Here is a 106,020-nt window from a genome sequence, read left to right on the forward strand (position 1 = left end):
CGCCGCACCGCCGAGTCGATCGCCCAAAAAACGGGTGTCGACCATGTCATCGCCGAGGTGCTCCCGGAAGACAAGGCCCGGGAGGTGCAAAAGCGCAAAGAGGAAGGCCATGTGGTGGCCATGGTCGGCGACGGCATCAACGACGCGCCCGCCCTGGCCATGGCCGATGTGGGCATGGCCATCGGCACCGGCGCTGATGTGGCCATGGAGGCAGCTGACATCACCCTCATGTCGGGCGACCTGCGGGCCATCGCGGCGGCCATCCGCCTCAGCCGGGCCACCATGGCCAATATCCGCCAGAATCTGTTCTGGGCGATGATCTACAACAGCCTCGGCATCCCTGTGGCGGCTGCCGGTTTGTTGAGTCCCGTCATCGCCGGGGGGGCGATGGCGTTCAGTTCCGTCTCGGTGGTCATGAATGCCTTGCGGTTGCGGCGGTTTGAGCCGTACCGTCCTGAGCAACCCTGAACTGTCCATTACATCGTTTGAATAGTGCAGGGGGAAGCGGGGCCGTTCGCTACGCGTTCCGCGGCGGCTCGCTGGCCGGTTCCGCTGGCGCGCCAAAGGCTCTGGGGTTTTTCTGCATGTCGATGGCGCGCCGGACGCTCCACCGGCTGCGCTCGCTCTTCGCCGCTCCACGCAAAACGCTCACGGCCCCGCTTCCCCCAGACACTTTGCTGACATTCCGTCCATTGCATAGCGAATGCTGTTGGATTCGCGCCTGGGAACTCGGAAGGTCGCTGTTGCTAATTTATTGGTCATTTACTTCTTTGCTTGAATACCGATGAATGCCGAGAAGTCATTTACAATGCTTCTTCGTCGCTTGAATACCAAAAAAAACTCGAAGGCTTTTTGTCTGAAAAATGTTACCTCGCTACTCACGGCCTCACCGGCCGGCAGTAAAATAAATTTTAGGAGGGCTCCCTATGACGGATGTTACGTTGAAGGTTGAAGGCATGTCCTGCGGGCACTGCAAGGCGGCGGTGGAGAAGGCGCTGAAAGGGCTGCCGGGTGTGGCGGCGGTAGCGGTGGACCTGGCGGCCAAGGAGGTTGCGGTCCGTTTTGACGGGACCGAGATCGGGATCGACGCCATCAAGAGCGCCATCGACGATGCCGGGTATGACGTTGTCTCCTAACGTTCTACTTCCCTCAGCAGAGATATTTTCGATTTTTCCTTGCGCAGTCAAGTAAACTGTGATAAATTCTATAGTTGTGTGGCTTCACGCCACTCCCTGCTCCGTTCATGAGACGGGGCCATATGTCCGAAGGGAGGTGCCGATTGTGCGCGAATACGAAGCCGTAGTGCTGGTTCGCCCCAACCTGGAAGAGGAGGCCCTGCAAGGGGTCATGGACAAGTTCGTCAACCTTATTCCCCAACAGGGTGGCGAGATTGTCAAGGTGGACAAGTGGGGGAAACGCCGTCTCCAGTACGAAGTCAAGAAGTTCAAAGAGGCTTTCTACTTCCTCATGAACTTCAAGGGCGAACCTGCTGTCGCCCATGAACTGGAGCGCGTCATGAAGATCTCGGATGACATCATCCGCTTCCTGGTCGTCCGCAAAGACGAACAGTAAAACCCGCCCGCCGAATCATCTATCCTTCCAGAGGGAAAAGGAGGTTTGAACCATGCAAGACAGAGGCGACAAGCCTGAACGCAAAGGCCGCAAGGGACGCCGTCCCCGCCGCCGCATCTGCTTCTTCTGCGTCGACAAGATCGAAACGGTCGATTACAAAGAAGTGGGCAAACTGCGCAAGTACATCACCGAACGGGGCAAGATTCTTCCCCGCCGGGTGTCCGGTTGCTGCGCCAAGCACCAGCGCCAGTTGACCAACGCCATCAAGCGGGCCCGCCACGTGGCCCTGCTGCCGTTCACTGTGAACGAGTAGAACCTGGTTTTTTTCGAAACCGGAGAGATCTAAAAAAAGGATCGCTCCGGTTTCGTTTTTTTGTAGGTTTTTTATGCTGAATGTCGAATTTTTCCCTTGCGCGTAACGCTCGGCGCAGTGACCAATTCCCTAAGGCGACCGAATATGATGTCGGAGAAACTTTGTCGCCTACCCTGGGACTCCCGCTCCCGGAAAGGAGTGATCCTCTTTGAAACCACTGTTCGCGCCTGGTTCCGCCCCGCCCGAACGGCCTTCACGGGAAGAGGTCGCCTCAATTTCCGACTCGCCAGGCGAACCGTTGGAAACCCTTCTCGCGGACGGCTCGGGCCGCCGGATCCCCTGGCGCAAGACGGTCGCCCTCGCATCTGTGCTGGGTATGACCCTAGCGACAACGGGCTGTTCGGACGATCCTCCGCCTCCGCCCGACGATGGGCAAATCAATGCCGCTCAAGAGGTTTTCTACGAGGAAGAAGAAGATGTCGACGACAATGACATTTTCGTCTACAGCGGCGGCCACTACTACCCCTATCGCAGTTACAACGGTTCCATGGCGGGAAACACCATCGTCCGTAAAGATAACGGGACTTATGTGCCTTATACGGGGTCTAAGCACCCCCCTTCATGGACAGCAAATCCCGGTTACGTAAAGCCGGCAACCAGCGCCTCCAGGCCGACGACGTCGAGCGGCGTCGGCACGGTAACCCGAAAGTCGAGCGGCGGTTCCAGCAGTTCATTCGGCTCTTCCGGTTCCTCTTCCAGCTTCGGTTCATCCTCCTCCGGCGCCCGGTCCAGCTCCTCCGGGCTCGGTTCCTCCTCGAGCGGCGGCTGATTTTGACGATATCGAAAGGAGGATCCCCCATGCAACTCATCATGGATGTGGATCAAGCCATGGCATCCCTCTCCTTGAACAAAACAGCGCCCCTATCCGCCGAGGTCGTAGAAGACGTGCTCATCCGCCTGGAAGAACAGCAGCGCCATTACCTCCTCACCTACTACCCGCAGGCAGGCGAGCGCCAGGAACACTGGCTGGTGCAAATCCCCGAATCAGTGGGCCAGTATATGCCCAAAGAACCTCTGGCCCCGACGGTGGAAGCGGCCCTGACCAAGTGGCTCTTGCAGCGCTGGGTGCTGGTTGACGGCGATATGGCCATCACGCTGGCTGAAGGTCTTTGCGCCCTGGGGTTGTCCTATCTCTGCCTCTACCATCCCCTGTCGCCCCAGGAAGAGGCTCACTTTGAGTTCCGCAAGCCCGAGTGCCAGGGCGCCCTGCTCTTTTAGGGGGGATAATCTTGCGCATCTCCCCCGTTTTGTTGGAAGACCGGGAGTCTTATCTGGATCGCTGGGAAGCTGTGGCCGAGAGCTTTGAAAAGAACTTCAACTTTTCCTGGGCTTTTGACGCTCAGGGACAACACTTTCTCAACCTGCACGCCCTCGTCCTGACGGCAGAAGAGGACGCGGCTATCCGTGAGGCGCAAGGGCGGGTGACGGAACTGTTCCATGCCGTTGCCCTCTTCCTTGACAGCCATCCCGAAGCCCTCGACGCGCTCGGGATCCCGGATATCCTGAAGCCCCTATGCTTGCGCCGCCCTCTCCCCTATCTGACCGCACTCGGGCGTTTCGACTGGTATCTGACGAAGGATGGGCCAAAGTTGCTCGAATTCAACAGTGAGACGCCCTTTGGTCAGATGGAGGCCTGCCGGTTGCAGCCCGAACTGGCCCACCTGTTTCATCCCGGTCTGACAGACCCCAATGCAGATATCTCTGACCGGCTCGGCGAGGGGCTGCGCGATTCCTTCCGCCGCCAGGGTGGAACAAGCGAATCGGTGACCGCCATCGTCGGCTTCTGCGCCGATCCTGAAGAATTGTCCATCCTGACACTGATCCGGGAACTGGCCGACTACCCCTGCCGTGTCCTGATCGGCGATGTAAAGGCCCTATCAGTGAATCATGCCGGTCAACTGTGCCTAGGCGGCGCGCCGGTGGACCTGTTGCAGTCCTTCTATTCCGTCGAGTGGTATGCCCGCGATCCCGGCGGTCCCCAGTTTGTCGGCTGCCTCGCTCAGGGACAGGTTCGGCTGATCAACCCGCCCTCCACCCTGATCCTGCACTCCAAGGCGCTCTTCGCCCTGCTCTGGTTGATCGCGCCCCAACTGGCGGCGCCCCTCCGTCAAGCCGTCGAGCGCTATATCCCTTACACGGCCCTCGATCCCGATCCCCTGCTCGGCCGGCCCGCTCTGATCAAACCCCTGCACAACCGGGAGGGCCTCGGCATTGTCCACTGCGAGTTCCTTTCCCTCCATGAGGCGACAAGGGATGACGTGATCTACCAGGAACGGGTAGACGCCATCGCCGTCCTTTTTCCGACGATGCGCAACGGCAGGATCCGGGAGCGGCGCCTCTTGCCGACGATCGGCGCCTTCTGCGCCAAAGATGAATTGATCGGCTATTACACCCGGCTTAGCCCCTTGATCGTGGGGCCCCGGGATGTCTGCTGGGCGCCCACCCTGGTTGAGAAAAACTGACAGGAGGGAGCGATTTCATTGGTTCCGGTGAACTTTTTCAACGCCCTGCTGTATTTCGCCGTCTCGGCTTTGATCCTGTTGGTCGCCGTCTGGGTCTTCTTCCGGGTCACCCCTTACAATGACGCCGAGGAGATCCAGAAAGGCAACGGAGCCGTCGGCCTCACCCTGTTTTCTAAAATGGTCGGCCTCGCCTTGATCCTCTGGTCGGCCATCTCCCACAACGACACCCTGTCGGAGACAGCCATCTGGGGTTCTTTCGGCGCCGCGCTGATGATCTTCTCTTACCTCCTCTTCGACTGGCTGACGCCCAATTTGGCCACCCGGGAAGAACTGCAAAAAGGCAACATGGCCGTCGCCTGGATCCAATCAGGCATCTTCATCACCCTCGGCGTGATCATTAACGCCTGCATCAGCTAAGACGAAAGCCCGCTTTTCCTCAGAAAGGCGGGCTTTTCATATGCTGCGTCTACTCTTCAACCGCTTCAGACGCCTTCAGGCGCCGCTGCGGCGCCTCCGGCAGATCGATGACCACCCGGGGGTACAGGACACCCGGCTCAGGCGGAACGATGTCCCGCACCCGGATTTCAAAGATATGTTCGTTGTCAAAATCAAAGAGATAGGCGAACTTCTGCCTGGACCGGAGATTCAACCGGATCAACTGGGCGTTCTTTGCCTGGGCGGCTGAACCGGTGCGCGGTCCGCCGAACTCGGCCGCTTTGTCGAAAAGCTGGTTGTTGAGATAAAAAGCGTAGCGGCGATCATCCTTCCAAGCAAAGGCCTGCTGGATGATCTCGTGCAACTGGTGCAGCGTCTGTTCCCCGGCCACCTCCACGTCGCGCGAGAGGCCTGGCGCTCCTTTTTGTTGCACACGGAAGCGATAGATCGATCGTCCGGCACTGTCCGGAATGTCACCAGCGGCAGGATCGCCGGCTGTTCCTGCCGTGAGGATTGCAAGCGACCTGCGCAATAGGCGCACCACCTCTCCCAATGCTTCCCAACCCGCATCAGCGAGGTATGCATCCCAGGACAGTTCCCGCTCTTTTCGCCGCCGTTCAAAGTGCTCCCGCAACGGTTTGACGAGCCGGTCCTCGACCTCCAGGCAACCGAGCAGGCAGCAACGGTCCATTCCCAGCGGAAGCAGACGGGCGAAGAAGGACCGGCCCACCTCGGGGGGATCAAAGTAGCTATTCAGACGGAGTTCCCGTTCCTCATCACGCAACAAGTCCCGGAGGCGGCAGCAGCTTTCCGAGCGCCACTCGAGGACCCTGTACAGTCCAAAAGGTTGATCTCGCCAATCCTGAAGCACCTCAGCCAGGCGGGGGTGGAGCAGATCGGGTTCGTGGCGCAGGCCGGGTGGGTGGCGATCCGACGGCAGGGCCATGGCCAGGTATTCGAGTAGTAAGCCCCGGGCGAGCGAATTCGGGCGCAGCAGCAGTTCGGGAGAGGCGCCCATCCGGTTGCCCAGAAGAACGATGGCCTGGGCCAGATCGGTCCGTTCACCGCCATCGAGCCACTCGCTCCAGGCGCGCAACACCTGGGACCAGTAAACCTCCGGCGCCGGCGGACCCTGGAGTTCCTGTCGCCACTCCTCCGGCAGCCCAAGGCTCTCCGGGTTCAACACCGACACCGCCTTAACCAATCCCCGGCGCCAATCGTCAAAAGAATGGGCGTCGACGCTGCGCAGACGCTCTGAAAAGGCCGGATACAGCCATAGGGGCAGTCGCCCCTGCTCCGTAGGCGGAGACGCCCGGTTGAAGAGGCGCCGCTCCCACAACTGGATGCGGCTTTCATCCTTGCCCAGGATGATCAGTTCCCCTCCTACAAGGAAGAAACTGCAACGGTGGTCCTGCCCTTCGTCGAGCAGGCTCTTCCAATGGGAAGGCCGCTCTTCCCAGTAGTAGTTGACCCGCAGGAGGGGAGCGAAAAGCTCCTCACTGCCGTCCAGATACCCGGTCACCCGGAGCAGGTTGCGCCTTACGTCATAGACCCGGTACAGAAAGGGCTCACGCAGGCGCTTCAGCTTTTCGACCATTGTTAAGTTGTGCGGTTCCGATGCCTTGACCGTCTGGACCCACCAGTGCACTCCGGCGTGGTAAAGGGTAATTTCCAGTTGCGATTCCACACAGGGATGACCGAGAATGTCCAGGATCAGCGGCTTTTCGATGACAGAACTCTTGAGCCAACGGACGCTGTACCGGCGTGTCTCTTCCGAACGGCCGGAACGCGGCGCCATTTCCGGTAATGAACGCAGGTGGACATGCTCCGATTTCCAAGGCGAGATCAGCGCAACATTCAGCAAGTCCTCCACCAAAAAATCGACCGCCCCGCCGCCTCCTTGGACACCGGGCCGGCGCCCGTTATCCGGATCTTTCCGCTGCGCCATCCGCTGGCGCATACGGGCATGGATGCGCCAAGGCGCCAGGGGCTCGCTCACGGGAAGATCGACCTCTAGAAGACGCGCTTCTAGGGCCTGCCACCAGGGGAGCCCATCGGGAACGCCGAGGGGACCCCGGAGCGCCCCTTCCAGCTCATAATCCAGGTTCTGCCAGGCATGGAGCCAGGTGAAGATCGTATCTTCCTGCGACATGCCGCGGGGACGGAGCTTTTGCAGCAACCTGCGGCTCTGTTCCGCCGAAAGCGCAGGCAGCGGCTGCAACCCGCCGATCAACCTGCCCAGTTCCGGCCACTGCTCACCGATGACGGTGAGGTTGTCCCTGCTGCCATCGATGGCCTGCCAATGCCGGATCAGCGACTGGACAGACTGCCCCATTTCCTCCCGGCTGACGGGAACCTCCTTGTTGAGTCCGCTTTCCCACTGCCATTCCTGCCGGCTCATCTCTTGCCAGAGCAGGAAAGACGCGTCAGCGGGATTGAAACTCAATTGTCCCAGGCAAACCGTCAACGACTTGCCCCGGCCTTGCCAGGCGGCGCGAAAACAGAACACCGAATGGAACCAGCGGATTTCCCTCTGCGCATAGGCGCCAATAAAGGCATGCCCCGTTATCCCTTCCCGGATTTCCCCCTTCCGGTTCAGGGAAAGGATGTTCGACTGGCTCATCGGTCGATTACCCTTCTTTCTCACCCAATAAAAATGCCCCCGTGTGAACGGGGACCCAGAAAAACTTTTCTGAAGTTCTGTTGTGTCAATGTTTTCCAAGGTCCCGGAGCGCCAGACATGCCCCCCGAGAGATACGGATTGTTCTTTTATACGCTATCCTATTCGCTGCGTCCCCTTGCATTCCTGCCTTACAGATCCTTTTTCTCAAAATAGTGGACAGCCAAAGCCACGGCAGTGATCAGATAGGCCATCGCGTAGATGACCATGGCGCCGCTCGGCGGAGACGCGGCGCCGAAAGGACCCTGCGCCAGAGCGGCCACCGGGGCGGCTTCCTGGACCGTCACAACCGTCATCAGTTTGCGAAAGAGGGCGTCGATGGGGATGACGAGACTGACAGTGATACCGATATCGACAAGGGCGGCTTTGTGAACGATGCTTCCGATCTGTTCCAAAAAACCGCCCACCGACGCCAGCACATAGAGGATCACCGTCACGATCCCGGCGGTCAGGGGACGCAGGAGGGTGCTGAAGAGCATGGCCGCCGCCAGCAACACCAGGGGCTGCAAGACAAAGAGGAATGCGCCGTAGAGGCCATGACCCGCGTCGAGCAAAGCAAGGGTCTTCCCGTTGTAGAACCGGTTCAGGAGCAGGATGCCGCCGTACAACAGCAGCCCAAATCCGGCGAGCATGGCGGCGTGGCCGGCAAACTTGCCCACGATGACGGCCCGGCGGGTCAGAGGCTTCGATACAAGGGCATGGAGCAGCCCAGTTTCCACCTCAGTGGCGATGGCGCCCACGCCGGCGAGCATCGCCAGCAGGGTCATCAGGAACGAAGAGAAATAGAGGCCCGATCCCAGCAGTTGGTTGCCCACGATCTGGCGCAGCACCGGCTGCTGCCCTCGCAATGCCTGCAATCGCTCAAACTCCCGGGCAGCGAAATCAAGGCCGATGGCGTACAGCAGCAGGAAAAGCAGCGAGAGCAGGAGAGCCGCCAGGAAGACCTTCTTGCGGGCGGCTTCCTGAAAGGTGAGACGGGCAAGAATCAGCATGGCTCAGGCCCCCTCGACAAAGTGCAAGAATAAAGTCTCGAGGGATTCCACCTGCGTCGTCACCTCATGGACAGCCATTCCCGCCTCGACAAGCGCCTGAACAAGACGCGGCGCGGCGGGGCTCCCAGCGTCTACGGTGAAGACGAGTTCCTCCAACGCCATGCCGGCGGCCTTTCCGTCTTTTTCTGCATGGAGGCTTCGCTGGGAAACTAAGGGGAACCCTGCGGCGGAAACAGCCGCTGCCAGACGCTCCTGTGAGGCGCCGGCCACGACAGCGCGGATCCGGCTCGCCTGCGCGGCCAGTTCCCGCCAGTCCCCCTGGTAGATGAGCCTCCCGCCCTTGATGATGGCGATTCGGTCACAGACCGTCTCCAGTTCGCTCAGGAGGTGGCTGTTTAGGAAGACCGTCACACCGGCATCCCGGAGCCTCGCCAGCAGTTCCCGGACCTCCTTGCGGCCGAGGGGATCGAGAGCCGATGTGGGTTCATCGAGAAAGATCAGTTCCGGATTCGGCAACAGGGCGCAAGCCAAGCCGATGCGTTGCTGCATCCCCTTGCTGTAGCTGCCGACAGTCCGATCGGCCCATTCCTCCATCCCGACGAGCCGGAGCACCTCCGGCGCGCGCCGCGCCGACTCTTCCGGCGTCAACCCGTACAGGGCGGCGTGCAGGCGCAGCAAGTCCGCTCCGGTCAGCCAGTCGTGGTAACGAAAATTTTCCGGCAGATAGCCCACCTTGCGCCGGATATCCACATCGCCGAGGGGCTTTCCCAGGATGCGCGCCTGTCCCTCTGTGGGGTGGATCAGGCTGACGAGCATTTTGACCAGGGTGCTCTTGCCGGCGCCGTTCGGTCCCAGCAGACCGAAGAGGGCGCCGCGAGGGACCTGGAGGGAGATCTCCCGGCATCCTCCCGTTCCCCCGTAGGTCTTGGTGAGCCCCTCAGTTTCTATGGCAAACATCCGTTTCTTCCCCTTTGCTTTGCGCGCTTTCGGATTGAGCCTGTCATTTCAAACCTGATTTTTTCCGCTTCTCGACAACGGCGGTTATCGCAGCGAGCGGGCCAACCGGACCGCTCCTTCCCTGTCCAGTTCCCCTTCCATCCGGTAGAGGATTCCGCTGTCGACCCAGAAGAGACAACTCTGCCCGCTGTGAACATTTTTCGCGAAAAGTGCTTCTGTTCCGCCGATGTCCACCTTTTCCATGCGTCCCTCAGCATAGGGCACAACCATCGTCCGCTGCCAATCATCGATGGCGGCCAACTGGCTCCGCAGGTCGGCTGGCAGGATCGGCAGATTGAGCAGTGACTTACGCAGAGCGGCGGCGTCCAGTCCCGGCGGGACCGTCATCTCGGGGCTGGCAAACTGGTCGAGAAGAAAGGCTTGTCCACCCTCTGCCCGTTCATAGACCAAACGCGCTCCGGCGGGTATGCCGACGCGAAAAGCTTTCCCCGATAAATCGGGCGGGATCAGGTCCTGCGCGCCGAGCCCCTCTAGCAGCCGGTTCACTTGATCCGCCTGGAGACGGAACTCAGCGAGGCCGCCCGTAAAGAGGGTCACCGTCTCAGCCCGCCGTAGACCGTTGGGGAGTTGGGAGGGCTGTTTTACGGCAAAGGGGAGTCGCTTTTGGGCCTCGCCAAGGGTGACAGGCAGGAATTCCGGTTTTTCAATGATCTCGACTGCGCCGAACTGCTGGAGATCCACCTCGCCCACGTGGGAACGGATCGTCTGTGCCATCTGGTCCAACTGTTCCTGGGTGATCTTTACCGCCTGCATCCGCTGCACTCGGAATAGAGAGAGAAAATCGGCGGTCGCCTGCTGTACCGGCGGAAGCGTTAATGCGCTCGCCAGCAGGGCTGTAGCCGATGTGGCAACCAGAATCTTTTTCCAGCGACTGTTAAGACTGTTCATATCAAGTTCTCCCCTTGTCGATTGGATAGAATGGACGTTGCCTGGCAAGACTTCCTTTAAAATCAATCTTTCGCTGTTTTTGCCGCGACTATGCATCGGTCATTGCGAAAAAAAACCGCCGCCAGCATGTTGACACGCTGGCGGCGGCGACTTTTCTAAACTTGGCAACGTTGTATTAGGCGAAGGCAAAGCCGATGGCGACGATGGCGTAGGTGGCCAGGAGCATGAGCCCTTCCAGCCAGTTGGTCTCGCCGTCTTTGCTGATCGACTTGGCAATCCAGACGGAAAGCACCATGGCCACCAGTTCGAATTCGTTAAAAACCATGGTCATCGGCTGGCCGAAGATCAGGCCGGCCAAGACCAGCAGCGGGGCGACGAAGAGCGCGATCTGGATGCTGGAGCCGATGGCGATCTCTGTCGCCACTTCGATTTGATTCTTGGCGGCCATCAGGACGGCGCTGCTGTGCTCTGCCGCATTGCCGATGATGGGAATCAAGATGATGCCGATAAAAGCCTCCGGCCAGCCGAGGGTGGCCACGGTGTGTTCGAGCGAACCGACGAGCACTTCGCTGGCGAGGGCGACGGCGATGGTGGAGATGACGAGAACGGCCAGGGCTTTCCGCTTCGACCATCCTTCGCCATGGTTGCCCTGTTGCGGACCCTGCTGTACGTCTTTCCCCGAGCCGGTCAGGGCGCCCGCTCTGGCGCCGGCATGGCGGAAGCCGAAGTAGAGCACCGCAGCGTACACAAGCAGGAGAATGACGGACACCCCGACAGAGAGTTTCACCGATGCGCCGTCGACAGCAGAATGGTAGTGCATAAAGAGGGAAGGCACCAGCATGGCGATTACGGCGAGCAGCAGGGTGGTGGCGTTGATCTTGGCTGTTTCCGTGCAGAAGCGCTGGACGCCGTGGAGCAAACCTCCGACAAGGACCGACAACCCGAGGACGAGCAGGATGTTGCCGATGATCGAGCCGATGATCGACGCCTTGACCACCTCCAGGTGGCCGGCTTTGAGGGCAAACAAAGCGATGATCAGTTCCGTCGCGTTGCCGAAGGTGGCATTGAGAAAGCCGCCCAACTTGGGCCCCATATGTTCGGCCAGTTCCTCCGTCGCATGGCCCATGTACCCAGCCAGGGGCAGGATGCTCAAGGCAGCAGTGAGGAAGGCCCAGCCGCTCTCGGGATCGCTCCAGCGGAAGTAGACCATCAGCGGGAGTGCGATTAAGAGGTAACGTAGGTATTTCATCGAGTCCCCTCCGCAAGTGTTGATTCCAATCTATTTTACGGCATCTTGCCCGGCCTTTTCCAGCAAAGGCGCTGTTTCATCATAAAAAATTTACGTGAGCCTGCGAAGAGGCTCACGGTTCCAAGCTTCGGTATATATTATCGGCGTTCCGGCGATATCCTTCGATTCTGTTCATGTTTCCACCGGGATTCGCCGGTTGAGCACCTCAAGCACCTTTACCCGCCCATCGGAAAAACGAATCGTCCACCGGATGGTATCTTTCCCCATACTCGCTTTTAGAATCGCGCCGTCCGTGCCATCCTCTCCGTTTGGCAGACGCAAAGCCAGCGCGCCGCGTGGACAAACCTTGAGGCATGCCGTGCAGTCCCAACAGAGAGAGGGCTCCCGGTACTGTATTTTGCCGTCTTCCCCAGGCGTCAACAGGTTTCCTGGGCAGATGGCGGCGCACCGGTACCCTCCTCCACAACCATTGCAAAGTTCCCGGTCGATTAACACAACCACCGATACACCCACCCTTCCGGCGAAACGACGCGGCGACTTTGCCGCCGCCGCATCGGTGGTTCTCCCCATGTCGGGTTTAGCCGCGCCCATTCCATATCTACAGGTACCCCAGCGCCTCCAGCTTGCGGATGATACGCCGCGCGCTTTCTTCCGGGGTGGCCCGGTGTGTCTCCACGACCAACTCGGGATCGAGCGGTTCCTCGTAGGGTTCCGTAATCCCGGTGAACCAACGGATCCCCCCGGTCAGCGCTTTCTGGTAATGACCCCTAACGTCCCGGGCCATGCAGGTCTCAAGGGGCGCCTTGAGAAAAACCTCGATAAAATTGCCGCTGTGCTGGGCGCGCACATATTCACGCATCTCCCGGTAGGGCGAAGGAACAGCGGAAATGACAGACACTCCGTTGCGGGACAAAAGTTTCGCCAGGTAGGCCAGCCGCTTGATCTGGTTATACCGCTCCTCCCGGATCAGTCCTGATTCAGAAAACAGGTGCTCACGCACCTCGTCGGCATCAAGGATTTCTACTTTCCGCCTGCGTGCTTCAACCTCCGGCCCGATGATGTGGGCAAGGGTCGATTTTCCACTTCCCGACAGACCCGTCAACCAGAGCGTAAAACCCGACTCTTTCTTGGGAACGGTTTGGTGAAACATCGGACCCCCATCCTTCCGCCCCCGCAACACTGTCCATTCATACCCAGTCCTGTTGTTGACATACCGCAAAAAAGGTCCTGCGTTGTTCTCCACTGTATGCGCCGGGGCTGTCGCCGGTGACGATATGCTCTCTGTCCTGCTCCTACATATCGGAAGTGGACGTCAGCGAGTCATCTGCCCTCTGCTTGGTCTGGATCGGGCATTCGTCTTTCGCGCAAAAATTGCAATGAATGGTCATGTTGGCAATATCCCTTTTCTGCAAGAAAGATTCCGCATTATAAATTTGGACACGGAGGAGATTTTCCTTTTCCTCATTGGAACTGACAAATTCCACTCCGTACCGGAACAATTCTCCCTCTTCCCTTCTCCAGACGATCCGAGCGTTTTCCTTTAATAGGCCCGACAGCCGGGTGCGCAAATGCATGGTGAGTCCCGGATACTCTGTCGCTGTGGGAAAGCGCAGGTGTGACAGCAGTTGGGCGCCGCCTGGGCTGATGTTCACTACACAGAGATCAATGGCATCGCTCTGCCGGATTTGTCCGGCTCTATTTTCCACGGCCAGTCTGACCGTGGCGCATAAAGGTTTGTCTTGCAGAGACAACCGTTGATGTTTTCTTCGCTCTTCGCCCATCGCATGATCCTCCGCCTTCGCCGCTACGTAATCCAGCCCACCATATTACATCCTGATTTTCCCTTTTCTAATATTAATACTGGAGCAATGCCTTTTCGTCAACGAAAATCTATGCCACCAAAAGAAAAAAATCCCCCTTTCAGGTCCGGTAAGGAAAATCGGCCTGAAAAGGGGGATTTGTCTTGTCTACATCCGTCTTCGTCGATTACATGTTTCGTCTGTAACGTCCAACAACAAATCGGTTCGGTTCAGCTTTCCTCACGCCCACTCTCCAATACCTCATTCAGGCTGCCGGTCCGGTAACCGGTCAGGTCGAGTGTCACATAAGTGAAGCCGAGACTTTTCATATAACGGACGACATCTTCGGCATGTTCCGTGATCCTGCTGAGGCTCTCCCGTTCCACTTCGATGCGCAGCAGGCGATCATGAAAGCGCGCCCGCACCTGATAAAAACCGAGACGTTTCAGGTACTGTTCGGCCTTTTCCACCCGGTCCAGACCTTCCAAGGTGATGGGGGTTCCGTAGGGGAAGCGCGAAGAAAGACAAGGGGAGGCGGCCTGGTTCCAGGTGGGAAGGCCAACTTCCTTCGAAAGGGATCGGATCTCCGCCTTCGTCAGCCCAGCCTCCAACAGGGGGCTGCGGACATTCATCCGTCTCGCCGCCGTCATCCCCGGGCGGTAATCGCCCACATCATCGGCGTTGTTGCCGTCGAGGATGAAGGGGATCCGGCGTTCGCGCGCGATTTGCCACAAGGTCTCGAAGAGGGCCGTCTTGCAGTGGAAACACCGATCCGGACCGTTCTTGACGAAAGCTTCCCGTGTAAACTCGTCAGTGGGGACTGTCAACAGCGTGGCGCCGATGCGCCCGGCCAGTTCTTGGGCCTCGGCGATCTGATGCTTGGGCACCGTCTCTGAAATCCCCATAACCGCCAGCGCCCGGTCCCCCAGGACATCATAGGCCGCTTTAAGAAGGAAGGTGCTGTCGACACCGCCGGAAAAAGCGACCAGGACTTGGCCCATTTCCCGCAGCGCCGCCTGTAGCGCAGCATATTTCGCATCCCTTGCTGCAACCGTCGTTGTCGTCATCTGCCCTTATGCCTCCATCGTTAGAGATTGCCCCTACTATTTCGGCGCGCCGACCTTGTCATCCTCCCCACAATCCCATTTCATCATCAAGATCTCTCAATGACGGATCCTGTGCCAGCGCAGCAGGTGATCGGTGAGGCGGCGATAGACGGTCATCAGCAGGAGCACAACCGCGCCGATCACGACGATCCCGGCCACCACCCGGCTGTAATCGGCAAAATCGGAGAAGTACTTTACATACCACCCGAGTCCGCTGGTGGCGCCGATCATCTCGGCGGCGGTGAGCAGAATGAAGGCCATCACGAGGCTGATGGAACCGCCGGAGAGGATATGGGGCATGGCGCCGGGAAACAGCACGCGGGTCAAGAGGTCCCAACGGCTGACCCCCAGCGTTCGGGCCGAGTCGACGAGTCCCCTTTCAACCGACTGGACACCGGCGACCGTGTTGATAAAGAGGGGCCAGAAGGCGCCGATAAAGATGACGAAGACGGAAGAGGCGGTAAAGGTAGGCAACAGGGCGATGGCGTAGGGGATGTAGACGATAGGCGGTATGGGCCCCAACAGGTTGGTGACCGGTTCGATGGCCCGATGCAAGCGGCGTTGCCAGCCGACCACCAGGCCCAGCGGGATGGCCGTCGCCACAGCCAGAAATAAGCCGCTTGCCAGGAGATAAACGGAACTGACGATGCTTTTGCCAAAGACGGAGGCGTCCTCCCAGAGCAGCCGGGCCACCTTTTGGGGAGCAGGAAACAAAAAGGGATCGAGAATGTCCACTGCATTGGTGGCCAGCGCCCAGGCCAAGAAGATGGCGGCCAGGATCAACAGGCGGTCTCGCCAGGTTTGCCCCCCATCTCCGCCGCTCATATCCCTGCCGGTCATATCCCCGCCCCTCCTTCCACCTTCTCCAGTTCTTCCAACAATCCGTCCTGCAACAGCGTCAGGATGTCGTTGCGCAACACCCGGTAGCCCAGATCTTGGGCCATCTGGAACCGTTTGCGCGGGCGTGTGAAGGGAACGTGGAACACCCGCCGAATCCGGCCGGGACCGGGGGAAAAGACAACGACCCGGTCGCCCAGGTAGATCGCCTCGTCGATGTCATGGGTCACAAGGACGACGGTCCGGGGGCGTCCCGATTCCTGGCGCAATCGCAGCAATAGGTCCTGCAGGTAGATGCGATTCTTGGCGTCGACGGCGCCGAAGGGCTCGTCCATCAGATACACTGGCGCATCGAGGGCAAAAGCGCGGGCGATGGCCACCCGCTGCCGCATGCCCCCTGACAGTTCGCCGGGGTATTTGTTCCGGGCTTCGCCAAGCCCCACCAGTTCCAGGTAGCGCTGGGCTGACTCCCGGGAGCCGTCACCGACCTGTCGGAGGGCGAAACGGATATTTTCGAGGGCCGTCATCCAGGGAAAGAGGGAGTAATCCTGAAAAACGACGGCCCGGTCTGGACCGGGCCCTTCGATAGGTCTTCCCTGCAAGGTGATGGCGCCCTTCGTCGGCGATAGCAGGCCGGAGAGCAGGCCGATGGTGGAACTTTTTCCGCAGCCGCTGGGGCCTACCACAGTGATGAACTCGCCTTCCCTGATCTCAAGATCGATGTCTTGCAGGACCCAGCGCTCATCGGCGGGGTACTTCAGGGCGACGGATTCCATGCGCAAAAAGGCCACCAGGGTTCACGTCCTTTCCCGACGAGGTCTTCATCTCTTATTTATAGGTTGTTGACCTTGTATTCAGCCTCTAATCGGCTGTAGGTGGCATTGCCGGGCTCCGCTGCTCTCAGTTGTTCGAGAGCTTCCTTGTAAATGGCCGGTTCGATGAAACGGCTGATATCCAGATCGCTTTGGATGTAGCCGTCCTGCTTCATCGCCTCCCAGAAGGCGGTGAACCGTTTTTTGTCCGGATCAGGGATGCTGTGAATATGCCCGCTGTAGGTCGACTTTTCGAGCAATTCCTTGTCGATCTTCACGTAATTGGCAAGGATGTTGACGGTCTCATCCTGATTCCGGGTGTAGAAATCATAGGCGCGGATCAGCGCCTTGTCGAAGCGGACGAAAGCATCCCTTTTGGCTTTCAGCGTCTCGTCCATCGCCACCACCCGGCAGCAGACGTGACCGGGCATGTAGCTCGATGACCAGTCTGCCACCTTCAACCCCTGCTGCTCCGCCATCTCGGAGAAGGGCGCCCAGACGTTCCCCGCGTCAGCGGCGCCTTTTTTGATGGCTTCGATGACAGCAGCCGGCGAATCCAATTCCATGATCGTGACCTGGCTCTTCCAGTCGATACCGGCCTGGGAGAGCCCGTAGCGCCAGACAGCGTCGCCTGTCGACATGCGGACCGTGGCGATCCGCTGGCCGACAAAACCTTGGGGCGTTCGGAAGCGGTCGACGTTCTCTGGCTTGGCCACAATCCCGTGGCCTTCGCTCTGCATACCGGCGATGACGACGAAAGGCGTTCCCTTGGCGATGAAGGTCTGCGGCGCCGCCGTTCCGAAAGCGCCCGTGTCCAGCTTGCCGCTCTTGATGGCGTTCAACCCCTCGCCGGAGTTCGTGAACTGGAACATCTCCACATCCAGGCCTTCCTGGTCAAAAAAGCCTTTGTCCTTGGCGACGAAAAAGAGGACATCACCCGGGGTCGGCAGATAACCAACGTTCAGCTTGATCTTCGCGCTAGTGGCCGGTGCTGCGGCGTCCTTGGCGGCTGTTTTCTTTTGCCCCTGGGCGCCGCATCCGGCCGTTGCCAGGGCGGTCACAGCGAGGATCATCGCGCCGGCGATCACTTTTCGCAACGCCGGTTTTTGCATCCATTGAATCCATTGAGACCGGTGCATGAATTGCTTCAATTGCTTCACTCTCCATCAATTCGCAGTGCGGCGGTCGCGGGTTACTCTTCCCGCTCCAGCAGGCGTTTGTAGTAAAAACCGGACGTATACAAGGCGGCCGCCGGGTTGTGCCCCAGCACCCGGTCTTTCGTGATCAAGGTGGTCACAGGCGCCTTGGAGTACTTGATGAACAAGGAATCATGGCCGACACAGAGGCCGTTGATCACGTTCAGATCGGTCTGCTCCTGGTTGAGCAGTTCGGCCTGCAGCACGGGATTGCAGAGGGATTCGTGGCATCCCTTCTGGATTTTCAATTCCTCCGGCACGCCGACCTCGGTCTTGTCAACAGCACCCACCTTGCAGAGAACGCTGTAGCCGGTGAGCCCCTTGGCCTCGAGGATCTTGACGAAGGTTTTCGTCTCGTTGATCAGGCCGATGCAGGTGGCGATGCCGATCTTCTTGGCGCCCAGCCGCTTGGCGAAAGCGATGATCTCCTCGACTCGGGTCAGCTTTCCGTAATAGAGGCCTTCGATTTCGGCGGCTACCCGGGCGATGCGGGCCGTTTCCCCTTCTGTCCGGTACGATTCGGTGATGCGATCTATTTGGTCCCCTTCGGCCCCGGAGGTCAGGCAGAAACTCGGAAAGTTCTTTTCACGGCGGTAGCAGTTCAATACACCGCAGTCAGAACAACTCAGCCTTTTGCTGTCATCGTTCACAAGGACCCACTCCTTTGCTTTTTGAACCTTAACCATGAAAACTTACCGCCTTAAAAACCTAGACAGCCGACGAATACCTGATCGAAGTCGCCGTAATCGGCCAATTCGATCACCTCTACCGAGGAGACTGAGGCCTCCAACTCCCGGCGGAGGTCACCGTTCAGCAGCAACGCCTGACCGCCCGTTTTCGAGGTATTGCCGAGAAACTGGATTTTCCCCTCAAAAGCGTCCGGCAAAAGACCGATTTGGATCAGGCTGCGGGCCTGCAGGTGGTAGCCGAAAGAGCCGGCGATAAAGACGCGATCCACATCTTCAGGCCGGACGCCCTTGCTTCGCAGCAGCAGTTCGACACCGGCTCGGATGGCCCCTTTCGCCAGTTGGATCTGGCGGACATCCTTTTGGGTCAGCACGATATCTCCGGCGATCTGGAACACTGGTTTGCCATCGCAGGTGTTCAGCCGCTCCCGCAAGGCCTCGGGTATCTTCGAGCCGTCAGGCCGGACGAAGCGGCCGCGTTTGTCGATGACGCCATGGGCCGCCAACTCTCCGGCGATGTCCAGGAGGCCGCTGCCGCAGATACCGGTCGGCTCGGCCTCTTCAATCGTCTTTACTGTTACCGCGCCATCAGACTCCAGGCGGAAGCGCTCGATGGCGCCCCTGCCGGCGCGCATGCCGTGGGTGATGTTCATGCCTTCGAAGGCCGGACCGGCTGCCGTCGAGGCGGCGGCCATTGCGCCGTCGACGGCGAGGACCATCTCGCCGTTGGTGCCGATGTCGACGAACAGGGTCACCCCCGGCAGTTCCGCCAGCCCTGCCGCCAACATGCCGGCGGTGATGTCTGCGCCCACGTAGGCCGAGAGGATCGGCGGCAGATAGACGAGCGCGTAAGCGGCCACATCCAGGCCCAGCGCTTCGGCCCGCACGTGGTTGCCCCCGGTGATGACAGGCCTGTAGGGGTGTTTTCCCAGAGATGTAGGATCGGTGTCCGTCGCCAAGTGTAGCATGCAGGTGTTGCCGCTGAAGACCACCTCGGCGATGTCGCCACGCTCGACTGCGGCCGCTTCCGTCACTTGGGTGATCAACCGGTTGATCTCCCCAATCAGTTCCCTGTGCATGAGTGCACGCCCAGCGGGGTCGGAAGTGAACTTGATGCGCGACAGCACATCCTGTCCATGCAGGCTTTGCGGGTTCAGGGAGGAAGCGGCGGCCAATTCGACGCCGGAAACCATGTGGACAAGAGAAGCCACCAGCGTCGTTGTGCCGATATCGACGACCAATCCGAACAGGCGGTCTGTCCTGTCTCCCGGCTCCGTGGCCACCAAGGCGCCGCCGGCCAGAACACGGGTCTCGCCGGCCGCGTCATCATAGGCTTTCGCAAAAAAGGGATCGATGGCGACAGGGCGCGCCTGACCATGGCTGATGATTTTCAGTGATTGTGTGGATATGCGCTGGGGGATTTCCACCTCGATGTCACCGGTGACGAGAGCCTCACAGGCGAGCACCCAGCCCTCTGCTTCCGCTTCCGGCGTCAGGTGATGCGTCCCCCCGGGCTGCGCGAAGGGACGGAAGCGCTCCGCCAGTCTTACCTTGCACTTGCCGCAGGTTCCCGCGCCGTTGCAGGGGGCTTCGATGAGCACACCTGCTCTTCGCGCCGCCTGGAGGATGGTCGTTCCTGCTTCTACTTGAATCGAGTCCCGGGACGGAAGAAAGAGGATATGCACCTGTTTAGCCACGCTGTTATGTCTCCTTCACCACCTGGGTCATCGCCTGAAGGACCCCAATGGAGGTAGAGGTGCTCAGACCGCAGGCTGGCGCGATGATGTCAATGCCGTCATGGACGAGCCGGCGGGTCTGGTCGGCCACCTTTTGGGCATCGCCAAACTCCAGCAGATAAGTGCTGAGATTGCCCATGGTCGTCAGTTCGGGATACTCCTCTTTGAGCAAACGCAGGTTGACCATGGCGTCGGTGCTGATCGCATCCCCTTTGATACGAGGGATCAGGTGTTTCACCGATTTCATGTCTCCGCAGATGTGGACGATGGCTGCGCCCCCGCGGTTGTGGATCCCGTCGATGACCTTATTCAGGTAACGAAGGGCGTATTCTTCAAACATCTTGGGACCCAGGATCTCACCAGTCGCCGTCGGATCGCCGATGGAGATGACCCGAACGCCGGCGTCGATCAAGCCTTCGGCATAGGCGATGAGGTGGTCGCTCACATAGTCGATCACCCGATGGGCCTTTTCCCGGTCCTTGCGCAGTTCTTTCAGAAACACCATGGGGTCGACGATGGAAGCGGCCGTGCTGATCGGACCGGTCAGGTTGCCGATCACCGGGATGTCAGGATGGCTGCGGCTCAACCGCCAGGCTGCCTGGATCACCTTCTCGATCCGGCCCGAAGCCGGCAGTTGGCCCGGTTTTTTGAAGGGCACCGCCGAAACGGATGGGTAGGCTTCCTTCTCGATCTTCGGTTCGCAGGCCAGGCTGCCGAAGTGGATGTCCGAGCCGAACATCTCCGCCTCGACGGTCATGCAAAAGGGGATGCCCAGATTCTCAAAACCGGTATGTTCGTGGATATCGTAGGCCAGTTCCGCCATCAGCCTGTCGTCGTGATGGGCTTCCGGCAGGGTATGGCCGCTTTGACGCATCACATCGACGATGGCGGCGTTCATCATGCCGCCGGGACAGACAACAGGCGGCCGGTCCGTCTTCTCCCTGCGCAACACACGCAGCAACCGTTCTTTGGGGCTGATGGAACTCACCCTGTCTCCCCGCTTTCGCTGAAAAAATACTCCCATATCATTCGTCCATTGACCGCTCTGAAGGTTCCGTTATCTTCCGGCTGCCACGCCCGGCAGGCGCAGTACTTCCGGGTCAATGGGCCATCCTACTTCCCGCACCGTGTCCACCATGGCGTGGATGTTGGCAAAGGGCGTCTCCGTCGGCAAGCTGCAACCGGAAGCAACGATATACCCTTTGGGGCTGTCGCAGGCCTGGGCGATGCACTGGAGAACCGCTTCACGCACGTCCTCAGGACGCCCCTGCAGCATCGTCTCAGAAGGTTTCACATTTCCCATCAGCCGCACCTTGTGGCCAACCTTCTCTTTTGCCTCCAGCAGGTCGGCGTCATTGTCGATGCTGATGCAGTCGGCGCCGGCTTCGACCATGAGGTCCCAGATGCGGTTTGTCTTGCCGCAGATGTGCAGGGTGACCGTTTTGCCGCGGGAGTGGATGTAGTCGATGAGCCGCTTCAGGTAGGGGAAGGAAAATTCTTTGAACTGACGCGGGCTGATGACGGTGCTGGAGGACATGGCGTCGGTGAGGCTGGGAACGCCGCCGGCATCGAGTATGGCCTTGGCGTAGCGCAGGCTCGTCTCCAAGGAGACCTCGCAGAGCTTATGCACCGCTTCGGGGTTGCGCAGGGTCAACCGGACCAACGTCTCGGCGCCGATCAGAAAGGAGGCGTTGGTGAAAGGGCAGGTCAGCGCCGCCGTTACGGTCACTTCCGTTCCCACCGCGTCTAGGGTGCGCTGCAATGCCTCCAGGTGGTGCGGCAGGTTCCCATCCCGTTCCGGCTCGGCCGGCGCGAGGCGGTCGATCTCGGATACGTCGGTAATGGCCGGCGCCGCCAGATAGGCTGTCTCGTCATCAGGATAATGGACGCTGGCGCCCATCGCTTCGGCCTGGGTGTAGAGATCGGTAAAAATCCGGATGATATCGTAACGGAACAACCGGTAGGCCTCGGTGTGCGCCCGGGCCAGCAACTTGCCGTTGCCGCGAAACTGGGAGATCTTCGCGCCGATGACGCGGGCCGCCGTGTTGCCCACGATGGGCACACAGGGCAAACGGTCGACGGCCTCTCCCCGGTTGTAGGCGGCCAACCGTTCAATGGGGGTCATGGTCTCTACATCCCAGCGGGGTTTGTACATTGTCGTTGTCAACTGACCAGCCTCCGCGCAAGTTTTACGGCGTCAGCCGCGTTGGCGGCATAGCCGTCGGCGCCGATCTGGTCGGCGAAGCGCTGGGAAATGGGTCCGCCGCCGACGATCACCTTAAAGCGGTTGCGGATCTGCCGCGCTTCCAGCAGCCGGACGACCTCGCCCATGCCGTCCATGGTGGTCGTCATCAAGGTGGAGATGCCGATGATCTGGGCGCTCACCTCATGAGCCCGTTCTACAAACCGCTGGGGCGGCACATCGCGCCCCAAGTCATGGACCTCGAAGCCGGACGTTTCGAGCATGATCTTGACCATGTTCTTGCCGATGTCATGAGTGTCGCCTTCAATCACCCCTATGACAACCTTGACCTTCTCCCCTTCCTCGCGCGGTTTCAGGTAGGGCCTGAGCACCTCTAAACCGGCGTACATGGCGTCAGCGCACATGAGGATCTCGGGAATGAAGTACTCTTCCTGTTCAAAGAGTTCGCCCGCCCGGGCCATGCCGTGGGCGAGCCCCTGATCGATGGCTTCATAGGCGTCGATGCCTGCTTCAATCACCTGATGACTCGTCTCGACCGCCTTCTCCTCATCCATGTCGAGGACGGTGTCCGATAAATCTTGAAGCAATTTACTTTTCAGCTCCGCCAAGGGCGAAACCCTCCTTCTCTGTAAGTAAAAAAGGCCGGGCAGGGGCGCGCCGTATATCCTGCGCTTCCCTGACCGGCCTCCAGTATGTCTGGTCGACCAGCTTCTACGATTGTAAAACTCTTACTGATCCTTGGAAATTTCAGCAGGTGACGCCTGCTTCTGAAATCCCTTCGTGTTTGCCGCTTACACTGCGGCCAGCGCTTGTTCGATGTCGGCGATGATGTCGCTCACATCTTCCAGGCCGATGGAGAGGCGGATGAAGTCATCGGTGACACCCGTCAGTTGCTGCTCTTCCGGTGTCAACTGGGAATGGGTCGTCGTGGCCGGATGGATGGCCAGGGACTTGGCGTCACCCACATTGGCCAAGTGGGAGAGAAGCTGCAGCTTGTCGATGAAAGCCCGGCCCGCTTCCCGGCCGCCGGCGATGCCGAAGCCGAGGATGGCGCCGTAGAGGCCTTCCCGGTGATACTTCTTGGCGATGTCGTGGGAGCTGTGGTCATCCAGCCCGGGGTAGTTGACCCAGGTGACTTTCGGGTGGTTTTGCAAAAAACGGGCCACTTCCAGGGCGTTTTGGCTATGCCGCTCCATCCGGATCGGAAGCGTTTCGGCGCCTTGCAGGATCTGGAAGGCGTTGAAGGGGCTCAGAGAAGCGCCGAGATCGCGCAGGAGTTGGACGCGGACCTTGATGATATAAGCGACAGGACCGAAGGTCTCGGCGTACTTCAGCCCATGGTAGCTCGGATCGGGCTCAGTGAATTCGGGGAAGTTGCCGTTGGCCCAGTTGAAGCGGCCTGCGTCGACGATGACCCCGCCGATGGAGGTCCCGTGACCGCCGATGAACTTGGTCAGGGAATGGACGACAATATCAGCGCCGTGCTTGATGGGTTGGACCAGGTAGGGCGACGGCAGGGTGTTGTCGACGACCAGCGGCAGGCCGGCTTCATGGGCGATGTCGGCAACAGCTCTGAAGTCGAGGGTGTCCAGCTTGGGGTTGCCTACCGATTCGGCGTAAATCGCCTTGGTCTTCGGGGTGATCGCCTTCCGGAAGTTTTCCGGATCCTTCGGATCGACGAAGCGAACGGTGACACCGAGTTTGGGGAAGGTGTAAGCAAAGAGGCTGTATGTTCCGCCATAAAGGCTGTTGGCAGCGACAATTTCATCACCGGCGTGGGCGATGTTCAGCAAGGCCAAGGAGATGGCGGCCTGCCCCGACGAGACGGCGAGCGCGGCCACGCCCCCTTCGAGGGCGGCGATGCGCTGTTCCAGCACGTCGGTGGTGGGGTTCATGATGCGCGTATAGATGTTGCCGAACTCTTTCAAGCCGAAGAGATTGGCAGCGTGATCGGTGTCCTTGAAGACGTACGACGTGGTCTGATAGATGGGGACGGCCCGGGATCCGGTGGTGGGATCGACGGCCTGGCCGGCGTGAAGGGCTTTCGTGAAAAATCCTTTTTCAGCAGCGCTCATAAGAGTAAAACCCCCTGTATGTTTTTAGATTCCGTCGCCGTACAGCCCTTCAAGCAGCGGGAAGCGGCGTTTCTCCGTCCGTTCGATCTGAACGATCCGGCCTTTTTGGATGACAATAACAACCTCGCCATAGCGGAGTCCGCCGACAGCTTCGATGATGCGTCGGCGCAGAGACGATTGTCCCTGTCCCTGCGCCGTTCCGGGATTGGTTTCCGGGGCTGCCGGTTTGGTTCCCTTTATCGCCTCGTCAGCGTCGAAGCGTATCTTCTCCAGTTTGTTCATCTGGATGATGTGGGCGTCTTGCAACACCAGAGTTACCGTGCCGAAGGTCATGGCGCGAATCTCTTTCTCGATCCGCGCCAGCACTTCTTGGGGGATCGACGGAGGTTCCTGTGCGCTTCTCCGTTCGCTGTTTTTCATCACACCTTTACCCCCCACCTAAATCTTTACTAATCCGATTTGATTGCTTTGATTTAAGGTGAGTATAGGACGGGCAGGAATCAAATGTCAATAGGCAGTATCTTTGCTAGTCGGAAGTGTCTTACCTTCGGTGATTACGATTCCTGGAAGAGGGGGGTGCTCAGATAACGCTCCCCCGTGTCGGGCAAAACAACGACGATCAGCTTGCCGGCATTTTCCGGCCGTTTGGCGATCTGCAGGGCCGCGTAGGCCGCCGCGCCCGAAGAGATCCCCACGAGGAAGCCCTCCTCACGGGCGATGCGCCGGCTCGTTTCAAAGGCCTCTTCATTGCGGACCTTGTAAATCTCGTCGGCAACCTCCAGATCCAAGACCGGGGGAACGAAGCCGGGTCCGATGCCTTGAATCTTGTGGGGTCCCGGTTGACCGCCGGACAGCACGGGCGAATCAAAGGGCTCGACGGCGATGACCTGGAGCCCGGGTTTACGCGCCTTCAGCGTTTCTCCCACGCCAGTGATGGTGCCGCCGGTGCCGACGCCCCCGACAAGGATATCCACCTTGCCGTCCGTATCGGCCCAGATCTCCTCGGCGGTCGTTGCCCGGTGGATTTTCGGGTTGGCGGGGTTGATGAACTGCTGGGGAATGAAGGCGTTGGGGATCTGGGCAGCCAGTTCCTCTGCCCGGCGCACAGCGCCTTTCATCCCTTCCGTTCCAGGGGTCAGCACCAGTTCAGCGCCGTAGGCTTTTAGCAGGTTCCGGCGCTCAATGCTGAAGGTCTCCGGCATAGTCAGAATGACCCGATAGCCGAGGGCAGCCGCCACAAAGGCGAGGGCAATGCCGGTGTTGCCGCTGGTCGGCTCGATGATCACGGAGTCTTTATGGAGCAACCCTTTTTCTTCGGCGTCTTTGATCATCGCGTAGCCGATACGGTCTTTCACGCTGCCGCCGGGATTGAAGTACTCCAGCTTGGCGACCACGTCCGCTTCCAGCCCTTCGGTCACGCGGTTCAGCCGAACAAGCGGCGTTTTGCCGATCAGGTCAGTGATATTGTTGGCAATTTTGGCCATGGAAAACATCCTCCTTCATTTTTCCGTGTCGTTCATACACATCGCTAGTGGTATATCGGCGCGACCTCGCACCGCTTAGCAAAACACCTGTGAAGGATACACCTATATATCCGTAGGTTTTTTGAAAGTCCCTACATCCGTTGCCCCGGTCGTCATGAACTGCTTGGCTGCAGCGGACGGGGAAATCGTTGATACAGTCCATGCCACTCCCCCTTATCTAGACAAAAAGAGGCCAAGGGTTTCGATCCCTGTCTTGGATCGAAGCGCCTCGGCCTCCGGTCTATCCGGTCAGCGTTGGTTAATTCCGAGTTTTTCGATTTACATTTATGATATTAAAGGCTGTCGGGTTATCTGTCAATCACCATTTTCGTACGCAGATGAGAATTTTTCAGGCCAAGGCCTGCTCCAGATCATTGATTAAATCGTGGACATTTTCAATCCCGACGGACAACCGCAACAGGCGGTCGTTAACGCCGCAGCGCCGGCGGATATCCTCGGGGATATCGCCGTGGGTCTGGCGTGCCGGGAAGGTGAGCAGCGATTCAACGCCGCCCAGGCTTTCGGCAAAAGAGATCATTTTGATCCGCGACAGCGTCTCCGGGACTTTTCCGGCATCGCGAAGGGTAAAGGATATCATCGCCCCAGGCCCGCCGGCCTGCTGAAAATGAACCTCTCTGCCTGGGTGATTATCGAGGCCGATATAATACACCTGTTCCACAGCGGGATGGGATGACATCCAGCGGGCGATGGCGCTCGCGTTTTCCTGCGCCCGGTCCAGTCGTATTCCCAAGGTCTTCATGCCGCGCACAAGCAGCCATGAATCAAAAGGGCCGAGGATGGCGCCGGTGGCGTTTTGATAGAAAGCCAGCTTTTCACCAAGTTCTTCTGTGGCGGCTACGGCCAGACCGGCCACCACATCGTTATGTCCACCCAGATACTTCGTGCCACTGTGAACGACGATATCGGCGCCAAACTCGATGGGCCGCTGCAAGTAGGGGCTCATAAAGGTGTTGTCGACGATCAACAATAATTCGTGTTCGTCGCAAATCCGCCGGATTTGCCGGAGATCGGTGACTTTCATCGTCGGGTTGGTGGGGGTTTCAACCAATATCGCCTTCGTCCGGGCCGTAATCGCTTTGCTCACCTGTTCCGGATCACTCGTATCCACATAGTTCGCCGTAAACCCCCAGGGACGAAAAACCTGGTCTAGGAGCCGGTAGGTCCCCCCGTAGAGGTCTTCACAGAGAATGAAATGATCTCCGGATCTAAAGAGTGACATAACGGCGGTGATCGCCGCCAGGCCAGATGCAAAGGCCAGTCCGCGTCGCCCGCCCTCCAGTTTGGCGATCAGCTCTTCGAGAACCTGACGGGTGGGGTTCCCCGAGCGGCTGTAATCAAAGCCGGTGCTTTCGCCCAAAGCCGGATGACGGAAGGTGGCCGACTGGTAGATGGGGAAACTAACGGCGCCTGTGCCTGCGTCTTTGCCGTTGCCCCCCTGGGCCAACAGTGAATCGATGCGCATATGCGAAACCTCTCCTTTTCGTGATTGATTCTTCATCTGTGCGCTATTTATCTGCCCAAACAAAAACGGTCTTCTCTGAAAGAGAAGACCGTCATAAAGACAGGGCAAGTCTTATCTTTCAGGGTTTCCCCTGCAGGAATTGGCACCATGCAGGCATGCCTGCTGGTTGCCGGGCTTCATCGGGCCAGTCCCTCCACCAACTCTTGATAAGAGCGTCTTATTCGATTTTTCCGGCGTCAACCGGATTGACTATACATTACCGGGAATCACAGTCAGACGTCAAGAGTTTTTTTCGCTGATTAGACAAATACTTTTCTTTGCGAAAAACCTCCCTTTCCTTGACAGGATTCCCCACCCCTTCTATCATGGAGTCTAGTAAAAAAATAAGATATTCCGACTTAGATAGTCGGTTTTTTGCAGTAAGGAGTGTGTTTTCTATGGAACGGATTGCCCAGGATGTGACCGCATTGATTGGAAATACGCCGATGGTTCGACTGCGCCGGATTCTTGGATCGGCAACTGCCGGCGATGCTGTTGCGCGCGGCGGCGCTAACGGCGGTGACGGGAAATCCGTCGCTGACAGCGGCGCTGTGACGGAGATCATCGCCAAGTTGGAGTACTTCAACCCCGGCGGCAGCGTGAAGGATCGCATCGGCCTCAACATGATCAAGGACGCCGAAGAACGGGGCTTGTTGCGACCTGGTGCTGTCATCGTCGAACCGACAAGCGGCAACACCGGCGTTGCCCTGGCCATGGTGGCCGCCGTCCGCGGCTACCGGCTGATCCTGACCATGCCGGAGACGATGAGCGTCGAGCGCCGCAATCTTCTAAAGGCCTTTGGCGCCGAATTGGTGCTCACCCCCGGCGCCGAGGGGATGCGCGGCGCTGTGCAAAAGGCGGAGCAGATCGTGAAGGAGACCCCTGGCGCGATCATGCCCCAGCAGTTCGCCAACCCCGCCAATCCCGCCATCCACCAGGTGACCACCGGCGAGGAGATCTGGCGAGACACAGACGGCAGGGTGGACATCTTCGTCGCCGGCGTCGGCACCGGCGGCACCATCACGGGAACGGCCAAAACACTGAAACAGCGAAACCCCAACCTCCAGGTCATCGCTGTCGAGCCGGCGGGGTCTCCCGTCCTTTCCGGCGGCAAACCGGGCCCCCACGGGATCCAGGGCATCGGCGCCGGCTTCATCCCGGATGTCTATGACAGCGGTCTCATCGATGAAATCCTCCCTGTCGCTGACGCCGACGCCCTCGCAACCAGCCGCCGCCTGGCCCGGGAGGAGGGGCTGCTCGTGGGCATCTCCGCCGGCGCCGCCGCCTTCGCCGCCATCGAGGCGGCCAAGCGACCGGAAAACCGGGGCAAGCGCATCGTCGTCCTCCTGCCCGATACGGGGGAACGCTATCTGAGCACAAGCCTGTTTTCTGAAGGGTAAAATCGCCCTTTCCCGTTGACTTTAGGCCATGGCTCCCCTATTGTAGGAGAGGAATGTTAGGGTTGGGGGAGTTGCCATGGAAAACCTGTATATCGTCGCCGTCATTCTCGGAATCGTGGAAGGCCTCACAGAGTTCATTCCCGTGTCTTCAACAGGGCACATGATCCTCGTCGGCAGCCTCCTTGGCTTTGAGGGGGATAAAGCGGCCACCTTCGAGGTCTTCATCCAGTTGGGCGCCATCCTGGCGGTCCTCGTCCTCTACCGGGACCGTTTCTTAAACCTGATCTTAAACCTCTTTGCTGACGGCATCCGTTTCGATGACCGGGGCTTTACCATCTGGCATGTGGCCATCGCCATGGCGCCGGCTTGCATCCTCGGTTTCTTCTTTCACAAATCGATCAAGGGGCTTTTCTCCGATCAATCCGTCGTCATCGGTCTCGTCCTGGGCGGCCTTTTGATGCTGGCGGCTACCTGGTGGCGTGGTCCCCGTCGCCCGGTTGACGATCTCGAACGGATCAACTACCGCCAGGCGCTCTTCGTCGGACTTGCTCAGTGCCTCTCCCTCTGGCCCGGTTTTTCCCGGTCCGGCGCCACCATTTCCGGCGGCATGCTGGCTGGCATGACCTCGGCCGTAGCCGCCGAGTTTTCCTTCATCGTCGCCGTGCCGATGATGACCGTCGCCACGGGCTATGACATGTTGAAGTCTTACCAGTTCCTCGATGCGTCCGACCTGCCCTTTTTTGCCCTCGGCTTCGTCGTTTCCTTCGTCGTCGCCTGGGCGGCCATCGTCTGGTTCTTAAAGCTGCTGCAGCGGATCGGTTTGGCGCCGTTCGCCTACTACCGCTTCCTCGTGGCGTTGCTCTACAGCGTTTTGGTGATCCTGTAAAACCGAGGCTGCTTCACTGTTACATAGGGTGTGAAAACGGAAAAAGGGCGTGGCCGCTGCCTCAGCGACCAGCCCTTTTTTTGTTGCCCTTCGCTAGTAATCCTTTGAAATCTCGGGTATCGTGTCGATCTCCTGGAGCCCGCTGATGCCGTCAATCTCTTGAATCTCATCAACAGCCTCAGGGTCCCCCTGGGAGTTTTGCAACCCTCTTTTTTCGTCACCCTTTGCAGGGGTTTGCCCGGTATTCCCGGCTAGTGACTTTGGATGAAGCGGCATGGCCTCCAACCTCCTTTGTCTTCAGGGGTTAGTATCACCTTCCGCGAGCTTCCTATCACCATCAGGATGGTTTGCTTAGAGAATAGATAACAAGGATCTTCTTCGGGCAGCGCGGCCCGGTTTCATAACGGGATCACTTCGCTTTACTGATCAACCGGTTCAACCGGCCGAGAACCTCCTCAGAGCTTTTCTCCAACTCAGCGAGCATCTGCTGGGCCACATCGTGTTGACCGGCGCGGAAAGCGTCAGCCGCTTTCATGGCAAATTCATGGACACGGGCGTGGGGACCGTCGAGGGAGACAAAGTCGGGGTCTTGCTTAAAGGGGTTGTCGGCGCCGAAGTACCATTTGCCCAGGCGGCAGTGGTGGTGAGAGGTCACTTCCTCGGGGTTGACCTGTTCATAGCCTTTGAGCATGTTCTGGATGCGGATCTTCCAGAGCAGGTGGTCAGACTTGGCCTTCTCCAGGAGTTCAGCGGCGCTCATGACGGCGCGAACGTCGGGCAATCGAAACTTCTGCACCGAACCGGCCAATTCGACGGCCATGGCGCTCGTCTCTTCTGTCGCTGCCGCAATCGTCTCCATGCTGGCTGATGTCTCCTCTGTCGCCGCCGCTACCGTCTCTGCCCGCTCGGCTGTCGCTTCAATGACAGAGGAGATGGAATCGATGAGACGGATGATGCGGTCAGAACTGGCTACTTCCTCATTGGTCAGGGTTACGATGCCGTCGATGGCCTTTTCCGTCCCTTGCACGGCCTGGAGGATCAGTTGCAAGGCCTCGCCGGCCTCTTTGACGACCGCAGCGCCTCGTTCCGCTTCGCTGTGGCTCTGCTGGGTAGCGGTAACAGCAGCAGCGGCGCTCTCCAACACCTTGGTCACCAGTTCGGCCACCTCGCCGGCCCCCCGGTTTGACTCCTCGGCCAGTTTGCGCACCTCGTCAGCGACGACGGCAAAGCCGCGACCGGCATCACCGGCGCGGGCCGCCTCGATGGCCGCATTGAGCGCCAGCAGGTTGGTCTGAGCGGCGATGGCCGTGATCGTCTCGGTCATCCGGTTGATCTCTCGGGAGTAACGGTCCAGGGCGTCCATCATCGCTTCCGCCTCTTTGGTTCTATCCTTGATCGTCAGCATGTGTTCAATGGACTTGGCGACTGTCTGCCGTCCCCGCTCAGCCGCAGAAAGGGTCTGCCGGGAGTTGTCGGCTGCAACGGACGCCTGATTCTTCGCCAATTGGATCAAGGAAGACAGTTCGAGCAACACCTCTGACGCCTCAAGGGCTGCCATGTTGCCTTTGTCGGCGTTATGGGCCACCTCTTGAATGTTGCGGGCCACATCCTGGACGGCGCCTGTCACCTGCTGGGCCGAAGCAGCCATCTCTTCTGCGCCGGCCGCCATCTCCTCGGAGGACTTGCGCACCATGGAGACGATTTCCGCCTGGCGCCGAATCATTAGGTTGAAACCGGCCACCGACTGACCGATCTCATCGGTCGAATGAACGGCGCCATGGACCGTCAAGTCTCCGGCGCCGGCCCGGGCCATCAGATCCTGGAGTTCGACGAGCGGACGCGCCATCCGGCGGGCAAACCAGACGCCGACGACCCCGGCGAGCAGCAGCGCGGCCAGGGAGGAAAGGATAATCTGACGAGCGATTGACTGCTTCACTTCCTGTAACGACGATTTCTCCCTCGCTGTCCCCAACACGCCGATGACGGCCCCGTCGGCGCCGATCAACGGCGCATAACCGGTTATGTAGTCGCCGTCCAACCCTTTATTGAGCCCAATGAAGGGCTTTCGTTCCGCAAATATGCTGTTGATGATGTCATCTGCCGTGATCTGGCTGCCGGTGATCCGTTGTCCCGCCTTGTCGACGATGGATGTGGCCACCCGCTCCTTGTCGAGGAAGAGGCTGAACTCAGCGTCGAACATCTCCTTCGCCTCATCGACGATATCGTTTTTGCTGACCACATAGCCCGTCGAGAGCACCCCGATCAGCCGCCCCTGATCATAGATGGGCGCGCCGGCGCGGACAGACAGGCGGACTACCTTGCCCTGTTCAATACCGGTAAAGGTCTTGCCTTCGAGCGCGCGCGCCACGTTGACCTGATTGGCGATGTTGTCATCGGCTTTAGGAAACCTGTCCGGCTCATGGGTTCGGATGATGGCGTTTCCGGCAGCATCGGTCACGACCAGATAATCGAGGTTCCCTTTTTTCATCATCGGCGTCGTCGCTTGCAATAAAGCTGAAAAATCACGGTTTTTTGTTCCGGCGACGATAGCAGGGTGAGTGGCCAGGTTGGCGGCATGGGCCAAGGCCTGGCTCTTATAGTTTTCGAGCAGGCTATTGAAACCGACCAGGTTTTTCTCCGTCTGCCGGGCGAAGTTCCGTTCAAAGGCTTCGCTCGTCGTCATCCAGGAAAAAAGGGCCACGACCGTTATCGTGACAAGGAGAACGCCGACGATGACGAGAATCAGTTTGGCCTGGATACTGCGTAACAACCGCAACATGCACCGCCTCCTTAAACTGTTGTCGACCACCTCATTAGACTATCGGGCAAAGCATAGACAGAACTGAGAAAAAGTTTTCGGCGAAATTAGTTTTTATCTTACCTTCCTTCTGTGAGAGAGGCAACGGATAAATGATAGATCGGATAAATAAAAAGCCCCTAGAACGCTCCGGGGGAAGCGAACCAGGGGAATTCGACAGCTATGAAGACAAGATCAGGAAGTCATTCTCTGCTTCACAGGTTGGTCACATTCAGCCCTAAATCGTGAAGCATCTGGATATCCTCGGCCACCGTCCGCCCGCTCGTCGTCAGGTAGCTGCCTACGAGGGCGGCGTCAGCGCCGGCCATAAAACAAAGGGACTGCAGGTTGCGCAGCGCCCCTTCCCGTCCCCCGGCCATGCGGATGCGGGCCGACGGCAGGATCAGCCGGTAGAGGGCGATCGATTTGAGGATCTCCAGCGGGGCGATGACCGGCTGCGCTTCCATGGGCGTCCCGGCGATGGGATTGAGGATGTTGATCGGCGCCGATTGAATGCCCAGATCGCGGAGTTCAAAAGCCATATCGATGCGATCATCAATCGTCTCTCCCATGGAAAAGATCCCGCCGGAGCAGACGGCCATGCCGGCAGCCTGGGCGGCCTGGATGGTGGCGATCCGTTCGTCATAGCTGTGGGTAGTGCAGATCTGCGGGAAGAAGCGGCGCGACGCCTCCAGGTTGTGATGGTACATGGTGACGCCCGCTTCAGCCAGACGGCGCAGTTGGGCCTCATTCAGGATGCCCAGGGAGGCGCAGAGGCCGAGCTTCGTTTCCCGGCGGAGCCTCTCGTAGATGGCGAGCACCGGCTCCAGTTCGGCGTCGTCCATCCCCCGCCCGCTGGCGACCAGGGAAAAGCGGTGGGCGCCTTCCGTCTCCATCGTCTTCGCCCGGGCGACGATGGCGTTGGGATCCAGCAGGTCGTAAGTTTCGACACAGGCCTGGTGGTGGGCCGACTGGGCGCAAAATCGGCAGTCCTCGGAACAGGCCCCCGATTTGGCGTTGACGATGGAACAGAGATCCACATTTCCGGCGCCGAAATGATCGCGCACACGGCGGGCCAGGTCCATCAACGAGTATATGTCGCTGCCTTCGATTCCGGCGAGCTTGCCGGCTGTCTCCCGGTCCAGGACCTCGCCGGCAAAAAGGGCGGCTTCCGTTTGTTTGATGATCGATTGCATGGTGTCATCGTCCTTTCGGTCTCGCTTGTTTTGCTTTGTTTACCCGTGCTTAGGCGCTGCGCCTTCCCTGCTGCGAGTTGCCTTCCTGTTTTTCTATTTTTATGACTTTAATGAAGCCCTTCTTGAGTCGCAAGATCGAACGATTGTAAACCGATACTATGTAATCCGGTTGACGAATTGATTATACGCGCCATCCTTATCCCTGTCCATAGGGTCCTGCCTCTTCCCTGTTTAATCCGTTCCTGCTGTTTCTGTTGTTTCTGTTTTTCCTGCCTCCCTCCTTTTCCCCTTCTTGCGTCATGCTTAATTTCTTGTTACCCTTGATCTAGACACCGCTTACGCGTTATACTATCGATTCATTGTTTTTTTCCGCGAAAGGGGGACTCGCCCTTGTTGATTCATCATGACATCCTGCTCTTTTTGGCCCAGCGGATGACGATCGTCATCACCATCTCCTTTTTGCTTTCCCGACACCCGGCCATCCGCCGCTTTTTCGCCAACCGGACGACAACCCGGGAGGATGTGTACCGGCTGATCGTCATCTTCGGCGGTCTATCCATCATTGGCACCTATGCGGCGATCCCCATCGACGGCGCCCTGGCCAACTCGCGGGTCATCGGCCCCGTGCTGGCCGGCCTGCTCGGCGGGCCTCTCGCCGGTTTCGGCGCCGGCCTGATCGGCGGCGTCCACCGCTTTGCCATGGGCGGCTTCACCGCGCTGGCCTGCGCCATCTCCACGATCACGGAAGGCCTACTGGCCGGTCTGATCCGACGCTACCACCCGCAAGCCCTAAGCGGCACCGGCGCTATGATCACCGGTCTGATGGCGGAGACGATCCAGATGCTGATCATCCTGGCTGTGGCACGGCCCTTCGAAGACGCCGTCCTGCTGGTGAGCCATATCGCCCTGCCCATGATCACCGTCAACGCCGTCGGCATCGCCGTCTCGGTCATGCTGATCCAGGATATCCGCTCCCAGGAGGAGCAGGCCGGCGCGCTGGAGGCGCAAAAATCGCTGCGCATCGCCAACATCACCCTGCCCTTGCTCCGCCGCGGCCTCAACGAATCGTCGGCCCTGGCCGTGGCCAACGTCGTCAAAGACATGACCGACCTGGACGCCGTCGCCTTGACCGACCGGGAGAAGATCCTGGCCCACGTGGGCCTCGGCGCCGACCATCACCTGGCCGGACAGCCCATCCTCACCCGGGCCACCGAGGAGGCCTTGCAGACCGGCGGCCCAGTCGTCGCTTCTTCCCAGGATGAGATCCACTGCGCCCATCCAGGCTGCAATCTCCACGCCGCCGTCATCGTCCCCCTACTGAGCAAGGACAAGCCCGTGGGCACCCTCAAGCTCTACCGGACCAAACAGGTCGGCATCGTCGATGAGGAGTTGGCGAAAGGTCTCGCCCACCTGTTTTCCACCCAACTGGAGATCGCCGAACTGGAACGGCAGGCCCGCCTGGCTGCGACGGCCGAGATTCGCGCCCTCCAGGCCCAAATCAACCCGCACTTCCTCTTTAACGCCCTCAACACGGTGGCCTCCTATGTGCGCACCCACCCGGAAACGGCGCGGAACCTCCTGATCCAGTTGGGCGATTTTTTCCGCAAAAACCTGCGCGAACCCTCCCAATTCGTGTCCCTTCGCGAAGAGTTGGCTCACATCGAGTCCTATCTCGCCCTCGAACAGGCCCGTTTTGAAGACCGTCTCCAAGTCATCCATGACATCGAAGAGGTTGCCCTCTCCTGCCCCATCCCTCCCTTGCTCTTGCAGCCGCTCGTCGAAAACGCCTTGCGCCACGGCCTGCTCCCCTTGCGAGAGGGCGGTTCTGTCACCATCCGGGCGCACCGCCACGCGGACGGTCATGTGGACATCTCCGTCGAGGATGACGGCGTGGGCATGACGCCGGAAAAGGTGGAACAATTGCTGGTACGGAACGGGTCCGCGCCCTGCGCTGTTTCCGGCGGCATCGGTCTGCGCAACGTTCATGAGCGCCTGCGCAGCATCTATGGTCCCGATTACGGCCTGCGCATCGAATCGAAGCCCGGCCTGGGCACCATCTGCGCCCTGCGCATCCCCGATAAGGACATCTCCCTGTTGATGGCCAGCTAGACGGTCAGGAGGGAATAATTGATGATCATTCGCGCCTTTATCGTCGATGATGAAGCCCCTTCCCGCCGGGAACTGCGCTTTTTATTGGAAAAGCTCCCTGACTGCCGCGTCGTCGGCGAGGCCGACGGCGGAGAGGAAGCCCTGGAAATCCTGGCAGACCTTCCGGTCGATGTGCTCTTTCTCGACATCCAGATGCATGACCTCGACGGCCTGTCGGTGGCGCGCAAACTCCTGGAACAGAACCGCCTGCCCCTTGTCGTCTTCGCTACCGCCTTTGATGCCTATGCCCTCAAAGCCTTTGAGGTGCGCGCCCTCGATTATATCCTTAAGCCCTTTGACCCGGAACGGCTCGAAGCGACGTGGCGGCGCGTCCGGGAACGGCTGGCGCAGCGAACAGGTTTGGAAGAGCACCTGGCAGATTTGAAGGCCTTGCTGCTCAGCCGGGAGCCGGTCGCCGCCGTCCAGACCAGGCCGGACGAATTGGGAGACGGGTCTCCGGGCGGTTATCGTGGAAAAGCGTCGCCTGAACCCCCTGGCGGGCTCTCGCCAACATGGATCGAAGAACCGGCTGTCCCTCCGACAGAGCCCGGCGCCAGTAGCGGTTGCGCCGGCAATGGCATCGCCGGCAGCGGCGTCCATGAGCGCCACCGCGCCTTCGACCGCGTCGCCGCAAACAAGGAGGGCAAACTGCTCCTCGTCGATGTGTCCAAAATCCTCTACGCCACCGTGGAGGGCCGCAAAGCGCTGATCAAGGTGGACGGCGAACTGCTGGAACTGAACCTGACGCTGCAGGAACTGGAGGATCGCCTTGATCCGGACCGTTTTTGCCGCACCCACCGGGCTTTTCTCGTCAACCTGTCAGCGCTCCGGGAGATCGTCCCCTGGTTCAACGGCGCTTACAACCTGATCCTCCATGACAAGAGCGAGGTCCCTGTGAGTCGCCACTACGCCCGGCAACTGAAAGACTTGCTGGGCCTTTAGCGGGTCTTCTGGCGGCTCTCTCTGAGGTTCTTTCATCGTTCCTGTGTCTCATGCAAAAAAGCGTGCATCTGATGCGCGCTTTTTTTCCTTTCATGCAGCTTTTCTAGCCATTCGTGATTGCGTTCACTAAACTGATAGGTAACCGGACTTTATAGCATTCCAACTACGATTCAAGAAGGAGGAAGGTCTCATGAATGCGCTCACCCTCATCATCGCCACAGCCTGTATCCTCGTGATCGGCTACCGCTTCTACGGCGGCTTCGTGGCCTCCAAGGTGCTGGCCATCGATCCCGCCCGCCAGACACCGGCCCACGAACTGAACAACGGTTCCGACTTCGTGCCCATGAACAAATGGGTCGCCTTCGGCCACCACTTCGCCGCCATCGCCGCCGCCGGCCCCCTCGTCGGCCCCATCCTGGCGGCCCAGTTCGGCTACCTGCCCGGCGTCCTCTGGCTGCTCATCGGCGGCGTCCTCGGCGGCGCTGTCCACGACATGGTCGTCCTCTTCGCCTCGGTCCGCCATAAGGGCCGCTCCCTCTCGGAAATCGCCAAAGAAGAGATCGGCCCCATCGCCGGTTTTGCCGTCGGCCTGGCCATCCTCTTCACGATCACCATTACCATGGCCGGCCTCTCCCTCGTCGTCGTCCACGCCCTGAAGGGCAACCCATGGGGCACCTTCACCGTCGGCATGACCATCCCCATCGCCATGGTCGTCGGTCTGATCATCAAGGCCCGCCCGGACAAGCTCCGCGAAGCGACCATCCTCGGCATGGCCCTGATCATTGCCGCAGTCGCCTTCGGTCCCTACATCAAGGGCACCTGGATCGGCAATCTCTTCACCCTCTCGGAAATTGGCGTCAAACTGGCCCTGCCCATCTACGCCTTCTTCGCCGCCGCCCTGCCCGTCTGGTTCCTCCTGGCCCCCCGGGACTACCTCTCCTCCTACATGAAAATCGGCACCATCGGCGCCCTCGCCATGGGGATCATCTTCGTCAACCCGGAACTGCACATGCCCGCCGTCACCCAGTTTATCAACGGCGGCGGCCCCATCATCAAAGGCCCCGTCTGGCCCTTTGTCTCCATCACCATCGCTTGCGGCGCCATCTCGGGCTTCCACGCCATGGTCGGCTCCGGCACGACACCCAAGATGATCGACAACGAACGGGACATCCAACTGGTCGGTTTCGGCGGCATGCTGATGGAGACCTTCGTCGGCATGATGGCCCTCATCGCCGCCTGTGTGCTCATGCCTGGCGACTACTTCGCCATCAACTCTGCCCCGGCCGTCTTTGCCAAACTGAACATGCCCATGGTCAACCTGCCGGAACTGTCCGAGATGGTCGGCATGGACCTGGCCGGCCGGACTGGCGGCGCCGTCTCCCTGGCCGTCGGCATGGCCTACATCTTCTCCGCCCTCCCCGGCATGAAAGGCCTCATGGCCTACTGGTACAACTTCGCCATCCTCTTTGAAGCCGTCTTCATCCTCACCGCCATCGACGCCGGCACCCGCGTCGCCCGCTACATCGTCCAGGACTTCTTCGGCCAGGTCATCCCGAAACTGAAAGACAATGACTGGACGCCGGGCGTCATCGGTTCCTCCGTCTTGGTCTGCTTCCTCTGGGGTTACCTGCTCTATGGCGGCGACATCGCCACCGTCTGGCCCCTCTTCGGCGTCTCCAACCAACTCCTCGCCTCGCTGGCCCTGGCCATCGGCACCAGCCTGATCCTCCGCCGGACCGGCAAGGTCCTCTACGGTCTTGTCACAGCGGTTCCCATGGTCTACCTCTTCAGTTCCGTCATGACCGCCGGCTACTGGACCATCGTCAACCAGTACCTGCCGACCAACAACATGCTGAACACGGTCCTCTCTTCCATCATGATGGGCCTCTCCGTCATCGTCATGGGTGACGCTCTGATCAAGTGGTACACCATTATCAAGGAACATCCCAAGGCGAAAGCGAAAGAAGCGACGAAGTCGGTCTAACAGAAAAATGCGTTGTTTGTTCAGGAGACGGTTTATACACCGTCTCCTTTTTCTAACGTCGCTATTTCCCTAACGCTCAATTCCGATTTCGTCGCGGCGCCATTAATAGTTTCGCTATTTTCACAATCAGCAACGATTTCCATGCAATCGCTGAGCAATCTTTACGCAGCTTTTTAAAATCAGAAAAATACCCAAAGGTATCTCGCCTTTCGGGCCAAACTGAAGACAAAGGAGACAAAGGCCGCTTTCAGGCTGTACGACCTGGAAATGGCTTCTTTATGTCACAACAACCGATAACCGATACCGGGTTCCGTAATCAGATGTTGCGGCTGTGATGGGTTCGTCTCAATCTTTTGCCGCAGTTGTCGGATGTAGACGCGAAGGTAGTGAGTCTCCTGCTCGTATGCTTTTCCCCAGATGTGGCGCAAGATCTGTCGATGGGTAACCACTTTCCCTTGGTTGACAGCGAGCAGCTTTAGCATTTCATACTCCGTTGGCGTCAGCTTGATTTCTTCCCCATCGACAGCGACCATCCGGCGCGCGAGATCGATCGACAACCCACCTAATAGGATTACCGGTTTTTCCTCTTTCCCCATGGTGTTACGGAGGGCAACTCGAATCCTGGCGAGAAGCTCCCCCATGCCAAAAGGTTTGGTCACATAATCGTCTGCCCCCGCATCGAGTGCAGCGATTTTCTCCCCCTCTTGGTCGCGAGCCGAAACAATGATGATCGGGACGTTCGACCAATCACGCAATTCCGTCACCACTCGCAACCCATCGATATCGGGCAACCCCATGTCTAACACGACCAAATCGGGATGTGTCAGCGCAACCTGTTGAATGGCGTCCCGCCCCGTGTCAGCTTCCACCACTTCATATTCATGGGCAGACAGACCAACCTTTAACATCTTTCGAATCTGCGATTCATCGTCGACAACAAGTATTCGCTGACCTCTATTCGTCATCTGCTTCCATTGCCCCCTTAGGAACATCAACGGGCACTTTCTCTTCCAGTGGCAGACAAAAAGAAACACACACTTTCCCATCAGCCCGATTCTTTGCCCAGATCTTCCCTCCATGGGCTTCAACGATCCCCTTGCAGATCGCAAGTCCCAAACCCGTCCCGCTCACTTGCCCCGGCGATGACAACCTGTAAAACTTATCGAAAATACGCTCTACATCCTGCTCGGGAATGGCCGGACCCTCATTGCATACAGACACTTCTATCGTATCCATCTGTCTGCCGACGGTTATTTCGATAGGTGTGTCCTTGTAAGAATACTTCATCGCGTTATCGGTCAAGTTCACAAGCACCTGTTGGAGCAGTCCAAAATCAGCCCGAACCAAGGGCAAACCCGGCGATATATCCGTCTTTACCGTCCGGCCTTGAAATGGCTCCGCCATACGGGGAATGACTACGCCTATGAGATCCTCCATATCACACCATTGAACATTCTTCTGAAAAATGCCGCTCTCCAACTTGGCCATATCCAACAGATTATTGACAAGACGGTTCATGCGGTTGGCGCCTTGCTGAATCGTCTGAAGCAGCGCCTTTTTATCGTCGGGCGAAAAGAGGCTCTCTTGTTCCAGCAACCCACTGACAGCGCCGATAATAGAGGCTAAAGGCGTCCGCAAATCATGGGAGAGGGAGTTGAATAAAACGGTGTGCAGCCTTTCTGATTCAGCCAACACCCTAGCTTCTTTCGCTGTTTCTTCGAGTTGTATCCGGTTGATTGCGATCGCCGCCAGTCCCACAAAGGCTTCCAATAGTCTCCTCTGGTCAGGTTGAAAATAACGGTCTGGTCTCTCTAATCGCAAACCGATGACACCGACTCCGCTTCCTCCCGATAAAATCGGATAGTAGAGCGCCTTGGCTCCGCCAAGGGTGTCCGTTCCGCGACCAGCGATCTGCATATGCTCAAATCCCCAGAGCAACACAGCCCGCTCATTATCATCTAAGAACGCCAGGGCGCCGACCGGCGACTCTGATTGAAGTTCCAGTTTTCCTGACGCGTTAGGTAAGAACAGGACTACTTGAGCGCCGAATGTTTCCGCCAATTTTCTCGTTAGGCTATCCAAGATAGCGGCAAGATCAGAAATGGCGGAGATTTCCCGACTTAGCGCGTAGAGCGCCGCTGTCTGATTCTCTTTCTGGCGCGCATTTTCTGCTTGCGCTTTCAGCCTTCCAGCCATAGCGCTTGTCAGCAGGGCCACCAATAGAAAGATCAGGAAGGTAACCAGGTACCGGATGTCAGTGACAGTAAAACTCATCACCGGGGGGACAAAAAAGAAATCAAATGCTAATACACCCGCGCAAGCTGCAAAGATAGCCGGACCGGGTCCCCAGCGAACGGCGCTGAACAAGACCGGCAGTAGAAAGGACGTTACGACGCTAGCCAGATCTTCCATAGGATTGACCCAACTCGCTATCCATGTCAACAACGCCACCATAGAAAAGACAGCAAGGTAGGCCATAAAATCGATTTTTTGTTCTTGAGCCGCTTCCTTCGGCCATCGTTCCCGCTGTTGCGGCTGACCCGGGATGACATGGATGCTGATACCGTCGCTATGTCGGATGATTTTATCAACGACAGAGCCGCGCATCCATTCCTGAAAGCGCGGATACAAGGGTTTCCCGATGACGATCTGCGTGATGTTTCGCTTACGCGCGATGTCCAACACTTCTTCTGCCACATCTTGACCATAAACGGTTACAATCTCCGCCCCTAATTCTTCGGCCAAGCGCAAATTTTTCGATAAGCTGTCCCGTTCCCTTTCGCTCGAAGGAAACCGCTTTGGCGTCTCCACGTTGACGGCAATCCAGTCTGTCTGCAAGCCATTGGCAATCCGGCAGGCGGTGCGAATGAGTTGCGCTGAAAAAGGGCTCGGTCCCACACATACCAAAACCCTCTCCCCCGCAGGCCAAGGACCGTTGATCGCGTTCGCCTGCATATAGGTCTCCAACTGTCGTTCAACCTTCTGTGCAGTAAAACGCAGCGCCATTTCCCTGAGCGCGCTGATATTCCCCTGACGAAAAAATTTACTCATCGCCTCCCTCGCCTGGGAGGGGATGTATACCTTTCCTTCCTTAAGTCTTTGCAATAATTGCTCAGGCGGAATGTCAATGATTTGAATTTGATTTGCTTTTAACAAAAAACCATCCGGTACTGTCTCTTTAACAACAATACCGGTTATTTTCGCTACATAATCATTAAGACTCTCCACATGTTGAATGTTTACGGTCGTATACACATGGATGCCCGCTGCCAGCAACTCCTCGATATCCTGGTAACGGCGAGTATGTCGGGAGCCTGGAATGTTCGTGTGCGCGAGTTCATCCACTAAAGCGACTGCTGGCTTCCGCGCCAATAGGGCGTCGATGTTCATTTCTTGAAATATTTTACCTCGATAGGTCAGCCGATTCGGCGGAATCGCAGGAATCCCCTCGGTGAGTTTTTCGGTCTCCTTCCGGCCATGGGTCTCCACCCAGCCGATAACGACATCAATGCCATCTTGGAGCAATTCCTGGGCCGCCTCCAGCATGGCGTAGGTTTTACCCACACCAGCGGCTGCGCCCAGGAAGACCGTCAGTTTTCCGCGATTTCCCGCATTGATACTCTCCAGCAAGGCATCCGGATTCGCGCGTCTATCTCTCATCTTCACAAACCTTTCAGCCGGAAACAGCGTGCACGTTTCTCCATCATCGCTTCGCCAATTCATCAAGCGCTATGTTTAATTCTAACACATTCACTCGCGGCTCACCCAAAATCCCAAACTGCCGGCCTTCTATATGCTGTTCGAGCAAGGCGGTCACTTCATCCATCGCCATATTTCTGGACTGGGCAACCCGAGCCGCTTGTAACCGGGCAGCCTCCGGGGTGATGTGGGGATCAAGGCCGCTTGCCGAGGCTGTCACCATGTCAGAGGGAACAGGGTCATCCGGTCCGAGACCGTTCAACGCTCTAAAGGCGCTCACTCTCTCTTGCACACTGTTTAGGAATGATTGATTCGTAGGCCCCAGGTTTGAACCCGATGAAGCGGCCCCATCATACCCTTCCCCGGCGGCGGAAGGCCTCGGATGGAAGTATTGGACGCCCTCAAAGTTTTGCCCAATCAGCTTTGAACCGATAACCTGATTGCCCGCTTGAATGAGTGAGCCGTTCGCCTGCGCCGGAAAAAGGGCTTGCGCCAATCCGGTGACGGTCAAAGGGTACAGGATCCCTGTCAAAAGCGTCATGAGCAATACCATTCTTAACGCTCTCCCCGCCGCTATTGCCATCTCTTGTCCCATCCTTTCTTAACCCATGCCATGCTCTTAATTGCTTGGAATGGTCTTAGCCAAGTCCAATCATTACAAGGATCATGTCGATCAGTTTGATGCCAATAAACGGCGCGACCAAGCCGCCCAATCCATAAATCAACAAGTTGCGTCGCAACAAGGCATTCGCTCCAAGAGGCCGATAGGCGACACCCTTTAAGGCAAGGGGTATCAAAAAAACGATGATCAAGGCATTGAAAATGACAGCCGACATGATGGCGCTCTTCGCGGTGGCCAATCCCATGATGTTGAGCAAGCCTAACTGCGGGTATGTGGCAATGAACAGGGCTGGAATGATGGCAAAGTACTTGGCAACGTCATTGGCGATACTAAATGTGGTCAGTGACCCGCGCGTCATCAACAACTGCTTGCCGACCTCGACTACCTCCAACAGTTTGGTGGGGTTGCTGTCCATATCGACCATATTCCCTGCTTCCTTCGCCGCTTGGGTGCCACTATTCATGGCAACGCCAACATCCGCCTGGGCTAAGGCTGGCGCGTCGTTCGTTCCGTCACCGGTCATGGCGACGAGGCGCCCTTTACTCTGGTATTCTCGTATCAGTTTCAGCTTGGCTTCAGGTGTAGCCTCAGCCAGAAAGTCATCCACCCCAGCTTCTGCCGCAATGGCGGCCGCGGTCAATGGGTTATCGCCAGTGATCATCACCGTTTTAATCCCCATCTTACGCAGTTGAGCAAACCGCTCTCGGATACCGCCTTTTACGACATCTTTTAGATAAATGACGCCGAGCGCCCTGTTGCCTTCTGCAACCACCAGCGGTGTGCCGCCTTTTTTGGCGATCTCTTCAACGGCGGCGATAACGTCGCCAGACAACCGCTGGCCCTTTGCTTGCAGATATCGGTCGATGGCGTCGGCAGCGCCTTTGCGAATGGAGATGCCTTCGATGTCAACTCCGCTCATTCGGGTCTGGGCCGTGAAAGGAACGAAGGTTGCATGCAGCGTCTTGGCCTTGTTTTCTTTGATCCCAAACTTTTCGCAAGTCAGGGTCACGATGCTTCGGCCTTCTGGTGTCTCATCGGCAAGTGAAGAGAGTTGGGCCGCTTCCGCCAACTGCTGCGCTGACACACCTGTCGCAGGAATAAACTCTGTGGCCACGCGATTGCCCAGTGTAATCGTGCCCGTTTTATCGAGCAACAGCACATCCACATCACCGGCAGCCTCGACAGCGCGTCCAGACATGGCGAGGACGTTTTTCTTCAATAGACGGTCCATTCCCGCGATTCCGATGGCGCTCAGCAAGCCGCCGATGGTGGTCGGAATCAAACAAACCAGGAGGGCACTCAGAACCGACGCGGACACCTGCGCTCCCGAATAGATGGCAAAAGGCGCTAACGTCGCGACAGCCAGCAAAAAAACGATAGTGAGTCCCAACAGAAGAATGTTTAAGGCGATTTCATTGGGCGTTTTTTGACGTTTCGCCCCTTCGACGAGACCGATCATCCGATCCAAGAAGGTCTCACCCGGGTTGGCTGTGATCCGGACGATGATCCAGTCAGAAAGCACCTTGGTCCCGCCGGTGACCGAGCTTCGGTCCCCGCCGGATTCCCGTATCACCGGCGCCGATTCCCCGGTAACCGCGCTTTCATCTACGGAAGCGATCCCTTCCACCACTTCGCCGTCACCGGGAATCACATCACCCGCTTCAACGAGGACCCGATCGCCTTTGCGCAACTTCGAGGCGGATACCACAGTAAAGTCTTTTCCTTCACCAAGCCGTTTGGCCTTTGATTCACTTCGCGCTTTTCGCAATGATTCGGCTTGCGCTTTTCCCCTGCCTTCCGCTAAGGCCTCTGCAAAATTGCCAAACAAGACCGTCAGCCAGAGCCACAACGTCAATTGAAGGGTAAATGTCCAGTCTCCGCCGGCAACCATATCCCGTATCGCGAAGTAGGCGCACAACAGCGCCACAACTTCGACGACGAACATGACCGGATTTCTCCACAACATGCGCGGGTTCAGCTTGACAAAGGATTCTTTTATGGCCTGGCCGATAACCGATGGGCCTTCGCCGCCTTTTGCCGCTTTATTCGAGCTCAACATGCTTCTCCTCCTAAAAGGCTTGCCCAGCCAACATCAACAGTTGTTCCACGATCGGTCCGAGCGCCAGCGCCGGGAAGAAGGTGAGCGCGCCCACGATGAGGACCGTCCCGGCAAGCAGACTGCTAAACAGGGGTCCCGTGGTTTCAAAGGTGCCCGCGCCTGCCGGCGTGACTTTTTTGGCCGCCATGCTGCCGGCGATGGCCAGCGCCGGGATGATGACACCGAATCGTCCGATGAACATGGCCAACCCCATCAGCAGATTGTAAAAGAGGGTATTGGCCGAAAGGCCGCCAAAGGCGCTGCCGTTATTGCCCACGCCAGAAGCAAATGCGTACAGGATTTCACTCAACCCATGGGGGCCTGGGTTCAGAATCGAGGCGGTTCCCGCCGGGGTGACTGAAGCCCATGCGCTCAATACCAGGATCATCCCGCCGGGGATCAAGATAGCCAAGGTAGCCATCTTCATTTCCCAGGACTCTATCTTCTTTCCGAGGTATTCGGGCGTTCTTCCCACCATCAGCCCCACGATGAATACAGTCAGCATGACGAACATCAGCATACCGTACAGCCCGGCGCCAACGCCGCCGAAGACAACTTCGCCCAGCATCATCTGCAACATCGGCGCCAAGCCGCCGAGCGGCGTCAAGCTGTCATGCATGGCGTTAACGGCGCCGCAGGAAGCGGCTGTGGTCACCGTGGCAAAGAGCGCCGAGTTGCCGATGCCAAAGCGAACTTCCTTCCCTTCCATCGCCGTCGGGCCCGACACACCCATGGCGGCAATCTGTGGATTGCCGATGATTTCGCTCGTGTACAGCGTGCCTAGCATCAGCAAAAACAGCATCGTCATGGCCGCTAAAATGGAAAGGCCTTGCCTCATATTGCCCACCATACGGCCAAAGGTAATCGTTAACGCCGCCGGTATCACAAAAATCGAGAGCATTTCCATCAGGTTTGTCAATGGCGTTGGATTCTCAAAGGGATGGGCCGAATTGGCGTTAAAAAAGCCGCCGCCATTCGTCCCGAGCATCTTGATAATAACCTGCGACGCCGTTGGCCCCATGGCAATCGTCTGGCTTCCGCCTTCCATGGTCGATGCGCTCACATAAGGACTCAGGTTTTGGATCATCCCTTGTGACACGAGGACTAACGAGCCGATCAAGCAGATCGGGAGCAAGATCCGCAGAACGGTGCGGGTCAGATCGACCCAGAAGTTCCCTATCGTTTGGGTTGTGTGACGAACCAATCCGCGGATGAGCGCAATGACAACAACCATGCCGGTCGCTGCAGACACAAAATTCTGAACGGTAAGTCCCGCCATCTGGGAAAAATAGCTCAATGTTATTTCCCCGCCATAAGCCTGCCAGTTGGTGTTGGTCATAAAGCTGATGGCCGTGTTAAAGGCTAAGTCCGGCACAACAGGTCCGAAGCCCTGCGGATTCAGGGGAAGCATGTGTTGGAACACCAGGTTAAGAAACAGAAGCAAAAAACCGAACATGTTGAACGTGAAAAGAGACGTTGCATACTCTTTCCAATTCATTTCACGGTGATGGTCTACGCCGGTCAGGCGATAGATGAGCTTTTCCATTGGGCTAAAAAGGCCATCCAACCGAGTCGGCCCGCCATCATACATTCTTGCCATGTAGATGCCCAGCGGAACAGCCAAGGCGAACAGAATCGAAAGAAAGAGCCCGAACTGCAATACATCCATTTCTTTCACGTTAGATTTCCTCCGCATTCATCAGACAGTAACCCAGATAGATCAGCAAGACAACGGTGATAAACATTCCCACAGCCATATCGTTCATGGTCGTCCTCCTTCTCGCTAGAATGATCGCCTTTGCCGATCGGACGCATAATTAAAAGCCGCTTCCGAGTGGCTTACCGTCTCTTCCATCGTTGTCACCTCACCTCGTTTTCTGTGGCATGTGACTACTATAGCCCCTATGACGGTCAAGGGCGTGTCAAGAAATCTCATGAAGGCGTAAAGAAAACATCAAGAAAAAGCAAGGGCCACCCTGTTGAGGGCAGCCCTTTTGTGGTCGTTTATTGAGTTTGTTCTTTTATTACGAAAGGGGAACAGGGGGTGGATAGCCTAAACGGGTACTTAGATTTCCAACCCGATATTGACCTCAATCTTCCCCAAAGACGTCTCCACCGGCACGGCGATGGTCTCGACAGAGCTGATGATGAAGTAGATGTCCTTGCCAAAGATGATCGACGGTGGGGTGATGTCATAGGTGGCGCTCCCGCCGGAGAGCAGGGTTTGTACATTGGCGGTGAGGGCGTTGCCGGTGATCATGTTGGCCAGTTCTCCGATGGCGCTGCGGGCGATGCTGTCGATCTCCTCGACAGGCATGCCGAACATCATGGCAGAGACGATTTTTTTGGCCGTCTCCGACGAGAGGGAAAAGGCTACGTTGCCCCGCAGGTTGCCCACCAGGCCGAGGACGGCCGTCACATCCATGTCTACATGCATGGTCTCTTTCCGCTCCGGGGCGCCCCGCCGGATGTCGGTGGCGCCGAACTGGCCCAACACGTTGTCCAGGGCGTCCAGAAACGGGACGATATGCTTGTCTTGCATCAGTCGCTCCTCCTATCGGCGCCCTAGGCCTTGCTGATGGCCACGCTGGCCTTCAGTCTTCCATGCGCGGTTTTACAGTTGACAGAGGCAGAGGCGATCTTGGGGATGGCGATGATCACATCGTTCCCGGCAAAGACGATGGGCGGCGCCAGGCGCAGGCTCAGGCCGTATTCGTTGTTCAGCCGGGTGATGGCGTTGCCGGAGATGATGTTGTTCATCTCAGAGACGGAGGCCAGCACCATGTGATCCTTCACGGAATCGTATTCGCCGCCGGCGACGGTCTGCGCCAGGTGGAGGGCCAGTTCGGTGTCAAGGTCGAGCAGAAAGCGGCCTTTCACCTTACCGGCAAAGGTGAGGATCGAGGTCACGCCGAGGGAGCGGATCTCGTCGCTGTCCGGCGACGGGCCGGATTCAATCTCCACGTCGATATCCGCCATCTGCCGGAAGATATTCACGACAGCTTCGGAAAAGGGTTTGGTCATGCGCTCATCCATGGTTCTTCCCCCTTCATACCACCTTGGCGATGGCGCTGATGATCTTGTAATCGTCAAAGGGCTTCTGGAGGAAAATATCGACGCCCAGTTCCTTGGCCTGGCTGATGATCTCCTCGTCGCCCATGGCGCTGAGCATGATGATCCGCGCCTCGGGACTTTCCGCTTTGATGGCTCGCGCCGCTTCGATGCCGTCCATGACCGGCATGGTGATATCCATGAAGACCAGATCCGGGGAAAGCTTGCGGTACAGTTCGACACCCTCTTTGCCGTTCATAGCGTCGCCGATCACCTCGTGACCGTGCTTAACCAAAGTTTTGCGGAGCAGGTTGTGAATCAGCGGGGAATCGTCGACAAGCAAGATCTTTTTAGACACGATTATCCCTCCAAATATGCGATTTCCAAGATGAGCTCAACATCACCGGTGAAGAAGCGCAGACAGCGGTCGACGGCCTTGTTTTTGTACAGGATATAGCGGTTCTGACCGACCATGACGAAGGGCAAGGTGATCCGGTAGTGCTCCTCAGTCCCCACCAGGCCCGACTTGCCGCTCCCGGCGACGATGTTGACCAGTTCCGCCACCCCATCAGCCAGATCTGCCTCCGACAATTCCTCCGGCGCAAGCCCCGTCATCTGGGAGACAGTGACCGTCGCCGCTTCGCGGGTCAGGCCGATAGCGACCATCGCCGTTCGCCGTCCGATGATCATCATGGCGCCGGTAAAGTCACTGACAGGGCGGTCTTGAATCGGACAGGCCCTTTCTTCCACGGCCAATCCCGCCATCGTGCGCAGCACCTCGGCGACAGCGCCGGCCAGGGAATCGCGAAGGCTGTTTATAGTTCTCCCCTCCCCAGACACTCAAGGATCTTTTTCAGCAGATCCTCCATGGTGAACGGTTTGACCAAGTAGTGGATGGCGCCGGCGCGGATGGCGCGGACGATGTTTTCCCGCTCCCCCTCGGTGGTCACCATCATGACGGGGATGTACTTGTAGTGGGGATGATTCTTGATCGCCTGAAGAAACTCCCACCCGTTCATCCCCGGCATGTTCCAATCCAACAGGATCAGATTCACATCCGGATGCGCTTCCAGGATAGCCAGCGCTTCCGCCCCTTCCGACGCCTCCAGGAGTTCGCATTCAAGCACCTCTGCGGCGGCGCGGATGATTTTCCGGATGATGGCGGAGTCATCGACAGATAAGAATTTCATCATGGCTCCCTCTTGACAAGATAGTAGATTCCACCCTGATGGTCCTTGCGCTGAAAGCGCTCCCCGTACTCAGTAAAGATCTCGGAACCGCCGAGGAAGAGCACCCCGCCTGGATTCATTTGCCCGGCCATCCGTGTGAAGACATCGCGCTTCAACATCTCGGAAAAATAGATGGCTACATAGCGACAAAAGATGACATCAAAACTCCCTAGCAGATGATAAGGATCCTGCAGGTTGAATCGCTCAAAACGGACGGCCTTGCGGATCCGCTCGTCGATGGACCAGACGCGCCCCTCTTTTTGAAAGTAGCGGTCCTTATAGGCGGCTTCCAGGCCGCGCAGGATGGAGATACTATCGTATTTGCCCGAACGGGCCACCTGTAGCACCGCCGGGGAGATATCGGTGGCGATGATCTCGAACCGGTCCAGGGAGATGCCGGCGACGGCCTTGTCCTTGAGGTACCGGTCGATGCACATGGCCGTCGAGTACGCTTCCTGGCCTGTCGAAGCGGCAGCGCTCCAGATGCGGATGCGCAACCGCTTCCCGGCGCGCAGTTCCTCCACAAAGCGGGGCAAAAGCAGGTCTTCGAGGATGCGCCAAGGTGTCTTGTCGCGAAACCACATGGTCTCATTCGTCGTGATGGCGTCGATAACCTTTTCAGCCATGCGGCGATCACGGCTTTTGTACAATAAATGGTAAAACTCCTCAAAGTCCCGTGCGCCCGACTCGGCGAGCAATTTACCCAACCGACCTTCGATCAGGTAGGCTTTGTCGTCATCCAGATGGATGCCGCATTCCCGCTCGATGTACTGCTGCATCAGCCGGAAGCCTTTCATATCCTGTGAAACGCTCATGGGTTCACAATCCCCCCGAGACGATGCGAGTGAGACGAGCGGAGATGTCGGCGATGTCAACCACCTCATCGGCCAGCCCTGCCTCGACGACGCTGCGCGGCATGCCGTAGACGACACAGGTCTTTTCGCTCTGGGCGAGACAGTAGCAGTCACAGCGCTTTTTCAGTTCTGTCACGCCACGCATCCCGTCGCTACCCATCCCTGTCAGGATGATCGCCAGGATCCGTTGCCCCGCCCACTCTTTGGCCAGGGAGGCGAAGAGCACGTCGGCGGCGGGACGAACGCCGTTGACCAGCGGCCCCTTTTCCAGTTTCACGACTTTTTCCTTGCCCTGGGAGGCGACGGTCATATGAGTCCCGCCGGGGGCGATGAGGATACGGCCCGGCGCGATGACCTCTCCCTCGCCGGCTTCCGCCACCGGCAGGGCGCATTTCCGGCCCAGCGTGTGGGCGAGGATGCGGGTGAAATCGGCTGGCATGTGTTGCACCACGAGAATCGGTTTGGAAAAAGCGGCTGGAAGCGGGAATAGGACCTTTTCCAAAGCCACCGGTCCGCCGGTGGAGGAGGCGATGACCACCAGATCGACGCCTGTCATCGCCCTCTTTTTCGACGATTGCGTGCCTCCCGGCGCTTCCGGCGCAGCAGCGCTTTTTCGTTGCCCGGCCGGTTGCGCAGCCGGTTGTGCAGGGGGAGTCGCAGGCGGTTGTGCGCATGACTCAGGGGGCCGCGCCACCGGCGCCGGCGATCTCTGCGTTTCGGAGGTACGAAGATGGACGTCGTTGACCGGCTGGGCCTTTCGGACCGGCGCGGCATCGCGCTTGCCAGAAGTCAGTTTCCCCATGTGGATCTGGGTGAACAATGCCTGCAGTTGAGACCTGAGCCGATCCATGCTTTTGTCGGCGTCCGTCTCGGCCGGTTTTACGATGAAGTCCAAGGCGCCGACGCTGAGGGCCTTCATCGTCGTCGCCGCTGAATCGGAGCCGCCGCCGCTGATCATGATCACCGGCAGTTCTCGGTGTTCCCTGCTGATCCGCGCCAATGTCTCCAGGCCGTCGAGTTCCGGCATATGCACATCCAGGAGAACCACGTCGATCCGGTGCTGTTGCAGCCGTTCCATGGCGAGCAGGCCGTTGGAGGCCGTACATTCGACGGCGGCCAGTCCGGTGCTCTCGACGGCGCGGGCGAGGATTTTCCGGTACACCAGGGTGTCTTCGGCGATGAGAACCTTCAGCTTTTCCAAGAGGCGCTCCTTTGCGATCAAATCTTAAACTGCTTGACGAGGGCTTCCATGGCCCGAGACATTTCCGACAGTTGCTGGGCAGAGCTGCTCGTCGCTTCGGCGCCGGAGGCCGTCTCGCCGGAGGCCATGCTGATTTCGTGGATGCTCTGGGTGATCTCGTTGGCCCCTTTGGACACCTCAACAGCGGAGCGAGCCACTTCGCTCACCTTTTCCGAGGCGTTTTCCGTGTTATGGGCCACCTCGTTGGCCGCGCCGGCCAGTTCCTGAGCGGAGCGGGCGATCTCCTGGACACCCTTCGACGCCTCGTTGCCGCTGCGGGCGGCATGCTGGGCGTTGACAGCCAGATCGCCGATCTCGCGAGTGATGGCGTTGACCCGTTCGGCCGCCGCCACGATAGACTTAGAGATCTCGCCGGTAATGGCCGACTGTTCCGTCACGGCGGAAGCGATCGTGTTGGTGATATCCATGATCTCCCGGACGACCTGGGTGATTGCTTCGACCGCTTTGACGGCGCCGGACATGTTGTCCTGCATGGCCTCAATCTGCTGGCTAATCTCGTCGGTGGCCTCGGCCGTCTGTTTGGCCAACTCCTTCACCTCGTTGGCCACGACGGCGAAACCGCGGCCGGCCTCGCCGGCGCCAGCGGCCTCGATGGCGGCGTTGAGGGCCAGCATGTTTGTCTGTTCGGCGATATCGTTGATCACATTGATGATCTTGCCGATCTGTTTCGATGAGTTGTTCAACTTGCTGATGATCACGTTTGTCTCGCGGGCCTTCTCGCCGGCGTCGCCGGTGATGTCCTTCGACCGCTCGCAACTGCGGCTGACCTCATGGAGGGAGATGTTGATCTCCTTGACGGCGGTGGCGACGGTGTTGACTGCGCCGGAGACATCGGTGGCCGAATGGGAGACATTGTTGATCCCGCCGGAGATCTGGTCGATGACGCCGCTGACTTGTTCGACGCTGGCCGAGATCTCCTCAGAGGCGGCAGCCAGGTTGCGCACCGTGCCGGACATCTCTTCCACGGCGGAGGCGATGACATTGATGTTCCGGCTGGCGTCGCCGGCGGCGCTGGCTGTGCCGTCGATGCTCGTCGTGATCTGGGTGGTGGCGGCGCTGACGACGCTCGTCTTGGCGCTCATCTCTTCACTGGAGGCGGCCATGGTGGTAGCCGTGTTCAGCAGGCCCTGGGAGGCCTGGCTCAAAGACAAGGAATTCTGATAGATCTCGCCGATCATGGCCTGGAAGCGGGTAAGCAACTGGTTGAAGGAGGCCGTCAGTTTCCCTGTCTCGTCCTTCGACAGCGCCTCTCCGCGAACGGTCAAATCGCCTTTTTCGGCAAGGGCCATCAGCGCCTGGACTTGTTGGACGGGGCGTGTGATCAGGCGGGATACGTAGATGCCCAGGGCAATGGCCATCACCATGCCCAGCGCGGCGAGGGTTAACATGAAATTCGTGGCCTCGTGGCCGACCTGCTGGTTATTTTCGGCCTTCTCTTTCGCCTGGTCGACCTTCATGTCGATAAGACGCTCGATCGACTCATCAATTTCTCTTACCAGGATAGCCCCCTCACCGTAAATCAGGGCCATCGCCTGGTCATCCTGTCCCGATAAAGAAAATTGCACGATACGTTCGTACATCGGTTGCCAGCGATCGATGGCTTGATGAAGCTTCTGCGCTTCGCGCTTGATTTCATCCGCTTTTAGCGTTTTTTCAAACTCGGCTAGACTGGCAACCATTTTTTTATCCAATTCTTTGATTTTATCGACGCTGCGCCGTTTTTCCAGAGGGTCTTTGCTCAGCATGGCGTTGCGCAATTCAACGCGCGTGCGCTGATATATAACGGCAACGTCGGAGATATCATGCAGGGGCTCCGTATTTGTAACATATAAGTCCATGTCCGCTCTGTTTAATTCGTTTATTTTTAAGTAACCTTGAATGCCGATCATTCCGGCGATACAGGCGATGATAAAGAAACTGCTTAACAGTTTCGTCCCAATTCTCAGGTTTTGAAACCATTGCATGGACAAGGCTCCTCCCCTTTCCGCTTTTCATGTGTTTTACATCTGGTAGATGACATCTGGATCAAGCACCATCAACAGTTCGTTCTGCAGCTTGACCACTTCCTTGACAAATCGCGTCAAATCGCCGTCCATATTTGCCGGTGGCTGTTCCGCGCTGTCCGGGTCGATGTCTACGACAGCTCCGGGACGATCGATGGGAAAGCCGATCAGGTCTGTCATGCCTGCCCGGGGCTTTAACACGATGCACACAAAGCGTTCTTGTTCGCTTATGCCGCCGATTTTCAACAGACGGGCCAGGTTGAGCAGGGTCACCACCTGTCCGCGCATATTGAAGAGGCCGACGATATGGAGCGGCGAGTCCGGGATCGGCGTGCACTCGACGTTGCGCTGGATCTCCTTGACCGTGTGGATGTCCAGGCCGAACAAGGCGCCGTCGAGGTAAAAGGTGAGCACTTTTCCGCTCATTGGGCCTCCCTTCTGCGAGCCAGGACTTTTTCCAGCGCATCGAGCATGCGGTCCTTGTCGAGCTTCGTCTCGTAGTCATCGAATCCGGCCTCTCTCCCCTGGCGCCGGCTGCCCTCATCGGTCATAGAGGTGACGGCGATCACAGGGAGATGAGCGAGATTCTTATCAGCTCTGATGCGCCGTGCCAGTTCGAAGCCGTCCATCACCGGCATCTGGATGTCGGAGACGACCGCATCGACCGGCTGGGCGGCCAGGATGGTCAACGCCTCTTTCCCGTTGCCAGCCGACAGCACCCGGTAGCCGGCCCATTCCAGGTAACTTTTTTCCATTCTGCTGAAAAAGGGGGTGTCCTCCACCAAGAGGATCGTCCGCTGCTGCCCGCTCCCTTGCCGGCGCTCGGCGACGGCATAGTGCTCCGGCGCAGCCGATTCGAAGAGTTCAAAGATATTGACGACGAGGACGATGCGGTTTTGCAGGATTGTGGTACCCATGATGCCTTTGGCTTTGATGTTCTCCTGATTGAAGCGAACCCGTGTCTGGACAATGTCGTGGATGCGGTGGATCAGGATGCCCATGGGGTAGCGGACCAGTTTCGGGATGAGGACATAGAGCTTTTCGGGGCGCGCGCCCCCGCTGTTGACGGGGAGGTATTGCTCCGGCTGAATGACGCGGAGCGAGTCGCCGCGAAACTGGATGAACTCCTTGTCGCCGACCCGTTCGATATGGTGGGCCTGGATCGGCTCGATGCGGGCGATCAGGGAGAGGTCAATGCTGAAGGTCTCCGGACCGGAGCACTGGAAGAGCAGCAGGTTTTGCACCTCGGCCATATCGGCGGCTGCCTGCTCTCTTGCGTCCCGCTGCCCTTGTTCCTCTAGGAAGCGCAGGTTCGCCTTGGCGGCGATGCCATCAGGATCGAGGATCATGGCCGTCTTCCCGTCCCCCAGGATGGTGACGCCGGAGTAGCAGGCGCATTCGCCGAGGTGGCGCGGGAGCGGCTTGACGAGGATCTCTTCACCGTCATGGATCCGGTCAACGGCGAGACCGTATCGCTTGGCGCCGATCTTGAGGACGAGGACGCGAACAACGGCGCTCGTATCGATGGCTTCGCGGCGCAAGCCCAGGACCTGGCCCAGGTGAATGACCGGCAGCAGCCGCCCGCGCAAACGGAGCACCTGGGCGTCATGGAAGCGCTCGATCCTCCGGTTGGCGTCGCCCGGCTTGATCCGCACCATCTCCTGCAGGTTCGTCTGGGGAAGGGCGAACTTCTGGCCTGCCACCTCCACAATCAGGGAGGGGATGATGGCGAGGGTGAGGGGCAAGGTCAACCGGAAGGTGGTTCCCCTCTCCGGCTGGGTGAAGATATCAATGCTGCCGCCGAGGCGTTCGATGTTCGTCTTGACGACATCCATGCCGACGCCGCGTCCGGAAACGTCGGTGATCTGATCGGCTGTGGAAAACCCGGGGAGGAAGAGCAGGTTCAGCGTTTCTCGTTCGGCAAGGCCCTCTGCCTGGTGCGGTTTGATCAGCCCTTTTTCCAGGGCTTTCGCCTTGATCTTCTCCGACCGGATGCCGCCGCCGTCATCGGCGATGTCGATGTTGACGCGCCCGCCTTCATGGTAGGCCTTGAGATGGATGGTCCCTGTTTTCGGTTTGCCCAGAGCTTCTCGTTTTTCAGGCATCTCGATGCCATGATCGGCGGCGTTGCGGATCAGGTGGGTGAGGGGATCGGCGAGGGCCTCGATGATCGACTTGTCGAGTTCCACCTCGGTCCCTTCCATATGTAAGTCAATGTCCTTGCCGAGCTTTTTGGAGAGTTCGCGGATGATCCGCGGGAACTTATTGAAAATTTTCGCCACCGGCTGCATACGGGTCTGCATGATCTTTTCCTGCAGTTCTGTTGTGATGTTGTCGATGTTCTGCAGGATGCCGCCGAGGCCGGGGATCTGTTTGCGGTGGCTTTCGAGGCAGCGCAGGAGTTGATTGCGGCCCAGCACCATCTCGCTTGCCAGGTTGAGCAGGTCGTTGAGCAGGGAAACATGGACGCGCACCGTATCGTCGGCGATGGCCGCCGCTTTCTTCGCGGCGTCGATACCTTCTTCCGCCGACAGTCCCGTCTCCCGTCCCGCCGGCAACGCTTCTCCTGCTGTCCCGTTATGTACCCCTGATTGCTGGTTCGTTCCTTGGACGGATGCCTCAATGGACGCCTGAGATGTCAGCTGCGCGGACGCAGGCGATTGCGCCGGCGACTGCCCTGCCGCCGGTGGCGACGTCATCGTGGATGATCGCACAGGAGCAGTCTCCGTCTCCCCCATTCCTCCCCGGAGGATCTGAGCCAGTTCCTCCAGTTTGGTGTTCACATCCAACTCCTCGATATGTTCTTCCGGAATATCCAGAGCGAGGGCGATCAACTTCTTTTCGAGGACCGTAGTAAAGAGGAAGACAAAGTTGAGGCCGGCGTCAAGGAAGTCATCGAGGCCGCCCACATCGCTGATATCGGTATAGGAATCGATGATCTGCCCGATGGACGATATCTTGCGAAAGAACACCACCGGCGAGACACTTGCGCTGACGTTTTCGACGAGATTGAGCCGGATCTTGTACAAGCGGTGCCCGTGCTTAAGGGCGTCCGTGATGACGGTCTTTTCCTTTTCCTCCAGGGCCACCTCGTTTTGTTTGGCGTCGGTGACGATGATCGACGGCGCCGGCTCGGCAGGCGGACGATCCTTTCCCTTCAGGAATAACTCGAGCGCCCTGACGTGGGGAGCGATGTCCGCCGATTCGCTGTTTTCCACATCGCCGACCATCGCCTTCAGACAGTCGTTGGCTGCCAGCAGGGCGTCGACCATGTCTCCGTCGACGTCCAACTTGCCGTTGCGCGCCTCCCCAAGCAGGTTTTCCATCACATGGGTGAGTTCGACGATATTGCGCAACGCGAAAAAGCCTGCCGTCCCCTTGATGCTGTGAACAGCCCGGAAGATGCTGTGAATGGTATCCCGTTCCTGCCGGCCCTCGCCAAGCAAGAGCAGGCCGTTTTCCACGGTCTCCAGATGGGATGCGGCTTCCTCAACGAACTCCCTGATAAATTCGAGATTCTGCAACTGCCGCCCACCCCTTATCCGGCTGCTGACATGTCAAATATCTTGTCCAACTTCATGAGCCGGAACAATCCCAGTAGATCCTCGTTGAGCCCCGTGAGCCGAAAGTTTTTGCCGTTGCCGCATGTCGATTTATAGAGACCGATGATAAAAGAAATACCCGTGGAGTCGATATACTGCACCCGGGTCAAATCAATGACAAGTTTATCGTATTCACCTTGCTGGGCCACGCGGCGCTTGGCCTCATCGACGATTTCCTTGACACGGTTGGCGGTGAGATCGGTGTCAATCAGCAAGATCAACCGATCTCCCTCTTTTTCGAATCGCATCGGAACGCTCCCCTCCTTTTCAACTGGAATCGCTTTATTCCTGACGAAGGGCGCCCCGCTGTGGCCGATCCAGATCGGTCCAAACCAACTGGGCCGCCACATGGTTGCCGGTAACGGTAATGGAAAAGCCCATCAGTCCGATGATCTCCAGACCGCGGTTTCTTTCCCGCATCAGGTCCTGCAACACGTCATCATCAACGGCTTTTTCCAGACAGAATCCTTTCCCCTCGTCCCAAACATCCAGGCTAACCGACTTTTCGTCAAGAAAGAGATGACAACGCACCTGTTTGGCAGGATCCATCTTGTTTCCATGTTCAACGGCGTTATTGAGCAGTTCCCGTAGGGCGAAGTCAACGGCAAAGACCTGCTTGCCGCTGATGCCCGGCCCCTTTTCCCGGATGTCTGTCATCACCGCTTTGATCGACTGATCGACCGCCTCAAAGGTCGATTCGGTTGTAAATGAAAAATTCAATCCGGGTTCGCCCCCTTAGACCGTGGGCTTACGGCCGAAGCCTTACTCACACAGTCTTTTGTCCATTTCCATTATAGCTACTGCCAAAGTCAGGTACAATGACCGCCTGTTGTTGAAACGGGAGAAAGCGCAAACTTTGTTATAGGAAAAAAGAAGGAGGAGGGCATCGCCCATCCTCCGCTAACGAAATCGTTTGATGATAATCGCCAAGAGCCCCAGCGCGATCACAGCCAGCGCCAATCGGCTGGCGTTTTCCACCGGATTCCACATGTCGTGGCCGACAACGGTCTCCAAGAGGATCGTGGGGATCTTGCCGAGGGCCGTTCCCAAGATAAAGGGGACGAATCCCACGGAACTGACGGCGGCCGCCAGGTTGACGGCGCCCGAGGGGACAAAGGGGGCCAGGCGGACGAGAAAAATGCTGCTGAACCCATGGCGGGCCGTCCATTCGTCCCACTCGGAAAAACGCCGGTGTTTCGCCAGCCAGCGGGCGACAGGACCGCGCCCGAAGTAACGGAAAAGCACAAAGGCCACCGCCGATCCGGCGATCTCGCCGCTCCAGCCGATGAAGAGGCCGGGGCCCCAGCCGAAGACAATGACCAGCGCGCCCAGCAAAAAGACTGCCGGAATGACGCCGATCAGGGTTTGCACGGTCATGATCAGAAAACCGGCAAACCAGGCGGCCCATCCGTAGGAACGAAGAACTGCCGTCAGTTCATCCAAGTCAGTAAGGGTCACCAGGTCGACGATCCGCCGTCCCGGCTCGGTGCCAAACAGCAGCGCGCCCACGACGACCAGCGCCAGGAGGGCCGCGCCTTTGGGACCAATAGAGCGGGGATTCATCGCTCCGGCACCGTCAGAAACCTGATCTGCGGGTTTTGCTCAACGGCCCAGCGGACCGACCATTCGTTGCGGAAGAGGGCCACCGGACGCTCCTTGCCGTCGCGGATCACCATGCCGCTGTCGAGGCCCTTGACCGGTTTGCCGGGGTCGTACCCATCGAGCCAGCGGGCGACGCTGAAAGGCAGGTGCTGCATGAGGATGTCGACGCCGTACTCCTGTTTGAGCCGGTATTCGAGGACCTCCATCTGCAGCACGCCGACGGCCCCGACGACGAAAGACTCGACGCCGATCTCCGGCTGCCGGAAAACCTGAACGGCTCCCTCCTGGGTCAACTGGGTCATCCCCTTGACAAACTGCTTGCGTTTCATTGTGTCTTTGGGTTGCACCCGGGCGAAGTGCTCCGGCGGGAAGACGGGAAAGTCCTCAAATTGAAAGTTCTTTCCTTCCACGCAGAGGGTGTCGCCGATGCCGAAGACGCCAGGGTCGAAAAGGCCGATGACATCGCCGGGGTAGGCCTCATCAATGATCACCCGCTCCTGGGCCATGAACTGCTGCGGCTGGGCCAGCTTGACGCTCTTGCCGGAGGGGACGTGTTTGACGCTCATGCCGCGGGCAAACTTGCCCGAGCAGATGCGGATGAAGGCAATGCGGTCGCGGTGGGTCGGGTTCATATTGGCCTGGATCTTGAACACGAAAGCCGTAAAGCCCTCATCGTCAGGGGCGACCAAGCCATCGACGGAACGCCGGGCCAGCGGTGCCGGCGCCAGTTGCAAAAACTCTTCCAGGAAGGGGCGGACGCCAAAATTGGTCAGGGCGCTGCCGAAGAACATGGGCGTCAGTTCGCCCTTGAGCACCTTTTCGATGTCGAACTGATCGCCAGCCATGTCGAGCAGTTCGATGTCCTCGATCAACTGGTTGTGGACGTCGGTCCCGAGCAGTTCGGCGAAGGCCGGGTCTTCGGCGCTGCCGATGGTGGAGGGCATCACCCACTGCCCATGGGCGCCGCCGCTCTCAAAGAGCTCGATCTGGGCCAGGCGGCGGTTGTAGACGCCTTTGTAGTTGCCATCGACGCCGACGGGCCAGTTCATTGGGTAGGCGCGGATGCCCAGCACGTTCTCGATCTCTTCCATTAGCTCAAAGGGGCTCTTGCCGTGCCGGTCCAGCTTGTTGACGAAGGTGAAGATGGGGATGCCCCGCTGCCGGCAGACATGGAACAGTTTTTTCGTCTGATCCTCAACGCCTTTGGCCACATCGATGACCATGACAGCGCTGTCGGTGGCCATCAGGGTGCGGTAGGTGTCTTCGCTGAAGTCCTGGTGACCGGGGGTATCCAGGATATTGACGCGATAGCCGTCATAATCAAACTGCAGGACACTCGACGTGACCGAAATGCCCCGCTGCTTCTCGATCTCCATCCAGTCCGAGACGGCATGCTTCGCCGCTTTGCGGGCCTTGACCGTGCCTGCCAGGCGGATGGCGCCGCCGTAGAGGAGCAACTTTTCCGTCAAGGTCGTCTTCCCCGCGTCAGGGTGGGAGATGATGGCGAAGGTGCGGCGCCGCTGGACTTCTGTTTGCAGTTCCGTCGCCGTCGTGGACATATGATCCATTCCTCCAAAATATCATTGCTTGTGTACAGTAAAAGCGAGGGAAAATCAAAGTCGAGGGTCAATTCCCAAAATGGCATAATGCCACATTATAATAGTATACCTTCCCTCGGCGCAAAGGGAAAGTCCGCATCTCTTTAAAATAAAAAAACCGGCGGTCCGTCACAGCACCGCCGGCTCGATCTGGCTTAGATCGACGATAGGAAGCAGGATGGTAAAGGTCGTCCCTCGTCCTAATTGGCTCGAGACGGCGATCTCGCCGCCATGGGATTCGATGATCGCCTTGACGATGGAAAGCCCCAGGCCCGTTCCCGTCGTCTTGCGGGTCACTTCGTTCTCAGCTCGGTAGAATCGCTCGAAAAGATGGATCATCTCCAACTCCGACAAGCCGATCCCCGTGTCCCGCACATCGATCCGGATCTTATCCTCTTGCTGGCAGGCCTGGATCCCACAGCTTCCGGCAAGGGTGTACTTGATCGCATTGGAGAGGAGGTTGCTGAGCGCCTGACCCAGGCGGATCTCATCACCGTAGAGGATCGGCAGCCCCGGCGCGATCTCACAGTGAAACTGTACTCCCTTTTTGGCGGCGAGGATGGCGTAGTTATCGGCGATGGGCGTGAGCAGCGTCTCCACGGTCAACGGCTCAAAGCGGTGTCCCGGCGGACTGGCCTGCAGCTTTTCCAGGTCGAGGATGTTGCTGACCAATTGGTGCAGGCGGCTCAGGTTGGACTTGGCCTGGTTGAGATAATGGCGCCGTTCTTCCATCGGAACGCCCGGTTCCAGCGCCAGGTCAATATAGCCGTCGATGCTGGCCAGGGGGGTGCGGATCTCATGGGTGGCTGCGGAAAAGTACTCGCTCCGCAGGCGATGAAACTCCGTCTCCTTGGTCACATCGCGGAAGATCAGCAACCAGCCGAGGACCTCCCGCTCCACTTCCACGGGGTTGAGATAGAGGTCAACGCTGCGCGCCGGTTCGGATAGCACAGAGACGCGCCAGGGACCCAAGCGTTCGACAGCATCTCGCTGCAAGTCATGTTGCAGGATGGCAGCCACCTTTTCCGGCTCCTCAAGCTTGCCCTGAATGGCGCGGTAAAACAGATCGGTGTCGTCAAAGTGGAGCACCTCTTCGTCAATGCCGAACAACTCGCCGAAGGATGCGTTGCAGACCCATTCTCCATGCTTGCGTGTGTAAAAGGCGATCCCATCTTTGCTGGCATTCATCAAGGCCACCATACGCGCCCGGTGCTCAGAACGCCGGCGAGCGAGCTCTTCAAAGGGAATTTTCACTTGATGGATGAAGATGGCTTGATAAAAGAAGCCATAACTGAGGACCTTGAGGAGATGGGTGGTAAGGTAAAAAAATCCGGGAACAGAAGCCTCCAGAAAGAAAGATAATGCGGACAACGCGCCGAGTGCCAAGCCGCCGGCGATCAGTCTCCCCTGATCGCTCTTTTGATCCTTTCCCCGCTGCCAATACAACCAAGCGCCGAGGAGATTGAGGGCGAAGGCGGCTGCCATCACGGCGTTTCTCAGCCATGTCAAGTCCTGTTCGTTCAGCAGTTGGGGATTGGGAAGCACATAACCAAAGAGCGAGGCAACGATGGCAAAAAACAGCGCCACGGCTGATAAAAACATGAACAGGCTATTTCGCAAAGAAACCCGTTTCAAGGGCGAAATGAGCAGATTGGTCAGCATCGCCCCCGCCAGGAGCAGCCGGCTGAGACACCCGAAAAGCACGTATAATTGAACATTGGCCAAGGGGGAAGCCGCCATGCCCGGATAGGTCAACAGGTGAAGGCTGTCAAGCATGCCCACCACCCAGAAGGAACTCCCCACGTACACCAACCAGGAAGCCGCCTTTTCGCGTGTATGCCAGATGGTTGAAAAGACAAACATGGAAACAACGATGCCGGCGCCTTCGATAATGATATGCAACGGCAATACAAAACCGGCGTTCATTCGCTCCTTGACTTCCAGGGGAACCATGGCGGTGACAAACAGCCAGAAAAAAACGGCGCCGAAGATCCAGGGGATGCCTCTTGCGATCCCTGGCGTCGGCGGCGTCCCTCGCGAATTTTTCTCTGTCCTTTCCAATCGGCTGCCCCCTGTCTCACCCGTACACGTTCAAGGAATTTGTGGCTTACTATTTCTATTTCTATCCACTGAAGGCAGTTTCCTTCCAGAAGCGAATATATTTTGCTACTGCCCTTGCGTCAAGGGAAGGATCAGCGGATGGTACAGGTATTGCAGGAACAGAAAAAGGACAAGCCCCACGATAGCGCCCACCACGGACCCGTTGATGCGGATCCACTGCAGATCGTTGCCGGCCTTGTCTTCAATAAACCGGTTTAGATCGTCGTTGGTGAAGGCGTCGAGGACGTTGCGGACGATGGTTCCGATCAAGCGGTGTTCTTTTTCGATGATCGTAAAGAGCGCCTCTTTGAGCCGCTCCTCGAGGCGTTCCCGCAACAAGGGATCCTCCACCAGGCGCCGGACAAGGGATTCCACGGAGCCTTGCAGCGCCAATCCTCGCGGCGTCGCTCCTTGCAGCGCGGCTGATGCCCCGCTTTCTGCGGAGCCGGAGAGGCTGGATGCGTTCTGCCCGGAAGGCCACAGGGCGCGCAGCCAATCCTCGAGGGGCAATTCATCGATGATCCGCTCTTTCCAGGACTCGATCGCCTCGGTCAGATCGCTCCGTTCGGCCAGTCCCGTTGTTTTTTCGATCAGGATCTCCTTCAGGCGGACCCGCAGGGGGTGCCCGGGATCCCGCATCTCCGTCAAGCTCTCCAGCAGTCGCCGGTGCAACGAATCGGCGGCCTGGGAGGGGTTGTAGCTGTTCGTGAGCAGCGCCGTCGTCAGTACCAGTGTGCTGAGCAAACCCTCGGACTGCCTTTTTTCCGCTCCACGAAGAAAACGGTAGATCCGATCGCGCGTCTCCGGCCGGGCCGCCGCCTGATGCATCTCCTCGATCAGGAGGGCGATCCAACGCTCTTCCTCTCCCTTTTCCAGCGCTTGCCGGCCCCACTGGGTCAACTGGGCCGCCAGGGAGACCCGCCGGAGCCGTTCCTTAACCGGTCGCTCGACATACCGGGCCAGCGTCTTCGGCTGCAGGTGGCCCAAGGCCTCCTGGCTGATGTGCCCGAAGAAATCGGTCAAGTACCGTTTCCCCTCTTGCCGGTCCAGCCAGTCGACAAGTCCATCGGTCAGGCGCACATGGGCCAGTTTGGCCTTGACGACGTCAACACCGAGGAGATCCCCTTCCACCACCTTGACGATGGCGTCGATGGTCTTTTGCCGGTTGCGCGGGATCAGTTCCGTGTGCCAGGGAAAGCCGAGGGGCCGGCGAAAGAGGGCTGTGATGGCAAACCAGTCGGCGATGCCGCCGACGAGAGCCGCTTCAGCCGTAAAAAAGCCCATTTTCGCCCAGAGCGCCTGCGGATAGAGCCACCGCAAGCCGGTAAAAAGGAGAAAGGCCAGCGCTGCCCCGGCCAGTACGATGTCCGCTTTTTTCCACTTCATGCCATCACCTCACGGCAGCCAGAGGGTCGCCAGGTGGAGCAGCATGCCTGCCAGGCCGCCCACGACCGCCCCGTTGATCCGGATCATCTGCAGGTCATTGCCTGCCTTCGATTCAATCAGTTCCACCAGTTTTTCGTCACTGATCGACTGCAGGTTCTCCTGCACCAGTTTGCCGATCTCCTCATGGCGTTCGTCGATCCAGCGGAAGAGATGGACCTTCAACATCTCATCGAGGGCCTGCCTTCGTTCCCGATCATGGCGCAGTTCCGTCAACAGCCGTTCCAGGCGGCTGCGCAAGAGCTTCAACCACCGCGGGTGATCATCGCCGGAGCGCCCCGTTTGATCCTCCAGCAGTTCCGTCAACAGGGGACCCAGTTCCAGGCGCTGAATCAACGTCGCCTTCCAGGCCTCCACCTCGCGCTGCCGCTGCGGGTCGGAACGCAGTTCATCGACCCATCGGCGGATCTGCGCCTCCAAGCGCAACCGCTGCGGGTCGCCGGTTTTGCGGAATCCGTCCAGAAAGGCGGCGGCGCTGTCGACCAGTTGCGTCTCCGGCGTCTTGCCGGCAAGTCCAATGACGAGATCATCAAAAAAGCGACGGCGGCGCATCCCCGATTCGTAGGCGCTGCGGGTCTCCCGGACAAGACGAGCCAGTTCCCCTTTGACCAGGGGGTGGCGGACAAGGGTCTCCAACTCCCCGACGGCCACATCGATGAGCCGCCCCGCCTTGCCGCTGTCAAGGGCCCATTCCACACTGTCCGCCAGCACAGGCCACAGGGGCAGTCCCGAGAGCAGCGAGCGGGCCGCCTCTTCCAAGACGTCCTTCACCTTCCGATCCCGGAGCAGCGTCGACATGCCGGCCAGCATATCGCCCAGAGGCTGTTCCGCCTTCCGCCCCTCCCCAAGCAGGTGCGCGAAGATGGGTTCCGTCAGGTCGTACCGGTTCAACTGCTCTTTCAGCGTCTCCCGGGAAAGCAGTTCCTCTTTCACCATCGATACGAGGGCCTCGAAGATCCGCTCCCGGTTGCGGGGGATGATGGCGGTTCGCCAGGGGATGCCGAGGGGACGGCGAAAGAGGGCCGTCACAGCGAACCAGTCGGCCAACCCGCCGATCAAGGCGGCGCTGCAACCGCTGGCAACGAGGCCGCCGAAAAAGGTATCTTCAAAGGGGGTGCTGACCAGAAAGCCCGCCAGGGCAATCAGGAGGACCAGCGTGGCCGTATGCCGGTTATTCATCGTTCAAACCATCCATTTCCTACCGGGCGTTATCGAAGCCGCATCGGCGCTCGATTCCATTATCGCACACCGAATTCTATTTTGCTGCTTCCGACGAATTGCAGGCGAAATTCAGAGACGGGGCATAGGTTCCATCTCAGATCGTCCCATGAAAAGTATAAACGCTTTTTCAACATCCTTGTACGCTAAAATCCAGGCGTGAAAAAGAAATCGGCTCTTTTCTCCCTAGCAGAAGGTGAAAAAAGCGTCAGCGTAAAAAAATAATGAGAGATAGCAAACACCAAGGAGGCGTCCGCCATGTCCATCCCCTTCGATATCGACCGCTTCGCCGATCTGGCCGAAGAGATGATCGCCCAGATCCCGGAAAAATTCCTTCGCCGTCTCAACGGCGGAATCCATATCCAACCGGACACCATCCAGGATGATGAGGGTTTTTTTATCCTGGGCGAGTGTTTCTTCGATGAGTATCTCGGTCACTGGATCAACATCTACCACGGCTCTTTTGCGGGATGTTTTGCCGAGGAGCCATCCGAGGTCTGGGAGGATGAACTGTACGAGACGATCCTCCACGAGCTTTGCCACCACCTGGAAGACCTGGCCGGCGCCGATGACCTGCTCAGAGAGGAAATGGCCGAGTTGGAAGCCTGGCGCGCCGAGAGAGAAAACGAAAAAACCGCCGCGCCTCTAGAGCGCGACGGCGTGACCGAAAGCTAGTCGTTGCAGCAACAGCGGCAACGGACGACAGCAGTTTGACCGGGTCGTAGATTGATGACTCTCACACGGCGGCGGCGACGGCATCTTCTTCGACTCATGGCGGTTTACCCCCCTCTCGGTCAGTTATACTGTACTATATGGAGGGAGGCAAAAATTGGTTCGCCCTTTTTTCATGTCGCCCTTGCACTTTTTGCTTCGTCACGGCGTAATCTATTCTCTTTGCGGTCATGGTATAATCAACGTGTTTTGAGGCATGGATCTTGGCAATCAGACAATCGTCCCCGCTATCATGGACTATCAACCATCGCCAAGGAGTTGATGAAACATGAAAACAACCTTTTCTTGGCTGCGAGAATATCTGCTGCCTTTCGCCATCGCCATTGTCCTGTCTCTTCTCATCCGGACCCAGGTCGGCGAGGCCAGGTACATCCCCAGCGAATCCATGCTCCCCACCCTCCAGGTCAATGACGTGGTGATCATCGATCGCATGCATCACCAGTACGAACGGGGAGACATCGTCACCTTCGACCCTCCCGCGGCGGCTAAAAAGGATGATGTGCTGATCAAGCGCGTCATCGGCCTTCCCGGCGAAACGGTGGAGGTGCGCAGGGGTCACGTCTACATCGACGATCAATTGCTGGAAGAACCTTATATCAAAGCGCCCTTCTCCGGCAGTTTCGGCCCCTTGACAGTCCCGGCAGGCGAATACTTCCTCATGGGCGACAACCGAGACAACAGCTTCGACAGCCGCTACTTCGGGACCGTTCCCGAAAAAAACATCCTCGGCGAGGCCGTGGCGAAGGTTTATCCCTTCAGCAAGGCCGGTTCCCTGAAAGACAACGGGGCAAATTAATGCTCTCTCACAAAGAAGCGCAGGAACAGGCCATACTATCCGTGATCCAAGAAAGCCCTGAGCCGGTCGGTTCCGGCAGCATCCGCGCGGAAGCCGCCCGGCGCGGCCTGGAAATGAGCGAAGCTACCGTCGGTCGGCTACTGAAAGACCTGGACGATAAGGGTTACACCGTGCGCCAGGGATTTCAGGGACGCCGGCTGACCGACGCAGGAAAAAAGCGTCTCATCGCCTTGAACCAGCGCTTGGAGCAGTCCTCTCTCAGCATGGAACTGGTCGACGCGCTGAGCAAGGAGAGAAAAAAGACCCTGCTCGATATGATGGTGGCCCGCAGGGCCATCGAGGGAGAAATCACTGCCATCGCCGCCCAGTCGATCACACCGGACGAGGTGGCCGAAATGGAACAGATCCTGCGCGAGCAGGAGCGGCTGTGCGCACAGGGGCGCCTGGCTTTTGACCAGGACATCGCCTTTCATAAAGCCCTGGCCCGCGCCTGCCGCAATCCTGTTCTTGAAAAGGCGCTTGAACTGATTTACCAGTCGGGACGCTACTCCCTCACCCTCGAAGAGATCCGCCGTGAGGTCTACGACGGTATCATGGCCGATCACCGGAAGATTTTCGACGCCATCCGGCGCGGCGCCCCGGAAGCCGCGCGAGCCGCCATGGTCACCCATCTGGAAAACGTGATTCGCGATATCGAACGACTGTGGCAAAAACACGATCTGGAATAATTCGTCAGAAAAATACCAAAATATACATTCATCAAAAAAAGAGGATTCGGGAACCAGTAGGGGGAATAATAAATATCACCACTCATCACTGATGAGGAGCGACTTCACTTAGCCAATTACTCTTTGTTCCGACGATATAAGCCTTTTATCCCCCAACGGCCGTTTATCGGCCGCTTTTTTTTGTGCAAAAGTCCTTTTCATCATAGCCTGCGACCCGACGGGTCATGAGAGTTTTTTCTGAAAATCGAAGGGAGTCAGCCTGTTACGGCTGTCTGAAGCGCGAAAGACCCCGGCCCTCCTTGTAGGTACGCGGGGTCTTTCTGCTTTTTAATTTGCCTGGGGAAATTCAAAAGGCCTCTATATTCCGTCAGTCTTGAACAATCTCCACCGCCCCCGACTGTTCCATCATCGCACGGACCCGGTCGATCTCATGGCGCGGCATCTTGAAGGCGACGACGAAGCCCTCCTTATCATCCAACCCTTCGACGCCGTCGCCGAAGGTTTCCACCTCTCCCAGACCGTCCCGCTCGGTCTTCAAAAAGGGCAGATCATGGGCAGCCTCGGCAAAGTTGTCGAAGGCCTGCTCCTCCCAGAGATTGCTGATGATCATATCCTTCCGGTCGAAGCCGCCGTTTCTGAGGGTGTCCACGAGGGCGCTGACCTGTTCCTTGTTCATAAAGCGGGCGATTAAGCGCAATGTCGCCACCTCCGGGCATTAGTATGACCCGTCTGTGTTCACACCATAACGCCTCGCTGCGTCCCAGGCCCGCTCCATCCCTTCACGCTCCGGCGGTTCCACGCCTGCCAGCGGATCCTCAATCCCCATCTCACGCCGCTTCTCGCTGCCCAGACGATGAAAAGGCAGGAAGGTCAACCGCTGCACATTCCCCATCGAGGCCGCAAACCGGCACAAGCCGTCCAGGTCTTCTTCGCTATCCGTATACCCCGGAACAAGCACATGGCGGATCCAGACCGGAATCTCCCGCTCCGCCAGCAATTGCGCAAAGGCCAGGATCTTGGCGTTGCCCACCCCGGTCAACCGGCGGTGATGGAATGGGTCGATCTGCTTGATGTCGAGCAGGACCAGGTCCGTGTAGGGCAAAAAACGTTCCGCCGCCTCCCGCTCACAATAACCGGAGGTGTCCAGGCAGGTACGGATCCCCTCTTCCCGGCAAGCCTGGAAAAGAGCGGCCACAAAGTCGGCCTGCATGGCTGGTTCGCCGCCGGAGACGGTGAGGCCGCCGCCGGAGGCGCGAAAATAGGGCCGGTAACGCCGGATGTCGGCCATCACCTCGTCGACGGACTGCAGCCGGCCTGACGCCGGGTCCCAGGTGTCACAGTTGTGGCAGTAGAGGCAGCGCAGCGGGCAGCCGCTCAAGAAGAGGACATAGCGGAGGCCGGGGCCGTCGACGGCTCCGCAGGTCTCGACAGAATGAATACGGCCATAAACGCGCCTCGTTGCTGTCAAAGATTCGGAGGAAGTTCTTGGAGCCGTTTCTAGTGCTGTTTGCCGCCCCTGATGAAAAGGCATTGTAACGCTCATCCCATCCACCTCCTACACCCGCTCAAAGAAGGTGCGCCGGATCACGTCAAGTTGCTGTTCCCGCGTCAGCTTGATGAAATTGACGGCGTAACCGGAGACGCGAACCGTCAACTGGGGGTACTTTTCCGGGTGGTCCATGGCGTCGAGGAGCGTCTCCCGGTCTAAGACATTCACGTTGATGTGATGGCCGCCTTGCTGGAAAAAGCCGTCGACAACGGACGTCAGGTTGGCCCGACGCTCTTCCGAGGTAGTCCCCAGGGCTTGCGGAATGATCGAAAAGGTGTAGGAGATGCCGTCCTGGCAGTCGCCATAAGGCAGTTTGGCTACCGAGTTCAGCGCCGCCAGCGCGCCCCGGCGGTCGCGCCCGTAGACGGGGTTGGCCCCCGGCGGGAAGGCTTCGCCGGCCTTGCGGCCGTCCGGCGTGGCGCCCGTCTTTTTGCCGTAGACGATGTTCGAGGTGATCGTCAGCACGCTCAAGGTCGGCACAGCGCCGCGGTAGGCCTTGCAGCGGCGCAGCTTCTCCATGAACCGCTGGACCACGTCGACGGCGATGGCGTCGGCCCTGGCGTCGTCATTGCCATAGGCGGGGTAGTCGCCCTCGACCTCGTAGCCGACAGCCAGGCCGGTCTCATTGCGGATGACGCGCACACGGGCATGCTTGATCGCCGACAGGGAATCAGCGACAACAGCCAGCCCGGCGAGGCCGCAGGCCATCGTGCGCAGCATGTCGCGGTCATGGAGCGCCATCTGTGCGCGCTCGTAGGCGTAGCGGTCATGCATGGCATGGATGATGTTGAGCATGTCCATATAGAGCCGCGCCGTCCAGCCGAGGAAGGCGTCGAAGCGGTCCATCACCGCATCGTAGTCGAGGATGTCGCCCTCGATAGGGGCCAGGCGCGGACCGACCTGCTCCCCCGTCTTTTCATCGCGCCCGCCGTTGATGGCATAGAGCAAGGCCTTGGCCAAGTTGGCCCTGGCGCCGAAAAACTGCATCTGCTTACCCAGGCGCATGGCCGACACGCAGCAGGCGATGCCGTAATCGTCCCCCCAGTAGGGGCGCATCAGGTCGTCGTTCTCATACTGGATCGCCGAGGTGACGATGGACAGGTCCGCGCAGAAGCGCTTGAAGTTTTCCGGCAACTGTTCCGACCAGAGGACGGTCAGGTTCGGTTCCGGCGCCGGGCCGAGGTTATGCAGGCTGTACAGGATGCGGTAGCTGTTTTTGGTCACCAGCGTCCGTCCGTCAAGGCCCATGCCGCCGACACTCTCGGTCACCCAGGTCGGATCGCCGCTAAACAGTTCGTTGTAGGCAGGCGGGCGGAGAAAGCGCACCATGCGCAATTTGATCACGAAGTCATCCATCAGTTCCTGGGCGGCTTCCTCGGTCAGGGTTCCCCGCCGCAGGTCCCGTTCCAGGTAGATGTCGAGGAAGGTGGAGACGCGGCCGATGCTCATGGCGGCGCCGTTTTGCTCCTGCACCGCCGCTAGGTAAGCGAAGTAGAGCCACTGGATCGCCTCCCGGCCATCGGCGGCGGGACGGCGGATGTCATAGCCGTAGGCGGCGGCCATGTCAGCCATCTCCGTCAAAGCGGCTATCTGCTCGCCCAGTTCCTCCCGCAGCCGGATCGCTTCTTCATCCATCCCGGAAGCGCCCACAGCATCCAATTCCGCCCGTTTCGTTTCAATCAAGCGGTCCACGCCGTAAAGAGCGACGCGGCGGTAGTCGCCGATGATCCGGCCGCGCCCGTAGGCGTCAGGCAACCCCGTGATCAGGCCGAGCCGCCGGACCTGGCGCATCTCCGGTGTGTAGGCTTCCATGACAGCCTGGTTGTGGGTCTTGCGGTGGTGGGTGTAGATCTCCTCTATGCGGGGATCCAGCGAATAGCCGTAGGCCTCGCAAGCCTGGCGGGTCATGCGGATCCCGCCCCTGGGGAGGACGGCCCTTTTCAACGGCGCGTCCGTCTGCAAGCCCACGATGCGTTCCAGGTCCTTGTCGATATAGCCGGGGCCGTGGGCGCCGATGCCCCCGATCGTCTCCGTATCCACATCAAGGACGCCGCCCCGCTCCCGCTCCTGCCGCATCAGTTCAGAAACTTTTGACCAGAGCGCCCGCGTCCGTTCCCTCAGTCCAGCCAAAAAAGCGGCGTCACCGCTGTAGGGCCGGTAGTTATCTTGAATGAACTGGCGCACATCGATCGATTCGCGCCAGCGATTGCCACGAAAATCCGCCCAGGGATGCAACACGCCCTGCTGCTTCTCCGCAAAGGTTTCCGGATTCTCTTTCACCCGTTCGATATCTTGCTTAAAGGTGAACCCTTTAAATTGCTGATGGATCTGTTCCATAACTGACATAACCAAACCCCTCCCGACATCAAAAGTTTTTGAGGATGCAATGCATCCATCGATGTCGGGCGGGCTTTCGTTTTTTAAAAAGCAAAAACCGCCCGGACATCGATTGCCCAGGCGGTCGGCATGTTTTCTTATCAGCCGCGCTCCCTGTGGTGAACTCCACTTCCGCCAGTCGCGCGACCCCTTGATTGTCTTGTTAATTGCATTGTATCCCGGTCCTGCCGGTTCGTCAATACCGTTCAGGCTGCTACGGGCTCCAACCCGTTTCTGCTCCATTGCCCCATTACGCCATTGAACCACCATTTCCTACATAGTTCGGCTGAACAGGGTGAAAATAAAGCCAAAGCTAGACAGGGGCCAAAAAAGCAACCAGTCAAAAGGAATCACGCATTCAAGAACAAACAAGAACAAATTTGAAGGAGGAGTTCCACCCATGCACCCCATGCAGCCCTACACCCCGGTGAACAACCAGGTTCCCCAGGATATCAACGCAGTCATGACGGGGATGCGCAACTTTCACGGCAACTTCAACCTGAACGCCTCCGGGTTTAACCCCCAAATGCCCGGCCACGGGACCCACCACGCCATGATCCTGCGGCAGGAGCCGCGCACCGTCAAAAAAATCGGCGCCGGGATCGGCCTCCCCTATGAGGTGCGCCTGGAAATGGCCCTGATGCTCGACGACCACCAGTGCGCCCTGACCATTGCCTTGCACCAGTACAACAAGCACCACTGGATGACCGAAGGCGCCGAGGCTTTTCTGAGCCTCCACGAACTGCTGAACGAACACCGGGAAAAGACGAACGATCATATCGACATGATCGGCGAACGGGTCACCCGCCTCGGCGGCGTCCCCACGGCCCACCCCGTCACCCAGCATGAACTGTCCTACATCAAGCATGAGGTGGAAGGCCGCTATACCGTTCGCGACTTCATCCGCAACGACCTGGAGCATGAACTGAAGATCCAGGAGATGATGCGGCGGCAGATCACCCGGGCGCATGAACTGAAGGATTTCGGAACAGTAGAGGTATTGGAGGAGGTGCTGAAAGATCGGGAGGATCTGGGCTACCACCTCTACAGTGTCCTCGAAGACGACACCCTGGTCCGTGGCATGGGACACTTGATGGATCAAAAGTATGACCGCGCCGGCGACCGGCCGATGGATCCCGGGAGCAAGTTGCAGTAACAGAATTCGTTCCCGAGTTCGAAAAATAGCAGCAAGCCCGTGGTCTCCATGAAAAGAGCCACGGGCTTGGTCACTTCAATGTCTTACGTAGATATTTCAGAAAAGCCGTTATCTCACCGACCCACCTTCTCGATCAACCGATCCAGCAGCCCCAGCACCATCTCGGAATTCTGCTCTAATTCCTTGTACTGGCGCTCCGCCTCGGCGCGGTTGCCGGCGTGGAAGGCGATGACGGCCTTGACGGCGCAGTCGTGGACCTTGTGGTGCGGCCCATCCATGGCGATGAAGTCAGGATCGCCTTTTAAGGCATTGTCGCCGAAGTACCACCGGCCCAGGCGGCATTCCTGGTGGGAGTTGACCTCGTCCGGTTGGATCTCGATGACGCCCTTTAGCATGTTTTCGATGCGAAGTTTCCAGAGCAGGTGGTCCGATTTCGCCTTGGTCAGGATCTGCACCGACGTCAGGCTGCCATCGTTTTCGATTTTGAAGCGGTGGATGGAGTTCATCAGTTCGTTGGCGACGGCGCTCGTCTCCTCCGACCCGGCGGCGATCGTCTCCATGGCCGCCGTCGTCTCCTCCACAGCCGCCGATACCTCATGGATATGTATATTGACATTTTCAATGGCTGTCGCAACGGAATCAATGAGTTTCACAATCTTGTCGGAACTCGCCACATTCTCTGCCGTCACGCTGACGATGTTCTGCACGGCCTGCTCCGTATGTCGGACCGCATCGAGGATGTTTTCCAGGGCTTTGCCGGCCTTCTGCACGACGATCACACCGGCGTCTGCCTCTTCGCGGCTTTGCACCGTGGCGGCTACGGCTGCAGTCGTGCTCTCGGTGATTTTACCGATCAGTTGGCTGACCTCCCAGGCGCCCTTGTTGGACTGTTCGGCCAACTTCCGCACCTCATCGGCGACGACAGCGAAACCGCGTCCCGCCTCCCCGGCGCGGGCGGCTTCAATGGAGGCGTTGAAGGCCAGCAGGTTCGTTTGCTCGGCGATCCCCGTGATCATGTCGGAAATCGTCCGGATCTGCTTCGAATACTCCCCTAGGGTGCTCATGATCTCTTCTGTTTCCACGGTCTTTTCCTTGATTCTGCGCATCCGTCCGATCGTTTCGGCGACAGTCTCCTTGCCCGTGTCGGCCGCTTCGATCATGACATGCGAGTTTTCCGAGGCCTTCTGCGCCTGGGTGCGGGCGATCTGGATCAGGGAAGACAGTTCCAGCAGGACCGAAGAGGCGTCCACGATCGCTTGGTTACCCTGCTCCGTCTCATCGGTAACCGAGTGGATATTGTTGGCGATTTCCTGGATGGAGGCGGACACCTCTTCGCTCGACGCCGCCAATTCCTGCGAACTCGCCGCTAGATTTTCGGCGGCTTCGCGGATCATGCCGACCGTATCGGCTTGATTGCCCACCATCTGGTTAAAAGTCGCGGTCATCTGACCGACTTCATCGGTCGAACGGACATTGCCGTAAGCCGTCAAATCGCCAGCGCCCACACGGGTCATGCACATCTGCAACTCGCTGATCGGAGCGGTTAGGGACCGGGTGATCAACGAGCCGATCAGGTAACAGACGAGCATCAGCAGGGCCGTCGTGATGATGACGGTGATGTTGGTCTGATTGGTCAATTTTTCAATCTCGTGATACAGGCCTTCTGCGACCTGCTGGTTGTGTTCGGCTATCTCCTGTCGCATCGAAATGACCTTGGTAAACTCAAACTGATTTCCCCGAAAAACAGCTGTCGCCTCTTCCGTCCTTCCCTCAAGAGCCAGTTGGATCACCATTTTACGGACACTTCTCGTGTATCCCAGCGACGTTTCCAACTCGGCCATCTTTTGTATCTCAAAGTCGTCAAGCCTGGTTTGTTTGTATCTCTCCTGCAAGTCATTGATGACGGCTGTGTTCTTATCAATCCCCTGGACGAGTGTTTTCTTCAGTTCCCCGTCGCGGGTAATGATGATTTCCCACATCTTCGCTTCGTTGTCCCGGGCGAGGGCGCGGACTTCGCCCATCCACTCCACAGGCAGCAGCCGGTCTCTGTACATCTCCTGAGCGTCCCGGGTGATCAGGGAGAGGAAGTAATAGTTCACACCGCCCATGACGATGAGAAACCCTAAGACGAAAAGGGTGTATACGAGCAACTTATTGGAGATCTTCAGTTTGTTCAGCCAAGACACACCGATCCCTCCTCCGTTTTCTTCCGCCATCTCCGTTCCGTCTCCGCCGGTTTTTTCTGCTGTAACCAGCGGTAATGTCCGCAGGGATTCATACAAAGACTAATAATATCTTTTTCATTATATAGCACATACAGGTTAAGCACAATTTAAGAATCGGTAACGCTTCAACAATAGCAAGAAAGGACGCGTTTCACTTAATGATATTTATTATTGGTTCTTATGATGCCTAAAGTCAAAGAACCCCCGGGAACGGGTTTGTCCGCTCCGAGGGGTTCCTTTCCTTCCGCCCTAAAACCGGAAGACGCGCAGGCGCTCCGGCTCGGATTCCTGCGCAGGCGGCGGCTCATCTATTGTCACCACAGCCGGCGTTACGACAGCGGGCGTTGTCACAACCGGACAGTCAGGGTAGCCGGCTTTGGGAAGGGTAAAACCATAGAGCCCATTCAGCCGGAACAACTCCTCCGGCTCAAAAGCCCGCCGTTCCAGGATGGCGGCGACAAGGGCGTCGATGGCCGGCAGGCGCTCTTTGTCGTCGGGCGTTAGGAACCGGTAGAAGACCATGCTGAAAAAGGGATCGCCCAGGAGGTCATAGTCGAGCAGTTCGTTCCGCTGCTGCTGCAGGTCTTGCAGCAGCCATTCCAAGGTTTCCGCCGACGGGCGCTCACAGTAGCAGATCGGGAAAAGGCGGTCGACCTGCCGCTGCCGGTACTTGGCGGAACCGATCCACATTTTTTTCAACTTCTCTATCAGGGACATGGCGCTCCCCCTTCCCGCTGCAAATTAACCCTATAAAACTCTCGACGAGATTATCCGCAGAAATACCGCCCCCGGACGCGCAATTTTTTCAAGGTCTCATCGCTGCCCCAGAAAGCGCCCGTCTTCTGATGCTCCTGGATGTCCCCCAGGGCCTGTTCCAGTTCAAAAAACTTCATGCAGGCCTCGCCGGTGATGTGCTGGGGCTGGCAACGGATGCTGCCGCCGCCATGGCACTCGATGCGCAAAGCGCTGCCGTCGCTGTCTCGCGCCAGGACGACGAGGGCGCCCTCCTCGGCTTGTTCCGACACGGCGTAGCCCCGTTTGAGCGCCTCGATTTTGGCCAGTTCGGCTGTGTAGTACTTGAGTAACAGTTCCGCCTCCCGGCCGAGGTAGCGGGAGACATGATCGCCCTCCCAGTCGGCTTCGATCCGGTAGCCGCCCGCCCCTTCTTCCGCCGGAACGAGGGCGGCGTCATACTTGCCTGGCAGGCGGATCACGAAATCCTTCTGTTTCCGGCCAAAGTAGTAGCGGCACAGGTCGTTCTCGCGCAGTTCAAAACCCATGCGCGCCACGGCCTTGCGCAGGGCCTCCATATTGGTCACCGACTGGCTGAGGATTTGCGTGAAATGGCTCATGCAACCTCTTTCCTTTCGAAAAGGCTTCCTTCAGGCGCCGGCCCCATTGGCCAGCCGCGCCGCCTGGCGTCCCCACTCGCGCAACGCAATGATGCGCTCGCGCGTCATCTCGCTTTCCGACATGGGTATAATCGTGCGGGCAGCCTCCAGAATATCGGCAGCGGTCACCTCGCGGCGGTTGTCGCTCCAGGCGTGGAACATGCCCAGCACGACGGCCTCCTCGATCTCGGCGCCGGAGAAGCCTTCCGTCGCCTTGGCCAATTCGTCGACGGCGAACTGCTCTGGATCTCGCTTGCGCCGCCGCAGTTGGGCGGCGATGACCTGGCGCCGCTCCTGTTCATCGGGCAGGTCAACGAAGAAGATCTCGTCGAAGCGCCCCTTGCGCAGAAACTCCGGCGGCAGTTGGCTGATATCGTTGGCTGTGGCGACGACAAAGACAGGGCTCGTCTTTTCCTGCATCCAGGTGAGAAAATGGCCGAAAACACGGGCTGTCACGCCCGAGTCGGTGCGGTTGCTCGACTGCACCCCGGCGAGACCTTTCTCGATCTCGTCGATCCAGAGGACCACGGGAGAGACGGCTTCGGCCACCGCCAAAGCCCGCCGTGTGTTGGCCTCCGTCTCACCGACAAAGGAACTGAAGAGGCGGCCGGCGTCGAGCCGCAAGAGCGGCTTTTGCCACTCCGAAGCGAGCGCTTTGGCAGACAGGCTCTTGCCGCAGCCAGGCACCCCGACGAGGAGGACGCCCCGGGGAAAGGGCAATCCATAGGCCTGGGCCTCCGGCGAGAAAGCGGAGACGCGGGTGCGCAGCCACTGCTTCAACTGAGAGAGGCCGCCGACGGCCGACATATCGAGATCATGGCCGATAATCTCCAGGACCCCGCTTTTGAGGATGATCTGTTCCTTTTCTTTCATAATCACCGGCGGATCGAAGTTACCGGAGGTGACCAGGGAGAGGGCGAAGGCGTTCTCCGCCTCGCTAATCGTCAACCCCAGGGCTGCATCGGCGACGGCGGTGATGTTCTCCGGCGGCGCCACGCCAGCCGCCTGGGCCACATGATGGATGACAGCCTCCAACTCCTCGCGGCGGGGAAAGGGGATGGTCGTCATGACGATCTCCCGCGCCAGTTCAACGGGGATGTCCATCTGGGCTGAGATGAAGACGAAGACGATGCCCCGCCGCTTCATCTCCTGAAAGGTGTCTTTGGCGGTGCGCCACACGTCAGGGGAGCGCCAGTAGGGGTGGTAATCCAATAAGCAGTAGATGGTGTTGGTCGGCAATTGGGCCGCCTTTTTCAGCGCCTCTACCGGATCGGGCGCCTTGATTTTAAAGTCAAACATGCCGCCCAGACCGGCGAGGGCCTTTTTATTGACATGCAGCATTTGCAGGTGTTTGGAGGAACTCCACTGGGCGAGGTGCATGCCATAGCGCTCGGCGATGCGCCGGCATTCGGCGACGACGCGGTTCTCTTCCGGAGACAGGACGGCCACAGCAGGGTAGCCAGACTTGATATAGTTTTCGAGCATACAAGTCCTCGCTTTCAATATTGGTATCGATTCCTATTTTCGCTTTGCGAAGGATTTTTCCTGCTGAGGCAAGGAAAATTTGCCCTTTCCCAAGCAAAGGGGCTCTTACTACATTGATGCCGCCGAGGCGTCCCATTGTTCTATTGCTCGTATAATGCCTGCCGCTCCTGGGAAAAATGGCAGGCGGAGGTGTGCAAATGAGTCATACTGCAACGGCACTGTTCGCCAAGTTTCTGATGACGCTGGTCGTGTCAGGTATCACTTTGGGTTATATCGCCGGGAGCACCTGGTGGGGCATCCTGCTCTTCAGTGTGGCGGCGACGGCACTCAACTACCTGCTGGGCGATCTGATCGTCCTTCCCCGGATGGGCAACCTGATCGCCTCTGCCGGCGATGGCCTTTTGGCGGCGGTGACCGCCTATGTCCTGACCTTTTTCATCACCGGTTTGCGCACGACAACCCCTGCCTTGGTGCTGTTGGCCCTGCTGGTGGCGATCGGCGAATATGTCTTCCACATGTACCTGCGCGCAGACAGAAAGGTTCAGCCCAAGGGGATTGCTGGTTCTTCGCTTTTTGGGTGGAACATGAGACCAAGTTGTGATATACTGTAAGTAATCGCATAGGGTTTTTGAGGAGGAGTCTGTCACCACGGGCTCCCTTTCTTTTTATCCCGTTTTTTCTCCGATAAAAATCGAATCATGAAGGGGCGATTATTGGATGGCGATCATTTTTCACACCTGCAATCTAGTCCGCAAAAAGTTCCAATCGAAGCAAGAGCGCCTGAAGCCAAAGTCTGGTGAAACGGCGAGGCGGTCTGAAGCGGCGAAGCAACTCCCTGCGGAAAGGGGGAGTTCCCGTGACGCCGAGTCAACACAAAAAGGAAACAGCCACAAAAACCCTTAAGCGAGGACTGTTTCTCACCTTGGGCGCTTTGCTCGTCGCTGTGGCCCTGGAGGTGTTCCTGGTCCCCAACCACATCATCGACGGCGGCGTCGTCGGCGTCTCGATCATTCTCTCCTACCTGTTCCCGCTCCCGCTCAGCGCCTTTTTGTTGATCTTGAACATCCCATTTCTCATTTTCGGCTATAAACAGATCGGCAAGACCTTCACCATTTCCACCCTCTACAGTGTGTCGGTGCTGGCGCTCGGCGTCCATTTCATCCATGGCTCTCCGACGGTGACAAGCGACTTTCTGCTCGCCGCCGTCTTCGGCGGCATCACCCTCGGACTCGGCGTCGGTCTCATTCTTCGTTACAACGGCTCCTTGGATGGCACGGAGATCCTGGCCATCATCCTCACCCGCCGGCTTCCCTTTTCCGTCGGTGAGATCATCATGTTTTTCAACATCTTCATCCTAGGCAGCGCCGGCTTTGTCTTCGGATGGGATAAAGCCATGTACTCCTTGATCGCCTATTTCATCGCCTTCAAGACGATCGACCTCGTCCTGGAGGGCCTGGACGAATCGAAAGCTGTCACGATCATCTCCAACAACGCCCAGGACATCGCCGAGGCGATCATGGCGCGCCTGGGCCGCGGCGTCACCTACCTCTACGGCAAGGGCGGCTTTTCTGGCGAGGAAAAGGAGATCCTCTACTGTGTCGTGACACGCCTAGAACTGGCCAAACTGCGGCAGATCGTCCTGGATTATGACCCAGACGCCTTTGTGGCCGTCGAGCATGTGGCCGAGGTGATGGGCGGACGCTTCGCCAAGAAGGCGATCCACCCTTGACGGGAAACCTTGACGGGAAAACAACCGTCGTTATACAATAACGGCGCCATTCATGTTCAAAAGCGCATACGGGAATTTGAGGAGGAGCCTGTCACCAAGGGGCTCCTCTGTTTTTTTGCGCTTTTTTGCTTTTTGTTATTTTTTCTCTCCATTTTTACGGAAACTATTTTTTAGGAGGAAGAACAATGAAAGACATTGCCTTTGTCGCTTCGATCATCGTCTTCGTCGTCGCCTATGGGTTGATCATCTGGGAGAAGATCCCCCGGGCGGTGACCGCCATGCTCGGTGGCCTGATCATGATCCTGCTCGGTTTTCTCAATCAGGAGATCGCCATCAAGGATGACATCGACTTCAACACCCTCGGCCTGCTGATCGGCATGATGATCCTCGTCGCCATCACCCGCCGCAGCGGCGTCTTTGAAGCGCTGGCCATATGGGCCGCCAAGGCGACGAAGGGCAACCCCCTCCGCCTGCTGGGTCTCTTGACACTGATTACGGCCGTCATGTCAGCTTTTCTGGACAATGTCACCGCCGTCCTGCTCATCGCGCCCGTCACCATCATCCTGGCCGACACGCTGAAGGTCAACCCCATGCCCTACCTGATCGCCGAGATCCTTGCCTCCAACATCGGCGGCACGGCCACCCTGATCGGCGATCCCCCCAACATCATGATCGGCAGCGCCACAGGCCTTGGCTTCATGGAGTTCATCATCCACATGGCGCCGATTGCGATTGTGATCCTGCTCGTGACAACGGCCTTGTTGATGGTCCTATACCGCAAGGACTTTTCCTCGGAGATCGAGAACCGCGACACCATCCTGGCTATGAATCCGGCCGAAAAGATCAAAGACTGGGCGCTTTTGAAGAAATCCCTCGCTGTCCTCGCCCTGACGATCGTCGGTTTCGGCCTCCATGGCCTCCTGCACATTGAATCGGCCACCATCGCCCTGACCGGCGCCATGATCCTGATGATCGTCAGCCGGGAAGAGCCCGAAGAGATCTTCCTCCTCGTCGAATGGCCGACCATCATCTTCTTCGTGGGGCTCTTCGTCCTCGTTGGGGGTTTGAAGGCGACCGGCGTCATCGCCGCGCTGGCCCAGTGGGCGCTGGACATCACCCAGGGCAACACGCAGACGGCGTCGCTGTTGATCATGTGGCTGTCGGCCATCGCCTCGGGGTTTGTCGACAACATCCCCTTCGTGGCCACCATGATCCCCATGATCCATGAGATGGGCGCCCTCTCGGGCATGGAGTTGGAGCCGGTCTGGTGGTCTCTGGCCCTGGGCGCGTGCCTGGGCGGCAACGGGACGCTGGTGGGCGCCTCGGCCAACATCATCGTCGCCGGGATCGCCGAGAAAGCAGGCGTTCCCATCTCCTTCAAAAAGTTCTTCCTTGTCGCCTTCCCCTTCATGCTCCTTTCCGTCGCCATGGCCCATGTTTATGTCCTCTTCCGTTATTTTTAAGGCCTCTAACTAGGGCTTTCCAAAGGGCTTTTTCAAAGGAAAAGAACTTTTGCATAAAAAGCCGAGATCTTCCAATGCGATAAGCGCAGTTTTTAATGGCAATTTTTTGAAGACCTTTTGTTCTTTCCCTCATACTGTATATCGGGCAAGGAAAACCAAACGGCCTCGCCTGAGGAGGGAATCAACCATGGGCAACGCCTACTGCGGCGGCTTTTTCAACAACGGTTTCGCAGTGGTGGCCGGCCTGGTCATCGCGCTGATCGTTATCGGCGCCTTCTATCCCGAGATTGCCGGCTTCGGCTACGGCGGGCAATGAGGTTATGCAGCGCTGCAAGGAAAGGAGGCAACCGGCATGAGCGACGGATGCGGCGGTTACGCAGGGAACTACATTGGGAATCGCATTGTTGCCCTGGCCATCTTGATTATCATTATCGCCATTTTAGGAACCAATTTTGGCTTCGGATACGGCCGCTACTAAGCGCGCCGCCCTTTTTCGACGGGCAGGTTGCGTGCATCAGGAAGAGTCAGCATGGGTGACAATAACGAAGCGGGAGCGCCGGAGTGGTCAGGCGCTCCCTGCTTTTTAAAAGCGGAAGCGCCTGACCTGTTGGCCAGCGCTCCCCCTAGTCGTTCCCTTCTTATCCGTTCCCTTATACGTTTCCGTAACCGTATCCGAAGCCGGTCCCCAGGATGGCAATGATGATGATCAGAATGGCCAGGGCAACAATGTAGTTGCCGATATTAACGTATCCGCCGCCGCAGCTAGCGCCCATCGAGGTCCCTCCTCTTCTGCGTAATCCAAAAGCCTGTTTTCTTAGGATTCTACATAACCGTAACCGACGATGCTCGGGTAGAAAGCGCCAATCACGATCAAGGCTATGACCAGACCGGCGACGACACCGAAGCCTCCCCAGAAGCCTCCGCACCCATTAGCCATCCCTTTTCCCTCCTCATCCCATCGATATAGGCTGCCTTCACCATACATTATGGAATTTTTTCCTATCGGTTCCTAATTCTTCTCTGATTAACCTGATTCCCCCTGGTGAAGCTAAGACAGGGAAAAGGGGCTGCACAAGCATACGAAAAGGAGCGCTTTCCATGGATTTGCAAGAGGCCTTCGCCCCTCTGGGGCGTCATCATCTCTTCTACCGATTGGCAGGAAAAGGCCGTGAGGCCCTTTTGCTGTTGCACGGCATCCCGACAAACTCGCTTCTCTGGGGACAGACGATTCCCTATCTGGCGGAGAACTATCTGGTGATTGCGCCGGACTTGCTCGGTTACGGGCGGTCAGGCCGGGGGCCGACGGAGGATTTGACCCTGCCCCAGCAGGCCGGATACATGATTGGCCTCTTGGACCGGCTGGGCATTCCTCGCGTCCATGTGGTGGGACACGACCTGGGCGGCGGTATCGCCCAGATCCTGGCCGTCAGGCACCCCGACCGGGTTGCCAGCTTTGTCGTCGCCGACGGTGTCTGCTTCAGCAACTGGCCCCTGCCGAAGGTCGTATCGCTGCGTTATCCCACCGCCCCCGAGTTCGAGCCGTCACCTGCCTTCATTGAACGGATGCTGCGGGTCGGCCTGTTCCACCAGGAACTGGCGACGCCGGAACTGATCGATGCCTTCGTGGCCCCCTATGCCCACGCGACCGGCGCCCAGGAGTTGCAAACAGCCTCTTTTGCGCTGGAACATCATCAAACAGAGGAACTCGTCCCCCACCTCGCCAATGTTCAAGCGCCGGCGACCTTTTTGTGGGGTCAGTATGACCGCTATCTTCCCCCTTACTGGGGATACCGCCTGAACCAGACTGTTCCGAATTCAACCTTCCGCATCTTGCCGGAATGCGGTCACTACTCGATGATCGACAACCCGCCGCTCTTCGCCCAGGAACTGTTGCAACACTTGCAGCGGATATTGTAAGGCAGGCGGGATCGACGAAGGGAAAGGCCTTGATCGCCTTTCCCTTCGTCGCAGTTTTCCTCTTAACAAGCCTCGTATTGCAAGCCTCGTTACATGTAGGTGGCCGCCTTGCGGACAGCCGCCTGATGTTCGAGGTCCAGGCGATTTCCTTCATGGGTCCGGCTGTTCAGGAAGTGGATGCAGGTCTGTCCCTGCATGTTATTGGTGGTGATCGTGTCATAGCCGTGGGGCATGCCGTTGATCGAGGCGGCGATTCGCCACCCTTTGACGGTCACGACGACAGGTTTGCGGTTCCAACTCCAGACGCCGCCGTAAATCCGCTTCATGACAGAGGTATCCCAGGCGGTTACCGGTTCCACATCGGCGTGCTTGACGCCGCCGGTTCGTTTGATCCTGTAGGAAAGGCCTGTGATCGGATCGGTCACCTTGGCGGTAAGGCCGACAGGCAGCAGATAGGCGACCGTATTAACCCAATCAAGCATCTGCGGGCGCAGGGCTTTGAAGGTTTGCGGGCCTGCCACCCCGTCTACGGTCAACTTGCGATAGGCCTGAAACTGCTTCAGCGCATCGAAGGTAACGGCTCCGAAATAGCCGGTCGGTTCTTCGGAAAAATAGCCCATCTCTTTCAGATAGCCTTGCAGTTGTTGCACATCAGCGCCGGAAACACCCCAGTAGAGTTCACGGGAGCCAAACTGAGGCGTTGCCGCAAGCGCCGTCAGCGATCCAAAAGGAAGCGTCGCGAGGGCGGCCAGCGCCCCTCCTAAAAAATTACGGCGATTCATCGATACACCTCCGAAATATTCATTAAATCCGCGACTACACATAATAATACATAATTTCACTGCCTTTTTGTTGTGAAAAATACTGGCAAAATCGTATTTTGACTTAAATAAAAAAGGCGTGGTCCGCGAAGCGGCTCCACACCTGTCTTACATCAATCAAATTCACTTTTCAACGCCTGCTTTAGCGACGTCCATGACGCCCGCCAACCAGCCGCAATATGTCTCCTCTATTGCAGGCCTGGGTGCGCCCCAGTAATACCCTTGACCGCATTCGATGCCCATGGCCTTCAACCGTCGCCAGATCTGCTCATTTTCCACATATTCGGCGATGGTCCGTTTGCCCAGCGAATGGGCCAGATCGTTGATGCCTTTGACCAGGGCCATACTTTCCGGGTTCTCCTCGATCGCCCGGACGTAGGCGCCATCGATCTTGATGTAGTCCACGGGCAACCGGAAGAGATAAGAAAAAGAGGAGTACCCGTTGCCGAAGTCATCAATGGCAAAGGAACATCCCAGTTTTTTCAGTTCACCCACCCATTGCTGGGCTTTGATCAGGTCTCGGACGACGGCTGTTTCGGTGATTTCAAAGCCGAGGCGCTCCGGCGCCACACCGCTGGAACGAATCGCGCCGGTGATGAATTGCAGCAATTCCATATCGCCGAGACTCTCCCCGGAGATATTGATGTATAGTTCCAGTTGCGGATGAGCGCGAAGAATCCGCAACGCTTCCCCAACAACCCAGCGATCGATGTCAGTCATCAGGCCGAAGTTCTCTGCCACCGGGATGAATTCGCCCGGCGAAATCCAGCGGCCCTTGCGGTCGGAAAGGCGGAGCAGCGCCTCATGGTGGCGGACCGAACCCTCCTGGAGATTCACGATAGGCATGAAGAAGAGAGAAAAACGTCCCTCTTCGGCGGCGTCTTTGAGCAAGTCGATCAACTGCTGCGCTTTTTCCAGGCGATTCAGGCCATGTTCGTCGGCCCGCGCGATCAGACGCCGCCCCCGCCCCATCGATTTCGCCAGGTGCATGGTGGTGCCGGCCCGCGCAAGGACCTGCTGGGGGCTCATGGCGCCGTCGATGAGCACGATGCCCACGCTGGTCGTCAAGCGAAGCCCTTGACCGGAAAGCACCGGCATGGACCCTTCCTCCTGATCCCACCGGAGCAGTTCATCGGCGACCTGACAGGCCGTCTCCTCATCCGCCGCTGACAGCAGCACGGCGAACTCGTCGCCGCCCAAACGGGCGACCATGTTGGGAGGAATCACCTTGCGGCGAAGGACAGCGGCCAAAGCGATCAACAAGCGATCACCCACGTCGTGGCCAAGCAGATCGTTGATCACGTTGAAGTTATCGATATCGACAAACAGCAATGCCTTTGTCCGATCCGGCGCAGCCGCCTCTACCGCCTGCGCAAGGGCCATTTCCAGGTGATAGCGGTTGGGAATCCCGGTCAGAAAGTCATGGCTGGCCATGTGCCTGAGCCGTTCTTCCGCTTTTTTTTGCTCATCCAATGTCCGCTGGTGCTTGATCGCGCCGCCGAGGCTGTAGGCGACTGTTGAGAGGGCGGCTTCTTCCTGCGGGGTCCACTGTCTGAGAAGGCGGCAATCATCAAAGCCGATAAACCCCCATAACTGATCGTCCGTAAAAATTGGCACAGCGATCAATGAACAGATTTTGTGATGCATATGAAGGGGGATCTGTTCCGATTCGGGAAAGTCCTGAACCAACCCGCGGATGAGGCCCCCCTGCAAAAAGGTGTCCAACCACCGCTGAAAACCGCTCTGACGGTAGGAACGGTTTTGCAGTTGGGGGTGAAAGGGGTGCGCCCTTGCCGGATCACTGCACCATTCCTGTCGGTGGCTCATCAACCATTCGCGCTGATCCGGCAGCCATGTGTTTTCAAAGAGGTAGACTCTATCGACATCAACGGCCCTGCCCAGGATCGCGAGGGCATCCTCAACAGCTTCTCCAAAAGATTGCCGCGTCAATAACCGGTTGGTTGCGCAGGTCACGCCGTAAAGAAGCCGCTCTTGTTTTTGCAACGCTTTCTCCAGGTCATTTTCCTTTGCTGTACCGGCTGCGCTGCTGTTGTACAAAGTCATGACTTGCCCTTCCTCTTTTCAGAAAAAACTGGATGAGCGTCCAAACCTGTTTAGAAGCAGGGCGCTCAGCGGATGACGAACTTTTTGACCATTTCGTTCAGGGATTCCGCCAAGGCGCTCGTCTGCTCGGCCATGCTCGCCAGGTTTTCTACAGTAGCCGTCTGTTCTTCCGTCGCCGCAGAGACCTGTTGGCTGTTGGACAAGGTGATTTCACAGATGGAGGCTACCTTGTCGATGAGACGGACGATCTGTTCGGACGTGGCCACCTCATCTCTCGTGATTTCCAAGATCTCGTTCATGCTGGTGATCGACTGTGTGACATCGCCGATGATCTTCGAGAAGGTGACGTCTGTCGCGTTGACTACGTCCACACCGACCGTGACGGCGCTGTTCGACGCTTCCATCGATTGCACGGCTTTGCCGGTCATCTCAATCATCCCGGTGACCAGGCCGGCGATTTCCGTCGCCCCTCGATGGGACTGCTCTGATAACTTCCGGACCTCTTCAGCCACGACGGCGAAGCCTCGCCCGTGTTCTCCCGCCCGGGCGGCTTCAATGGCCGCATTCAGGGCCAGCAGGTCGGTCTGGGCAGCGATGGCATTGATCGTGGTGATGATATCGCTGATCCGCGCCGATAAATTGCTCAATTCCTGCACGACGTCTTTCGTCTCGTCCGACTTCTGGCGGATCACATCAATGGCCTCAACGGCCTGTTTCACCTTGGTCCGGCCCTGATGGGCCGATTTCATCGTCAAGTCGGATAAGGCGCTCGCTTGGGAAGCCTTCGTTTCTGCCAACTGCACCAGGCTGGACAACTGCAACAGCGATTTGGACACCTCGATAAAGGAGGCGTTTTGCTCTTCCGCCTCTTGGGCGACCTGCTGGGCAGTGGCGCTGATCTGCTCCGTCGCGGCATTGATTTCTACCGTCGAACCGGCCAACTCTTCCGAGGCCGCTGACAGTTGAACCGAACCCATCTGGACCTGCTGAAGCGTATCCCCTTGATTGTGAATCATCTTGTTGAAGGATTTGCCTAAATCCTCGATCTCGTCATTCGTCCGGATGGCCGCCTCGACGGTGAGGTCCCCGTCGCCGGCCTTCTCCATCAATCCTTGCAGTTGCCGGATCGGATTGGCGATTTTGTTGGCCAGGACGAAGGCGATGGCGGCGGCGGCCGCCATGACGGCGAGCACGATCACCAACGTTCTCTCTTTGATCTGGATCGCCGGCAGCATGTATTCATCGTAATTGGCGGTTACCGCGATCACCCACTGGCCGATCGGCTGGAACCGCACGAACTTGTAGACCCCGCTGTATGTATAAAAGCCTTCCGACGTCTCTCCCGCTTTCATTTGTGCCACGATTTTCTTCAGCGCCAGTTCCGTTGTGTCAGAGAGGTTTTCCTTCAAAATCTTGTCTTTGACGGGATGAGACAGGATTAAGCCAGTCCGATCAATCATGTAAGCATACCCGTTCTCGCCGATTTTCACCTTCTGGGCGTGCTTGGAGATGGTGTCGAAACGGATCGTGCCGATCAGGGCTCCCGTTAAAGCGCCGGAAGCAGGATCGCCCGTTCGAAGCGGTAAGGCAAAGGCGACAACCGGTTCCTGGGTCAGTTTGGAGATGATTACATCGCTCATGGCTTCAGCACCGGCCAGCGCTTTTTTTACATACTCGCGGTCAGCCAGGCTGGCGTTGCTGACGGGGTTGTCATGGGTCATCACGGCGTTGCCGTCGCGATCTACGATGATCAGCGATTCGAGGAGGTCCTTGTTCTCCTTTTGCAGGGACGATAAAAAAGCAAAGGCCTCGCCACCGGCATCCCGGTTATGATCGGCGGCTCTCGCGAGCACGCCGTTTTTGCTCGCCACTTTTAAGTAGTCCTTCGCCCCCGCCAGATCAGCTTCCACCAGTTCCGCCGTTTGTTCCGTTACGGCCCGGATCTGGTCCTCGATCGTCTTCTGCAGTGACGCCGCCGCCTGCTGATAGGAGATGATTCCCAAGAGGATTACCGGAATTGTTGCCAATGCGAGAAACCCCACGAGCAATTTTGCTCTAATCCCTATTTTCACCGGAGCACCCTCCCCAACGCCCATCAGGTAAAGTTTGCAGAGACGAGACAAGATATGCCGCTTCCCATACCGTTCATTATAACACAGCGATTTTTCTCCGGTGAGTCACCCGGCAAAATAAACGCCTGTCCAAATTTGTTGGGGGCTGTCAGGCTGATTTAATTTGTATGGTTGCAAAGGAAAAAAGGAGGGTCCAGATTGGCAACCTGTTTTCCTCCTTTTTTCCTTAGTTATCGATTTCCTGTGGCCTCAACTATCGATCCCCGTTTGAATGATATCGATCAGCGCTTGCGGGTGACCGTGGCCTTTCATCTCGCTGACGACGGTGTCAACATCATAGGCCACTTCCCGGAAGGTGACGGCGACGGTGTCGCCGAGTTGAATCAGCGCGTAGGTTGCGTTGGGATTCCCCTGTTTTGGCTTGCCGACGCTTCCCACGTTGATGATGTGAACCCCGTCGACAAGTTTATGGAAGGTCTGGTGGGAATGGCCGCAGATCATTACATTGGCCGGGGTGAGTTTGACCAAAGCGCGGAGTTCTTCAATGGGCGTGTTCATGCGCAGGTATTCGTTGAGGCGGCGGGGCGAGCCATGAAAGACGTGGATGAGCCACTCGCCGGGCGCCGGTTTCGGCGGGCTCGCGTACCGCTCCACAGCCTCGCGGTAGGATTGGATTTGGGGGGCGTTGTCTTCCATGGTATCAAAGGCGGGATCATACATGGGATAGAGGCCTGAGAGCGATTCCGGCGGTAAGGGAACGAGCGCTGGCGGTTGAAGCGGTTCACCAATGCGGTAAAACAAGTGGTAGGGCAGACTGCGCAGATGGGCCTTGTTTTTTTCCTCTAGGGTTTCCCTGGTGAAACGGATGGAGAATTCACCGACGGCTTGCGCCGTTTCCGACGTGTAGTCGCATCCGCAAATCAGGCGAAAGTTCGCCGTGGCGTCATCGTAGTTCCCCATCACTGCGGGGATTTTCGCGTCGATGATCTTCTCAACCACCTCGTTGGGCTGGGGTCCGTAGCCGACGAGGTCTCCGGCGCATAGCACCAGGTCCGGATGCTGGGACTCGATATCGCTCAGGACAGCGTTGAGGGCTTCGGCGTTTGCGTGGATATCGGCGATGACAGCGATGTTCACTTGCTTCCCACCAGAGCGTTTATTTTGCTGCATATCTTTTTCCCCTCCGCCAAGCGTTTGATTCTATGTTCGACCAAGCGGCGGGGGAAGTCAACCATGGACAAGTTAAGAATGGGTTAGGCTCAAAAACTTTTCTGCGCTCGTTCATTGTGGACGGGCTTTTTTCGCGCATACTACGCCTGTAACTACAGAACAAGAGGCGCATGACCTACCTCCTCCGGCACACAAACCTGTTGAGTATCCCTAGGGCACGGGCGCCCCTCGAAAAACTCAACATAACTTAGCATAAGGAGATACAATGACAAAAGAGAGGGATAAGGAGAAAATTGGATGGAACTTTGACAACAGCTATGCCCAGCTACCGGATAAATTCTTTTCCATGCTTAACCCAACCCCTGCGCACACACCGGAGTTGTCCATTCTCAACCACCCGCTTGCCGCAGACCTGGGTTTGAATGTCCAAACGCTGCATAGCGAAGATGGGGTAGCAGTGCTTGCGGGGAATCGCGTTCCGGAAGGGGCTTTACCGCTTGCCCAAGCCTATGCGGGACATCAGTTCGGCCACTTCACCATGCTGGGGGATGGCCGGGCGCTGTTGCTTGGCGAGCAGATCACGCCCCAGGGTGAGCGATTTGATATCCAACTCAAGGGTTCAGGCAGAACGCCCTACTCTCGCCGGGGCGATGGTCGGGCGGCCCTCGGACCGATGCTCCGCGAATACATCATCAGTGAAGCGATGCATTCGCTTGGAATACCGACGACACGCAGCCTGGCAGTGGTGACCACGGGAGAGCCGGTCATCCGTGAAACCACCCTCCCGGGCGCTGTCCTGACTCGCGCGGCTGCCAGCCATCTGCGCGTCGGCACCTTTCAATACGCAGCACAATGGGGCACGAGCGATGATCTCCGGACCTTGGCTGACTACGCGCTCAAGCGCCATTTTCCAGAGGTCGAAGCCGATGAGAAGCGTTATCTCTCGCTGCTGAAGGAAGTCATCCGTCGCCAGGCCGCGCTGATCGCGAAGTGGCAACTGGTCGGCTTTATCCACGGAGTGATGAACACAGACAATATGACGATCAGCGGCGAAACGATCGATTACGGTCCTTGCGCTTTCATGAATGACTACGACCGGGCAACCGTCTTCAGTTCCATCGACGTTCAGGGACGCTATGCCTACGGCAACCAGCCCTCTATTGCTGGATGGAATCTCGCCCGATTCGCCGAAACCCTGCTGCCGCTGCTCCACGACGATCAGGAGAAGGCTGTTGAAATCGCCCAGGAGGCGGTAACAGAGTTTCCCCAGCTATATCATAATCATTGGCTCGCCGGTATGAGAGCAAAACTGGGACTTGTTAATGAAGAGAAAGAGGACGAACCCCTTTTCAAAGACCTCCTGAAGATGATGCAGAAGCATCACGCCGATTATACGAATACATACCGCGCACTAACCTTTGACAAGCCTGAGGATACGGCCATGAATGGCACGCCGGAATTTACGGAGTGGTGTAAACGATGGGAGGCGAGACTGAGCCAGCAGCAGGAGCCGACTGCATCTTCCCATCAGTTGATGAAAAAGAGCAATCCCGCAGTCATTCCTCGAAACCACCGGGTGGAAGAGGCGCTGGAAGCGGCAGTCAAAGAAGAAAACTACAGTGTGATGGAGCGACTGCTTGATTCGCTATCAAAGCCCTACGCGCACGCCCCCGAACAGGCGGAGTACGCCGCACCGCCTGCGCCATCTTGTGGCCCTTATAGGACCTTCTGCGGGACTTGATGAGTACAAAACAATGGAGGTCACCTATGATTATGCTACATCCCTGGTCATCACAATATAGAATGAAATACCTGTAAATAGGACGAATATGGGGATCAGCATGGTCCAGACAAAGGGAATGAAAAACTGATTCCAACCGACATGTTGTAAAACGACAAAGGTAGGAATGGCGGTCGGAATGAATGGTCCCACACTGCTGGATACAAAAGATACGAAGTTCAGCACCACGAAAAGACCTGCACCCACCAGCGGTGGAACGAAGTGCTTGGTCCATAAGCCAATGCAAATGATGATAGGAACCAGCATGAATTGCATCAGCGTCGTTTCCATGGCCAGTTGGAAATTGCGAATAAAAAGGTTCCAATCCAAGGGCGTCGATGTGAACTTCCACCCAAAAAGAAATGTCACAGCCGTCGACACCAACGATAACAGCATCACAAACAAAAATACGGTGATTATCTTTGATACAATGATCCTGGCGCGGCTTACAGGCAATGTGAAGAGGTTGATGATGGCCCCGCCTTGATATTCCTGTACAAATACATAGGAAGCCACTGCTCCAAAAATAAAGGGATAGAACAACAGATGGTTAATCTGAAAAGCAACCGCAAAGAGTTCATTCCAGCTTTTGAACTGTTGGGTCTGATTCATTGTCTGGAGCGACGAGATGAGCGCGAAAAAGGGGGCGACAACCGAGCCAAGGAAAGTCATCCATACCATTCGGGAACGTTTCCATTTCGTCATTTCTAATCGAATGCTTAGGATCATCTTGTCTCCCCTCCTGTCAGACGCATGAAGCGATCCTCCAAGGTCTCTTTTTGAACGGATAAATGAAATACATCAACCCCTGCTTCGACCAGAACTCGGTTCATGGCGTGTGGTTGTTCTAGCTGCTCAAAGACCTGGATTTCGCCGTCGTCAAGCAAACGAAGCTGTTGAATCCGAAGCTTTTCTTCCAATATCTGTACTGCGCGATATGGATTCGATGATTTCACCGTGAGATACTGCTTCCCCTTCCGCTCCAATTCATCCATGGCGATCTCTTCGACCAATTGACCTTGATGAATGATGCCGACCCGATCGGCCAACTGCTCAATTTCCGGAAGAATATGGCTAGAGACAAAGATGGTGATATTTCGATATTTACTCAAATCTCGAATGATGTGGCGAATTTCTCGAATCCCGGCCGGATCGAGTCCATTCGTCGGTTCATCGAGAATGAGCAATTCCGGTTCATGCAGTAATGCCCTTGCGATACCCAATCGTTGTTTCATTCCTAACGAGAACTGATTGACCTGTTTATCGGCAGCCTGCCCCAGCCCCATAAAAGAAAGAATCTCGTCAACGGCCTTCAGATTCGGCAGACCAATCATTCTCGCGTTATAGAGAAGGTTTTCTCGTGCCGTTAAGTGGGTATAGAACCCCGGATACTCAATCATGGAACCAATGCGGCGAAACATGTCTTGCCCGAAGGATTCCTTCGGTCGGCCAAACAGTCGAATCTGACCTTGAGATGGGCGAATCAGGCCCATGATCATCCGTATCGTCGTCGTTTTCCCTGCACCGTTTCTCCCCAAAAAACCGTATATCTCCCCGGTCCTCACGGATAGATTCAAGCCTTTGACCGCCCAGGTTCCGTTGTAAACTTTGCCCAGATTCGAGACTTCTAAAATCGGTGTCCTTTGATGCATGTCTTTCTCCCTCCCTTGGATAAAAGTATATCCGAGGAAGTTTACAGAGACTTTTCTCCAACCTTAACCCTGCCTTAAATTGATCGGTCTATGCGGAAGGCCATTGGATGATAAAAGAAAGGCCTCCCTCCTCGGAAGGTTCTGCATATAGATTGCCCTTTTGCATGCGTAGAAGTTGCCGGGAAATCGCCAATCCCAATCCAAGGCCTTTGGACTTTCGTTGCCGTTGAAAGGGCTCAAAGATATCATCATCATCGACTTCGGGTTTCCCTTTCCCGTTGTCTTCAATGAGCGTCTGTCTTTTATTTACGTCCAATCTCACGCGTATCATGGTTACGTCAAGGGCATGATCGATGGCATTTTGGATGAGGTTTCGAATCACCCTTGCAACCGTTTCCGGATCAATGGTCACGTTGACCACCAGTGGAATTTCAGCAATCAGTTGAATGCCTCTGGCTTCCAGCCCCGGTAAAAATTCTATCAGCACTTCACGGTGGGTTTCTGCAAGATTGATGGTTTGGGGAAAAATCTGCTCTTGATGCAAGTCCAACTTGGCCCACTCAAAGAAACGGTTCAGGGTGTTGAGTAACGTCAGCCCTTTATGGTAAGCCGTTTCTATATATTCGTCTTTCTTATCGGGATTCGTCAGCCCTTTGTGCACCGCTTCGAGATACCCTAATACAGATGCCAGCGGGGTTCGCAGGTCATGGGTGATGGCGGTGATAAATTGCCTGCGCTGTTCATCATCCCTACGCTTGTTGCTCTCTTGTATATGCAGTTGTTGGAGAAGGATATTGACTTGCTCTGCGATCGGATGAAGCAACGAAAGGTGCGAATAAAAACGTACTTGTCGATTTCCCTGAATCGCTTCCGCCAACAGCCGTTGCATACGCCTGACTTCTTGATAAACTATCGCCATAAACACAATGCCTGTTCCCAAGAAGACGATAAAGACAACAGTAACCCATCCGAACAGGTTCATTTTCCACACACCAATCGATAGCCTAATCCGCGAACGGTCTGCAATCGCTGCGGGTTAGCGGGATCCTCTTCGATTTTATTTCTCAATCGGGAGATGTGAACCATGACGGTATTGTCGTCATGGATAAACTCTTTTTCCCACACACTTTCATAAATCTGCGCGATCGTTACCACTCGATTCGGCCGCTCAGCCAAATATTTCAATAGGGTGAATTCTTTGGCTTTTAATGAGATCACGTTGCCCTTTACTTTTACTTCAGTGGTATCACAATTGATTTCCAAGGACCCACAGTGAAGAATGGTTTCCTTTCCCACTTGATTTTCGGTGATATGATGGGTTCCCTCTGTTCGTCGCAAAACCGCCTTTACCCGAGCCGTCAATTCGATTAGGCTGAAGGGCTTCACAATGTAGTCATCGGCTCCGAGAGTAAAGTTGACAACTTTATCCATGTCATTATCTTTTGCCGTTAACATGATCACGGGTTTGGATGTTTTCCGACGAATATATTGCAATACCTCACTACCATCCATGTCCGGAAGCATGATATCCAAAATAAATAAATTGAATTCTTCCGCATCGATGGAATCGATGGCGCTCTTTCCATCATGAGCCATCTGAACCTGAAAACCTTCGCTTTTTAGCTGATCGGCCACCAGTTTGGCTACATCGATTTCGTCTTCGACGATTAGAATTTTTCTCATGGAAATCCCCTTTTAAATCTCATTTAAAGAATTCTATGTGTCTTTATCATTCCCCAGTTTTTCCATCAAGCCAGTGGTTTTGAGCGTCGAATCTTATGGACAAGCGTTCATTGCGTATACTACGATTATACCGCTTACAACGCAACGGAGGTTAGAGAGATGACCGTACCAACCAATAGGAAACCAAATCGGCTGTTCCAAGAGAAAAGCCCCTACCTCCTCCAGCATGCCTATAACCCCGTGGAATGGTATCCCTGGCGAGAAGAAGCGTTTACAAAAGCCAAAGAACAAGACAAGCCCGTATTTTTATCCGTGGGATATTCTACCTGCCACTGGTGCCACGTGATGGAGCGCGAATCCTTCGAGGACGAGGAAGTCGCCGCCTACCTGAACGAGCACTTCGTCTCCGTCAAGGTCGACCGTGAGGAACGGCCCGACGTGGACCACATCTACATGACCGTCTGCCAGTCCTTCACCGGCCATGGCGGCTGGCCGCTGACGGTGATCATGACACCGGACAAAAAGCCCTTTTTTGCCGGCACCTATTTCCCCAAGCGCAGCCGGCAGGGCTTGGCGGGCGTGCTCGACATCCTGGAGGCCATCGTCGATCAATGGAAGAATGACCGGGGTAAGCTGGCGGCCGCCGGCGACCGGGTGACCGAGCACTTGCAGCGGGAGGTCCAGGCCAACAGCACCGGCAGCCTTGACGATGAGTCGATCATGCGCGGCTATGAGTGGCTGCAAAAACGCTTCGACGATGTCTACGGCGGCTTCGGCCACGCCCCCAAGTTCCCAACGCCCCACAACCTGCTCTTCCTGCTCCGTTGCGACAAGCTGGCCGATGTGCAGGAAGCGCTGCCGATGGTAGAGAAGACGCTCCGGCGGATGCACGCGGGCGGGATCTACGACCACCTGGGCTACGGCTTTTCCCGCTACTCGACCGACGAGAAGTGGCTCGTCCCCCACTTTGAAAAGATGCTCTATGACAACGCCCAACTGGCCATGGCCTACCTGGAGGCGTACCAGGTGACGGAAAACGACGAGTACGCCGAGGTGGCACGGGAGATCTTCTCCTATGTGCTGCGAGACATGCACGCCCCTGAGGGCGGCTTTTACTCCGCCGAAGACGCCGATTCGGAAGGCGTCGAAGGCAAGTTTTACGTCTGGACGCCTCAGGAGGTCAAGGAGATCCTCGGCGAAGAGACGGGCAAGCTCTTCTGCCAGTGGTATGACATCACCGAAAAGGGGAACTTCGAAGGTCAGAGCATCTTGAACCGCATCGACGCCGACAGGCGCCCCTTCACCCCGCCCATGGGCATGGACACGTGGCATCAGGTTTTGACCGACGCCGAGCAAAAACTCTTCGTCGCCCGGGAAAAACGGGTCCATCCGTTTAAAGATGAAAAGATCCTCACCGCCTGGAACGGCCTGATGATCGCCGCCCTGGCCATGGGCTTTCGCATCCTCCACGACCGCTCCTACCTCGACGCCGCCATAGGCGCCGCCGACTTCATCTGGGAGAAGCTGCGCGACGACAAGGGTCGCCTGCTCGCCCGCTACCGCGACAGCGAAGCGGCCTATAAGGGCTATATCGACGATTACGCCTTCATGATCTGGGCGCTCATCGAACTGTACCAGGCCGACACGAACCCGCTCTGGCTGAAACGGGCGCTGGCGCTCCAGGAGGACCAGAACCGTCTCTTCTGGGATCCTGATCAGGGAGGCTACTTCTTCTACGGCAGTGACAGCGAGGAACTGCTGACGCGGCCCAAAGAGATCTACGACGGCGCCACCCCCTCGGGCAACTCCGTCTCCGCCCTCAACCTGCTTCGCCTGGCCCGCATCACCGGCCGCGAGGCGTATGCCCGGCAGGCGGAAAAACTTCTGGAGAGCTTTTCCGGTAATATCAACGCCCAGCCGGCCGGATACACCTTCGCCCTCATGGCCCTCCTTTTCGCCCGCACTCCCGGCAAAGAGGTTGTTATTGTGGCGGACCGGAAAAAAGAAACCTTCAGCCGCGAATTGGAGCGACTCCATCAGCTCTTCACCCCTGAAACCGTCTTTCTCTACCGCCTGAGCGGACCTGAGTATGAGGAACTGCCCGAGATGGCCCCCTTTGTCCGCGATATGGCGCCGCAAGGCGACAGCTCCACCTTCTATATCTGTGAAAACTTTACTTGCCGTCCGCCGACGACAGACTTGAGTGAAGTTCGAGAAAGCCTGCTGCGATAGCCGGCTGTGCACTTAAAAAAGTCCGACACGCTCCTTATGGACCGTAGTCGGACTTTTTTGTATCTAAGCTAAAATTATCTTCAGCCAATCTGAGTTTTTCCTTGTTTACTATTCAAAATAGGCATGTAGACAGTTAAGTAAATATTTTGATTGTCATGAAGTATAAATGAAGCCTGTTTATAGCTCATACATCCCATCGAACCATCTTTGACGGTAATCTCAATATTCGACTTTAGACAAAAAGGCAATTCTTCCATCCACTTTGCAAATTCTTCGTTTTTGTTATAAAGATCATTAATAATACTCTCGAACTTCTCCTTCATTTCGGGTTGAATAGAACGTCGTATATAATCGGCTCGGAATAGAGCAAGCATTTGTTTCGCTGTCACGTCCCAGTTCACAATGCGTTCACGAAATGAATCATGAAATAGGAAGGATAAACTATTTCGATTCTCTTCCGGAAGTAAAGATCCGATGTCACCAAAAACCTGAACAAAGCCATCGTTCCAATGAAGAATGTTCCAACAATAGTCGTTTAAAGCTGCGGGGTAAGGAATCTTCTGAACCAGAAGATATAATGCATCCAGTTCCTCGGCCGTCATAAAACTAAATGCTTGTGAAGACATCGACGGCATTTTGCCGATCAAGTACGATAAATAGGTTTGCTCTTCCTCTGTGAACTGAAATAAATTCACGATTCGTATATACAAGTCGTCGGAGATATTGGCCCTTCCCTGTTCAATACGCTCATACCATTCCGGCGAGATATGCAGCAAACTTGCTATTTCATGTCTTTTCGGGCAGTTTGATTGATGCCGTTTATCGAGAACGCTCAGACCGAGCTTTTCTCTTTTTAGCTGTTTTCTTTTTCGAGATAAAAAGTTTTTCAATTCTTTCTGATGATCCATATTTTTCAATCCCCCCCTTGCGACATCAGAACAAGATTATACTACCATAAACGCAAGGTAGTTACAATTTATCCCATATTTGTTTGGGGATGTTTTTGCTACGATTAGGAAAACCAATTTTTTTCTGTTAAGGGGGGATTCCATGGAGTCAGCACCGTTAATTCACAAAATGGAACCATACTTTGTCTGTCAAGAATTTACGTTCAACGAAAAAAAATATGAAATTACAATCGCCTATAACAAAGACCTTCGATTCATGTCCTATCAATTCATGTATGAAAATTATCTTCAGAACGGTCTTGGTTCCCCGCACCCATCGAACCTTTGGTACTCCTTGGCCGAACTGCTTCCCTATTCTGTAACAACCATCTTACTGCAGGAAGGGCAAGTGATTGGATCCGTAACCAGCGTGGTCGATTCACAGGCTGGCTTGCCGGTTGATGACGTTTTCTGTGACACCGTCAACGACCATCGGCTCACAGGAAAGAAAATGGCTGAAATCATCTCGTTGGGACTAAAGGCGGATAAGAGCGAGAGCCGCATGCTCCTCTCAAAACTGTTTAACTTTGTCACAATGATTAACTACTACGTCTTTCAGTTGACTCATCTCGTGATTACCGTCATGCCGAAACATGCGCCCTTCTACGAACGCCATTTATTATTTGAAAACAGCGGGTTAGAGGGATTTCACGACAAAACAGGCGTATCATGCCGGCTATTACATTTCGAGCTCGAAAGGCATATAGATGCGAAAACAGCCGCAGCGAAAACATTCTATCGCAACTTTATGCCCTATGCGGAAGAACTTCCGATCATTGAAACATTAAAAAAGCTGATTCAACCCATATCCAAAGAGGATTTCACCTATTTCCTTCATTTAAGACCAGAAATACGGGCGAATGCCAAAGCCAAAGGAAAAGAGTACATTGAAACTATGTTAAGAGGGTGAGTGCGATTTCTTTTTCAAAATTAAAATTCTTATTCGTTCAACCTGAATGGGATCGACGATATGTGGCCGCTTTTCCAACCTATGAACCGTTGCATGGGCTTTTGCTTGGCGGCTTGATTCAAGATATTGCCGATACCTATATTTTCGACAGACGTTTTGACACCGATGAGAACTTTATCAAAATTCTGCAAGAGTTCAAACCTGACATGGTCGGCTCTTCTTCTCATACAGGCGGTGAGATACCCAATATAAAACGTCTTTTCGGCTTAGCAAAAAAAGAATGTCCACAAACAGTCACCATCGTCGGCGGTCAACATCCCACCCTGCTTCCGGAAGACTTTTTCCATCCCCATGTGGACTTGATCTGTATCGGACCGGGGGAAGAAACCTTTCGGGAGGTCGCCTTGTCTGTCCTAGATCGGCAGGATTTTACGAAGGTATCCGGTCTTGCCGTCCGTAGCGGCGTCAAATATGTGATCACTCCACCACGGATTGTCAAATCCGGTGTGATGACATGGCCGAAGTTTGATCGGAGCTTGATCCTCGATAAATACAAGAAAAATTACGGCTTTGTTTTCGAATTTCGTAACAACATCTACACCATCACGACCTCGGGATGTCCCCACCGTTGCAGTTTCTGCTCCCTATGGGCGGCGGCCCGGGGGACGTTCCGCTATCGAAGACCGGAGGAAGTCGTCGAAGACATCATCAGCCAGCCTCAAACCTATGTGCACTTGACCGACGATAATACGTTTTACAATGAAGACAACGCCATGGAAATTTATCGTTTGCTAAAAAAACATCATGTCAAGAAAAAAATATTGGCCTATGCGCGAACCGACACCATCGTGAATAAGACACATCTGCTTGAACGTTGGAAAGAAATCGGCCTGGGCGCTCTCGTTGTCGGTATGGAAGCCGTAACCGACAGTCATCTCGCTGTTTTAAATAAACGATCTAGTGTGGATATCAATGTGCAAGCCCAAAAAGTCCTGGATCGACTCGGCATCGAAAACTGGGCTCATTTTGTGATCATGCCAGAATTTCAAAAAGCAGATTTTGATGCGATCTGGGACTTTGTGAATCGTCATCACATCACCTACCCTGTCTTTGTCGCCTATACGCCTGTGCCAGGGACACCTTTGTTTTTTGAGGCAAAACATGAGGGGAAATTAGCATCCTACGACTATGCCTATTACAATTTGCAATACATGGTAATGCGCACGGCGCTGCCCAAAAGAGAGTGGTATCAACATTACTGGGGTCTGTATGAAAAGACAGCTTCCACCGGAACACTGCTCAGACGCATGCTTCAAAGCCCCACCTTTCATTGGCGGCCCGCCTTGGGACGAGCCTACATTATGGGCAGACGGGCGCCTTCGAGGATTTGGAAGTTTATCGACGAGCAGGTGGAGATGGAAGAGACGTTGCGCTATGAGGACATTGAACATACGCTGCTGCCCTCGTTGCGCCGCGATTATGTTCCGAACAATTACTACAATGCCGCTACGTTGGCGGCAATGAACGAGAACGCCGCCAATCGAAAGACGTCATAACGTGCGACCAAGTGAGGAAAAATCGGATCGAATAGGAGATTATCGGCTATGAATCGATGTGCCTCGTGCCTGCTTCCGGAAGGAAAATTTGAAGTAAAGCTCGATGATCGAGGAACTTGCAATTATTGCAATTATTATAACGAACATAAAGCAGACATTCATAATTACCCCTTATACGAACCTCTACTGTCACAACGTTTTGAAAAAGTGAGAGGGAAATATGCCTATGATATTGCCGTAGGGTTAAGCGGAGGCAAGGACAGCACTTACGTTCTATACAAAATGGTGACCAAATACAAATTAAAGGTCCTTGCCATCACCTACGACAATGGATTTCTAACAGACTTTTCACTCTCATCCATCCGGGAGACTGTCAAAACCCTTGGGGTTGACCATTACTATCACAAACCAAACTGGAAAATCCATCAAAAGTTTTACAAAGCAGCGATGAATAAACTTGGCGACCCCTGTATCGCTTGCGCTTTTGGCGGCTATTTTCTAGGAATCAAGCTCTGCCTTGAGAATAAAATCCCCTTCTTGGTGCATGGACGTTCCCCTTTTCAAATGTACCGCAACTTTTTCCCAGGCAGCCGAGATATATTCCTCCCGATGATGGCGATGAATCGCAAGGAACATGACTTCAATACGATCGCTTCTGTCATGGCGCCGATTCACGAGCGCATGCGCGATTGGATTCGGCAATTGTTTGATCAGGAAGAGGATGCTCGGGAGGTTCTTGGAGAGTTCTTTGTTGCTCCGGATCAGTTCGTCGATCGCTTTACCCCAGAGTTCTTAGCCTACTTCCTGTTCACTTCCTATAACGAAGAAAGAATGAAGAAAGAATTGTGCAGCGCCATAAACTGGCGACGCCCTGATAACGACTATCTCCTGGGGCACTATGATTGTAAAATCCATGATGCGGCTGGATACCTCTATAAGTCGCTCAACGGGATCAACGTTCTCGAACCGGATATCGCCGTCATGCTTCGCTTCGGCAGCATCCAGCGCCAAGAGGCCAAGATATTGATGGACATCAGTGAACCCGATGATAACGATTTACAGCAGTCCCTCCAATCGCTGTATGAATTATGTGCTCTCGATCCGGAAAGTCTCAGCCGTTTACTTCATCGATTAAAAGAACAGGGCTGTTCAAAATTCGAATCCCGTTGATCGAAAAACGATGCGATTGCGAGGTAAACCATAGATGAACCTGCCATGGAACGATCTCTTTTCCAGAAATATCGGCGTGATCACGCCCGAACAACAACATCGCCTGAGAAAATCACGGGTGGCGATGGCCGGATTGGGCGCCATCGGCGGAAATGTATTGCACATGCTTGTTCGGGCAGGCGTTGAAAAATTTTCTCTCGCCGAGTTTGATACTTTTTCCGTCAGCAATTGCAACAGACAATTCGGAGCATCTCCATCCACCGTCGGTCGACCGAAGATTGACGTTCTGGCACAGATGGCACGGGAAATCAACCCTCAAGTAGATATTCAAACATATCCCGAGGGGTTGACAGAGGAGAATCTGGACCGGTTTTTGGATGGCGCCGACGCCGTCGTTGACGCTATCGATTTTCTCAATCCACAGATCCGTAAAAGCTTGATCGTGGCTGCCCGAGCCCAAGGTCTCTATGTATTTCTAGCGCCTGCCCTCGGCTTTGGCGCGAGTTTAGTCGTCTTCTCACCTACAGGTCCAACCTATGACGAATTTTTTGGTCCCCTCCCCGCCTCGCTCTCTCCTGAAGATTTGCTCAAATTGGGAAGGAAACTATTCCCCCGCATTCCCGAGTATGTTGACCTTGCCGCCTACCTGAAAGGCATGGGCGCAGGAGGATATCTGCCTACGTTCGCCCCGCCGATCCTGTTGGCCAGCACATTGGCGGCTACGAATCTGATTTTTTTGCTGACCGGCGTCAAGCAACCTCGATGCGCTCCTCAAGTTACTTGGATCGACCTGATGGAGGAGGTTTTGCAAGTCATTGATCTCGACAAAGAAAAGCGTTGATAACGGTGACCGCCAATGGTCACTGGGACTTGATGTAGGTTCCGTCACGGTCAAAGTGGTCCTCTTAGATCCCGATGATCAGGTCCGCTTTAAGCGGTATGAAAAACATCATAGCAAACCTGTCGAAACACTCTACCGCTCTTTCTTGCATCTCAACGAAGCCTTGAAGAAGGAATTGTCTTCTTTTCGAGCCGCCGTAACCGGCTCCGGGCAAAAGCTGATCAGCAACCGGTTATCGATCCCTTCCGTAAACGAGATTGTAGCGCAAGCTACCGCAACTGCCCACTTTTACCCTGGCGTGCGCTCTGTCATTGAAATCGGCGGTCAGGATTCCAAGCACATTCTGTTATCAGGTTCTGAAACAAATGCAAAAGATGTTCGCATCATCAGTCAGAAGATGAACGATATTTGCGCCGCAGGAACAGGCGCATTCGTCGAACAACAGGCGGAGCGGATGCAACTGTCCCTTGACACCTTTGCCAAGTTAGCGATTGGGTCGAATCATCCTGCTTTCATTGCCGGTCGATGCGCCGTCTTTTCCAAGAGCGACATCGTTCACCTGATGCAGGAAGGCGTCCCCAAAGGAGACATCGCCGCCGGGATCTGCAATGCTGTCGTCCGCAACTATGTTGCGCAGTTCATTAAAGGGCAACATGTGGAAAAACCGGTTATCTTCCAAGGCGGGTTGGCGGCTAACCAAGGTGTTGTAAAATCGTTCCGTGAGTCGCTCGGGCTCTCTGATGAAGACTTCATCATCGCCGAACATTACGAAGTGATGGGCGCCATCGGCGCCGCCCTATGGAGTCAAGTTAACGATGGAACCGGCCACAACCTGGTTACATTCATGAAAGAGCTGGAAAAATACATCCATATTGAAACCAAGGCCCCGGCTGTTCAACGTCATTTTCCGCGATTGATCCCAGATATCCAGAGACGCACCGTCATACCGCCTGGCCGGCATGATTGGACCGGCAATCTCTATCTCGGCATTGACATCGGTTCCACTTCTACCTGTGTCGCCGTCATCAACGAAAACCTCGAATTGGTTGAGAAAGTCTATGCCTTGAATCGCGAGGGACCCATACAATCCGTAAAAAACGCCCTGAACCAGCTTCAAGAAAAGCGAGGCAACCAAAAGGCCATCCGCTTCTCGGGGGTCGGGGTTACCGGGAGCGGTCGTTCTCTCGTATCCCGGTTTATCGGCGCCGACGTCGTCCGAGACGAGATCAGCGCCCAGGTCAAAGCGGCCATCCAGATGTATCGGGAAGTCGATACGGTTATTGAGATCGGCGGACAAGATTCTAAGTTCATCCGCATCCATCAAGGTCGTGTTGTCGAGTTCGAAATGAACAAGGTTTGTGCCGCCGGGACTGGGTACTTTCTGCAGGAACAAGCGGATCGACTCAATTATCCCGTAAGCGAATTGAGCAAAGCGGCCTTTGAAAGCCTTCATCCTTGTGATCTGGGCAGCCGTTGCACCGTTTTCATGGAATCCGACCTCGTCAACTTCCAACAGATGGGCGTAAACACCCCGGACTTGATCGGTGGTCTCAGCTACGCTATTGTGAAAAACTATTTAGAAAAAGTCGTCGTCGGCAAGCCGATCGGAGACCACATATTATTTCTCGGCGGTGTAGCCCTGAATGCCAGCGTCGTCTCTGCTTTTCAAAACATCCTTGGCAAAAAGCTCATGGTTCCCGAACATCACGAAGTCTCCGCGGCCTATGGCATGGCCTTGTTTGCCAAAGAATGGGCTCGTTCCCTGAAAAATGATGAAACCAGTTCATTTTATGGAATCAACACCATCGCTCAAGATTATCACCAAACGTTTTTTCAGTGCCACGATTGTTCGAATCGTTGTCGCATCGGTCATGTGACCCTCGATGGAGGCCAGAAATCCTTCAACTACGGCGGTTCTTGCGGAAAATATGAGCGTAAGGCGACGAACAAACATCGTCTGCCAAATCTGATGCAAAGACGTCAAGAACTTTTGTTGAGTTATCATCGGCCAACACAGGACGGACGAGATCGGATCGGCATACCTCGCGCCCAGCTTTTTTACGATTTATTCCCTCTATATTGCACATTTCTGCAAGAGCTAGGTTTTGATGTCGTCATAACCGAAGAAACCAATACGAAAATCGCTCACCGGGGAGCGGAAACCTCCACCATCGACAACTGCTACTCCTGCAAGGTCGTCTACGGTCATGTCGCTGAACTCCAGGCATTGGGGGTAACAAAGGTCTTTTTTCCGTCGGTGATCGAATTTGAACGTCGTGTTCAAGATCTGGAGCGCAATCATAGTTGCCCTTTCATTCAAGGAATGCCCGGATTGATCAAAGATCATTTTACGACGCTTGAATTCTATACACCCTGTTTTTATCGTGACCGAGAAGATGTTGACTGGCAGAGCGAACTCGTCTCGTTGGGCCTAAAGCTGGGGAAGGATCTCCCCCGTGTTAAAGAAGCTGTTCAAAAAGCGGCGGAGGCGCAGTCCGATTTTCGCCGAAACTGCGAAGAGATTGGAAAAAACCTGCTCCAACAAGTATCGATGGAGCAAAAAGCAGCCGTCATTCTCGGCAAAGTGTACAACGTCTGCGATCCTTTCCTCAACATGGGGCTCGCTGATAAGTTATCGGAATTTGACGTGATTTCCTTGCCCTACGACTGCTTGCCTCTTTCCGAACAACAGCTTCCCTCGAATTATATGGACATGATCTGGTCTTGCGGACAAGATCTGCTGCGAGCCGCCAAAATCATCACCCAGAGCAAAGACCTCTTTCCCGTACTTGTGACGAATTTTGGCTGCGGCCCTGATTCCTTCATCATTAAATACTTGGAAGAACTGTTTTGCGAAAAATCATTCTTGGTTCTCGAAGTCGATGAGCATACCTCTGACGTCGGTTACCTGACACGGATCGAAGCGTTCATGAATAACATTCAATTCGAAAAAACGTCCAGTTTTGAGCGCCTCACCTCAAAGTTCCAACCCTTTATTCCTTCACCGGAATTGAAAAAGTTCGACCGCTTGCTTTATGTTCCCTGGGGCTTTGATAGCTATCGAGCGATCGCGGCCGCCTTTGCGTCGATCGGGATCAGAACGAAGATGCTTCCGGTTCACGACGAGCAAACGGAGAAATATGGCCGGGCTCATAGCTCAGGGAAAGAGTGTTTACCCTATATCATGCATGTCGGCGATGCGGTCAGGATGACAGAGGACCCAGAATTTGATCCCGCTACATCGGCGCTCATGATGCCGGCGGGAGATTTGGCCTGCCGGGTATCCGCGTTTTCCACTGCCATTAAGTTTGTCTTGAGAGATTTGGGCTATCCCGACCTGCCTGTCATCGCGCCTCGCATATCTGTTGATAAAGACGAGGTGCTGAGTGTCTTTGGCATCAAATTTGCCAGAAACGTCTTTCGAGGCATCATGTCCATTGAACTGCTTGGTCAAAAAGTCACAGAAATTCGACCGTACGAAATACATCCAGGGGATACAGATACACTATACCAAGAATCGCTAGATAAAATCTGTGACGCCATTGTCAAAGGAGACCTGTTGGAGGTCCTTGCCGACTGTATCGCCGCTTTCGAAAAAATCCAAGTCAATCGCGAACAAAACCGTCCCATCGTGGGTCTCGTGGGAGACGATTACACCAGGGGAAACAGTTTTGCGAATGATAACATCATCAAGCAGTTGGAATCGTTAGGCGCTGAAGTGAGAACCGTTCCGATCTGGGGCACTTACTTGGAATTCCAGATGGGCATGAAACCGAGAAAAACCTTGCGAAGGAAAAATTACCTTGAGTTTTTTGGAGATACGCTAAAATCCTATGTAGGCCATCGGGATATGAAAAAAATCATCCAACTTTTCGAAGGGCGCTTGCAGTGCATTCCCGATGATACGGTGATCCAAATGATCGAACGGAGTTCGAAGTATGTTGATGAACGAAGTGAACCACTGGTGATCATGGCTTTCTCTCATGTGCTGCGCCTGCTCGAACACGGCGTAGCGGGCATCGTCAACTTGTTAGGCTTCCAATGTATGATTCATAATCTCGTTGCAGGTCTCCTCGGTTCCGTTTACAAGGACCATGATAACCTACCAAACGTGACACTGTCCTATGACTTCCTCGAAAAGGGTCATCTTACCAACAGAATTGAGGCATTTATGTACCAAGTACAGCAATATCATCGTGGAAATCACACTCATGTAAGGAGGGTTCCTGATGGGTTATGATTTCTGGCGCAAATGGCTCTTCGGATTTGGTTTGGCGTTTACCTTCTTCGGGATTCTTCTGGCTTTTTTCAACCAAACGCCGCTCTTTGATTTTTTGTTCAATAATCAGGTGAATCCGGTCTTTTGGTCTTCCTTCCCATTGGAGGAACCGCTTCACGACTTTCAAGCCTGGATTTACGGGGTGTTGGGGGCGACCTGCGCCGGTTGGGGTATCTTCATCGCCTTTCTCGCCGTCTATCCCTTGGCGCAAAGGGAACAGTGGGCCATAAAATGTATTTTCATTGGGATCACCCTCTGGTTTGTCATTGACACTTCTATCTCTCTGATTTTTCATGTCATATTTAATGCCCTTTTCAATGTATTACTGCTTATGCTGATCATTGTTCCACTATTGATGATGAGAAAAGAACTGCAGTTGTCTGAAAAATCTCGGCATATC

At 56.7% G+C, this 106,020-nt stretch carries 96 protein-coding genes and 2 riboswitches (1 of these 98 only partly in view); of the genes, 31 read left to right on the forward strand and 65 right to left on the reverse strand.

Going from position 1 to position 106,020, the window contains the following annotated elements:
• Positions 1-468, forward strand: the 3' end of a protein-coding gene (locus GTO91_RS09345; RefSeq protein WP_161258212.1) for a heavy metal translocating P-type ATPase. Its footprint begins 1,989 nt before the window's first position; 468 of the gene's 2,457 nt are visible here — the last part of the coding sequence; the start codon falls outside the window, past its left edge; its stop codon occupies positions 466-468.
• A 49-nt stretch (positions 469-517) separates the two neighbouring features.
• On the opposite strand, the gene GTO91_RS18385 is transcribed toward GTO91_RS09345, so the two are convergent.
• On the reverse strand, positions 518-652 hold the full coding sequence (locus tag GTO91_RS18385; RefSeq protein ID WP_268894840.1) for a hypothetical protein: 135 nt from the start codon (positions 650-652) through the stop codon (positions 518-520).
• Positions 653-926: 274 nt separating this feature from the next.
• On the opposite strand from GTO91_RS18385, the gene copZ reads away from it, so the two are divergent.
• The 7 genes from copZ to GTO91_RS09375 all read left to right on the forward strand — a co-directional run bounded on the left by copZ (position 927) and on the right by GTO91_RS09375 (position 4,824).
• Positions 927-1,136, forward strand: a complete 210-nt coding sequence (gene copZ / locus GTO91_RS09350; RefSeq protein ID WP_161258215.1) for a copper chaperone CopZ — start codon at positions 927-929, stop codon at positions 1,134-1,136.
• 145 nt (positions 1,137-1,281) lie between these two features.
• Positions 1,282-1,572: a 30S ribosomal protein S6 gene (rpsF, locus tag GTO91_RS09355; RefSeq protein ID WP_161258219.1), complete on the forward strand. Its 291-nt coding sequence runs from the start codon at positions 1,282-1,284 to the stop codon at positions 1,570-1,572.
• Positions 1,573-1,624: 52 nt separating this feature from the next.
• Positions 1,625-1,885 (forward strand): 30S ribosomal protein S18, encoded by a 261-nt coding sequence (gene rpsR, locus GTO91_RS09360; protein WP_161258222.1) that lies wholly within the window; start codon positions 1,625-1,627, stop codon positions 1,883-1,885.
• A gap of 208 nt (positions 1,886-2,093) precedes the next feature.
• On the forward strand, positions 2,094-2,714 hold the full coding sequence (locus GTO91_RS17760; protein ID WP_170294168.1) for a hypothetical protein: 621 nt from the start codon (positions 2,094-2,096) through the stop codon (positions 2,712-2,714).
• Between the two features lie 29 nt (positions 2,715-2,743).
• Entirely contained in the window at positions 2,744-3,163 is a 420-nt protein-coding gene (locus tag GTO91_RS09365) for a hypothetical protein (RefSeq protein ID WP_161258225.1), read from the forward strand.
• A gap of 11 nt (positions 3,164-3,174) precedes the next feature.
• The gene (locus GTO91_RS09370; protein ID WP_161258228.1) at positions 3,175-4,407 is read left to right on the forward strand and encodes a glutathionylspermidine synthase family protein; all 1,233 of its coding nucleotides are present in this window, start codon (positions 3,175-3,177) and stop codon (positions 4,405-4,407) included.
• A gap of 27 nt (positions 4,408-4,434) precedes the next feature.
• Positions 4,435-4,824 (forward strand): DUF350 domain-containing protein, encoded by a 390-nt coding sequence (locus tag GTO91_RS09375; RefSeq protein WP_328793767.1) that lies wholly within the window; start codon positions 4,435-4,437, stop codon positions 4,822-4,824.
• 49 nt (positions 4,825-4,873) lie between these two features.
• On the opposite strand, the gene GTO91_RS09380 is transcribed toward GTO91_RS09375, so the two are convergent.
• The 21 genes from GTO91_RS09380 to GTO91_RS09480 all read right to left on the reverse strand — a co-directional run bounded on the left by GTO91_RS09380 (position 4,874) and on the right by GTO91_RS09480 (position 27,124).
• Complete coding sequence (locus GTO91_RS09380; RefSeq protein ID WP_161258235.1) at positions 4,874-7,465, reverse strand: plasmid pRiA4b ORF-3 family protein; 2,592 nt, start codon at positions 7,463-7,465, stop codon at positions 4,874-4,876.
• A gap of 188 nt (positions 7,466-7,653) precedes the next feature.
• Positions 7,654-8,514, reverse strand: coding sequence for an ABC transporter permease (locus tag GTO91_RS09385; RefSeq protein ID WP_161258237.1), 861 nt, complete (start codon positions 8,512-8,514; stop codon positions 7,654-7,656).
• Between the two features lie 3 nt (positions 8,515-8,517).
• A complete protein-coding gene (locus GTO91_RS09390; protein WP_161258239.1) occupies positions 8,518-9,471 on the reverse strand; it encodes an ABC transporter ATP-binding protein in 954 nt (317 codons plus the stop codon).
• 84 nt (positions 9,472-9,555) lie between these two features.
• On the reverse strand, positions 9,556-10,419 hold the full coding sequence (locus GTO91_RS09395; RefSeq protein WP_161258241.1) for an anti-sigma factor: 864 nt from the start codon (positions 10,417-10,419) through the stop codon (positions 9,556-9,558).
• Positions 10,420-10,594: 175 nt separating this feature from the next.
• Positions 10,595-11,668, reverse strand: a complete 1,074-nt coding sequence (cax, locus tag GTO91_RS09400) for a calcium/proton exchanger (RefSeq protein WP_161258243.1) — start codon at positions 11,666-11,668, stop codon at positions 10,595-10,597.
• Between the two features lie 171 nt (positions 11,669-11,839).
• Entirely contained in the window at positions 11,840-12,259 is a 420-nt protein-coding gene (locus tag GTO91_RS09405) for a 4Fe-4S dicluster domain-containing protein (protein WP_161258245.1), read from the reverse strand.
• Positions 12,260-12,266: 7 nt separating this feature from the next.
• Positions 12,267-12,818 carry an adenylyl-sulfate kinase gene (gene cysC, locus GTO91_RS09410; protein WP_161258247.1) on the reverse strand — a complete coding sequence of 184 codons (552 nt, stop codon included), beginning with the start codon at positions 12,816-12,818 and terminating at the stop codon, positions 12,267-12,269.
• 142 nt (positions 12,819-12,960) lie between these two features.
• Entirely contained in the window at positions 12,961-13,449 is a 489-nt protein-coding gene (locus GTO91_RS09415; protein ID WP_161258250.1) for a PilZ domain-containing protein, read from the reverse strand.
• A 248-nt stretch (positions 13,450-13,697) separates the two neighbouring features.
• Positions 13,698-14,534 carry an ATP-dependent sacrificial sulfur transferase LarE gene (larE, locus tag GTO91_RS09420; protein WP_161258253.1) on the reverse strand — a complete coding sequence of 279 codons (837 nt, stop codon included), beginning with the start codon at positions 14,532-14,534 and terminating at the stop codon, positions 13,698-13,700.
• Between the two features lie 96 nt (positions 14,535-14,630).
• Positions 14,631-15,413, reverse strand: a complete 783-nt coding sequence (locus GTO91_RS09425; RefSeq protein ID WP_161258256.1) for an ABC transporter permease — start codon at positions 15,411-15,413, stop codon at positions 14,631-14,633.
• Positions 15,410-16,201 carry an ABC transporter ATP-binding protein gene (locus GTO91_RS09430; RefSeq protein WP_161258259.1) on the reverse strand — a complete coding sequence of 264 codons (792 nt, stop codon included), beginning with the start codon at positions 16,199-16,201 and terminating at the stop codon, positions 15,410-15,412. The genes GTO91_RS09425 and GTO91_RS09430 overlap by 4 nt, the downstream gene beginning before the upstream one ends.
• 41 nt (positions 16,202-16,242) lie before the next feature.
• Entirely contained in the window at positions 16,243-17,373 is a 1,131-nt protein-coding gene (locus GTO91_RS09435) for an ABC transporter substrate-binding protein (protein ID WP_235919428.1), read from the reverse strand.
• A 41-nt stretch (positions 17,374-17,414) separates the two neighbouring features.
• Positions 17,415-18,104, reverse strand: coding sequence for a DUF1847 domain-containing protein (locus tag GTO91_RS09440; RefSeq protein WP_170294171.1), 690 nt, complete (start codon positions 18,102-18,104; stop codon positions 17,415-17,417).
• A gap of 14 nt (positions 18,105-18,118) precedes the next feature.
• Positions 18,119-19,801, reverse strand: a complete 1,683-nt coding sequence (locus tag GTO91_RS18640) for an ASKHA domain-containing protein (protein WP_328793765.1) — start codon at positions 19,799-19,801, stop codon at positions 18,119-18,121.
• 4 nt (positions 19,802-19,805) lie between these two features.
• On the reverse strand, positions 19,806-20,828 hold the full coding sequence (locus GTO91_RS09450; RefSeq protein WP_161258262.1) for a uroporphyrinogen decarboxylase family protein: 1,023 nt from the start codon (positions 20,826-20,828) through the stop codon (positions 19,806-19,808).
• Between the two features lie 69 nt (positions 20,829-20,897).
• Entirely contained in the window at positions 20,898-22,007 is a 1,110-nt protein-coding gene (locus GTO91_RS09455; RefSeq protein WP_235919430.1) for a uroporphyrinogen decarboxylase family protein, read from the reverse strand.
• A complete protein-coding gene (locus tag GTO91_RS09460) occupies positions 22,004-22,651 on the reverse strand; it encodes a corrinoid protein (protein WP_161258264.1) in 648 nt (215 codons plus the stop codon). The genes GTO91_RS09455 and GTO91_RS09460 overlap by 4 nt, the downstream gene beginning before the upstream one ends.
• A 183-nt stretch (positions 22,652-22,834) precedes the next feature.
• Positions 22,835-24,118 carry a homocysteine synthase gene (locus tag GTO91_RS09465; protein WP_161258266.1) on the reverse strand — a complete coding sequence of 428 codons (1,284 nt, stop codon included), beginning with the start codon at positions 24,116-24,118 and terminating at the stop codon, positions 22,835-22,837.
• 24 nt (positions 24,119-24,142) lie between these two features.
• Positions 24,143-24,538: a YezD family protein gene (locus tag GTO91_RS09470; protein WP_161258269.1), complete on the reverse strand. Its 396-nt coding sequence runs from the start codon at positions 24,536-24,538 to the stop codon at positions 24,143-24,145.
• Positions 24,539-24,672: 134 nt separating this feature from the next.
• A complete protein-coding gene (gene cysK, locus GTO91_RS09475) occupies positions 24,673-25,602 on the reverse strand; it encodes a cysteine synthase A (protein ID WP_161258271.1) in 930 nt (309 codons plus the stop codon).
• Positions 25,603-25,990: 388 nt separating this feature from the next.
• The gene (locus tag GTO91_RS09480) at positions 25,991-27,124 is read right to left on the reverse strand and encodes a trans-sulfuration enzyme family protein (protein WP_161258273.1); all 1,134 of its coding nucleotides are present in this window, start codon (positions 27,122-27,124) and stop codon (positions 25,991-25,993) included.
• Between the two features lie 108 nt (positions 27,125-27,232).
• Positions 27,233-27,337: riboswitch (SAM riboswitch) on the reverse strand.
• 224 nt (positions 27,338-27,561) lie between these two features.
• On the opposite strand from GTO91_RS09480, the gene cysK (GTO91_RS09485) reads away from it, so the two are divergent.
• Together cysK (GTO91_RS09485) and GTO91_RS09490 are read left to right on the forward strand one after the other, a co-directional pair.
• Positions 27,562-28,563 carry a cysteine synthase A gene (cysK, locus tag GTO91_RS09485; protein WP_161258275.1) on the forward strand — a complete coding sequence of 334 codons (1,002 nt, stop codon included), beginning with the start codon at positions 27,562-27,564 and terminating at the stop codon, positions 28,561-28,563.
• 76 nt (positions 28,564-28,639) lie between these two features.
• On the forward strand, positions 28,640-29,449 hold the full coding sequence (locus GTO91_RS09490; protein WP_161258277.1) for an undecaprenyl-diphosphate phosphatase: 810 nt from the start codon (positions 28,640-28,642) through the stop codon (positions 29,447-29,449).
• A gap of 93 nt (positions 29,450-29,542) precedes the next feature.
• On the opposite strand, the gene GTO91_RS09495 is transcribed toward GTO91_RS09490, so the two are convergent.
• The 3 genes from GTO91_RS09495 to bioB all read right to left on the reverse strand — a co-directional run bounded on the left by GTO91_RS09495 (position 29,543) and on the right by bioB (position 33,442).
• On the reverse strand, positions 29,543-29,725 hold the full coding sequence (locus tag GTO91_RS09495; protein WP_161258280.1) for a hypothetical protein: 183 nt from the start codon (positions 29,723-29,725) through the stop codon (positions 29,543-29,545).
• Positions 29,726-29,858: 133 nt separating this feature from the next.
• The gene (locus tag GTO91_RS09500) at positions 29,859-32,228 is read right to left on the reverse strand and encodes a methyl-accepting chemotaxis protein (RefSeq protein WP_161258282.1); all 2,370 of its coding nucleotides are present in this window, start codon (positions 32,226-32,228) and stop codon (positions 29,859-29,861) included.
• A gap of 233 nt (positions 32,229-32,461) precedes the next feature.
• Positions 32,462-33,442, reverse strand: coding sequence for a biotin synthase BioB (gene bioB / locus GTO91_RS09505; RefSeq protein WP_161258285.1), 981 nt, complete (start codon positions 33,440-33,442; stop codon positions 32,462-32,464).
• A gap of 390 nt (positions 33,443-33,832) precedes the next feature.
• Between bioB and GTO91_RS09510 the strand changes: the two genes are divergently transcribed.
• The 3 genes from GTO91_RS09510 to GTO91_RS09520 all read left to right on the forward strand — a co-directional run bounded on the left by GTO91_RS09510 (position 33,833) and on the right by GTO91_RS09520 (position 38,516).
• Complete coding sequence (locus GTO91_RS09510) at positions 33,833-35,551, forward strand: sensor histidine kinase (protein ID WP_161258288.1); 1,719 nt, start codon at positions 33,833-33,835, stop codon at positions 35,549-35,551.
• A gap of 21 nt (positions 35,552-35,572) precedes the next feature.
• Positions 35,573-36,532, forward strand: coding sequence for a LytR/AlgR family response regulator transcription factor (locus GTO91_RS09515; protein ID WP_235919467.1), 960 nt, complete (start codon positions 35,573-35,575; stop codon positions 36,530-36,532).
• Between the two features lie 190 nt (positions 36,533-36,722).
• On the forward strand, positions 36,723-38,516 hold the full coding sequence (locus GTO91_RS09520) for a carbon starvation CstA family protein (protein ID WP_161258294.1): 1,794 nt from the start codon (positions 36,723-36,725) through the stop codon (positions 38,514-38,516).
• 281 nt (positions 38,517-38,797) lie between these two features.
• Here the strand turns inward: GTO91_RS09520 and GTO91_RS09525 are convergent, their stop codons facing one another.
• The 22 genes from GTO91_RS09525 to GTO91_RS09630 all read right to left on the reverse strand — a co-directional run bounded on the left by GTO91_RS09525 (position 38,798) and on the right by GTO91_RS09630 (position 64,857).
• Complete coding sequence (locus GTO91_RS09525) at positions 38,798-39,481, reverse strand: response regulator (protein ID WP_161258296.1); 684 nt, start codon at positions 39,479-39,481, stop codon at positions 38,798-38,800.
• A complete protein-coding gene (locus tag GTO91_RS09530) occupies positions 39,471-42,146 on the reverse strand; it encodes a sensor histidine kinase (protein ID WP_235919432.1) in 2,676 nt (891 codons plus the stop codon). The genes GTO91_RS09525 and GTO91_RS09530 overlap by 11 nt, the downstream gene beginning before the upstream one ends.
• 73 nt (positions 42,147-42,219) lie before the next feature.
• Positions 42,220-42,768 carry a potassium-transporting ATPase subunit KdpC gene (kdpC, locus tag GTO91_RS09535; protein WP_161258299.1) on the reverse strand — a complete coding sequence of 183 codons (549 nt, stop codon included), beginning with the start codon at positions 42,766-42,768 and terminating at the stop codon, positions 42,220-42,222.
• An 85-nt stretch (positions 42,769-42,853) separates the two neighbouring features.
• Entirely contained in the window at positions 42,854-44,896 is a 2,043-nt protein-coding gene (gene kdpB / locus GTO91_RS09540; protein ID WP_161258302.1) for a potassium-transporting ATPase subunit KdpB, read from the reverse strand.
• Positions 44,897-44,906: 10 nt separating this feature from the next.
• Positions 44,907-46,604: a potassium-transporting ATPase subunit KdpA gene (kdpA, locus tag GTO91_RS09545; protein WP_161258467.1), complete on the reverse strand. Its 1,698-nt coding sequence runs from the start codon at positions 46,602-46,604 to the stop codon at positions 44,907-44,909.
• Positions 46,605-47,000: 396 nt separating this feature from the next.
• The gene (locus GTO91_RS09550) at positions 47,001-47,477 is read right to left on the reverse strand and encodes a chemotaxis protein CheX (protein WP_161258305.1); all 477 of its coding nucleotides are present in this window, start codon (positions 47,475-47,477) and stop codon (positions 47,001-47,003) included.
• 23 nt (positions 47,478-47,500) lie between these two features.
• On the reverse strand, positions 47,501-47,971 hold the full coding sequence (locus GTO91_RS09555) for a chemotaxis protein CheX (RefSeq protein ID WP_161258308.1): 471 nt from the start codon (positions 47,969-47,971) through the stop codon (positions 47,501-47,503).
• Between the two features lie 13 nt (positions 47,972-47,984).
• On the reverse strand, positions 47,985-48,344 hold the full coding sequence (locus tag GTO91_RS09560) for a response regulator (protein WP_161258311.1): 360 nt from the start codon (positions 48,342-48,344) through the stop codon (positions 47,985-47,987).
• Between the two features lie 2 nt (positions 48,345-48,346).
• Positions 48,347-48,826 carry a chemotaxis protein CheX gene (locus GTO91_RS18125; protein WP_161258314.1) on the reverse strand — a complete coding sequence of 160 codons (480 nt, stop codon included), beginning with the start codon at positions 48,824-48,826 and terminating at the stop codon, positions 48,347-48,349.
• Positions 48,802-49,176, reverse strand: coding sequence for a response regulator (locus tag GTO91_RS09570; protein WP_161258316.1), 375 nt, complete (start codon positions 49,174-49,176; stop codon positions 48,802-48,804). Before GTO91_RS09570 ends, GTO91_RS18125 begins: the two co-directional genes overlap by 25 nt.
• Positions 49,176-50,030: a CheR family methyltransferase gene (locus GTO91_RS09575; RefSeq protein WP_161258319.1), complete on the reverse strand. Its 855-nt coding sequence runs from the start codon at positions 50,028-50,030 to the stop codon at positions 49,176-49,178. The genes GTO91_RS09570 and GTO91_RS09575 overlap by 1 nt, the downstream gene beginning before the upstream one ends.
• A gap of 4 nt (positions 50,031-50,034) precedes the next feature.
• On the reverse strand, positions 50,035-51,291 hold the full coding sequence (cheB, locus tag GTO91_RS09580) for a chemotaxis-specific protein-glutamate methyltransferase CheB (RefSeq protein ID WP_161258322.1): 1,257 nt from the start codon (positions 51,289-51,291) through the stop codon (positions 50,035-50,037).
• Entirely contained in the window at positions 51,288-53,294 is a 2,007-nt protein-coding gene (locus GTO91_RS09585) for a methyl-accepting chemotaxis protein (RefSeq protein ID WP_161258325.1), read from the reverse strand. Before GTO91_RS09585 ends, cheB begins: the two co-directional genes overlap by 4 nt.
• 36 nt (positions 53,295-53,330) lie before the next feature.
• Positions 53,331-53,759, reverse strand: a complete 429-nt coding sequence (locus GTO91_RS09590) for a chemotaxis protein CheW (protein ID WP_161258329.1) — start codon at positions 53,757-53,759, stop codon at positions 53,331-53,333.
• Positions 53,756-56,857 carry a hybrid sensor histidine kinase/response regulator gene (locus GTO91_RS09595; RefSeq protein ID WP_161258333.1) on the reverse strand — a complete coding sequence of 1,034 codons (3,102 nt, stop codon included), beginning with the start codon at positions 56,855-56,857 and terminating at the stop codon, positions 53,756-53,758. Before GTO91_RS09595 ends, GTO91_RS09590 begins: the two co-directional genes overlap by 4 nt.
• A gap of 14 nt (positions 56,858-56,871) precedes the next feature.
• The gene (locus tag GTO91_RS09600; protein WP_161258336.1) at positions 56,872-57,183 is read right to left on the reverse strand and encodes an STAS domain-containing protein; all 312 of its coding nucleotides are present in this window, start codon (positions 57,181-57,183) and stop codon (positions 56,872-56,874) included.
• A gap of 34 nt (positions 57,184-57,217) precedes the next feature.
• Positions 57,218-57,655 carry an ATP-binding protein gene (locus GTO91_RS09605; RefSeq protein WP_161258338.1) on the reverse strand — a complete coding sequence of 146 codons (438 nt, stop codon included), beginning with the start codon at positions 57,653-57,655 and terminating at the stop codon, positions 57,218-57,220.
• A 180-nt stretch (positions 57,656-57,835) separates the two neighbouring features.
• Positions 57,836-58,498 carry a TVP38/TMEM64 family protein gene (locus GTO91_RS09610; RefSeq protein WP_161258341.1) on the reverse strand — a complete coding sequence of 221 codons (663 nt, stop codon included), beginning with the start codon at positions 58,496-58,498 and terminating at the stop codon, positions 57,836-57,838.
• Positions 58,495-60,096 carry a peptide chain release factor 3 gene (locus GTO91_RS09615; RefSeq protein WP_161258469.1) on the reverse strand — a complete coding sequence of 534 codons (1,602 nt, stop codon included), beginning with the start codon at positions 60,094-60,096 and terminating at the stop codon, positions 58,495-58,497. The genes GTO91_RS09610 and GTO91_RS09615 overlap by 4 nt, the downstream gene beginning before the upstream one ends.
• A gap of 168 nt (positions 60,097-60,264) precedes the next feature.
• The gene (locus tag GTO91_RS09620) at positions 60,265-62,196 is read right to left on the reverse strand and encodes an MASE3 domain-containing protein (protein ID WP_161258344.1); all 1,932 of its coding nucleotides are present in this window, start codon (positions 62,194-62,196) and stop codon (positions 60,265-60,267) included.
• Between the two features lie 105 nt (positions 62,197-62,301).
• Positions 62,302-63,621 carry a DUF445 domain-containing protein gene (locus GTO91_RS09625; protein WP_161258346.1) on the reverse strand — a complete coding sequence of 440 codons (1,320 nt, stop codon included), beginning with the start codon at positions 63,619-63,621 and terminating at the stop codon, positions 62,302-62,304.
• A gap of 9 nt (positions 63,622-63,630) precedes the next feature.
• Entirely contained in the window at positions 63,631-64,857 is a 1,227-nt protein-coding gene (locus GTO91_RS09630) for a DUF445 domain-containing protein (protein WP_161258348.1), read from the reverse strand.
• A 297-nt stretch (positions 64,858-65,154) separates the two neighbouring features.
• On the opposite strand from GTO91_RS09630, the gene GTO91_RS09635 reads away from it, so the two are divergent.
• The 3 genes from GTO91_RS09635 (at position 65,155) to GTO91_RS09645 (ending at position 67,152) form a co-directional block, all read left to right on the forward strand.
• Positions 65,155-65,571, forward strand: a complete 417-nt coding sequence (locus GTO91_RS09635) for a metallopeptidase family protein (protein WP_161258350.1) — start codon at positions 65,155-65,157, stop codon at positions 65,569-65,571.
• Between the two features lie 325 nt (positions 65,572-65,896).
• Positions 65,897-66,424 (forward strand): signal peptidase I, encoded by a 528-nt coding sequence (gene lepB, locus GTO91_RS09640; protein WP_161258352.1) that lies wholly within the window; start codon positions 65,897-65,899, stop codon positions 66,422-66,424.
• On the forward strand, positions 66,424-67,152 hold the full coding sequence (locus tag GTO91_RS09645) for an FCD domain-containing protein (RefSeq protein ID WP_161258354.1): 729 nt from the start codon (positions 66,424-66,426) through the stop codon (positions 67,150-67,152). Before lepB ends, GTO91_RS09645 begins: the two co-directional genes overlap by 1 nt.
• 367 nt (positions 67,153-67,519) lie before the next feature.
• On the opposite strand, the gene GTO91_RS09650 is transcribed toward GTO91_RS09645, so the two are convergent.
• From GTO91_RS09650 to pflB, 3 genes are read right to left on the reverse strand one after another with little or no spacing between them, the layout of a single operon-like run.
• Positions 67,520-67,849, reverse strand: a complete 330-nt coding sequence (locus GTO91_RS09650; RefSeq protein WP_161258356.1) for a hypothetical protein — start codon at positions 67,847-67,849, stop codon at positions 67,520-67,522.
• A gap of 18 nt (positions 67,850-67,867) precedes the next feature.
• Positions 67,868-68,695, reverse strand: coding sequence for a pyruvate formate-lyase-activating protein (gene pflA / locus GTO91_RS09655; RefSeq protein ID WP_235919438.1), 828 nt, complete (start codon positions 68,693-68,695; stop codon positions 67,868-67,870).
• A gap of 12 nt (positions 68,696-68,707) precedes the next feature.
• Positions 68,708-70,936 carry a formate C-acetyltransferase gene (pflB, locus tag GTO91_RS09660; RefSeq protein WP_235919471.1) on the reverse strand — a complete coding sequence of 743 codons (2,229 nt, stop codon included), beginning with the start codon at positions 70,934-70,936 and terminating at the stop codon, positions 68,708-68,710.
• A 209-nt stretch (positions 70,937-71,145) separates the two neighbouring features.
• A riboswitch (ZMP/ZTP riboswitch) is annotated at positions 71,146-71,230 on the reverse strand.
• Between the two features lie 247 nt (positions 71,231-71,477).
• On the opposite strand from pflB, the gene GTO91_RS09665 reads away from it, so the two are divergent.
• Complete coding sequence (locus GTO91_RS09665; RefSeq protein WP_235919446.1) at positions 71,478-72,233, forward strand: Dps family protein; 756 nt, start codon at positions 71,478-71,480, stop codon at positions 72,231-72,233.
• 113 nt (positions 72,234-72,346) lie between these two features.
• Here GTO91_RS09665 and GTO91_RS09670 read toward each other — a convergent pair whose 3' ends face one another.
• The 4 genes from GTO91_RS09670 to GTO91_RS09685 all read right to left on the reverse strand — a co-directional run bounded on the left by GTO91_RS09670 (position 72,347) and on the right by GTO91_RS09685 (position 77,334).
• Positions 72,347-74,419 (reverse strand): methyl-accepting chemotaxis protein, encoded by a 2,073-nt coding sequence (locus GTO91_RS09670; RefSeq protein WP_161258358.1) that lies wholly within the window; start codon positions 74,417-74,419, stop codon positions 72,347-72,349.
• A 288-nt stretch (positions 74,420-74,707) separates the two neighbouring features.
• On the reverse strand, positions 74,708-75,175 hold the full coding sequence (locus tag GTO91_RS09675) for a hypothetical protein (protein ID WP_161258361.1): 468 nt from the start codon (positions 75,173-75,175) through the stop codon (positions 74,708-74,710).
• A gap of 50 nt (positions 75,176-75,225) precedes the next feature.
• Entirely contained in the window at positions 75,226-75,810 is a 585-nt protein-coding gene (locus GTO91_RS09680) for a hypothetical protein (RefSeq protein WP_161258363.1), read from the reverse strand.
• A gap of 30 nt (positions 75,811-75,840) precedes the next feature.
• Entirely contained in the window at positions 75,841-77,334 is a 1,494-nt protein-coding gene (locus tag GTO91_RS09685) for an AAA family ATPase (protein ID WP_161258366.1), read from the reverse strand.
• Between the two features lie 197 nt (positions 77,335-77,531).
• Here GTO91_RS09685 and GTO91_RS09690 point away from each other — a divergent pair, with 197 nt between their 5' ends.
• From GTO91_RS09690 to GTO91_RS18400, 5 genes are all read left to right on the forward strand, one after another.
• A complete protein-coding gene (locus GTO91_RS09690) occupies positions 77,532-77,945 on the forward strand; it encodes a DUF2512 family protein (RefSeq protein ID WP_161258369.1) in 414 nt (137 codons plus the stop codon).
• Positions 77,946-78,190: 245 nt separating this feature from the next.
• Positions 78,191-79,063 carry a YitT family protein gene (locus tag GTO91_RS09695; RefSeq protein WP_161258373.1) on the forward strand — a complete coding sequence of 291 codons (873 nt, stop codon included), beginning with the start codon at positions 78,191-78,193 and terminating at the stop codon, positions 79,061-79,063.
• A gap of 185 nt (positions 79,064-79,248) precedes the next feature.
• Positions 79,249-80,526, forward strand: coding sequence for an ArsB/NhaD family transporter (locus GTO91_RS09700; protein ID WP_161258375.1), 1,278 nt, complete (start codon positions 79,249-79,251; stop codon positions 80,524-80,526).
• Between the two features lie 187 nt (positions 80,527-80,713).
• Positions 80,714-80,842 carry a hypothetical protein gene (locus GTO91_RS18395; protein WP_268894841.1) on the forward strand — a complete coding sequence of 43 codons (129 nt, stop codon included), beginning with the start codon at positions 80,714-80,716 and terminating at the stop codon, positions 80,840-80,842.
• Between the two features lie 36 nt (positions 80,843-80,878).
• Entirely contained in the window at positions 80,879-81,004 is a 126-nt protein-coding gene (locus GTO91_RS18400; protein ID WP_268894842.1) for a hypothetical protein, read from the forward strand.
• Positions 81,005-81,176: 172 nt separating this feature from the next.
• On the opposite strand, the gene GTO91_RS18405 is transcribed toward GTO91_RS18400, so the two are convergent.
• Both GTO91_RS18405 and GTO91_RS18410 read right to left on the reverse strand, forming a co-directional pair.
• Positions 81,177-81,299 carry a hypothetical protein gene (locus GTO91_RS18405; protein ID WP_268894843.1) on the reverse strand — a complete coding sequence of 41 codons (123 nt, stop codon included), beginning with the start codon at positions 81,297-81,299 and terminating at the stop codon, positions 81,177-81,179.
• A gap of 41 nt (positions 81,300-81,340) precedes the next feature.
• On the reverse strand, positions 81,341-81,463 hold the full coding sequence (locus GTO91_RS18410) for a hypothetical protein (RefSeq protein ID WP_268894844.1): 123 nt from the start codon (positions 81,461-81,463) through the stop codon (positions 81,341-81,343).
• A 161-nt stretch (positions 81,464-81,624) separates the two neighbouring features.
• Between GTO91_RS18410 and GTO91_RS09705 the strand changes: the two genes are divergently transcribed.
• Positions 81,625-82,443 (forward strand): alpha/beta fold hydrolase, encoded by an 819-nt coding sequence (locus GTO91_RS09705; RefSeq protein WP_161258378.1) that lies wholly within the window; start codon positions 81,625-81,627, stop codon positions 82,441-82,443.
• A gap of 89 nt (positions 82,444-82,532) precedes the next feature.
• Here GTO91_RS09705 and GTO91_RS09710 read toward each other — a convergent pair whose 3' ends face one another.
• The 4 genes from GTO91_RS09710 to GTO91_RS09725 form a co-directional block, all read right to left on the reverse strand.
• Positions 82,533-83,225, reverse strand: coding sequence for a peptidoglycan-binding domain-containing protein (locus GTO91_RS09710; RefSeq protein ID WP_161258381.1), 693 nt, complete (start codon positions 83,223-83,225; stop codon positions 82,533-82,535).
• Positions 83,226-83,387: 162 nt separating this feature from the next.
• Positions 83,388-85,328 (reverse strand): putative bifunctional diguanylate cyclase/phosphodiesterase, encoded by a 1,941-nt coding sequence (locus tag GTO91_RS09715; protein WP_161258384.1) that lies wholly within the window; start codon positions 85,326-85,328, stop codon positions 83,388-83,390.
• 65 nt (positions 85,329-85,393) lie between these two features.
• Positions 85,394-87,355, reverse strand: a complete 1,962-nt coding sequence (locus GTO91_RS09720) for a methyl-accepting chemotaxis protein (protein ID WP_235919453.1) — start codon at positions 87,353-87,355, stop codon at positions 85,394-85,396.
• Between the two features lie 294 nt (positions 87,356-87,649).
• The gene (locus GTO91_RS09725) at positions 87,650-88,570 is read right to left on the reverse strand and encodes a metallophosphoesterase family protein (RefSeq protein ID WP_161258390.1); all 921 of its coding nucleotides are present in this window, start codon (positions 88,568-88,570) and stop codon (positions 87,650-87,652) included.
• 265 nt (positions 88,571-88,835) lie between these two features.
• On the opposite strand from GTO91_RS09725, the gene GTO91_RS09730 reads away from it, so the two are divergent.
• Positions 88,836-90,311, forward strand: coding sequence for a protein adenylyltransferase SelO (locus GTO91_RS09730; RefSeq protein ID WP_161258393.1), 1,476 nt, complete (start codon positions 88,836-88,838; stop codon positions 90,309-90,311).
• A gap of 30 nt (positions 90,312-90,341) precedes the next feature.
• Here GTO91_RS09730 and GTO91_RS09735 read toward each other — a convergent pair whose 3' ends face one another.
• From GTO91_RS09735 to GTO91_RS09750, 4 genes are all read right to left on the reverse strand, one after another.
• Positions 90,342-91,079, reverse strand: coding sequence for an ABC transporter permease (locus GTO91_RS09735; RefSeq protein WP_161258396.1), 738 nt, complete (start codon positions 91,077-91,079; stop codon positions 90,342-90,344).
• The gene (locus GTO91_RS09740) at positions 91,076-92,002 is read right to left on the reverse strand and encodes an ABC transporter ATP-binding protein (RefSeq protein ID WP_161258399.1); all 927 of its coding nucleotides are present in this window, start codon (positions 92,000-92,002) and stop codon (positions 91,076-91,078) included. Before GTO91_RS09740 ends, GTO91_RS09735 begins: the two co-directional genes overlap by 4 nt.
• An 88-nt stretch (positions 92,003-92,090) precedes the next feature.
• Positions 92,091-92,984, reverse strand: a complete 894-nt coding sequence (locus tag GTO91_RS09745) for a sensor histidine kinase (RefSeq protein WP_161258402.1) — start codon at positions 92,982-92,984, stop codon at positions 92,091-92,093.
• Complete coding sequence (locus tag GTO91_RS09750) at positions 92,981-93,685, reverse strand: response regulator transcription factor (protein WP_161258405.1); 705 nt, start codon at positions 93,683-93,685, stop codon at positions 92,981-92,983. Before GTO91_RS09750 ends, GTO91_RS09745 begins: the two co-directional genes overlap by 4 nt.
• Before the next feature lie 159 nt (positions 93,686-93,844).
• Here GTO91_RS09750 and GTO91_RS09755 point away from each other — a divergent pair, with 159 nt between their 5' ends.
• Positions 93,845-95,917, forward strand: coding sequence for a thioredoxin domain-containing protein (locus GTO91_RS09755; protein WP_161258408.1), 2,073 nt, complete (start codon positions 93,845-93,847; stop codon positions 95,915-95,917).
• 80 nt (positions 95,918-95,997) lie between these two features.
• Here the strand turns inward: GTO91_RS09755 and GTO91_RS09760 are convergent, their stop codons facing one another.
• Positions 95,998-96,825 (reverse strand): helix-turn-helix domain-containing protein, encoded by an 828-nt coding sequence (locus tag GTO91_RS09760; RefSeq protein ID WP_161258411.1) that lies wholly within the window; start codon positions 96,823-96,825, stop codon positions 95,998-96,000.
• Positions 96,826-96,967: 142 nt separating this feature from the next.
• On the opposite strand from GTO91_RS09760, the gene GTO91_RS09765 reads away from it, so the two are divergent.
• The 6 genes from GTO91_RS09765 to GTO91_RS09790 form a co-directional block, all read left to right on the forward strand.
• On the forward strand, positions 96,968-97,774 hold the full coding sequence (locus GTO91_RS09765; RefSeq protein WP_161258414.1) for an N-acyl amino acid synthase FeeM domain-containing protein: 807 nt from the start codon (positions 96,968-96,970) through the stop codon (positions 97,772-97,774).
• Positions 97,771-99,330: a B12-binding domain-containing radical SAM protein gene (locus GTO91_RS09770; protein ID WP_161258417.1), complete on the forward strand. Its 1,560-nt coding sequence runs from the start codon at positions 97,771-97,773 to the stop codon at positions 99,328-99,330. Before GTO91_RS09765 ends, GTO91_RS09770 begins: the two co-directional genes overlap by 4 nt.
• A 48-nt stretch (positions 99,331-99,378) precedes the next feature.
• Complete coding sequence (locus GTO91_RS09775; protein WP_161258420.1) at positions 99,379-100,500, forward strand: adenine nucleotide alpha hydrolase family protein; 1,122 nt, start codon at positions 99,379-99,381, stop codon at positions 100,498-100,500.
• 34 nt (positions 100,501-100,534) lie between these two features.
• The gene (locus GTO91_RS09780; RefSeq protein WP_161258422.1) at positions 100,535-101,341 is read left to right on the forward strand and encodes a ThiF family adenylyltransferase; all 807 of its coding nucleotides are present in this window, start codon (positions 100,535-100,537) and stop codon (positions 101,339-101,341) included.
• Complete coding sequence (locus tag GTO91_RS09785; protein WP_161258424.1) at positions 101,316-105,581, forward strand: acyl-CoA dehydratase activase; 4,266 nt, start codon at positions 101,316-101,318, stop codon at positions 105,579-105,581. Before GTO91_RS09780 ends, GTO91_RS09785 begins: the two co-directional genes overlap by 26 nt.
• Positions 105,571-106,020, forward strand: a 450-nt coding sequence (locus GTO91_RS09790; RefSeq protein ID WP_161258427.1) for a hypothetical protein, incomplete at its 3' end; no start/stop codon positions are given. The genes GTO91_RS09785 and GTO91_RS09790, both read left to right, overlap by 11 nt.

Source organism: Heliomicrobium undosum, assembly GCF_009877425.1.
Taxonomy (GTDB): Bacteria; Bacillota; Desulfitobacteriia; order Heliobacteriales; family Heliobacteriaceae; genus Heliomicrobium; species Heliomicrobium undosum.

Coding starts and splice junctions, on each gene's coding strand:
- rpsR (WP_161258222.1), top strand. CDS start 1,625: ATGCAAGACAGAGGCGACAAGCCTGAACGCAAAGGCCGCAAGGGACGC.
- GTO91_RS09500 (WP_161258282.1), bottom strand. CDS start 32,228: ATGTTGCGGTTGTTACGCAGTATCCAGGCCAAACTGATTCTCGTCATC.
- GTO91_RS09765 (WP_161258414.1), top strand. CDS start 96,968: ATGGAGTCAGCACCGTTAATTCACAAAATGGAACCATACTTTGTCTGT.
- GTO91_RS09710 (WP_161258381.1), bottom strand. CDS start 83,225: ATGAATCGCCGTAATTTTTTAGGAGGGGCGCTGGCCGCCCTCGCGACG.
- GTO91_RS09425 (WP_161258256.1), bottom strand. CDS start 15,413: ATGACCGGCAGGGATATGAGCGGCGGAGATGGGGGGCAAACCTGGCGA.
- GTO91_RS09585 (WP_161258325.1), bottom strand. CDS start 53,294: ATGCAATGGTTTCAAAACCTGAGAATTGGGACGAAACTGTTAAGCAGT.
- cysC (WP_161258247.1), bottom strand. CDS start 12,818: ATGTTTCACCAAACCGTTCCCAAGAAAGAGTCGGGTTTTACGCTCTGG.
- GTO91_RS09495 (WP_161258280.1), bottom strand. CDS start 29,725: ATGCCGCTTCATCCAAAGTCACTAGCCGGGAATACCGGGCAAACCCCT.
- bioB (WP_161258285.1), bottom strand. CDS start 33,442: ATGCAATCGATCATCAAACAAACGGAAGCCGCCCTTTTTGCCGGCGAG.
- GTO91_RS09735 (WP_161258396.1), bottom strand. CDS start 91,079: ATGATCCTAAGCATTCGATTAGAAATGACGAAATGGAAACGTTCCCGA.
- GTO91_RS09515 (WP_235919467.1), top strand. CDS start 35,573: ATGATCATTCGCGCCTTTATCGTCGATGATGAAGCCCCTTCCCGCCGG.
- GTO91_RS09490 (WP_161258277.1), top strand. CDS start 28,640: ATGGAAAACCTGTATATCGTCGCCGTCATTCTCGGAATCGTGGAAGGC.
- GTO91_RS18410 (WP_268894844.1), bottom strand. CDS start 81,463: ATGGCTAATGGGTGCGGAGGCTTCTGGGGAGGCTTCGGTGTCGTCGCC.
- GTO91_RS09625 (WP_161258346.1), bottom strand. CDS start 63,621: ATGAAGTGGAAAAAAGCGGACATCGTACTGGCCGGGGCAGCGCTGGCC.
- GTO91_RS09405 (WP_161258245.1), bottom strand. CDS start 12,259: ATGGGCGCGGCTAAACCCGACATGGGGAGAACCACCGATGCGGCGGCG.
- GTO91_RS09470 (WP_161258269.1), bottom strand. CDS start 24,538: ATGAAAAACAGCGAACGGAGAAGCGCACAGGAACCTCCGTCGATCCCC.
- GTO91_RS09700 (WP_161258375.1), top strand. CDS start 79,249: ATGAAAGACATTGCCTTTGTCGCTTCGATCATCGTCTTCGTCGTCGCC.
- GTO91_RS09745 (WP_161258402.1), bottom strand. CDS start 92,984: ATGAACCTGTTCGGATGGGTTACTGTTGTCTTTATCGTCTTCTTGGGA.
- GTO91_RS09730 (WP_161258393.1), top strand. CDS start 88,836: ATGACAAAAGAGAGGGATAAGGAGAAAATTGGATGGAACTTTGACAAC.
- GTO91_RS09705 (WP_161258378.1), top strand. CDS start 81,625: ATGGATTTGCAAGAGGCCTTCGCCCCTCTGGGGCGTCATCATCTCTTC.
- GTO91_RS09610 (WP_161258341.1), bottom strand. CDS start 58,498: ATGAATCCCCGCTCTATTGGTCCCAAAGGCGCGGCCCTCCTGGCGCTG.
- GTO91_RS18395 (WP_268894841.1), top strand. CDS start 80,714: ATGGGCAACGCCTACTGCGGCGGCTTTTTCAACAACGGTTTCGCAGTG.
- GTO91_RS09760 (WP_161258411.1), bottom strand. CDS start 96,825: ATGGATCATCAGAAAGAATTGAAAAACTTTTTATCTCGAAAAAGAAAA.
- cax (WP_161258243.1), bottom strand. CDS start 11,668: ATGAAATACCTACGTTACCTCTTAATCGCACTCCCGCTGATGGTCTAC.
- GTO91_RS09715 (WP_161258384.1), bottom strand. CDS start 85,328: ATGACTTTGTACAACAGCAGCGCAGCCGGTACAGCAAAGGAAAATGAC.
- lepB (WP_161258352.1), top strand. CDS start 65,897: ATGAAAACAACCTTTTCTTGGCTGCGAGAATATCTGCTGCCTTTCGCC.
- kdpC (WP_161258299.1), bottom strand. CDS start 42,768: ATGGTATTGCTCATGACGCTTTTGACAGGGATCCTGTACCCTTTGACC.
- GTO91_RS09575 (WP_161258319.1), bottom strand. CDS start 50,030: ATGAGCGTTTCACAGGATATGAAAGGCTTCCGGCTGATGCAGCAGTAC.
- GTO91_RS09645 (WP_161258354.1), top strand. CDS start 66,424: ATGCTCTCTCACAAAGAAGCGCAGGAACAGGCCATACTATCCGTGATC.
- GTO91_RS09615 (WP_161258469.1), bottom strand. CDS start 60,096: ATGTCCACGACGGCGACGGAACTGCAAACAGAAGTCCAGCGGCGCCGC.
- GTO91_RS18405 (WP_268894843.1), bottom strand. CDS start 81,299: ATGGGCGCTAGCTGCGGCGGCGGATACGTTAATATCGGCAACTACATT.
- GTO91_RS09480 (WP_161258273.1), bottom strand. CDS start 27,124: ATGCGCATCGATTCACTGTTGGCCCAGGGGGGCAACGGCAAAGACGCA.
- cysK (WP_161258271.1), bottom strand. CDS start 25,602: ATGGCCAAAATTGCCAACAATATCACTGACCTGATCGGCAAAACGCCG.
- GTO91_RS09725 (WP_161258390.1), bottom strand. CDS start 88,570: ATGCAGCAAAATAAACGCTCTGGTGGGAAGCAAGTGAACATCGCTGTC.
- GTO91_RS09680 (WP_161258363.1), bottom strand. CDS start 75,810: ATGAGCCATTTCACGCAAATCCTCAGCCAGTCGGTGACCAATATGGAG.
- GTO91_RS09390 (WP_161258239.1), bottom strand. CDS start 9,471: ATGTTTGCCATAGAAACTGAGGGGCTCACCAAGACCTACGGGGGAACG.
- GTO91_RS09690 (WP_161258369.1), top strand. CDS start 77,532: ATGAGTCATACTGCAACGGCACTGTTCGCCAAGTTTCTGATGACGCTG.
- GTO91_RS09550 (WP_161258305.1), bottom strand. CDS start 47,477: ATGCAAGACAAGCATATCGTCCCGTTTCTGGACGCCCTGGACAACGTG.
- GTO91_RS09520 (WP_161258294.1), top strand. CDS start 36,723: ATGAATGCGCTCACCCTCATCATCGCCACAGCCTGTATCCTCGTGATC.
- GTO91_RS09755 (WP_161258408.1), top strand. CDS start 93,845: ATGACCGTACCAACCAATAGGAAACCAAATCGGCTGTTCCAAGAGAAA.
- GTO91_RS09415 (WP_161258250.1), bottom strand. CDS start 13,449: ATGGGCGAAGAGCGAAGAAAACATCAACGGTTGTCTCTGCAAGACAAA.
- GTO91_RS09750 (WP_161258405.1), bottom strand. CDS start 93,685: ATGAGAAAAATTCTAATCGTCGAAGACGAAATCGATGTAGCCAAACTG.
- GTO91_RS09780 (WP_161258422.1), top strand. CDS start 100,535: ATGAACCTGCCATGGAACGATCTCTTTTCCAGAAATATCGGCGTGATC.
- GTO91_RS09395 (WP_161258241.1), bottom strand. CDS start 10,419: ATGAACAGTCTTAACAGTCGCTGGAAAAAGATTCTGGTTGCCACATCG.
- GTO91_RS18400 (WP_268894842.1), top strand. CDS start 80,879: ATGAGCGACGGATGCGGCGGTTACGCAGGGAACTACATTGGGAATCGC.
- GTO91_RS09380 (WP_161258235.1), bottom strand. CDS start 7,465: ATGAGCCAGTCGAACATCCTTTCCCTGAACCGGAAGGGGGAAATCCGG.
- GTO91_RS09385 (WP_161258237.1), bottom strand. CDS start 8,514: ATGCTGATTCTTGCCCGTCTCACCTTTCAGGAAGCCGCCCGCAAGAAG.
- GTO91_RS09600 (WP_161258336.1), bottom strand. CDS start 57,183: ATGCGATTCGAAAAAGAGGGAGATCGGTTGATCTTGCTGATTGACACC.
- cysK (WP_161258275.1), top strand. CDS start 27,562: ATGGAACGGATTGCCCAGGATGTGACCGCATTGATTGGAAATACGCCG.
- GTO91_RS09465 (WP_161258266.1), bottom strand. CDS start 24,118: ATGAGCGCTGCTGAAAAAGGATTTTTCACGAAAGCCCTTCACGCCGGC.
- GTO91_RS09630 (WP_161258348.1), bottom strand. CDS start 64,857: ATGAATAACCGGCATACGGCCACGCTGGTCCTCCTGATTGCCCTGGCG.
- kdpA (WP_161258467.1), bottom strand. CDS start 46,604: ATGGATGTATTGCAGTTCGGGCTCTTTCTTTCGATTCTGTTCGCCTTG.
- kdpB (WP_161258302.1), bottom strand. CDS start 44,896: ATGTTGAGCTCGAATAAAGCGGCAAAAGGCGGCGAAGGCCCATCGGTT.
- GTO91_RS09685 (WP_161258366.1), bottom strand. CDS start 77,334: ATGCTCGAAAACTATATCAAGTCTGGCTACCCTGCTGTGGCCGTCCTG.
- larE (WP_161258253.1), bottom strand. CDS start 14,534: ATGACGACAACGACGGTTGCAGCAAGGGATGCGAAATATGCTGCGCTA.
- GTO91_RS09665 (WP_235919446.1), top strand. CDS start 71,478: ATGCACCCCATGCAGCCCTACACCCCGGTGAACAACCAGGTTCCCCAG.
- GTO91_RS09525 (WP_161258296.1), bottom strand. CDS start 39,481: ATGACGAATAGAGGTCAGCGAATACTTGTTGTCGACGATGAATCGCAG.
- GTO91_RS09590 (WP_161258329.1), bottom strand. CDS start 53,759: ATGAGCGGAAAAGTGCTCACCTTTTACCTCGACGGCGCCTTGTTCGGC.
- copZ (WP_161258215.1), top strand. CDS start 927: ATGACGGATGTTACGTTGAAGGTTGAAGGCATGTCCTGCGGGCACTGC.
- GTO91_RS09740 (WP_161258399.1), bottom strand. CDS start 92,002: ATGCATCAAAGGACACCGATTTTAGAAGTCTCGAATCTGGGCAAAGTT.
- GTO91_RS09365 (WP_161258225.1), top strand. CDS start 2,744: ATGCAACTCATCATGGATGTGGATCAAGCCATGGCATCCCTCTCCTTG.
- GTO91_RS09775 (WP_161258420.1), top strand. CDS start 99,379: ATGAATCGATGTGCCTCGTGCCTGCTTCCGGAAGGAAAATTTGAAGTA.
- GTO91_RS09570 (WP_161258316.1), bottom strand. CDS start 49,176: ATGAAATTCTTATCTGTCGATGACTCCGCCATCATCCGGAAAATCATC.
- GTO91_RS09440 (WP_170294171.1), bottom strand. CDS start 18,104: ATGGTTAAGGTTCAAAAAGCAAAGGAGTGGGTCCTTGTGAACGATGAC.
- GTO91_RS09675 (WP_161258361.1), bottom strand. CDS start 75,175: ATGTCCCTGATAGAGAAGTTGAAAAAAATGTGGATCGGTTCCGCCAAG.
- GTO91_RS09635 (WP_161258350.1), top strand. CDS start 65,155: ATGTCCATCCCCTTCGATATCGACCGCTTCGCCGATCTGGCCGAAGAG.
- pflA (WP_235919438.1), bottom strand. CDS start 68,695: ATGAGCGTTACAATGCCTTTTCATCAGGGGCGGCAAACAGCACTAGAA.
- GTO91_RS09555 (WP_161258308.1), bottom strand. CDS start 47,971: ATGGATGAGCGCATGACCAAACCCTTTTCCGAAGCTGTCGTGAATATC.